Origin of the sequence: Nonomuraea marmarensis, assembly GCF_043197025.1 — a bacterium.
GTDB classification, from domain to species: domain Bacteria; phylum Actinomycetota; class Actinomycetes; order Streptosporangiales; family Streptosporangiaceae; genus Nonomuraea; species Nonomuraea marmarensis.
The window spans coordinates 224741-337992 of the sequence record NZ_JBICRM010000008.1 but is presented as its reverse complement, the minus strand read 5'-3'; the positions used below and the strand labels follow the sequence as shown (position 1 = coordinate 337992).

The 113252-nt window shown below is 70.3% G+C and carries 107 protein-coding genes and 1 tRNA gene (2 of these 108 running past the window's edge); 46 read left to right on the top strand and 62 right to left on the bottom strand.

Annotation, left to right across the window (positions count from 1 at the left end):
* Positions 1-22, top strand: partial view of a hypothetical protein gene (locus tag ACFLIM_RS16415; RefSeq protein WP_393166116.1) — the end only. Its footprint begins 608 nt before the window's first position; only the last 22 of its 630 coding nucleotides appear in the window; the start codon falls outside the window, past its left edge; the stop codon is at positions 20-22.
* A gap of 320 nt (positions 23-342) precedes the next feature.
* Here the strand turns inward: ACFLIM_RS16415 and ACFLIM_RS16410 are convergent, their stop codons facing one another.
* The 7 genes from ACFLIM_RS16410 to ACFLIM_RS16380 form a co-directional block, all read right to left on the bottom strand.
* Positions 343-1227 carry a hypothetical protein gene (locus tag ACFLIM_RS16410; protein WP_393166114.1) on the bottom strand — a complete coding sequence of 295 codons (885 nt, stop codon included), beginning with the start codon at positions 1225-1227 and terminating at the stop codon, positions 343-345.
* Positions 1228-1411: 184 nt separating this feature from the next.
* Entirely contained in the window at positions 1412-1786 is a 375-nt protein-coding gene (locus tag ACFLIM_RS16405; RefSeq protein WP_393166112.1) for a VOC family protein, read from the bottom strand.
* Between the two features lie 47 nt (positions 1787-1833).
* On the bottom strand, positions 1834-3984 hold the full coding sequence (gene secA2 / locus ACFLIM_RS16400; RefSeq protein ID WP_393166110.1) for an accessory Sec system translocase SecA2: 2151 nt from the start codon (positions 3982-3984) through the stop codon (positions 1834-1836).
* 178 nt (positions 3985-4162) lie between these two features.
* On the bottom strand, positions 4163-5026 hold the full coding sequence (locus ACFLIM_RS16395) for a DMT family transporter (RefSeq protein WP_393166108.1): 864 nt from the start codon (positions 5024-5026) through the stop codon (positions 4163-4165).
* 220 nt (positions 5027-5246) lie between these two features.
* Positions 5247-6062, bottom strand: coding sequence for an SAM-dependent methyltransferase (locus tag ACFLIM_RS16390; RefSeq protein WP_393166106.1), 816 nt, complete (start codon positions 6060-6062; stop codon positions 5247-5249).
* A 55-nt stretch (positions 6063-6117) separates the two neighbouring features.
* Entirely contained in the window at positions 6118-7200 is a 1083-nt protein-coding gene (locus ACFLIM_RS16385; protein ID WP_393166104.1) for an acyltransferase family protein, read from the bottom strand.
* 80 nt (positions 7201-7280) lie between these two features.
* Positions 7281-7877: a nucleotidyltransferase gene (locus tag ACFLIM_RS16380; protein WP_393166102.1), complete on the bottom strand. Its 597-nt coding sequence runs from the start codon at positions 7875-7877 to the stop codon at positions 7281-7283.
* A gap of 101 nt (positions 7878-7978) precedes the next feature.
* On the opposite strand from ACFLIM_RS16380, the gene ACFLIM_RS16375 reads away from it, so the two are divergent.
* A complete protein-coding gene (locus ACFLIM_RS16375; protein ID WP_393166100.1) occupies positions 7979-8128 on the top strand; it encodes a GPGG-motif small membrane protein in 150 nt (49 codons plus the stop codon).
* Between the two features lie 69 nt (positions 8129-8197).
* On the opposite strand, the gene ACFLIM_RS16370 is transcribed toward ACFLIM_RS16375, so the two are convergent.
* Positions 8198-8938 (bottom strand): metallophosphoesterase family protein, encoded by a 741-nt coding sequence (locus tag ACFLIM_RS16370; RefSeq protein ID WP_393166098.1) that lies wholly within the window; start codon positions 8936-8938, stop codon positions 8198-8200.
* Positions 8922-9170 (bottom strand): BON domain-containing protein, encoded by a 249-nt coding sequence (locus tag ACFLIM_RS16365; protein ID WP_393166096.1) that lies wholly within the window; start codon positions 9168-9170, stop codon positions 8922-8924. Before ACFLIM_RS16365 ends, ACFLIM_RS16370 begins: the two co-directional genes overlap by 17 nt.
* Before the next feature lie 163 nt (positions 9171-9333).
* On the opposite strand from ACFLIM_RS16365, the gene ACFLIM_RS16360 reads away from it, so the two are divergent.
* Positions 9334-9609, top strand: a complete 276-nt coding sequence (locus ACFLIM_RS16360; protein WP_393166094.1) for a hypothetical protein — start codon at positions 9334-9336, stop codon at positions 9607-9609.
* Between the two features lie 131 nt (positions 9610-9740).
* Positions 9741-11573: a transketolase gene (locus tag ACFLIM_RS16355; protein WP_393166092.1), complete on the top strand. Its 1833-nt coding sequence runs from the start codon at positions 9741-9743 to the stop codon at positions 11571-11573.
* Positions 11574-11793: 220 nt separating this feature from the next.
* Here ACFLIM_RS16355 and ACFLIM_RS16350 read toward each other — a convergent pair whose 3' ends face one another.
* Together ACFLIM_RS16350 and ACFLIM_RS16345 are read right to left on the bottom strand one after the other, a co-directional pair.
* The gene (locus ACFLIM_RS16350; RefSeq protein ID WP_393166090.1) at positions 11794-12177 is read right to left on the bottom strand and encodes a ChaB family protein; all 384 of its coding nucleotides are present in this window, start codon (positions 12175-12177) and stop codon (positions 11794-11796) included.
* A 13-nt stretch (positions 12178-12190) separates the two neighbouring features.
* On the bottom strand, positions 12191-12472 hold the full coding sequence (locus tag ACFLIM_RS16345) for a hypothetical protein (protein WP_393166088.1): 282 nt from the start codon (positions 12470-12472) through the stop codon (positions 12191-12193).
* A gap of 38 nt (positions 12473-12510) precedes the next feature.
* Between ACFLIM_RS16345 and ACFLIM_RS16340 the strand changes: the two genes are divergently transcribed.
* The 3 genes from ACFLIM_RS16340 (at position 12511) to ACFLIM_RS16330 (ending at position 17012) form a co-directional block, all read left to right on the top strand.
* Positions 12511-13020 carry a shikimate kinase gene (locus ACFLIM_RS16340; RefSeq protein ID WP_393166086.1) on the top strand — a complete coding sequence of 170 codons (510 nt, stop codon included), beginning with the start codon at positions 12511-12513 and terminating at the stop codon, positions 13018-13020.
* A 12-nt stretch (positions 13021-13032) separates the two neighbouring features.
* Positions 13033-13587, top strand: coding sequence for a GNAT family N-acetyltransferase (locus ACFLIM_RS16335; protein WP_393166084.1), 555 nt, complete (start codon positions 13033-13035; stop codon positions 13585-13587).
* Positions 13588-13694: 107 nt separating this feature from the next.
* Entirely contained in the window at positions 13695-17012 is a 3318-nt protein-coding gene (locus ACFLIM_RS16330) for a protein kinase domain-containing protein (protein WP_393166082.1), read from the top strand.
* A gap of 44 nt (positions 17013-17056) precedes the next feature.
* Here the strand turns inward: ACFLIM_RS16330 and ACFLIM_RS16325 are convergent, their stop codons facing one another.
* Both ACFLIM_RS16325 and ACFLIM_RS16320 read right to left on the bottom strand, forming a co-directional pair.
* The gene (locus ACFLIM_RS16325; RefSeq protein ID WP_393166080.1) at positions 17057-18793 is read right to left on the bottom strand and encodes a serine/threonine-protein kinase; all 1737 of its coding nucleotides are present in this window, start codon (positions 18791-18793) and stop codon (positions 17057-17059) included.
* Positions 18794-18829: 36 nt separating this feature from the next.
* Positions 18830-19831 (bottom strand): hydroxyacid dehydrogenase, encoded by a 1002-nt coding sequence (locus ACFLIM_RS16320; protein WP_393166078.1) that lies wholly within the window; start codon positions 19829-19831, stop codon positions 18830-18832.
* Between the two features lie 100 nt (positions 19832-19931).
* On the opposite strand from ACFLIM_RS16320, the gene ACFLIM_RS16315 reads away from it, so the two are divergent.
* The gene (locus tag ACFLIM_RS16315) at positions 19932-21659 is read left to right on the top strand and encodes a DUF2264 domain-containing protein (RefSeq protein ID WP_393166076.1); all 1728 of its coding nucleotides are present in this window, start codon (positions 19932-19934) and stop codon (positions 21657-21659) included.
* 30 nt (positions 21660-21689) lie between these two features.
* Here the strand turns inward: ACFLIM_RS16315 and ACFLIM_RS16310 are convergent, their stop codons facing one another.
* Complete coding sequence (locus ACFLIM_RS16310; RefSeq protein WP_393166074.1) at positions 21690-24482, bottom strand: helix-turn-helix transcriptional regulator; 2793 nt, start codon at positions 24480-24482, stop codon at positions 21690-21692.
* 196 nt (positions 24483-24678) lie between these two features.
* Here ACFLIM_RS16310 and ACFLIM_RS16305 point away from each other — a divergent pair, with 196 nt between their 5' ends.
* From ACFLIM_RS16305 to ACFLIM_RS16280, 6 genes are all read left to right on the top strand, one after another.
* A complete protein-coding gene (locus ACFLIM_RS16305) occupies positions 24679-25635 on the top strand; it encodes a hypothetical protein (RefSeq protein ID WP_393166072.1) in 957 nt (318 codons plus the stop codon).
* A complete protein-coding gene (locus tag ACFLIM_RS16300) occupies positions 25635-27182 on the top strand; it encodes a clostripain-related cysteine peptidase (protein ID WP_393166069.1) in 1548 nt (515 codons plus the stop codon). Before ACFLIM_RS16305 ends, ACFLIM_RS16300 begins: the two co-directional genes overlap by 1 nt.
* An 82-nt stretch (positions 27183-27264) precedes the next feature.
* Positions 27265-28365 carry a winged helix DNA-binding domain-containing protein gene (locus ACFLIM_RS16295; RefSeq protein ID WP_393166067.1) on the top strand — a complete coding sequence of 367 codons (1101 nt, stop codon included), beginning with the start codon at positions 27265-27267 and terminating at the stop codon, positions 28363-28365.
* Positions 28366-28417: 52 nt separating this feature from the next.
* Positions 28418-29362: a sugar kinase gene (locus tag ACFLIM_RS16290; RefSeq protein WP_393166065.1), complete on the top strand. Its 945-nt coding sequence runs from the start codon at positions 28418-28420 to the stop codon at positions 29360-29362.
* A gap of 216 nt (positions 29363-29578) precedes the next feature.
* Complete coding sequence (locus ACFLIM_RS16285; protein ID WP_393166063.1) at positions 29579-29755, top strand: hypothetical protein; 177 nt, start codon at positions 29579-29581, stop codon at positions 29753-29755.
* Between the two features lie 14 nt (positions 29756-29769).
* The gene (locus ACFLIM_RS16280) at positions 29770-30027 is read left to right on the top strand and encodes a DUF1876 domain-containing protein (RefSeq protein ID WP_393166061.1); all 258 of its coding nucleotides are present in this window, start codon (positions 29770-29772) and stop codon (positions 30025-30027) included.
* Here the strand turns inward: ACFLIM_RS16280 and ACFLIM_RS16275 are convergent, their stop codons facing one another.
* From ACFLIM_RS16275 to ACFLIM_RS16255, 5 genes are read right to left on the bottom strand one after another with little or no spacing between them, the layout of a single operon-like run.
* On the bottom strand, positions 30028-30933 hold the full coding sequence (locus ACFLIM_RS16275) for a dihydrodipicolinate synthase family protein (RefSeq protein ID WP_393166059.1): 906 nt from the start codon (positions 30931-30933) through the stop codon (positions 30028-30030).
* On the bottom strand, positions 30930-31919 hold the full coding sequence (locus ACFLIM_RS16270) for an ABC transporter ATP-binding protein (protein ID WP_393166057.1): 990 nt from the start codon (positions 31917-31919) through the stop codon (positions 30930-30932). Before ACFLIM_RS16270 ends, ACFLIM_RS16275 begins: the two co-directional genes overlap by 4 nt.
* Complete coding sequence (locus tag ACFLIM_RS16265; protein WP_393166055.1) at positions 31912-33861, bottom strand: dipeptide/oligopeptide/nickel ABC transporter permease/ATP-binding protein; 1950 nt, start codon at positions 33859-33861, stop codon at positions 31912-31914. The genes ACFLIM_RS16270 and ACFLIM_RS16265 overlap by 8 nt, the downstream gene beginning before the upstream one ends.
* A complete protein-coding gene (locus ACFLIM_RS16260; RefSeq protein WP_393166051.1) occupies positions 33858-34817 on the bottom strand; it encodes an ABC transporter permease in 960 nt (319 codons plus the stop codon). Before ACFLIM_RS16260 ends, ACFLIM_RS16265 begins: the two co-directional genes overlap by 4 nt.
* Positions 34814-36421, bottom strand: coding sequence for an ABC transporter substrate-binding protein (locus tag ACFLIM_RS16255; protein ID WP_393166049.1), 1608 nt, complete (start codon positions 36419-36421; stop codon positions 34814-34816). Before ACFLIM_RS16255 ends, ACFLIM_RS16260 begins: the two co-directional genes overlap by 4 nt.
* A 132-nt stretch (positions 36422-36553) precedes the next feature.
* Here ACFLIM_RS16255 and ACFLIM_RS16250 point away from each other — a divergent pair, with 132 nt between their 5' ends.
* The gene (locus ACFLIM_RS16250) at positions 36554-37264 is read left to right on the top strand and encodes a FadR/GntR family transcriptional regulator (RefSeq protein WP_393166047.1); all 711 of its coding nucleotides are present in this window, start codon (positions 36554-36556) and stop codon (positions 37262-37264) included.
* Here the strand turns inward: ACFLIM_RS16250 and ACFLIM_RS16245 are convergent.
* Positions 37261-37845, bottom strand: a complete 585-nt coding sequence (locus ACFLIM_RS16245; RefSeq protein WP_393166045.1) for an HD domain-containing protein — start codon at positions 37843-37845, stop codon at positions 37261-37263. The two genes, ACFLIM_RS16250 and ACFLIM_RS16245, sit on opposite strands and share 4 nt — an antisense overlap.
* A gap of 39 nt (positions 37846-37884) precedes the next feature.
* Here ACFLIM_RS16245 and ACFLIM_RS16240 point away from each other — a divergent pair, with 39 nt between their 5' ends.
* Together ACFLIM_RS16240 and ACFLIM_RS16235 are read left to right on the top strand one after the other, a co-directional pair.
* Positions 37885-38685, top strand: coding sequence for a DUF4429 domain-containing protein (locus ACFLIM_RS16240; protein ID WP_393166043.1), 801 nt, complete (start codon positions 37885-37887; stop codon positions 38683-38685).
* 71 nt (positions 38686-38756) lie between these two features.
* On the top strand, positions 38757-39185 hold the full coding sequence (locus tag ACFLIM_RS16235; RefSeq protein ID WP_393166041.1) for a nucleoside deaminase: 429 nt from the start codon (positions 38757-38759) through the stop codon (positions 39183-39185).
* Between the two features lie 5 nt (positions 39186-39190).
* On the opposite strand, the gene ACFLIM_RS16230 is transcribed toward ACFLIM_RS16235, so the two are convergent.
* The 4 genes from ACFLIM_RS16230 to ACFLIM_RS16215 form a co-directional block, all read right to left on the bottom strand.
* Positions 39191-40153 (bottom strand): alpha/beta hydrolase, encoded by a 963-nt coding sequence (locus ACFLIM_RS16230; RefSeq protein WP_393166039.1) that lies wholly within the window; start codon positions 40151-40153, stop codon positions 39191-39193.
* 132 nt (positions 40154-40285) lie between these two features.
* Positions 40286-40362, bottom strand: a tRNA-Lys gene (locus ACFLIM_RS16225).
* A 43-nt stretch (positions 40363-40405) separates the two neighbouring features.
* Positions 40406-41332 (bottom strand): nucleoside hydrolase, encoded by a 927-nt coding sequence (locus ACFLIM_RS16220; protein WP_393166037.1) that lies wholly within the window; start codon positions 41330-41332, stop codon positions 40406-40408.
* 251 nt (positions 41333-41583) lie between these two features.
* Positions 41584-41976, bottom strand: coding sequence for an OsmC family protein (locus tag ACFLIM_RS16215; RefSeq protein WP_393166035.1), 393 nt, complete (start codon positions 41974-41976; stop codon positions 41584-41586).
* A 51-nt stretch (positions 41977-42027) separates the two neighbouring features.
* Here ACFLIM_RS16215 and ACFLIM_RS16210 point away from each other — a divergent pair, with 51 nt between their 5' ends.
* Together ACFLIM_RS16210 and ACFLIM_RS16205 are read left to right on the top strand one after the other, a co-directional pair.
* Positions 42028-42729 carry a hypothetical protein gene (locus ACFLIM_RS16210; RefSeq protein ID WP_393166033.1) on the top strand — a complete coding sequence of 234 codons (702 nt, stop codon included), beginning with the start codon at positions 42028-42030 and terminating at the stop codon, positions 42727-42729.
* Positions 42730-42783: 54 nt separating this feature from the next.
* On the top strand, positions 42784-43632 hold the full coding sequence (locus tag ACFLIM_RS16205; protein WP_393166031.1) for an FAD:protein FMN transferase: 849 nt from the start codon (positions 42784-42786) through the stop codon (positions 43630-43632).
* 21 nt (positions 43633-43653) lie between these two features.
* On the opposite strand, the gene ACFLIM_RS16200 is transcribed toward ACFLIM_RS16205, so the two are convergent.
* Entirely contained in the window at positions 43654-43929 is a 276-nt protein-coding gene (locus tag ACFLIM_RS16200) for a hypothetical protein (RefSeq protein ID WP_393166029.1), read from the bottom strand.
* A gap of 134 nt (positions 43930-44063) precedes the next feature.
* Between ACFLIM_RS16200 and ACFLIM_RS16195 the strand changes: the two genes are divergently transcribed.
* On the top strand, positions 44064-44444 hold the full coding sequence (locus tag ACFLIM_RS16195) for a phage holin family protein (RefSeq protein WP_393166027.1): 381 nt from the start codon (positions 44064-44066) through the stop codon (positions 44442-44444).
* A gap of 6 nt (positions 44445-44450) precedes the next feature.
* Positions 44451-45818: an aromatic amino acid lyase gene (locus ACFLIM_RS16190; RefSeq protein WP_393166025.1), complete on the top strand. Its 1368-nt coding sequence runs from the start codon at positions 44451-44453 to the stop codon at positions 45816-45818.
* Positions 45819-45831: 13 nt separating this feature from the next.
* Here the strand turns inward: ACFLIM_RS16190 and ACFLIM_RS16185 are convergent, their stop codons facing one another.
* Positions 45832-46821: a LacI family DNA-binding transcriptional regulator gene (locus ACFLIM_RS16185; RefSeq protein WP_393166023.1), complete on the bottom strand. Its 990-nt coding sequence runs from the start codon at positions 46819-46821 to the stop codon at positions 45832-45834.
* A 179-nt stretch (positions 46822-47000) separates the two neighbouring features.
* Between ACFLIM_RS16185 and ACFLIM_RS16180 the strand changes: the two genes are divergently transcribed.
* The gene (locus ACFLIM_RS16180; RefSeq protein WP_393166021.1) at positions 47001-47936 is read left to right on the top strand and encodes an amidohydrolase; all 936 of its coding nucleotides are present in this window, start codon (positions 47001-47003) and stop codon (positions 47934-47936) included.
* A gap of 31 nt (positions 47937-47967) precedes the next feature.
* Positions 47968-48501: a cysteine dioxygenase gene (locus ACFLIM_RS16175; RefSeq protein ID WP_393166019.1), complete on the top strand. Its 534-nt coding sequence runs from the start codon at positions 47968-47970 to the stop codon at positions 48499-48501.
* A 15-nt stretch (positions 48502-48516) separates the two neighbouring features.
* Here the strand turns inward: ACFLIM_RS16175 and ACFLIM_RS16170 are convergent, their stop codons facing one another.
* Together ACFLIM_RS16170 and ACFLIM_RS16165 are read right to left on the bottom strand one after the other, a co-directional pair.
* On the bottom strand, positions 48517-49176 hold the full coding sequence (locus ACFLIM_RS16170; RefSeq protein WP_393166017.1) for a hypothetical protein: 660 nt from the start codon (positions 49174-49176) through the stop codon (positions 48517-48519).
* 11 nt (positions 49177-49187) lie between these two features.
* Positions 49188-50354 (bottom strand): CynX/NimT family MFS transporter, encoded by a 1167-nt coding sequence (locus tag ACFLIM_RS16165; RefSeq protein ID WP_393166015.1) that lies wholly within the window; start codon positions 50352-50354, stop codon positions 49188-49190.
* Positions 50355-50428: 74 nt separating this feature from the next.
* On the opposite strand from ACFLIM_RS16165, the gene ACFLIM_RS16160 reads away from it, so the two are divergent.
* Positions 50429-51409 (top strand): LacI family DNA-binding transcriptional regulator, encoded by a 981-nt coding sequence (locus tag ACFLIM_RS16160; protein ID WP_393166013.1) that lies wholly within the window; start codon positions 50429-50431, stop codon positions 51407-51409.
* On the opposite strand, the gene ACFLIM_RS16155 is transcribed toward ACFLIM_RS16160, so the two are convergent.
* Positions 51398-52597 (bottom strand): MFS transporter, encoded by a 1200-nt coding sequence (locus ACFLIM_RS16155; protein ID WP_393166011.1) that lies wholly within the window; start codon positions 52595-52597, stop codon positions 51398-51400. The genes ACFLIM_RS16160 and ACFLIM_RS16155 overlap by 12 nt on opposite strands.
* Before the next feature lie 65 nt (positions 52598-52662).
* On the opposite strand from ACFLIM_RS16155, the gene ACFLIM_RS16150 reads away from it, so the two are divergent.
* The 9 genes from ACFLIM_RS16150 to ACFLIM_RS16110 all read left to right on the top strand — a co-directional run bounded on the left by ACFLIM_RS16150 (position 52663) and on the right by ACFLIM_RS16110 (position 62417).
* Entirely contained in the window at positions 52663-53631 is a 969-nt protein-coding gene (locus ACFLIM_RS16150) for an ArsR/SmtB family transcription factor (protein WP_393166009.1), read from the top strand.
* 42 nt (positions 53632-53673) lie between these two features.
* Positions 53674-54642 (top strand): sugar-binding transcriptional regulator, encoded by a 969-nt coding sequence (locus ACFLIM_RS16145; protein ID WP_393166007.1) that lies wholly within the window; start codon positions 53674-53676, stop codon positions 54640-54642.
* A gap of 133 nt (positions 54643-54775) precedes the next feature.
* Complete coding sequence (locus tag ACFLIM_RS16140) at positions 54776-55861, top strand: ABC transporter substrate-binding protein (RefSeq protein ID WP_393166005.1); 1086 nt, start codon at positions 54776-54778, stop codon at positions 55859-55861.
* A gap of 10 nt (positions 55862-55871) precedes the next feature.
* A complete protein-coding gene (locus ACFLIM_RS16135) occupies positions 55872-56639 on the top strand; it encodes an ATP-binding cassette domain-containing protein (protein WP_393166002.1) in 768 nt (255 codons plus the stop codon).
* Complete coding sequence (locus tag ACFLIM_RS16130) at positions 56636-57868, top strand: sugar ABC transporter permease (protein ID WP_393166000.1); 1233 nt, start codon at positions 56636-56638, stop codon at positions 57866-57868. Before ACFLIM_RS16135 ends, ACFLIM_RS16130 begins: the two co-directional genes overlap by 4 nt.
* Positions 57868-59343 carry an FGGY family carbohydrate kinase gene (locus ACFLIM_RS16125; protein WP_393165998.1) on the top strand — a complete coding sequence of 492 codons (1476 nt, stop codon included), beginning with the start codon at positions 57868-57870 and terminating at the stop codon, positions 59341-59343. The genes ACFLIM_RS16130 and ACFLIM_RS16125 overlap by 1 nt, the downstream gene beginning before the upstream one ends.
* 10 nt (positions 59344-59353) lie before the next feature.
* Positions 59354-60802 carry an FGGY-family carbohydrate kinase gene (locus ACFLIM_RS16120; RefSeq protein WP_393165996.1) on the top strand — a complete coding sequence of 483 codons (1449 nt, stop codon included), beginning with the start codon at positions 59354-59356 and terminating at the stop codon, positions 60800-60802.
* Entirely contained in the window at positions 60799-61413 is a 615-nt protein-coding gene (locus ACFLIM_RS16115) for a histidine phosphatase family protein (protein ID WP_393165994.1), read from the top strand. The genes ACFLIM_RS16120 and ACFLIM_RS16115 overlap by 4 nt, the downstream gene beginning before the upstream one ends.
* On the top strand, positions 61410-62417 hold the full coding sequence (locus tag ACFLIM_RS16110) for a 2-hydroxyacid dehydrogenase (RefSeq protein ID WP_393165992.1): 1008 nt from the start codon (positions 61410-61412) through the stop codon (positions 62415-62417). Before ACFLIM_RS16115 ends, ACFLIM_RS16110 begins: the two co-directional genes overlap by 4 nt.
* On the opposite strand, the gene ACFLIM_RS16105 is transcribed toward ACFLIM_RS16110, so the two are convergent.
* The 7 genes from ACFLIM_RS16105 to ACFLIM_RS16075 all read right to left on the bottom strand — a co-directional run bounded on the left by ACFLIM_RS16105 (position 62407) and on the right by ACFLIM_RS16075 (position 71076).
* Positions 62407-63264 carry a carbohydrate ABC transporter permease gene (locus tag ACFLIM_RS16105; RefSeq protein ID WP_393165990.1) on the bottom strand — a complete coding sequence of 286 codons (858 nt, stop codon included), beginning with the start codon at positions 63262-63264 and terminating at the stop codon, positions 62407-62409. The two genes, ACFLIM_RS16110 and ACFLIM_RS16105, sit on opposite strands and share 11 nt — an antisense overlap.
* The gene (locus ACFLIM_RS16100) at positions 63261-64142 is read right to left on the bottom strand and encodes a carbohydrate ABC transporter permease (RefSeq protein ID WP_393165988.1); all 882 of its coding nucleotides are present in this window, start codon (positions 64140-64142) and stop codon (positions 63261-63263) included. Before ACFLIM_RS16100 ends, ACFLIM_RS16105 begins: the two co-directional genes overlap by 4 nt.
* A gap of 58 nt (positions 64143-64200) precedes the next feature.
* Positions 64201-65493, bottom strand: a complete 1293-nt coding sequence (locus ACFLIM_RS16095) for an ABC transporter substrate-binding protein (protein ID WP_393165986.1) — start codon at positions 65491-65493, stop codon at positions 64201-64203.
* A gap of 120 nt (positions 65494-65613) precedes the next feature.
* Positions 65614-66384, bottom strand: coding sequence for an AMP-binding protein (locus ACFLIM_RS16090; RefSeq protein ID WP_393165984.1), 771 nt, complete (start codon positions 66382-66384; stop codon positions 65614-65616).
* A gap of 372 nt (positions 66385-66756) precedes the next feature.
* Complete coding sequence (locus ACFLIM_RS16085; protein WP_393165982.1) at positions 66757-69111, bottom strand: ATP-binding protein; 2355 nt, start codon at positions 69109-69111, stop codon at positions 66757-66759.
* 117 nt (positions 69112-69228) lie between these two features.
* Positions 69229-70680 carry a peptidoglycan D,D-transpeptidase FtsI family protein gene (locus tag ACFLIM_RS16080; protein WP_393165980.1) on the bottom strand — a complete coding sequence of 484 codons (1452 nt, stop codon included), beginning with the start codon at positions 70678-70680 and terminating at the stop codon, positions 69229-69231.
* Positions 70681-70716: 36 nt separating this feature from the next.
* Positions 70717-71076, bottom strand: coding sequence for a MerR family transcriptional regulator (locus ACFLIM_RS16075; protein WP_393165978.1), 360 nt, complete (start codon positions 71074-71076; stop codon positions 70717-70719).
* An 81-nt stretch (positions 71077-71157) separates the two neighbouring features.
* Between ACFLIM_RS16075 and ACFLIM_RS16070 the strand changes: the two genes are divergently transcribed.
* Positions 71158-72081 carry an aldo/keto reductase gene (locus ACFLIM_RS16070; protein WP_393165976.1) on the top strand — a complete coding sequence of 308 codons (924 nt, stop codon included), beginning with the start codon at positions 71158-71160 and terminating at the stop codon, positions 72079-72081.
* A gap of 78 nt (positions 72082-72159) precedes the next feature.
* On the opposite strand, the gene ACFLIM_RS16065 is transcribed toward ACFLIM_RS16070, so the two are convergent.
* Positions 72160-72849: a TetR family transcriptional regulator gene (locus tag ACFLIM_RS16065; protein WP_393165974.1), complete on the bottom strand. Its 690-nt coding sequence runs from the start codon at positions 72847-72849 to the stop codon at positions 72160-72162.
* Between the two features lie 83 nt (positions 72850-72932).
* On the opposite strand from ACFLIM_RS16065, the gene ACFLIM_RS16060 reads away from it, so the two are divergent.
* Positions 72933-74228, top strand: a complete 1296-nt coding sequence (locus ACFLIM_RS16060) for a GH1 family beta-glucosidase (RefSeq protein ID WP_393165972.1) — start codon at positions 72933-72935, stop codon at positions 74226-74228.
* Here the strand turns inward: ACFLIM_RS16060 and ACFLIM_RS16055 are convergent.
* Positions 74210-75106 (bottom strand): coiled-coil domain-containing protein, encoded by an 897-nt coding sequence (locus ACFLIM_RS16055; protein ID WP_393165970.1) that lies wholly within the window; start codon positions 75104-75106, stop codon positions 74210-74212. The two genes, ACFLIM_RS16060 and ACFLIM_RS16055, sit on opposite strands and share 19 nt — an antisense overlap.
* Before the next feature lie 203 nt (positions 75107-75309).
* Between ACFLIM_RS16055 and ACFLIM_RS16050 the strand changes: the two genes are divergently transcribed.
* Both ACFLIM_RS16050 and ACFLIM_RS16045 read left to right on the top strand, forming a co-directional pair.
* Complete coding sequence (locus ACFLIM_RS16050) at positions 75310-78336, top strand: M14 family metallopeptidase (RefSeq protein WP_393165968.1); 3027 nt, start codon at positions 75310-75312, stop codon at positions 78334-78336.
* 123 nt (positions 78337-78459) lie between these two features.
* On the top strand, positions 78460-79893 hold the full coding sequence (locus ACFLIM_RS16045) for an aldehyde dehydrogenase (protein ID WP_393165966.1): 1434 nt from the start codon (positions 78460-78462) through the stop codon (positions 79891-79893).
* A gap of 424 nt (positions 79894-80317) precedes the next feature.
* Here ACFLIM_RS16045 and ACFLIM_RS16040 read toward each other — a convergent pair whose 3' ends face one another.
* The 3 genes from ACFLIM_RS16040 to ACFLIM_RS16030 form a co-directional block, all read right to left on the bottom strand.
* The gene (locus ACFLIM_RS16040) at positions 80318-81070 is read right to left on the bottom strand and encodes an alpha/beta hydrolase (protein WP_393165964.1); all 753 of its coding nucleotides are present in this window, start codon (positions 81068-81070) and stop codon (positions 80318-80320) included.
* Between the two features lie 10 nt (positions 81071-81080).
* Positions 81081-82538: an ATP-binding protein gene (locus tag ACFLIM_RS16035; protein WP_393165962.1), complete on the bottom strand. Its 1458-nt coding sequence runs from the start codon at positions 82536-82538 to the stop codon at positions 81081-81083.
* A 286-nt stretch (positions 82539-82824) separates the two neighbouring features.
* Complete coding sequence (locus tag ACFLIM_RS16030) at positions 82825-83565, bottom strand: AMP-binding protein (protein ID WP_393165960.1); 741 nt, start codon at positions 83563-83565, stop codon at positions 82825-82827.
* A 217-nt stretch (positions 83566-83782) separates the two neighbouring features.
* On the opposite strand from ACFLIM_RS16030, the gene typA reads away from it, so the two are divergent.
* The gene (gene typA / locus ACFLIM_RS16025; RefSeq protein WP_393165958.1) at positions 83783-85633 is read left to right on the top strand and encodes a translational GTPase TypA; all 1851 of its coding nucleotides are present in this window, start codon (positions 83783-83785) and stop codon (positions 85631-85633) included.
* 62 nt (positions 85634-85695) lie between these two features.
* Here typA and ACFLIM_RS16020 read toward each other — a convergent pair whose 3' ends face one another.
* From ACFLIM_RS16020 to ACFLIM_RS16005, 4 genes are all read right to left on the bottom strand, one after another.
* Positions 85696-86346, bottom strand: coding sequence for a DUF2461 domain-containing protein (locus ACFLIM_RS16020; RefSeq protein ID WP_393165956.1), 651 nt, complete (start codon positions 86344-86346; stop codon positions 85696-85698).
* A gap of 43 nt (positions 86347-86389) precedes the next feature.
* Positions 86390-87181, bottom strand: coding sequence for a polysaccharide deacetylase family protein (locus tag ACFLIM_RS16015; RefSeq protein WP_393165954.1), 792 nt, complete (start codon positions 87179-87181; stop codon positions 86390-86392).
* A 30-nt stretch (positions 87182-87211) separates the two neighbouring features.
* On the bottom strand, positions 87212-87517 hold the full coding sequence (locus ACFLIM_RS16010) for a hypothetical protein (protein ID WP_393165952.1): 306 nt from the start codon (positions 87515-87517) through the stop codon (positions 87212-87214).
* 119 nt (positions 87518-87636) lie between these two features.
* Positions 87637-88212, bottom strand: coding sequence for a helix-turn-helix domain-containing protein (locus ACFLIM_RS16005; protein ID WP_393165951.1), 576 nt, complete (start codon positions 88210-88212; stop codon positions 87637-87639).
* Between the two features lie 77 nt (positions 88213-88289).
* Between ACFLIM_RS16005 and ACFLIM_RS16000 the strand changes: the two genes are divergently transcribed.
* Complete coding sequence (locus ACFLIM_RS16000) at positions 88290-89126, top strand: EamA family transporter (protein ID WP_393165949.1); 837 nt, start codon at positions 88290-88292, stop codon at positions 89124-89126.
* A 55-nt stretch (positions 89127-89181) separates the two neighbouring features.
* Entirely contained in the window at positions 89182-90105 is a 924-nt protein-coding gene (locus ACFLIM_RS15995; RefSeq protein WP_393165947.1) for an anti-sigma factor RsbA family regulatory protein, read from the top strand.
* Here ACFLIM_RS15995 and ACFLIM_RS15990 read toward each other — a convergent pair.
* Positions 90102-90686, bottom strand: coding sequence for a sigma-70 family RNA polymerase sigma factor (locus ACFLIM_RS15990; protein ID WP_393165945.1), 585 nt, complete (start codon positions 90684-90686; stop codon positions 90102-90104). The two genes, ACFLIM_RS15995 and ACFLIM_RS15990, sit on opposite strands and share 4 nt — an antisense overlap.
* A 247-nt stretch (positions 90687-90933) precedes the next feature.
* Between ACFLIM_RS15990 and ACFLIM_RS15985 the strand changes: the two genes are divergently transcribed.
* The gene (locus ACFLIM_RS15985) at positions 90934-92007 is read left to right on the top strand and encodes a PLP-dependent cysteine synthase family protein (protein WP_393165943.1); all 1074 of its coding nucleotides are present in this window, start codon (positions 90934-90936) and stop codon (positions 92005-92007) included.
* On the opposite strand, the gene ACFLIM_RS15980 is transcribed toward ACFLIM_RS15985, so the two are convergent.
* On the bottom strand, positions 92004-92966 hold the full coding sequence (locus ACFLIM_RS15980) for an ABC transporter substrate-binding protein (protein ID WP_393165941.1): 963 nt from the start codon (positions 92964-92966) through the stop codon (positions 92004-92006). The genes ACFLIM_RS15985 and ACFLIM_RS15980 overlap by 4 nt on opposite strands.
* Before the next feature lie 107 nt (positions 92967-93073).
* Here ACFLIM_RS15980 and ACFLIM_RS15975 point away from each other — a divergent pair, with 107 nt between their 5' ends.
* The 3 genes from ACFLIM_RS15975 to ACFLIM_RS15965 are packed head-to-tail and all read left to right on the top strand — an operon-like array spanning position 93074 to position 95930.
* On the top strand, positions 93074-94108 hold the full coding sequence (locus ACFLIM_RS15975) for a FecCD family ABC transporter permease (RefSeq protein WP_393165939.1): 1035 nt from the start codon (positions 93074-93076) through the stop codon (positions 94106-94108).
* On the top strand, positions 94108-95151 hold the full coding sequence (locus ACFLIM_RS15970; RefSeq protein WP_393165937.1) for a FecCD family ABC transporter permease: 1044 nt from the start codon (positions 94108-94110) through the stop codon (positions 95149-95151). Before ACFLIM_RS15975 ends, ACFLIM_RS15970 begins: the two co-directional genes overlap by 1 nt.
* The gene (locus ACFLIM_RS15965; protein ID WP_393165935.1) at positions 95148-95930 is read left to right on the top strand and encodes an ABC transporter ATP-binding protein; all 783 of its coding nucleotides are present in this window, start codon (positions 95148-95150) and stop codon (positions 95928-95930) included. The genes ACFLIM_RS15970 and ACFLIM_RS15965 overlap by 4 nt, the downstream gene beginning before the upstream one ends.
* A 16-nt stretch (positions 95931-95946) precedes the next feature.
* Here ACFLIM_RS15965 and ftsY read toward each other — a convergent pair whose 3' ends face one another.
* From ftsY to ACFLIM_RS15940, 5 genes are all read right to left on the bottom strand, one after another.
* Entirely contained in the window at positions 95947-97113 is a 1167-nt protein-coding gene (ftsY, locus tag ACFLIM_RS15960; protein ID WP_393165932.1) for a signal recognition particle-docking protein FtsY, read from the bottom strand.
* 53 nt (positions 97114-97166) lie between these two features.
* Entirely contained in the window at positions 97167-100853 is a 3687-nt protein-coding gene (gene smc / locus ACFLIM_RS15955; protein WP_393165931.1) for a chromosome segregation protein SMC, read from the bottom strand.
* Positions 100854-101029: 176 nt separating this feature from the next.
* Positions 101030-101224: a hypothetical protein gene (locus ACFLIM_RS15950; RefSeq protein WP_090938435.1), complete on the bottom strand. Its 195-nt coding sequence runs from the start codon at positions 101222-101224 to the stop codon at positions 101030-101032.
* Between the two features lie 190 nt (positions 101225-101414).
* Positions 101415-101702 carry an acylphosphatase gene (locus tag ACFLIM_RS15945; RefSeq protein WP_393165929.1) on the bottom strand — a complete coding sequence of 96 codons (288 nt, stop codon included), beginning with the start codon at positions 101700-101702 and terminating at the stop codon, positions 101415-101417.
* 18 nt (positions 101703-101720) lie between these two features.
* Entirely contained in the window at positions 101721-102623 is a 903-nt protein-coding gene (locus ACFLIM_RS15940) for a LysR family transcriptional regulator (RefSeq protein WP_393165927.1), read from the bottom strand.
* 90 nt (positions 102624-102713) lie between these two features.
* Here ACFLIM_RS15940 and ACFLIM_RS15935 point away from each other — a divergent pair, with 90 nt between their 5' ends.
* Entirely contained in the window at positions 102714-103871 is a 1158-nt protein-coding gene (locus ACFLIM_RS15935) for an MFS transporter (RefSeq protein ID WP_393165925.1), read from the top strand.
* On the opposite strand, the gene mutM is transcribed toward ACFLIM_RS15935, so the two are convergent.
* The 8 genes from mutM to ACFLIM_RS15895 all read right to left on the bottom strand — a co-directional run bounded on the left by mutM (position 103819) and on the right by ACFLIM_RS15895 (position 111869).
* Positions 103819-104664 (bottom strand): bifunctional DNA-formamidopyrimidine glycosylase/DNA-(apurinic or apyrimidinic site) lyase, encoded by an 846-nt coding sequence (gene mutM, locus ACFLIM_RS15930; protein WP_393165923.1) that lies wholly within the window; start codon positions 104662-104664, stop codon positions 103819-103821. The two genes, ACFLIM_RS15935 and mutM, sit on opposite strands and share 53 nt — an antisense overlap.
* 49 nt (positions 104665-104713) lie before the next feature.
* Complete coding sequence (gene rnc, locus ACFLIM_RS15925) at positions 104714-105433, bottom strand: ribonuclease III (protein ID WP_393166205.1); 720 nt, start codon at positions 105431-105433, stop codon at positions 104714-104716.
* Between the two features lie 213 nt (positions 105434-105646).
* Positions 105647-105826, bottom strand: coding sequence for a 50S ribosomal protein L32 (gene rpmF / locus ACFLIM_RS15920; protein WP_033409409.1), 180 nt, complete (start codon positions 105824-105826; stop codon positions 105647-105649).
* Between the two features lies 1 nt (position 105827).
* A complete protein-coding gene (locus tag ACFLIM_RS15915; protein WP_393165921.1) occupies positions 105828-106397 on the bottom strand; it encodes a YceD family protein in 570 nt (189 codons plus the stop codon).
* Positions 106398-106571: 174 nt separating this feature from the next.
* The gene (gene coaD, locus ACFLIM_RS15910) at positions 106572-107048 is read right to left on the bottom strand and encodes a pantetheine-phosphate adenylyltransferase (protein ID WP_393165919.1); all 477 of its coding nucleotides are present in this window, start codon (positions 107046-107048) and stop codon (positions 106572-106574) included.
* Positions 107049-107062: 14 nt separating this feature from the next.
* Entirely contained in the window at positions 107063-107629 is a 567-nt protein-coding gene (rsmD, locus tag ACFLIM_RS15905) for a 16S rRNA (guanine(966)-N(2))-methyltransferase RsmD (RefSeq protein ID WP_393165917.1), read from the bottom strand.
* A 481-nt stretch (positions 107630-108110) separates the two neighbouring features.
* Positions 108111-110285: an ATP-dependent DNA helicase RecG gene (recG, locus tag ACFLIM_RS15900; RefSeq protein WP_393165915.1), complete on the bottom strand. Its 2175-nt coding sequence runs from the start codon at positions 110283-110285 to the stop codon at positions 108111-108113.
* A gap of 39 nt (positions 110286-110324) precedes the next feature.
* Positions 110325-111869 carry a DAK2 domain-containing protein gene (locus ACFLIM_RS15895; RefSeq protein WP_393165913.1) on the bottom strand — a complete coding sequence of 515 codons (1545 nt, stop codon included), beginning with the start codon at positions 111867-111869 and terminating at the stop codon, positions 110325-110327.
* Positions 111870-112137: 268 nt separating this feature from the next.
* Here ACFLIM_RS15895 and rpmB point away from each other — a divergent pair, with 268 nt between their 5' ends.
* Positions 112138-112323 carry a 50S ribosomal protein L28 gene (rpmB, locus tag ACFLIM_RS15890; protein ID WP_393165911.1) on the top strand — a complete coding sequence of 62 codons (186 nt, stop codon included), beginning with the start codon at positions 112138-112140 and terminating at the stop codon, positions 112321-112323.
* Between the two features lie 70 nt (positions 112324-112393).
* Here the strand turns inward: rpmB and thiD are convergent, their stop codons facing one another.
* A complete protein-coding gene (thiD, locus tag ACFLIM_RS15885; RefSeq protein ID WP_393165909.1) occupies positions 112394-113185 on the bottom strand; it encodes a bifunctional hydroxymethylpyrimidine kinase/phosphomethylpyrimidine kinase in 792 nt (263 codons plus the stop codon).
* A 16-nt stretch (positions 113186-113201) separates the two neighbouring features.
* Positions 113202-113252: the final stretch of a hypothetical protein gene (locus ACFLIM_RS15880; RefSeq protein WP_393165907.1), read on the bottom strand. Its footprint extends 1449 nt past the window's final position; only the last 51 of its 1500 coding nucleotides appear in the window; the start codon falls outside the window, past its right edge — the gene reads right to left on this strand; it ends in the stop codon at positions 113202-113204.

The window sequence follows — 113252 nt, the reverse complement described above, 5'->3', positions numbered from 1 at the left end:
ACAGACTGGAGAAGATCGATGACTGACGCTCGACGTACGAATGAGCCATCGGCTGGCCAGACTCCTGGCTGGCGACAAGTTCTGCCGGGGGCGCCGCTGGATCCACTGGCGGATGCGGTGCGGCACTCGCCTCGCGGGCGCGCAGAGTTGGCCGGAGCGGCGGGAGAGCGGACCACCCTGCCCAATGAGGTGATTGAGGTTCTTCGGTCGGTGGAGCCGACGATGGCTGCGGGCGAGGCCGCGTCTCTGGGCCGGATAGTGGAGGTCTCCGAAGAAGCGGATCTGTACGAGGTGACCGCGGACCCTCGTCGAACCAGGTGACCGGAGGTGGGATGGAGCGGGTCAGGTCACCTCTGACGTGGCCGTTACCGGGCGGGCGGCCGGGACGACCTTGACCGGTGCGGGGTGGGAGTGGTCGGGGGTCAGGCGGCCGAGGGTGATCGTGCCGCCGATGGTCAATGCGCTGGCCAGTAGGGCAGGGATGGCGGTGGAGGGGCTGGTCGGCAGGGGTTCGCCCAGGAGGATCGCGCCGGCGAGGACCGAGGTGATGGGGTCCACGACCTGTACGCCGGCGTAGGCGATGCCGAAGTAGCCCACGGCGTACGAGCGTTGCAACAGCACCACCGCGCAGACCAGCAACACGGGCACGGCGATGGTGAACCAGTGCAACAGCCTGCCCCAGTCGCCCTGCATGCCGCCGCCGACCACGCGGACGAACGTGGACACGCTCGCCGTGACCGCTCCGGCGCCCACGGACATCAGGAGTGCCTTGTTCGGGCCGTGGACCCGGTTCGCGATCAGCTGGGTGATCAGGACGATCAGGCCGATCACGGCCACGAAGCCCAGCGCGGCGCCGTTGCTCAACCTGGGGATCACGTTGTGCTGCGGCACCAGGAGCATGAGCCAGAGCAGCCCGACGGCTACCGCGAGCGAGCCGAGGATCTCCGCTCTGTACGGTTTGCGGCCGTACATGAACGCTGCCAGCGGTACGGCGAACACCAGCGTGGCGACGCTGATCGGCTGGACGGCCACCAGCGGGGCGAAGCTCAGCGCGACGGCGTGCAGGCAGGCGCCGGTGAAGCCGATGATGCCGCCGATCCACCAGCGAGGGCGCCGCACCAGTCTGAACGAGGCGCCCTCGGCCACGGCCTCGTACTGTTGCAGGGCCGCGCCGAGCGCGTATCCAAGCGCTCCCGCCAGGGCGATGATCAGGCCGACCCAGGTCATGGTCGCCCGCGCAGGGGCATGGATCCTTCCAAGAGCATTGCTCCAGCCTATGAGGGATGTGGAGCGCTCGAATCATACTTAAGGCTGATCATTCACCAAGAACGGCCGTCGACCAGCACGAACACCGCCCCCAGGTGGACGAAGGCGTGCGTGCCCCATGCACGCACGCCACCCCAGCCGCGAGCTACGACTTCTCAGGGCAGACGCAGAACAGGTGCCCGGCCGGGTCCTGCAGCACGATCCAGCCCACCCCGTCCGCCGTCACCCCAGGCTGGAACTCGGGCTTGGTCGCCCCGAGCGCCACGTACTCCGCTACCGCCCGCTCCACATCCGGCACCCTGAAGTCCAGGTGGAACTGCTTGTCCGGGCTCGGCCACACCACCGGCTTCCGGTCCAGGACGCGGCCGAAGTAGATGCTGTTGGTCCCGTCCCCGATGGCCGCGTACTCGTCCTCCGAGTACTGGATCTCCCACCCGGTGATCTCGTGGTAGAACGCGGCCAGTTTCTTCGGCTCCGGGCAGTCGATGGTGACGGCCAGGAGCCTCGCCTTTGTTGTCATGAGCTCAGCGTTCCAGGCATACCTGCCATCTAGTGTCAGGTACGAAATCAGCCCCGCCGGGTGGCCGCCGTGACGCGCTTGAGGATGCGGTCCCACTCCGTGCCGAACGGGTTGTCCTGCACCAGGTACGTCCACGTCGCCGTAGGCCGCTGCAGATCCGGCTCCGGGGCCTCGAAGGACTCCAGGGAGCGCCGTTCGACCTCGGCCAGCAGCGACTTGTACTCGGCCACCGCCTCCCGGTGGAACTCGTCGACCGGGCTCATCCGGCCCAGCGCCCGCAGGTGGATGCCCTCGCGCAGGTCCGTCAGGAACGCCAGGTGCTCGGTCCAGCAGCGGTCGATGGCGTGCAGGACGATCTGGCGGGCCGTCTCGTCCCTGGCGTCGTCGGCGAGTGCCTCCCAGCGTTCGGGATCGGCCGAGGACAGGGCCTTGGCGGCGGCGTCTCCGTGCAGGACCTTGTCGCGCCACTCCAGGATGAGCTCGCGCTGGTGCTCCAGGAGGCGGGTGTAGCGCCACGTGTTGCGGTGGATCTCCAGGTTGACGCCCTCGGCGACGCGCTGCGCGTGGCCCACGAGGTACGCCCCGCGCCGGTGCCGTACGAGACCGTCCGCGTCGGCGGCGGGCGGCCGCTCGTCGGGCACGAACTGGGTGATCAGGTCGTCCTGCATGCTGACGAAGAAGACCGAGCCCCCGGGGTCGCCCTGGCGGCCGGCCCGCCCGCGGAGCTGGTCGTCGAGGCGGCTGCTGGCGTGGCGACCGGAGCCGATCACGTACAGGCCCCCGAGCTCGGCAACCCCCTCCCCGAGGCGGATGTCGGTGCCGCGGCCGGCCATCTGGGTGGAGACCGTGATGGCGTCGCGCTCCCCGGCCCTGGCGATGATCGCGGCCTCTTCGGCGTCGTTCTTGGCGTTGAGCACGACCGGCTCCAGGCCGCGGCGCTGGAGGAGCATGGCGAGGTTTTCCGACTCGGCCACGTCGAGCGTGCCGATGAGGATGGGCCGGCCGGTGGCGTGGGCCTCCTGGATCTCCTCGACCAGGGCGGCGTCCTTGTCGGGGACGGTCGGGTAGATGCGGTCCGGCTCGTCGTTCCTGACGCACGGCCGGTTGGGCGGGATCACGGCGACCTTGAGGCCGTAGAACTCGCCGAGCTGCTCGCTGACAGCCACGGCCGTGCCGGTCATGCCGCAAATGCGCGGGTAGCGGCGGATCAGGCCCTGGACGGTGATCGAGTCGAGGATCTCGCCCTTCTCGCTGGGCGGCAGCGCCTCCTTTGCCTCCACGGCCGCCTGCAGGCCGTCCGGCCAGCGTTGGAGCAGCGCCACCCGGCCGCGCGAGGGGTTGATCAGCTGCACTTTGCCGTCGCGCACGATGTAGTCGACGTCGCGGGCGAGCAGCGCGTGGGCGTGCAGGGCCAGGTTGAGCTCGATGAGCGTGCCGGGCTCGTGCTCGTCGTAGAGCTCGACGCTGAGCAGGTTCTCGACGCTGTCGGCGCCCTTGGGGGTCAGGTAGACGTTGCGGGCCTGCTCGTCGATCTCGTAGTGGTAGCCGCGTACGAGCTGCCTGACCAGCGCCGCCATCTCCGGCACCGCGCTGCCGGGGTCGGCGGCCCCGGCCATGACCAGCGGCACCCGGGCCTCGTCCACGAGCACGGAGTCGGCCTCGTCGATCAGGGCCACCTCGGGCGCGGGCACGATGATCTCGCTCGCGTCGGTACGCAGCCGGTCCCGCAGCACGTCGAACCCGATCTCGCTGACCGGCCCGTACGTGACGTCCTTCGCATAGGCGGCCCGCCGCTCGTCCGGCGTGGAATTCTGCCCGATCCAGCCCACGCTCACGCCGAGCGCCTCGTAGAACGGTCCCATCCACTCCGCGTCGCGCCGGGCCAGATAGTCGTTCACCGAGATCACGTGAACGCGCCTGCCCTGCAGCGCGTGCCCCGCCGCCGCCATGGCGCCGGACAACGTCTTGCCCTCGCCGGTGGCCATCTCCGCGACCTTCCCGTCGAGGAGGGCGAGGGTGCCCAGGAGCTGCACATCGTACGGCCGCAGCCCCAGCGTCCGGTCGGCGGCCTCACGCGCGACGGCGCAGAACTCGGCCAGATCGTCCATCCCCGGCACCGGCAGCTCGTCGAGCTCACCGATCCGGTCGGCCCGCCCGTTCGCCGCCTTGACGATCTTCAGGTAAGGGGTCAGGGGCACCCCGCCCGGACGATCCAGGAGGTTCCTGAAGATTCCCTTTATTGAGGCCACAGTTCCTCCAACGCGCGCTTCGCCGACACCGTTCCCTCTTTCAGCGGAGCGACGATAACGTCAGCCGTCGCCGTACCGGACCTTAACCCATCCGGCGGCCTGGACCGTCACACCGCTCCCGCCCGAGTCAGCCCGCTTCGGCCCGTACGGCCAGGACCGCGACGGCGGCCAGCAGCAGCGCGCACCCCGACCAGGCGAGAGGTGTGAGCCGCTCGCCGAACAACACGACGCCGAGCACCGCCGCGCCCACGGCCTCGCCGAGCGAGATGATCGAGACGGTGGTGGCCCGCAGCACGGTCAGCGCGCGGAAGAACAGCCCGTACGCGAGCGCGGTCGGCACGGCGCCCAGATAGAGCAGCAGCCCGACGGACGCCACGCTCACCTCGGGCACCACCCCGTCCACCAGCGCGAACGGCGCCAGGCACACCGCGCCGACGAGGAACCCGCCGATCGCCATGCCCTGCGAGTCGTCCCTGTGCCGCCTGGAGAAGAGCGTGACCCCGGCGTACCCGGCGGCCGAGGCCAGGGCGAAGCCGATGCCGGTGAGGGAGGACGTCCGGGCTTCGAGCACGGTCTCGGCCGTGAGCAGGACGAGCCCGGCGAGGGCGGCGGCCAGGGCTGTGAGCGCGATCCCGCCGAGGCGCTCGCGCAGGAGGAAGCGGCTGCCCAGGGCGGTGAACACCGGCGTGGCGCCCATCGTCACCACGGTCGCGACCGCCACGCCCGAGTGGGCGATCGCGGCGAAGTACGCGGTCTGGTACAGGGCCATGCCGGCGCCGACCAGCAGGACCCGCCGGTTGAGACCGATGTGGAACGAGCGGGTGAGGGCAAGGAGGAAGGCGGCGCCAAGGAGGTAACGCCACAGGGACACGCCGACGGGACCGAGGCCGCCCGTCTCGAACAGCAGCGAACCGGCGGCGCCGCCGGTGCCCCAGGCGGTCGCGGCCACGGACACGTAAACAGCGCCCCGCCGGGCGGAGACATGGGTCATGACAGGAGTTCTCCGGATGGAGTGGTTGGAATGGGCCCGGTGTGCGGGCAGCAACCACCCCCGGATCGGTCAGACCCGGAAATTTCGTGAAATGCCGCCCGCTACTCGGCGGGCGGCGGGGAGCAGATCAGGAGTCGCGGCATGGGCCACACCCTAGCGCGGCGTCCCCGTAGGACTCATCCCGATATCGCGCCGCCGCACAGCCAGGTGATCAGCCGCTTTAAGGCTTGCGGGCGACGGCGCCCAGCAGGAGCTCCTCGTAGGGTGCGAGCGGGCCGGGGAGGCGATCGTCCGGATGCCATTCGGGAAAGTGCACCAGCCCCGGCTCCACCAGCACCAGGCCGTCGAAGTAGGCCGCGATGGACGCGCGGTCGCGAAAGTAGCCGGTGCCCATGGTGGCCTGCAGCATCGCCTCCAGCGCCTGGGCCTTGGGGTTGACCGAGGCGAGCATGTTGGAGGCGGCCAGGTAGCTGCCTCGCGGCAGTGCCGCCATGTACTCCCTGACCAGCCCGTGCGGGTCGTCGCGGTCGGGGAACAGGTGCAGCAGCCCGACGGCCAGCAGTGCCGTGGGCTGCGACAGGTCGATCAGGCGGGTCAGCGACGGGTGGCCGAGCACGGCGGCCATGTCGCGGGCGTCGGCGGTGATGGCGGCGGCGTACGCGTTGCCGTTCAGGATGGCGCGGGCGTGCGGCTCCACCATGGGGTCGATGTCGACGTAGACCACCCTGGACATGGGGTCGGCGAACTGGGCGACCTCGTGGGTGTTCTCGATCGTCGGCAGCCCGGCGCCGAGGTCGATGATCTGCCTGATGCCGGCCTCGCGGATCAGGAAGTCGACGACCCGGCCGATGAAGGCGCGATTGCACCAGACGAGATCCACCACCTCGGGCACCGCGTCCCTCAGCCTGCGAGCCACCGAGCGGTCTGACGCGAAGTTCTCCATGCCGCCGAGCAACGCGTCGTGAACGCGGGCCACGCTCGGTTGCGCCGGATCGACCCCGGGAGGAGCCCACTCTTGCTCGCTGTTGAGGCTCACCTGGCCCCCCTTCACAACCGGGATCGTATCCGCACCTGGAGCGCGTACGCGATAGTCAGGAACGCCCCGCCACGAGCACGCCCAGAGCAGGAGCGGCGGCGGGACGCCCTGACAACAGGAGCTTGAGCCGCGGCGCGAGCGGCCGCTCCACGAACCTGTGCATCAGGTACGCGGCCCCGAGCATGACCAGGATCAGCCCGTACAGCAGCACGTGCTTGTTCACCGACTCCCCCACCCGGCCGAACACTACGAACCCGACGTGGGCGTGCAGCAGGTACAGCGGGTACGTGAGCGCCCCGGCCGTCACCAGCCACGGCCTGGCCAGCCGGTGGGTGACCCGCAGCGCGACGAGGGTCATGACCAGGAAGACGACCACGACCACGGCGGTGATGATCACGTGCGAGTACGTCACCGCGTACCGCTCCCCGACGGCGTCGGCGTACCCGATGGCGCGGAAGACCGCGTTGCCCAGGCAGATCGGCACCAGCAGGGCGATCTGCAGGTTCAGTCCGAACTTGTACAGCATGAACAGCGCCATCCCGGCGATGAAGTAGTGCGAGAACTCGGACTGCACGATCAGGTCGGTGAACCCCGGCAGCACCCCCGCCTCGACCGCGAGCGTCAGTCCCAGCCAGCCCCATAACCCGGCCATGATCCGTCCCTGGGTCATCCCGATCCAGGTGAACAGCAGGATCAGCAGGTAGAACCGCAGCTCGACCCAGAGGGTCCAGTAGACGACGTCCACGTTCGCGATGTCGGGCACCGCCTGGAACATCGTCAGGTTCGCCAGCACCTGCGGCAACGACACCTGGAACAGCCCCTGCCCCAGCGTCACGGCGACCAGGGCGGTGACCGCGATGCCCACCCAGTACGCCGGATAGAGCCGCACGGCGCGCGACACCAGGAACGAGCGCGGGCTCCTGCCCCACGCGCTCATCAGCACCACGAACCCGCTGATCAGGAAGAACAGGTCCACGCCCAGGTAGCCGTACTTCGACCAGGAGCTCTCCGCGGCGAAGGCCACCGGGCTCGTGCCGCCGGCCCAGCCGGAGAACGTGTAGTGGAAGAACACGACGCAGAGCGCCGCCAGCAGCCGGAGCCCGTCGATGTCGTAGAGCCGATCTGAGCTGGTTCGCATGGTTCTGCCCCCTCCTGGTCATGGAGAGGGTGCGCCCGGCTACTTGCCTAATGCCTGCATGCAAGCACTTCGCAAGGGTCTTACGGCCATTTGGGGTCCCCGACCGGCTCAATGGGCCCCTCCAGCACGTCCAGTCGCTCCAGCAGGGTGAGGAACGTCATCGCGTACGGCGAGGTCGCGAGCACGGCGGCCACCCGCGGCCAGTCCACCTGCTCCCGCATCGCGCGCACCTGGGCCAGCAGCGCCCCGTAGTCGCAGGCGTGCTCCGACAGCGGCAACAACCACGAGATGACCAGGTCGGTGGCCTCCAGCACGGGAACGATCACCGCCGACGCCTTCAGCGGCTCGGCCCGGTCGAGCAGCTCGTCGGTGATCGGCAGGTCGGACACCCGGAAGATCAGGTCCACCAGCCGCCCCTCGTCGTACGCCTTGACCAGCCAGTCCTCCGGCGGCTTGGCCGTCTGGAACCCCAGCCCGCGCAACGCCTCCAGCGCCGCCGGCACGTCGTGTTCCGTGAGCACGAAGTCCACGTCGTGCAGCGAGGGCGCCGCCCCCCTGGCGTACGCCGCGCACCCACCGGCCAGCGCGAACTTCACTCCGGCATCCTTCAGCCCGGAGCTGGCACGCTTGAGCGTGTCGAGGATGGCATCGGTGACCGCGTGGCCGTGGCTGCTCATGTGATCGGGCTACCCAGACGGTGGTCAGCTAGACGTTGCCCGCGGGGCACCCGGCGGCGAGTCCATGTTATGCGGCCATCCCTGAGGGCAGTGGCAGGCGCATGGCTACACTGCTCTGGATCATCGCGGTAATCCTCGTCGTCTCCGGGATCTACGTGATCCTGGCCCGGCGTGACCTGCTCTGGGGAATCGTGCTCATCGTCCTCGGATTCCTGGTCGGGCCCGGCGGGGTGAGCATCTTCAATGTCTAGGGGGAGCCGCGGGTTCCCCATCCATCCCAGGTCGCTGGGCCGATCCCCGAGAGCGGTCCAGCGGTTCTGTCAGTACCCGTTGAAGCACTCCAGGCGGTAGACGCCGTATGCCTTGCCCAGCACCGGCATTGCCACATTCCGCACCCTGATGCCGCCGGGCGTCATGCCCTTCTCACTGCCCCTGTGCGCGTGCCCGTGCAGGATCAGGTCGGCGCCGGCCGTGTCGACCGCCTCGGCCAGCAGGTAGCTGCCGAGGAACGGGTAGATCTCCGGCGGCTCGCCCTCCAGCGTCTCCTTGATCGGGGAGTAGTGCGACAGCACGATGCGGTGGTCGGCCACGATCTCCTTCAGCGCGACCTTCCACGCCTCGGCGATGTAGCGGGTGTGGGACACGAAGTTCTTGATCTCGCGCTCGCCGAACTCGCTCGCGCACTTCCCCGCGAACCCGCCGCCGAAGCCCTTCCCGCCGACCACGCCCAGCTTCCTGTCGCCGCACTGGATCACGACCCCGTCGTCGTCGAGCACGACGACGCCCGCGTCGCGCAACTCCCCGGCGATCTCGTACTGCAGGTCGGAGTGGTAGTCGTGGTTGCCGAGCACGGCGAGGACCGGGATCGGCAGGCCGCGCAGCTCGTCGGCCACCAGCCGGCCCTCCTCCAGCGTGCCGTGCCGGGTCAGGTCTCCCGCCAGCATGAAGACGTCGGCACGGTCCTCGATGCCCTCCAGCCGCTGCTTGTACTGGCCTCTCACGTCCTCGCCCAGGTGGATGTCTCCCACGGCCGCTATGCGCAGGTCAGTCAAGGTGCTCATCCTCCCCGGGCTCGCCGGCCTCCACGACCTTGATCTCGTTGTGCACGTGCAGCTCTGGTGCGGCCTCGTGCGCCACCTGGCCGAGCCGCTGGCGCTGCTCGGACCCGTACACCTGCCCGCGCAGGAAGAGCTGGTCACCTCGGATGTCGACGCGGATGCCGAGCTCATGCGTGCGCCCGTCCTCGGCCAGCGCCTGCTGGACGCGGGCCGCGACGTACTGCGGAGCTTCCATCGCTCGCCTCCTTCTTCTGTCGCCGCATGCCCGGGTTTGAACAGCTCAAACGGCGCGAATCAGGTCGATAACCACCCGCTCGCTGCCCGAAGTCGCCTGCCGCCCGCCTGGGGCACGGCTACCCCGGACGTTAGGCGGCAAACAGCACGGGCAGGTGGGCGACATGTCGGATAACCGAGATACGCCTGATCACGGAGAGTGGCACGAGGAGGGGAACAGCAGGGGCCATCCCATGGTGCCCGCCACGCCGCGCGACGTGGTGCACATCAGGGTGGGGTCGTTCATGCTGATGTTCCTGTTCGCGTTCGCGGTGCTGGGGCTCATCGCGGGGGCCCCGGTCATGACGGGTGTCGCGATCGTGCTGGCGATCGTCACGGTGATCGACATCGTGCTGGCCGTACGCCGCCAGAAGCTGCGACGGAACGGTGAAGCGGGCTGACCTCGACATGTCGCCACTCAGCGGGCGGGTAGTGGTGGTGATCAGCGTTTCGATCGGCGTAGCGGGGGCTGGGTTCGTTGCGTTAAGCGGGCTGGGAGGGGTAGGCGGCGGGGAATCGTTTCGAGGAGGTCATGATGCCTGAGCGCGATCTTCAGTACCTGGCCGACCTGGCCGCGCAGTTGCGGGTCGACTCCGTGCGGGCCGCCGCCGAAGCCGGTTCCGGTCATCCGACCTCGTCCATGTCCGCCGCCGATCTGATGGCCGTGTTGTTCGCCTGTCATCTCCGCTACGACTTCGACGAGCCCGGCAATCCGGCCAACGATCAGCTCATCTTCTCCAAGGGCCATGCCTCCCCGCTGCTCTATTCGCTCTACAAAGCGGCCGGCGTGATCAGCGACGAGGAGTTGTTGTCGTTCCGGCGGCGCGGGAGCCGGCTCGAAGGGCATCCCACTCCGCGGCTGCCCTGGGTGGATGTGGCCACCGGGTCGCTGGGGCAGGGTTTGCCGGTCGGGGTCGGGGTGGCCATGGCGGGACGGCTGGAGCGGTTGCCGTACCGGGTGTGGGTGCTTTGCGGGGACAGTGAGCTGGCCGAAGGGTCCATCTGGGAGGCGGCCGAGCATGCCGGGTGTGAAGGGCTGGCCAATCTGACGGCCATCGTGGACGTGAACAGGCTCGGGCAGCGGGGGCCGACCCGGCACGGGTGGGACACGGGGGCCTATGCACGCAGGTTCGGGGCGTTCGGGTGGCACACGATCGAGATCGACGGGCATGATCCGGGGCAGATCGACTACGCCCTGAGTGATGCCTGCAACACGCGCCGGCGGCCCACCGTGATCCTGGCCAAGACCCGTAAGGGGGAAGGGGTCCTGGAGGTCGAGAATCGCGAAGGTGCTCATGGCAAGGCGCTCAAGGATCCTGACAAGGCGATCGACGAGCTGGGTGGGCCTCGGAACGTGCGGATCGAGGTGCGCAGGCCGCCCTCTGACGCTCCCCCGCCGTATCTGTTCGGGACCAGGCCCTTGAGCCTGCCCGCGTACAAGGTGGGTGAGAAGATCGCCACCCGGGAGGCGTACGGTGAGGCGCTGGCGGCGCTCGGCGCGGCTCGGGGGGATGTCGTGGCGCTGGACGGCGAGGTGGCGGACTCGACCAAGACCGCGACGTTCGGGGAGGAGTTCCCCGAGCGGTTCTTCGAGATGTACATCGCCGAGCAGCAGCTCGTCGCCGCCGCCGTCGGGCTGCAGGTGCGCGGCTGGACACCGTACGCGGCCACGTTCGCGGCGTTCCTGACCAGGGCGTACGACTTCATCAGGATGGCCGGGGTGAGCCGCGCGTCCATCCGGCTGGTCGGGTCGCACGCGGGGGTGGCGATCGGGGAGGACGGGCCGTCGCAGATGGGGCTGGAGGATCTGGCGATGCTGCGGGCCGTGTACGGCAGCACCGTGCTCTACCCGTGTGACGCGAACCAGACGGCCGCCCTGACCGCCGAGATGGCGGACGTCGAAGGCGTGTCCTATCTGCGGACCACGCGCGGGGCCACGCCGGTGATCTACCCGCCGGGCGAGCGGTTCCCCGTGGGCGGGTCGCGGGTGTTGCGGCATTCGCCGGGCGACCGGGCCACGATCGTGGCGGCCGGTGTGACCGTGCACGAGGCGCTGGCCGCGGCCGACGAGCTGGCGGCGGCCGGGACTCCGGTGGGGGTGATCGATCTGTACTCGGTCAAGCCCGTCGACTCGGCGGTGCTGATCGAGGCGGCCACCACCACCGGCAACCTGATCACGGTCGAGGATCACCGGCTGGAGGGCGGGCTCGGCGACGCGGTGATGGACGCCGTCAGCGAGCTCGGGCCCCGGGTGGTGAAGCTGGCCGTGACGGGGCTGCCCGGGTCGGCAACGCCGGAGGAGCAACTCGCCGACGCCCGCATCGACCGCCACGCGATCGCCGACGCGGTCAAGCACTCCCTATAACGCCATCGAAGATGGTGTTATAGGGAGTGGGTTTTGGGTTTGGTTTTGGGGTTTTGGTTTTGGGGTTTTGGTTTTGGGGTTTTGGTGTGGGGCCCGCCCCCCACGTGTGTGTTAGGGGGACTGGGGGCTCGCCCCCCGCGCATGTGTTGGGGGGGACGGGGGGCTCGCCCCCCGCGTGTGTGTTGGGGGGGACGCGGGGGGCTCGCCCCCCGCGGGTGTGTTAGCGGGCCTTCGCCGTAGCCCGCCTGTTGGCTTTCTTGATGGCGCCCACCAGCTCCTGCTTCGTCATCCGCGACCGCCCGCGGACGCCGAGCTTGGCCGCCACGTTCTGCAGGTGTTCCCTGCTGGCGTTGGCGTCGACGCCCTCGGCCGTCCGGCCGGACCGGTCCATGGCGCCCTTGTCCGAGGGCCCCTTCTTCGCCTTCGGCTCCCAGTGGTCGCCGATCTTCTCGAAGGAGTGCTTCAGCGCGGCGAACGCGGTCATGTGGGCGCGCCGCCCCTCGCCGTACTCCTCCACGGCGTGGTCGTGGGCCTTGATCCAGGTGTTCTGCGCCTTCTTCGGCGAACGCTTGATGGTCGACGGCAGCTCTTCAACGGCTGGCATGTCGATTCACCTCCTACAGCGTTGGTTCGTCGTAGTGTCGGCGTTCCTCGTACACGGAGGTCCTGCGGGTCTCCGGCTCCTCGTAGATGTCGTGGCGGTGCACCGGCTCGTCGATGGGGCCGACCGCCCTACGGGTGACGTTGATCCTGTATATGCCGAACGCGAGTCCGGCGAGTCCGCCGAGCATGAGGATGACACCCACTACGTTGATGTCGAGGCCGGCGAGATCGAACTCGACGGCCCACGTGAGGATCGCACCGAGCATGATGAGGATGATGCTTCCGGCGATGGTCATCAGGGTTACCTCCTTGATACGAAGGAACCTCTATCCACATGTCGAAAAACAAACCAGTCGTGGTGATCGGGCTGATGGGCTCGGGCAAGACCAGCGCGGGCCGGTTGATCGCCGCGGCGCTGGGGTTGTCGTTCAGTGACAGCGACCCGTTCCTGCTGGCGAAGTACGGCGGCACCGCCGCGCAGATCGCCGCCCGGGAAGGGGCCGACACGCTGCACCGGTACGAAGCCGAGCACGTGCTGCACGAGCTGGCCGGCGAGCCCAAGGTGATCGCGGCGGCGGCCAGCACGGTCGAGGCCCCCCGGGTACGCGCGGCGCTGCGCGGCGCGTTCGTGGTCTGGGTGGACGCGGCCGACGAAGTGCTGGCCCAGCGGATGCGTTCGAGCGACCACCGCCCCGACTTCGGCCCGGCCGCGATGCGGGCCCGCCGCGCGCCCTACTTCCGCCAGGTGGCGGACCTGGTGTGCGACGTCGGCGTGCTGAGCCCCGAGCAGGTGCGCGACGCCGTACTGCGGAAAATGGGTTTGCCCGCGGGTGATCGGGACTGATAGCCAGAGGGGATGTTCGCCGAGAAACCCACGCTTACGGGTGAGCGCGTGACGCTGCGCCCGGCCGGTCCCGAGCACGTCGAAGGCCTCATCGAGCTGGTCTCCGACCCGGAGGTGAAGCGGCTGACAGGCTCGCACGGCGAAGCCGGCCCCGAAGGCGCCCGCCGGTGGTACGCCACCAGAGGCGAGCAGGCCGACCGGCTCGACCTGGCGATCATGGCGGGCGACGACTATGTGGGCGAGGTCGTGCTCAACGAGCTCGACGTCAACAACCTCTCCTGCAACCTCCGCATAGCGCTGATCGGCGCGCGGGCGTTCGGCAAGGGTTACGGCACCGAGGCGATCACCCTGGTGCTCGACCACGCCTTCGCCACGACGCCGCTGCACCGCATCAGCCTCGGCGTGTTCGCCTTCAACGAGCGGGCCCGGCACGTGTACAAGAAGGTCGGCTTCGTGGAGGAGGGCGTGCAGCGCGACGCCCTGTTGTGGGACGGCGAGTGGCACGACGAGCTGATCATGTCGGTGCTCCGCCCCGAATGGCCGGCAAGATCCAGAAGCCTGGCATAATGATCATGACACATGGGTCCCCCGAGGCGCGCGGGGGACCCGTGGTGTCATTTTCGGACAACCAATAGGCGGTGCCGTGCATCTAAGCATCAGTGACGATGCGCTTGGTGCCCGGTGACCCGGAGAGGCTTGGCGGCTACTGGCTGGCCGCCCGGCTCGGCGCGGGCGGGCGCGGCGTGGTCTACGACGCCTACGACGACGAGGGCCGCAGATACGCCGTCACGGTGCCGCGGGGCGAGGTCGGGCGGCGGTTCGAGCGCGTGTCCTGCCGCCGGCTGGCGGAGGTGGTGAGCGTCGGGATCGACGAGGGCGTCCCCTACGTGGTGAGCGAGTTCGTGTCCGGGCCGGACCTGCGGCAGGCGGTCGAGCTGCACGGACCCTACGCGGGTGACGAGCTGGTCGCGCTGGCGGACGCCCTGGCCGCCGCGCTGGGCGCGTTGCACGAGGCCGGGCTGACGCATCGCGGGCTCAACCCGGAGAGCGTGTTGCTGGCCGACGACGGTCCCAAGGTGATCGAGCTGGGCGTGCCCGTCGGCGGGACGTACACGTACACGGCTCCCGAGGTGCTGACCGGGCGGGAGGCCGGGGCGGCGGCGGACGTGTTCGCGTGGGGTGCGGTGGTGTTGTTCGCGGCCACCGGGCGCGATCCGTTCCGCGGGGAGAGCCTGGGCGGGGTCATGCACCGGCTGCTGACCGTGGACCCCGACCTGGGCGGGCTGCCGGACGCGCTGCGCGAGGTGGTGGGGCGGGCACTGGCCAAGGACCCCGCGGACCGGCCCGAGGCCGGGGAACTGCCCGTCGGGACCGCGGCCGAGCTGCGGCCTCCCGAGGGGTACGCGGGGGCGCGATCGCTCGGCGAGGTGGCCGAGGAGGTGTACCTGACCCTCACGCCCCGGCAGCAGGAGGAGGTGCCGGGGCTGCTGCTGCGCCTGCTCGACGGTGACGACCCGCACGACGAGGGCGACGTGCTGGCCCCGCTCATGGACGCCGGTCTCCTGGTACGCCGCAGCGTACGCGTACCGCCGGCCGAGACCGCCGTCGGCAAGCTCGTGGCCGTCAGCGACGACCGGGTGTCGCCGGCCAGCGCCGCTCTTTACCGGGCCTGGCCCCGGCTGCGCGGCTGGGTCGCGGCCGAGCGTGACGGGCTGCACGTGCACCGGCAGATCCGCGAGGCCGCCCGGCACTGGTCGGAGCACCGGCGCGGCCGCAGCCACCTCTACCGCGGCCAGGCGCTCGACACGGCGCTCGGCTGGGCCGCGACCAAACGCCGCCACCTGCGGCTCAACCAGCTCGAACGCGACTTCATCAACGACAGCGTGGCCCTGTCCAAGCAGCGCAGGAAGCTCCTCGCCCCTTCGCTGGCGACGCTCGGGGCGGTGCTGGCCGTGGCGGTGACGATGTCCGTCGTGTCCGTGCACGGGCAGAACGACCTGCGCGGCCGCCTCGTCGAGGCCGACGCGCGGGCCGTGGCCGCCAGGGCCGAGGCGCTGCGCTCGTCCGATCCGCGTACGGCGATGCGGCTGAGCGTGGCCGCCTGGCGGTTGTCGCCGGTGTTCGAGGCGCGGGCGGCGTTGCAGGCCTCGCTGGTGCAGCCGGAGCTGGGGGTGTTCAACGATCCGGCGGCCGATCAGGGTGCCCACTACCTGCTGCGTGGGGACGAGCTGGTCAAATGGGGCACCGGTACGGTCACCGTCTGGGATGTGGCCGGCGGCCGGCGGCTCGCCTCCTATGCGTTGCCCACGGGGATCGCGGCGTTGAGCGACGACGGGAGGTTCGCGGAGGGGGCCGACGGGCGGCCGTTCGAGGTGGCCACGGGGCGGGTGCCGGTGGGGGTCACGTATGCGATCGGCAAGGGGAACAGGACGCGGGTCTACCGGGGCGGCGAGGTGCTGTTCGACGTCGCCGACCGCAAGGTGGCGATCTCCGGTGACGGGGCGAGGGCGGCGTTCTCCGGGCTGGACGGGCGGGTGGAGTTGTGGGAGCCGGTCGGCCGGGTGCGGACCGGGAGCGTCGAGGTACAGCCGCTCACCGGGGCTGACGCGGCGGCGCCCGCCCTGGCGTTCAGCCCGGACGGGACCACGCTGGCCGTGGCGGGGCGCGACGGGATCACGCTGGTGGAGTCGAGAGACGCGGGGGCGGTGCGTACGGGCAGCTCGGACACCCTGGGCGCCGAGGGCCCGACGCCGACCAGCACGGACGCGCTGAGGAGCCCTCGCGTGGAGCCGCTCAAGGTCCCCCTGGAGAGCGCTCGTGGCGAGGAGGCGGCGGACGGCTCTGGGACGGTCCATGACGTCGCCGACGGCCCGCCCGTCTTCAGCCCCGACGGCCGCCTGCTCGCCCTCCCCGGCGCCGGCGAGGTGCGGGTCTGGAACGTGGCCGAGCGGCGGCTGGCCGGCGCCTACCCGCTCAGGGACCACGACCACGGCCTGGCGTTCTCCGCCGACGGGCAGACGCTGCGTTACCTCAGCGGCACCGGCTCGGTCGTCTCGCTCGACGTCTCCGGGCTGCCGGTCCCCTACGAGCAGGGCCGGGCAGCCGCGCTCTCGGACAACGGGCGGGTCGCGGCCAAGGAGGAGGGGAACACGATCGAGCTCACCGACACCGTCGAACACCGGCAGCTCGGCCGGATCGCCGCCGCCGGAGACCTGGCCTTCGACGCGGGGGGCCGGCTGCTCGCCGTCGCGGGCGACCCGGTGACCGTGTGGCAGGTGGCGGGCGGCAAGCAGGTGACCGCCATCGACGCGGGCGGCGACGTACCCGCCGTGGCGCTCTCCCCCAAGGGCGACACGCTGGCCACCGCCCGCGGCAGGACCCTGGAGACGTGGAACGTGCGCGAGGGGCGGCGCATCAAGGTGTACGAGGGCGCGGGCAACCTGGCGCTGGCCTTCAGCCCGGACGGCTCGACGCTGGCCGCCGGCGCCAACGTTCTCGACCTCGGCACGGGCGAGGTCACCCCGCTCGTCACAGCCGATCAGACCCGTGGAACCGTCCCGCCCGCGCCGACCGCGGTCGCCTTCTCGCCCGACGGCCGCACGCTGGCGTTCGGCCTGGACGGCGGCCGGGTGCTGCTCTGGGACGTGCGCGGGCGCGAGCGCCGCGGCACGATCGAGACCGGCACGGCCCCGGTGGACGAGCTGCGCTTCTCCCCGGACGGCGACCTGCTGGCGGTCGACGCCGCCCGTACCTCGTTGTGGGACGCGAGTGCCCTGCGCGAGGTCGGCCAGGTGGGGGCGTGGGCCGCGGGGCTGGCCTTCAGCCAGGACGGCAAGCGGCTGCGCGGCGTGGCGCTCGACGGCACCGTACGCGAGAGCCCGGTCGATCCGGCGCTGACCGCGCGGGAGGTGTGCGCCAGGGCGGGCGGTCCGCTGAGCAAGGCCGAGTGGACCCGCCTGATCCCGGAGAGCGGCTACCAGCGGGCCTGCTGACCAGGCGGGCGACGTTCGGGCAGCTGACGTTCACGGCGCCGTGGTCAGGCCGGGTACGTCCTGACCACCTTGCCCTGGAGGTTGGCGACCAGGTAGCCCGAGCGGTAGCCGTCGGACACGTAGACGAGCAGCACCTGGCGCGGCGTCGCGAACGCGTAGTCGGGGTCCACGATCACGTAACGCGTGGTGGGCTTGGGAACGCCCAGATCCTTGTTCGCCTTCTTGATCAGGGCGGGGAGCGCGTCCCAGTTGTACCTGTTCAGGTCCACCACGGGCGTGATCACCTTGCCGCCCATTCCCGAGCGGGAGGCCGCGCCGTCGCGGTAGTCGTACCGGTCGTAGATCTCCGGGTCCTTCTTGAGCGGCGCCTCGGCGGAGGCGTACGTCGGGTACACCACCAGCCTGACGACCTTGCTGCCGCCGATGACCGGCTTGAGCTTCGTGATCATGTAGCGCATGCCCGCCGGGGTGAGCAGGTTGGCGGGCGCGGTGCTGCCGGTGCTCGGCTGCGGGGACGACCTGAAGTCCCCGGTCACCGTCGGAGGCGTGAACGACAACGACCGCGGCTCGTCTGTCGCGGTGGCCGGGATCTGGATCGGGAGCAATCGCCACACCAGCACGCCCGCCACCACGACCGCCGCCGTGGACGCCGCGATCGCGGCGTTGCGGGCGCCGTGACGGCCGCGGCGCGAGTGCACGGTGCTCGCCTGCGGGACGGGCGCCGCACCCCACGGGGGCGGATGCGGCGCCGCGTGACCGTATCCGGGCGGCACCGTGTGCCCGGCCCCGGGAGCCCCCGCCGACATCGGCGGCCGGGTCTGGGCGTACGGCACCGGCCCGCCGTGCATGGAAGGCCCGCTCTGCGCGGACGGCACCGGCCCGCCGTGCATGGAAGGCACGCTCTGGGCGGACGGCACCGGCCCGCCGTGTATGGGAGCCACCGAAACGCAGTGGCCCGGTTCGGCGGTCGGGGCCAGCATGCGGTCCAGGGTCTCGGCGTCGGGCCTGGCCGGCGGGTCGCGTCTGAGCAGGGCGTGCAGGACGGGACCCAGGGGTCCGGCGCGCTCGGGCGGCGGCACATCCTGGTTGAGCACGGCGGCCAGCGTCGCCAGCGTGGTGCTCCTGCGCAGCGGATGCCGTCCCTCCACCGCCACGTACATCAGCATCCCGAGCGACCACAGATCGGAGGCCGGGTCGCCCTCGACGCCGTTGATGCGCTCGGGCGCCATGTACTCGGGCGATCCGATGAACGACCCCGTGGCCGTCAGGCTCGTGGACTCGCGCACCGCCGCGATGCCGAAGTCGGTGAGCACCGACCGGCCGTCCTCGCGCAACAGCACGTTGGCGGGCTTGACGTCGCGGTGCTGGATGCCGACGGCGTGCGCGGCCCGTAAGGCGGATAAGACCTCGCGCCCGAGCCGCGCCACCTCCCACGGCGGCATGGGCCCGCGCTGGAGCCGGTCCTGGAGCGAGCCGCCGGAGACCAGCTCCATGACGATCCACGGGTAACCCTGCTCACCAGGGTCCACGATGTGGTGGATGGTGGCGACGTGCGGATGGTTCAGCCGGGCCAGGGCGCGGGCCTCGCGCAGCACCCTGGCCCGCAGCTCGCGGGCGCCGGCCGGATCGGCCTCGTCCATCGAGGGGTCCGGCGGGCGTACCTCCTTGAGCGCGACCTCGCGGTGCAGGGCCACGTCCCAGGCCCGCCACACCAGGCCCATGCCCCCGCCGCCGAGCCGCTCGACCAACTCGAAGCGGCCGTCGATCACGCGTCTTTGCATGAAGGGCAGCGTAGGGCCGACCTGCCACCCCCGTCATCACGCGCTGATGGCGAGCGTCTCCTCGGTGACGCCGTACCGGAGAGGCCGGCCCTCGGCGTACCTGGAGAGCTCGTCGAGTGCCAGGTCGGCGAGGCGTGCCAGCTCCCCGCCGAGCGAGCCGGCGATGTGCGGCGTGAGCAGGACGTTCGGGAGGTCGTAGAGCGGCGAGCCGGCGGGCAGCACCTCGGGCTCGGTCACGTCGATCACCGCGTGGAGCCGTCCGCTCACCAGCTCGGCGGTGAGCGCGTCGTGGTCGACGAGGGCGCCGCGGGCCGTGTTGATCAGCGTCGCGCCGTCGCGCATGCGCGCGAGGCGGGCGGCGTCGACGAGGTGCCTGGTCTCCGGCAGCGCGGGCGCGTGCAGGCTGACCACGTCACACCGCTCGAACAGCTCCTCCAGCTCGACGTGCGGCACGCCCAGGTCCTCGGTCAGGTACGGGTCCGCGACGAGCACGTCGAGCTCGAACGGCCGCAGCAGCTCGATCACCCGGCGGCCGATCCTGGAGGCGCCGACGACGCCGACCGTACGCCGGTAGTTTCCGAATCCCGGGAACCGGCCCTCCAGGTCGAGCCCCGTCCGGTGCTCGCGGTAGAGCCCGGCGATGTCCAGCACCCGCTTGTTGGCGAACAGGATCGAGGCCAGCGTGTATTCGGCGACGGGCTCTGCGTTGGCCGCCGCCGCGGACGAGACGAGCAGGCCGCGCCGCCAGCACGCCTCGGTGACGTGGTGCTTGACGCTGCCCGCCGCGTGCACGATCGCGCGCAGCCTGGGCGCCCTGGCCAGCACGTCGCCGGTGATGGGCGGGCACTCCCAGCTCGTGTAGAGCACCTCGGCGGCGGCCAGCGCCCCGGCCACGGCCGGGTCGGCGAAGTCGTCGGCCACCAGATCGGGGTCCACGTCGGCGAGCCGCAGCAGGCGGTCGCGCACCTGGCTGGTGATGAGCCGTCGCGCCACCTGGCGGCCCATGGCGAGCAGGGTCTTCGGCCGATTTTCGGTCATATCGCTCCCCCCGGAACCAAACCCCCGGCACCTCGCTCTTGCGTATCGCGGGGACGCCACCCTAGCTTGTGGGAAAGCGGTTTCCAAAGTCTGGAGCTCCATGTTGCCCGCAGAGGATCGTACGCTCAGCCCGTACACGGGGTGGACGCGACGGCACTGGGAGGCCCTGGCCGACGATCTGCTCGCGACGGTGGAGCCGTACCGGTCGGAGGACGGCGCGACGATCCGGCTGCCGGGGCGGGCGAGCTGGTCGGACTGCGATGGGATGGAGGGTTTCGCCCGTACGTTCCTGATCGCCGCCTTCCGGGTGGCCGGGGGCGGGCCGGCCGCGCTGCTGGAGCCGTACCGGGCCGGGTTCGTCAGCGGTCCCGGGGCCTGGCCCGCGGTGAAGGACCGGTTCCAGCCGATGGTGGAGGCCGCCTCGCTGGCCCTGGGGCTCTGGCTGACCCGCGAGCGGCTGTGGGACACGCTGGCGGACGGTGAACGTGAGCGGCTCGCCGCGTATCTGGCCACGGTGTTCTCCCACGAGCCCGCCGACAACAACTGGTGGCTCTTCCCGCTGACCGTCGGCGGGTTCCTGGCGAGCGTCGGGGTCGAGGAGGAGGCCGCGCACGCCGCGATCGACCGCGGGCTGGCCCGCATCGAGCCCTGGCACGTGGGCCAGGGCTGGTACTCCGACGGTGACAACCGCTCCTTCGACCACTACAACGGCTGGGCCCTGCACTTCTACCCGGTCCTGTACGACCTGCTGTCCGGCGTCTCGCTCCCTGTGCACCGTGCTCGATTGCGGGAGTTCCTCGGGTCGTACGCGCTGATGTTCGGGGCGGAGGGGGAGCCGCTCTATCAGGGGCGGTCGGTCACCTACAGGTTCGCGGCGGTGGCGGCGCTGATGCTGGGCGCGGTGACCGGCGACACCCCATTGTCGCCCGGAGCCACCCGGCGGCTCGCCTCGGGGGCGGTGCGTCACTTCCTCGAACGCGGTGCGCTCTCCCCCGAGGGCCTGCTCACGCTGGGCTGGCATGGGCCGCATGAGGCGTCGTTGCAGCCGTACTCGGGGTCGGCGTCGCCGTACTGGGCCGCCAAGGCGTTCGCCGGCCTGCTGGCCCCCGCCGACCACCCGCTCTGGACGGCCACGGAGGAGCCCGCCCCGGACGGCCTGCTCGCCCTTCCGGGTCCTGGGCTGGTGGTGCAGAACGCGGGCGGGATCGCCCGCGTGCTCAACCACGGTTCGCAACGCTACGTCGGAGACCCGCTCTACGACCGCTACGCCTACTCGACGCACACGGGCCCGACCTCGGACGAGTTCCCCGACAACCACTTCGGCCTGGTGCTGGACGACGGCACGGTCACGGCCCGCGGCATCATCGAGCCGCGCGGGGCGGGCCGGGCGGGCGAGTTGTGGTGGGCGGCCTCGGCGGGCGAGGGTGTCGAGAGCGTGAGCGTCGTCCGGGGGGCCGCCGAGGTGCGCGTGCACCGCGTCGCGCCCGGCTCGCGGGTCCGCCAGACCGGCTGGGCCCTGCCCGCGGCCACCGCCGACGTCCGCGACGGGTTCGTGCAGCTCACCTCGCCGGACGCGCCCGATTCCGTCCTGACCGGCCTGTACGGCTACACGATCGCATCCGTCCGCGAGTCCGCCGAGGGCACGGCGTTCGGCACCCCGGCCCTGGTCCCGGTGCTCGACGGCGTAACGGACGATGGCTGGGCGGTGGCCCTGGCGGTCCTGGGCGCGGACGCGACGGCGCCCACGGTTGAGGTCGGCGACCACGTGACGATCACCTGGCCGGACGGCCTCAGCCTCACGATAACCCCGCACGGCCCGCTCACCTGAGGGCGTCCACGTCAGCCGGACCCCGCTCGGTCATTCCCCCAGGTCGCTCAGCCGGCCGATGAGCGCCGTCCGCGAGGTGATGCCGAGCTTGGTGTAGATGTGGCTCAGGTGGTATTCGACCGTCTTGACGCTCAGCACCAGCTTGCGCGCCGCCTGCCGGTTGGTCAGCCCTCTGCTGATCAGCACCGCCACCGTGTGCTCCTGTGGCGTCAGCCCCAGCCTGGCGGTGTCCTGCGGGCGCAGCACCGCCCGCCCGCTCGCGGCCAGCTCCAGGTCGCACTGCTCCAGGTACGGCAGCGCCCCCAGCCTGGACAAGGTGAGCTGGGCGGCTTCGAGCTGCTCGGCGGCGGCGGCCCGGCGACCCCGGCGACGCAGGAAGGTGCCGAACGCGAGCCGGATCGTGGCCTCCTCGAACGGCATGTCGATCTTGGCCGTGTGTTCCAGCGCGACCTGGTATGCGGTCTCCGCCTCGACCGGCTCGTGCCTGGCCGCGTGCAGCCCGGCCCTGGCGCGGGCGGCGGCGGCCAGGACGCTGCGACGGTCCCGGTCCAGGGCGAGCACCTCGCACGGCACCAGCACCGACTCGGCCTCCTCCAGCCGGCCGGCGTTGACCAGGGCGTCGGCCAGCAGCGTACGCCAGAGTGCGGCGGCCGGCTCGTCGGGCAGGTTCGTCCTGGTCAGCGGCATGAGCGCGGTGATGGCCGCCTCGTGGTCGGCTCGGGCGGTGGCCACGAGGGCGTCGGCGCAGGCCGTACCGACCTGGGCCGTGGTGTTGTCCGGGCAGCAGGCGGCGCGGGCGGCGCGCACGTGTGTGAGGGCCCGCTCCCACTCGCCCCGGGCGGCGGGCACCAGAGCGGCCACCGCGTGGGCGTAGCTCGCCAGCCACTCCTGGCCGAAGTCGTCGGCGGTGGAGGCGCCGATCTCGGCGTGCGCGACGGCCTCGTCCCAGCGGCCGAGCCGGTATTCGGCCTGGGCCAGCGCGGTCGCCACGAGCAGCTGGAAGGGCGCGGACGCGTCGGCGCTCACGGTGAGCAGGCCGAGCAGATCGTCGTGCGCTCCGGCCAGATCGTCGGCCCACAGCCGCAACATGCCCCGGCCGAGCAGCGCGTCCAGCTCCCCCGCCGCCCCCTGCGCGGGCACCGGCAACTCGCTGCTCAGCGCCAGCCCCTCCTCGACGCACCCCGCCAACCCGAGCCCGACGAGCTGCGCGAACCGCACCAGCTCACCACCAGATGCCAGCCCCTCCCGACCATCCGACACGAGGCCGCCGGCGGCCCGTTCCGCCCACGTGGCCGCGTCGGTGCCGTGGCCGCGGATCAGGGACGCCAGGGCCTGCCGGCCCGCGATCCCCGCGGCGAGCGCCGGGTCGCGTTCGGCGTGTGACCAGGCGTTGTCGAGCAGCCGGCCGGCCTCGTCCAGCCGCCCGGCCACCAGCGCCACCGACCCCAGCGCGTAGTCGCGGACCGCGGGATCGGCCGCGGGGGCCACCTGGGCGGTCAGCGCACCCGCGTCCCCCGGTCGGCCCGCCGCCAGCAGCGCCTCCACGGCCTCCGCGATGAGCCGGTCCCGCGCGGGCCCCTCCGCGGTGAGCTGCACCGCCCGCGTCAGGCAGCCGCACGCACTCGACCAGCGCCCCGCCGCCGCCTGCCGCCGCCCCACCCTGGCCACCTCCCGCACCAGCTCCTCGTCCACCTGATCGGCCGCCGCGAGCCGGTGGTGCAGCCGGTGCACCGCGTCGTCCACCAGGTCGGCGGCCACCAGGTGCAGCCGGCGGCGGGTCGCCGGGCCGAGGTCGTGGTAGATGGCGGCCCTGACCAGCGGGTTCGGGAAACCCAGCGAGACCCCTGCCCCCGTGCGCCACTCGACCAGCAGCGCGGCGCCCGTGGCCTGCTCCAGCGCGGGCAGCGGCTCGGACAGCTCCGCCATCCGCGCCACCAGGTGCAGCGGCGCGGAGGTGCCGAGCACGGCGGCCGCCGTCGCCAGCCGCTGCGCCGAGGTCTCGCACCGCCCGAGCCGGTCGAGGACGAAGGTCGTGTAGGCGCGCGGCGCGGGCAGCGGGGCGTCCACGTCGGCCAGCGTCTCGGCGCGTACCTGCTGGAGCAGGGCCCGGGCATGCAGGGGCACGCCCTTGGTGTGCTGGTGCAGCCGCTCGGCCGCCTGCGGGGTCAGCCGTACCGGACCGAGCCTGGCGCTGAGCGCCTGGAGCTCGCGGGTGCTCAGCCCGCTCAGCGGCAGCCGGAGCGCGGCGCTGCTGCGCAGCAGCCGCCGCAGCCCGTCGGGCAGCCTGGGGTGGTCGCTCTCCCTGACGATCACGATGGCCAGCACCCGATCGGTACGCAGCCGCCGCAGCGCGAACGTCAGCGCCTGCAGCGAGGGCAGGTCGGCCCAGTCCGCCCCGTCGATCGCGATGACCACGGGCGCGGCGTGCTGGAGCTGGGCGAGCAACTCCAGCAGCGCGGCACCGACCACCAGCGGATCGGGCACACCCGGCCCCGGCAGGGCGCCGGACCCCGGCAGGCAGGCCAGCACCTCGGGTACGGGCTGCGCCTGCCCCCCGAGCTGCCCCAGCACGCCATAGGGCAGCTCGGACTCGCCTTCGTCGCCGCTCACGTCCAGCACGACCGCGTTCTCGACGGCGGACAGGAACTCCCCCGCCAGCGCGGTCTTGCCGATCCCGGACGGCCCTTCCAGCACAACCAGGCTGGACCGGCCCTCGCAGACCCGGCCGAGCTGGGCGTGCAGCACCGCCAGTTCGCGGCTGCGGCCGACGAACTGTTCGTCCCGGGAGCGCTCGGGTCCGTTGCGAACGGCGCGGGTTGTCATCGGACTCACCCTCCTGGCCAAAGTTCATCGTGTGCCTTGGTCCGGCGGGCGTCCAGTGCCGTTTGACCCGAGTCAGTTCCCCGCGTCATTAGGGACTCGCCCCGGGGTTATCCCCAGGGCGTTCCCTGATGCTCGCGGCAAAGCACGTTCATAGCGTCCAACGTGGACGAATGCCCCAAAACATCGGGAGAACCTCATGCCGTCCTACATCGCAGAGGAGCAGCGGGGTACGGAAGCACGCATTCTCAACGTGCTGTTCCCCACGATCCTCCAGGGCCTCCAGCTGACCCACCAGGCCGCCGAGCAATTCGGCGCCCGGCCACAACAGCAGCGGCCCATGGACTACCCGATCCAGCGGTACCCCATCCCAGAGACCTACGCCCAGCTCGCGGCCGACCGGTCCTTCATGGACGTCGCCTCCGTGCTCATGCCCGTCGTCCAGGCCATCACGCCGCCGCTGGTGGAGCAGCTGCTCTCGTTCGGCCCCGCCAAGTCGGACACCGACCAGAACGAGGACGACCGCTTCCTGCAGTTCGTGCCGCAGCTCGTCGGCACGATCACGCCGATCATGCTGCAGGTGCTGCCAGGGCTGCTCCAGACCATGCACGGCGCCCGCGCCGAGCACCCCGTACGCGTGACCGACCGGGAGCTCAACCAGCGCTACTTCGGCCCGATCCTGCAGGCCACGCTGCCCGCCATCGTCTCGCAGCTGCCCGAGCTGCTCGCCATCGTGCACGGCGACCAGCGCTCGCCGGTACGGTACGAGCGGCTGCCGGCCCGCGGCCCGCTCCAGCTCATCAGAATCAGCAGGCACGACCTCGTCAGCGCGCACCGGCTGCGCGACGGCGACGTGCTCTACCTGACCGAGACCCCCGCTCCCCCGGGCACCACCGAGGTGCGGATCAGCCTGGCCCCCCACGGCCTGTGGTGGAAGGGCGTCCAGGTCACCGACGACAGCGACAGGCAGATCTGCTTCGTCGAGACCGACGGCGAGATCCACGCCAGCTTCGACTCCAGGTCCGTGCAGACCGGCGGGAACATCGTGTTGTGGAAGGCCAAGATGTTCGGCGTCCACACCCCGATGTACGTCCTCCCGACCGGCGACCTGTCGCCCGACGCCAAGTGCTTCAACTTCCACTGGGCGGCCGACTGATGGCCGGGCCCACGCTGCGACTCGGCAGCACGGGAGAAGAGGTCAGGCGGCTCCAGGAGCTGCTGCGCACCCGCGGCTACCGAGTGCAGGCCGACGGGTACTTCGGCGGCTCCACCTACGGAGCCCTGCTCAATCTGCAGCAACGCGAGGGACTGCCCGCCGACGGCGTGGCCGGTCCGAGCACGTGGCAGGCGCTCGGCCAGACCGCGCGGACCATGGTCACCGAGTCCCCCCAGGGCGAGCCGGCCGAGTGGAACTTCATGATCTACCTGGCGGGCAACAACAACCTGTCCGACGCCGCGGGACGCGACCTGGAGGAGTTGCGGGCCGTGCCGTCGTACAACGGGGTGCGGGTCACCGCGTTCGTCAAGCAGCAGAGCACCGGCGGCCGCGCCCAGCACATCGAGATCAGCCCCGGCGGCGGCCCCGACCTGATCGAGGAGCTGCCGCCGCCCGTCGACTCGGGCGACCCGCGCACGGTCATGCAGTTCGTACGCTGGGCCGTCAGGCGAGCCCCGGCCCGGCGGTACGCGCTGGTGATCTGGAACCACGGCGGCGGCTGGACCCCCGACGACCTCGACCAGATCTACACCCAGGTCAGGGGCCGCTCCGTCAGGCGCGACATCGAGACCGGGTACGTCCGGCGCGCCCCGCGCATGGCCCCGGCCGACGGTGAACCCGCGTTCTCCGAGCTGGCCAGGCTGGCGCAGACCCCGGAGATCACCAAGGCGGTGTTCACGTCGTCCCTGGGCGAGGTGCTCAAGCTGCCCAGCGGGCAGGAGCGCGCGATCGCCAGCGACGATGGCACGCTGCACTCGCTGGACACCATCGAGCTGCGCAACGTCATGCGCCGCATCCACGAGGACCTCGGCCGGCCGATCGACCTGCTGGGCATGGACGCCTGCCTCATGAGCAACCTCGAGGTCTGCTACGAGATCCGCGAGCACGTCGGCACCGTCGTGGGCTCGGAGGAGCTGGAGCCCAACGAGGGCTGGCCGTACACCGAGATCCTGTCCGCCATGGCCGCCAACCCGCGCATGGACGGGCGTGAGCTCGGGCGGACAGTCGTGGACGAGTACGTCAGGTCCTACCGCGGCTCGCACCAGACGGTCACCCAGTGCGCGGTGGACGCGACGCGGATCGAGGAGTTCATGCGCGAGTTCGAGACGCTCGCCGGTGGGCTGCGGCAGCAGGTGCAGGCCAACAGGTCCGTCGTGGACAGCGTGCAGTCGGTCGCCACCCGGTTCAACTTCGACCGGTCGCTGGTCGACCTGCGTACGCTCTGCCTGGCGCTGGTCGCCGACTCGCGGACCGGCCCGACGCTGGCCTCGGTGGCCGACAAGCTGCTGGCCATCCACACCCCGGGCGGCTTCGTGATCAACGAGGCGCACCAGGGCGACAAGGTGGACGGGTGCGGCGGGCTCAGCGCGTACTTCCCGATGGAGCGGACGATCTCGCGCTACTACGCGGACCTGCAGATCGCCCAGCACACGGACTGGGACGAGTTCCTCAGAGAGTACGGAAACGCGCGTACCATCAGGCGTTAGGAGACCACACGCCGGCGATCCGCCGGCTCCATTGGGGCTATTGCGGCCCGGGACCGGCCGCAATAGCCCCTACCTTGGAACGATGGACCCCCTCATCAGCCGCAGGGCGCTCAACCGGGCCACACTCGACAGGCAGCACCTGCTGCGCCGCACCGGCGGATCCGTCCCGGAGGTCGTGGAGCGCCTCGGCGGCCTGCAGGCGCAGACCCCGCACACCTGGTACACCGGCCTGTGGAACCGCATCGAGGGCTTCAAGCCCGCCGACGCCGCCGACCTGCTGCTCTCGCGCGAGCTCGTGCGCATCGTGCTGCAACGCTCCACCATCCACCTCGTCACCGCCCGCGACTGCCTGGCCATGCGGCCACTGCTGCAGATCGTCACCGAGCGCGGCACCAAGGGCGCGTACGGCAAGCGGCTGGAAGGGGTGGACCTGGCCGAGCTGGCGGCGTCCGGGCGGGCGTTGCTGGAGGGGCGGCCGATGACGTTCGCGGAGCTCGGCAAGTCGCTGGCCGGAAAGTGGCCTTCGCACGATCAGCACGCGCTCAGCCAGGCGGTGCGCTGGCTGGTTCCGCTGGTGCAGGTGCCGCCGCGCGGGTTGTGGGGCAAGAGCGGCCCGGTCGCGCACACGAGCGCGGAGTCGTGGCTGGGCTTCGAGGCGCCGCCGATGACACCCGCCGAGCTGGTGCTGCGCTATCTCGCGGCGTTCGGTCCCGCGTCGGTGATGGACGTGCAGACGTGGTGCGGCCTGACGCGGCTGGCCGAGGTGGTGGAGCCGCTGGACCTGGTCCGCTTCAGGGACGAGTCCGGCCGCACTTTGTACGACTTGCCAGACGCCATACGGCCTTCAGAGGAAATTTCGGCACCTGTCCGCTTCATGTATGACTTCGACAACCTGTTCCTGTCGCACGCCGACCGCTCCAGGGTCATCACCGAGACCGGGCAGGCGGCGCTCCAGGGCTTCGTGGGCACGAACGTGATGCCGCGCGTCATCCTGATCGACGGCTTCACGGCCGGAGACTGGACGGTCACCCGCGCCAAGGGCACCTCCACGCTCGGCATCCACCAGTGGCGGCCGATCCCGGTCCTGGAGGAGGCCGAGAAGGAAGGCCTGCGGCTACTGGAGTTCCTGGCGCCAGGCGACAAGCACGAAATCTCAGTCTTTGACCGCCCGTCCAAGCCCTGACAACATGACAGTCCGTCTGGCGGATCTCGAGAAAGCTGGGTAGCCCGAGCCGATGACCGATCTGGTGACCTTCGGGGAGACCATGGCGCTGTTCGCCGCCCGCCGCACCGGGCCGCTGCGCTTCGCCCGCGACTTCGACCTGGGTCTGGGCGGCGCCGAGTCGAACGTCGCGATCGGCGTCGCCCGGCTCGGCCACGGCGCGGCGTGGATCGGCAGGGTGGGGGCCGACGAGTTCGGCGACCTGATCCGCTCGACCCTCGCGGGCGAGGGCGTGGACGTGCGGGCCATCCCCGATCCCGGCGCGCCCACGGGGCTGATGATCAAGGGCAGGCGCACGGCCGACCTCATTGACGTGCGCTACTACCGGAAGGACAGCGCGGGCTCGCGGCTGTCCGCCGCCGACCTCGACCCCGAGCTCATCAGATCGGCGCGGGTGCTGCACGTCTCGGCGATCACGCCCGCGCTCTCGGATTCGGCGCGCGAGGCCGTGGGGCACGCGATCGCCGCGGCGCGGGCCGCCGGAGTGCTGGTCTCGCTCGACGTCAACTACCGCCGGGCGTTGTGGACTCCTGCCGAGGCGGGGGCGTGGTTGCGGGAGACGGTCGGCGACGTGGACGTGCTGTTCGCGACCGAGGCCGAGGGCCGGCTGATCGCCGACGTCGAAGGGGCCGCCGAGCTGGCCAAGGCGCTGGCGGCGCTCGGGCCGCGGCACGTGCTGGTCAAGTTCGGGGCGAAGGGCGCGATGGAGCTGTCCGACGGTCTCGTACGGCACGCGGAGCCGTACGCGGTGACCGAGGTGGACCCCGTGGGGGCCGGGGACGCCTTCGCGGCCGGTTGGCTGGCGGACTGGCTGGCGGGGGCGGAGCCCGCGGAGCGGCTCAGCACGGCGTGCGCGGCGGGGGCGTTCGCGGTGACCTCCCAGGGCGACTGGGAGAGCCTGCCGCGGCGGGCCGACCTCAGCCTGTTGCGGCGGCCCGCCGACGGTGTGAGCCGCTGATCATGCGGCGCGGACCTTGGCGACCTCCTTGCGGTACTGGCGCTTGCCCACCAGCGACCACAACACGCGGGCGGGCAACGGCAGCAGGCCGAGGAACGCCTCCCGCTCCCACTCCGAGGCCTCCTCCAGCAGCGATCCGAGCTGGATGAGCAGCCGGTCCTTGGCCAGGTGGGCGCGGCCGTACTCGCTGAGCCGGTCCCATTCCTCCTTGGTGATGTGCTCGGCGACCAGCGGGAGGATCCGCTCCTCCTCCTGGTCGAGGTGGACGACGAGGTCGTCGTGCAGCCGCTCGATGGTGCCGGCGACCTTCTCGCCGCCCTCGGCGCTCCGCTGCCAGTCCGGCAGCAGCCTGCGCTTTACCTCTGCGCCATTTGGGGGCAGGCTCGAAAGTAGGGAGGTGGTCCTCCATGGAGTACAAACAGTGGAATGTGCAGATCTGGATCAGTGAGGACGACCGGGACGCGGTGACGACGGCCACGGCGGTGTTGTTCACCCCGGATGGCAAGCGGCACGAGAGCGTGGCCCACGCCCGCCGCAACCCTGACGATCGGCCCGTGCCCGGGATCGGGGACGAGCTGGCCGCCGGGCGGGCGCTGTCCGAGCTGTCGGCGAAGCTGATCGAGGACGGCGCGGAGGACGTGGCCCAGATGGCCAGTCCTGCATAGTCAGAGCAGCCCCGCGGTCGCCAGGAGTTTGCCGATCCGGCCGATCTCGTCGTCGTTCAGCGGGGTCTGCGGGAGCGCGGTGATCGGGCAGTCGATGACGCCGCGTAGGTGAAGTGCGGCCTTGAACGCTCCGAGGCCGGACGAACTACCGCCCATGCGGTTGCCGCCGACGCGGACGATCTCGAACAGCCTGGTCAGGCGCTCCTGCTCCACCCTGGCCGCCTCCCAGTCGCCGCGGGAGGCGCAGCGGTACAGCTCGACGTATCCGTGCGGGTCCACGTTCCCCAGCCCCGGCACCACGCCGTCGGCGCCCATCCACAGGGCCGAGTCCACGGTCACCTCGGACCCGGTGAGCACGCTGAACGGCGCCTCGCGACCCATGATGACCTCGCGCATGCCCCCGTCGTCGCCGCTGGAGTCCTTCACCCCCGCCAGCACGCCTTCTGCGGCCAGCTCCAGCAGCAGCCCGGCACTCAGCTTCGTGTGCACGGAAACCGGCAGGTCATAGGCATACACCGGCAATCCACCCCGCGTGGCGATCGTCCGGAAATGTGTCCGGATTTCGGACGGATGGGTACGCGTGTAGAACGGCGCCGTGGCCACCAGCCCCGAAACCCCGGCCTCGACCGCGACCCGCACATGTTCCAGCACGCGGGGCGTCGTCATGTCGATCACCCCGGCCAACACCGGCACCTGACCGCCCACGTGCCCCATCACCGTGTCCAGCACCACCCGCCGCTGGGCGTCCGTCAGGTACGCCACCTCAGACGAGGACCCCAGCACGAACAACCCGTCCACACCGCCTTCGAGCAGGTGATCCACCAGCCGGATGAAAGACGCGGTGTCCACCTCGTAGTCAGGGGTCAAAGGGGTGCAAACCGGTGGGATGACGCCGGTCAAAGTCATACGCGCTCCTGGATCAGCTCAAGGTCGGTGGCTCCCGCCGCCACCGGGTGGTGGCAGTGGAAGAGGTGGTCGTCGTCGGTCCGCGCGACGGGCATCTCGGCCGCACACACATCGTCTGCCCGCCAGCACCGCGTGCGGAACGGGCAACCGCTAGGCGGATTGGTGGCCGAGGGCACGGTGCCGACCAGCGGGATCGGATTGATCGGCGAGATCAACCCGGGCGTCGCGGAGAACAGAGCCCGCGTATAGGGATGGCGGGCGCTCAACGGCACCGCCTGCGCGGGCGTCTGCTCGACGATCCGGCCGAGATACATGGTGACCACACGGTCGCTCATCCTGCGTACCGTCTGGATGTCGTGCGAGACGAACACCAGCGCCAGCCCGAGCCGTTCCTTCAGGTCGAGCAGCAGGTTGAGGATCTGGGCCCGTACCGACACGTCCAGCGCGCTGGTGGGCTCGTCGGCGATCAGCAGGTCGGGTTCGAGCGCGAGCGCCCTGGCCACGGCCACGCGCTGGCGCTGCCCGCCGGAGAGCTGGCTCGGCAGCGCGTCGGCGGCACTGGCGGGCAGGCCCACCAGGTCGAGCAGCTCGCGTACGCGGGCGTCGCGCTCGGCGGGGGTGCCGCGGCCGTGCACGATGAGCGGGTCACGCAGCACCTGCCTGATCGGCAGCCGCCGGTTGAGCGCCGTGGACGGATCCTGAAAAATCATCCCAACGCTCGACCCGATCAACGCCCGCCGCTCGGACTCCTTCAACCCCCACAGGTCCTGGCCGCGGAAGGTCACGCTGCCCGCAGTCGGCCGCTGCAGCCCCACCAGCACCTTGGCCAGCGTCGACTTGCCACACCCCGACTCGCCGACGATCCCGACCGTCTCACCGGGGTTGACCGTCAGGTCGGCGGCGGTCAGCGCGTAGACGCGGTCGCGCGAGAACAAGCCTCCGGATCGAGCCTTGTACACGACGTGCACATCGGTCAGCTCAAGCACGCTGCTCACTCCTCATCAGAGCCGGATGGTGGCAGGCCACCGCATGCGTGGCGTCCCCCTCCAGCACCGGAGTCTCGGTACGGCACACGTCCGTCGCCATCGGGCACCGGTCCGCGAACCGGCACCCGGCCGGGAAGTCCGCGGGAGCCGGCACCACGCCGCGGATCTGCGTGAGCCGCTCGGCCCCCGACTCCAGCGACAACACCGAGCCGAGCAGGCCGCGGGCGTAGTGGTGGGCGGGCGCGCCGACCAGCGTCGCCGTGGCGCCGGTCTCGACGATCTGGCCGCCGTACATGACGACCACGCGGTCGGTGACGTCGGCAACCAGCGCGAGGTCGTGCGAGACGAGGATCAGCGCGAACCCGAGCTCCTCGCGCAGCCGCAACAACAGCTCGATGACCTGCGCCTGGACGGTCACGTCGAGCGCGGTGGTGGGCTCGTCGGCGACGATCAGCTTGGGGTCGCGGGAGAGCGCCATCGCGATCAGCACCCGCTGCCGCTGCCCGCCCGACAACTCGTGCGGGTAGGAGGGCAGGGTGCGGCGGGCGTCGAGGCCGACGAGTTCGAGCAGCTCGGTGGGGGTACGCCGGCCGCCCCGGCGGGTGAGCTGCTTGAGCTGGGCCTTGATGGTCATGGCCGGGTTCAGCGAGGAGAGGGCGTCCTGGTAGATCATCGCCATCTCGTGACCGAGCAGCCGGCGGCGGGCGCGGCGTGACTCCGTGAGCAGCTCCCGCTGGTCGAAGCGCACGTGGCCGCTGACGCGGGCGTCGCGGGGTTGCAGTCCCATGATGGTCAGCGCGGTCAGCGACTTGCCGCAGCCGGACTCGCCCACCAGGCCGAGCACCTCGCCGGGGCGTACCTCGAAGCCGATGCCGTCCACGATGTCGACGCCGCCATCCGGGCCGTCGGCGAACCCGATCCGCAGCCGCTCCACGGCGAGGACCGCCGGGCCCTGCGGCAGCGGGCGGGCGCGCTCGGCAAGCCGGCGCGCGGCCTCGGCCAGCCCCGGCAGCTCCACCACCTCGCCGGAGCCCGGCCGCGCCTGCTCGAACGCGTCGTCCTTCTTGACGAGCTGATCTATTGGGGCCTTGCGGGCGGCGGGCGCGGCCCAGGCGTCGGAGATGCCCTCGGACAGGATGTTCAGGGCGAGCACGGTGACCAGGATCAGCAGGCCGGGGAAGACCGTGGCCCACCAGCCGCCGAGCAGCACCATGTTCTTGCCGTCCGCGATGACGCTGCCCCAGGAGGGGTTCGGCGGGCGTACGCCGGCGCCGATGAACGACAATGACGCCTCGAACACGATCGCGTCGGCCACCATCACCGTGCAGAACACCAGCACCGGCGCCGCGCAGTTGATCGCGACATGCCTGATCAGGATGTGCGGCGTGCGGGCGCCGATGATCCGCTCGGCCGCGACGTAGTCCTCGCCGTACTGGGCGATCACGTTGGCCCGCACGACCCTGGCCACGGACGGCATGTAGAGGAAGGCCATGGCCATGACCAGCACGGGGATGCTGCCGCCGAACACCGCCACGAGCACCGCGGCCAGCGCGATGCCGGGGAAGGCCATGACCACGTCGAGCAGGCGCATGAGGGTTTCGTCCACGGCCCGGCGGGAGGTGGCAGCGACCGCGCCGATGATCGCCCCGGCCACCAGGGCGAGCCCGGTCGCGCCGAGGCCGATGATCAGCGACCAGCGGGAGCCGTACAGGAGCCTGGACAGGATGTCGCGGTTGGCGCTGTCCAGGCCCATCCAGTGCGCGGCCGACGGGCCGCCGCCGGCGGCCTCCTGGAAGTACGGCGAGTGCGGCGCGATCCACGGCGCCACCAGCGCGGCCAGCACGACCACGGCCACGATGCCGACCGCGACCCACGACAGCGGCTTCAGCCTGCGGAAGCCCACCCCCGGGCGGGACAGCCGCTCTGTCAGTCCACGTCTCATGCGGCGCTCCTGAGGCGGGGGTTGACCAGCAGGTAGAGGATGTCGACGACCAGGTTGACGACCATGAAGCCGATCGCGATGGTCAGCACCACGCCCTGGACGACGGCCGGGTCGCCGTCGCGCACGGCGTTGATCATGAGCTGGCCCATGCCGGGCAGGCCGTAGATGGTCTCGATGACCACGGTCCCGCCGATCAGGTAGCCGATGCGCAGGCCGAGCACGGTCAGCGGGGTGATCAGGGCGTTGCGGAGCACGTTCCGGCCGACGACCACGATCGGCGGCAGGCCGCTGCCGATCGCGGTGCGCACGTAGTCCCGGTCCAGCTCCTCCACCATCGACGTGCGGATGATGCGGGTGAGCTGGGCGGCGATCGGCAACGACAACGACAGGGCGGGCAGGGTCATCGACTGCAGCCAGCCGGCGGTCGAGTCGGCCGGGTTGATGTAGCCGCCGGTCGGGAACAGGCCCTCGCCGACGGCCAGGTACTGGATCATCAGCAATGCCAGCCAGAACGGCGGCGCCGCCACCCCGACCAGCGACACCACCCGGATCACCTGGTCGGGCCAGCGGTCGCGGAACAACGCGCCGGTGACGCCGAACACCACCGACAACACCACCGCGACGGCCAGCCCCAGGAACGTGAGCTGCAACGTCAGCGGCAGCGCGGTCATCACGGACTCGATCACCGGCTTCTTGGTGAGCACGCTGGTGCCCATGTCGCCCTGCGCCAGCTCCGCGACGAACCGGACGTAACGCACGGGCAGCGGGTCCAGCAGGCCGTTCTCGATCTGGAACTGGTGGATCTGCTCGGGGGTCGGGTTCGCGCCCTGGAAGTAGGCGTACTCCGGCTTGACGCCGGAGAAGCGCATCACGATGAACACGAACGCGACCACGCCGAGCAGCAGCGGGATCAGGATGAGGAGCCGCCGCAGCAGCATCCTGGCGACGAGCGTCATGTCCTCTTGGCCTGCAGCAGGTTGATGCCCGGGTACGGCTGGGCGCGGATGCCGGACAACTTCTTCGGGTCCCAGGCGGTCATCAGCTCGTTGTGCACGACCGGGTAGAGGATGGCCTGCTCAGCCACGAAGTCCAGATATTTGTGGACCAGCTCGGTTTTCTGGGCCTTGTCCGTTTCCTTGCCGGCCTCGTCCATCATCGAGAACAGCTTCTTGGCGTCCTCGCTGCCGTCCCAGTGGCTGTACTTCATCCACAGGCCGCCCGGCACGTAGTTGTAGTGCAGGATCAGGTCGGCGTCCATGCCGAACTGGTTGGGGTTCGAGGCCGCGGCGACCACCTGGTAGTCCTGGAACTGGTCCATCTTGGTGAACAACGCGGCCGTGTCCTGCGGCTCCAGCGTGGTCTTGATCCCGACGGCCTCCCAGGAGGCGGCGATGGTGGGCAGGCAGTCCACGATCCAGCTCACGTTCACCGCCATGAGGTTGATCGTCAGGTTCTTCACACCCGCCTCAGCCAGCAGCGCCTTGGCCTTCTCCGGGTCGTAGTCGTAGACGGCCGAGGCCCGTTTGTGGTCGGGGTGGCCCTCGTTGAGGAAGGAGCTGGCGGCCGTGCCGTGGCCCTTGAGCGCCACGTCGATCATCTTCTGCTTGTCGATCGCGTAGTGCAGCGCCTGACGCACCCGTACGTCGTCGAAGGGTTTCGCAGCGGTGTTGAACATCACGAACATGTGGTTCATGCCCTTGCCGCCCTCGACCGTCAGCCCCTGCTGCTTGAGCTGCTCGACGTTGGCGTACGGGATGTTGTCGGCGATCTGCGCCTCCGCCGAGCCGCCGGAGATCTTGGCCACCCGGGCGGCGGCGTCCACGATCGTCAGCCAGTTCATCTTCTTGACCGTGGCGGGACGCGGGCCGTTGTAGCCGTCGAACGCCTCAAAAGCGGTGTTGGACTTGGGGTTGTGCGCGGTCTGCCGGTACGGCCCCGACCCCACCGCCTTGCCGCCCTTGGCCTGATCCCACGCCCCCGCCTGGCTGAACACGTGCTTCGGCATGATCTTGGCGATCGTCAGCCGGGGCGCGGCGTCGGGGAACGGCATCTTGAAGACCAGCTCGACGTTCTTGTCGTCGACCTTCTTCACCTCCTGGAGCCAGGACCTGAAGAAGTTGCCGGTCAGCACGTTCGCCTCGGGATCGAGGATGCGCTCGAAGGTGAAGACCACGTCGTCGGCGGTCACCGGCTGCCCGTCGTGCCACTTGGCGCCGTCCCTGAGTGTGAACTTCCACGAGGTCGCGTTCAGGTCCGCGGGCAGCGCGGTGGCCAGCGCCGGGTACGGCTCCCGCGTGATCGGGTCGGTGTCGAGCAGTCCCTCGTAGATGTGGTTGATCCCGGCCATCGCGAAGGCGGAAGCGGTCTGCGTCGGGTCCCAGCTCTGGTCGTTGCCGTATCCGATAACGGCGGTGATCAGGTCCTTGTTGGATCCGGCGCCGACCGAGCCGGTCGATGCCGGACCTCCGGTGCAGGCGGAGAGGGTGGCCGCGATGAACGCCGCCGCACCCGTCGCTCCGCTGTAACGCAGGAAGTCGCGGCGGCTGAACTCAGAGCTCACGGATGCCTCCTGGGATATAGAACGTGGGACATCCCATGTCCTATCTTGTGCGTAAAGTGGACGCTAAATGCTGCCCCCGCTTCAGGTCAACAGAAGATTTCCGGAATGTTACCTACGACGAAAGGATTCTTCATGACCGCTGTCCCGCGCCCGGCACGGCCGAGCCGTGCCGTGGAGGTCCAGCAGGGCGTCAAGGACCTGATCGTCCAGCGCGGGCTGGTGGCCGGCGATCCCCTGCCCACCGAGTCGGAGTTGATGGCGGAGCTCCAGGTCAGCCGGAACTCGATCAGGGAGGCGCTCAAGGCCCTCCAGGCGGTCGGCATCGTGGACATCCGCCACGGCTTCGGCATGTTCGTGGGCCGGATGTCACTGGCGGGCCTGGTGGACGAGCTGGCCTTCCACAGCCGCATCACCCTGCAGAACGGCAAGAACCACCTGGCCCACCTCATCGAGATCCGCGAGATCCTGGAGAGCGGCCTCGTGGAGCGCCTCATCGAGCTCAAGCCGGCGGCCGATCTGACCCTGGTCGCCGACGTCATCGCCCGGATGGAGGCCGAGGCGGAGGCTGGGCTGGTCTCCCCCGAAACCGACCGCCTCTTCCACGATCTCCTCTACCGGCCGCTCGGCAACCCCCTGGTGAGCCAACTCCTGGGGGCGTTCTGGGACGTGTACTACCAGTTGCGCGACGCCCTCGGATCCCCCGACGAGCCGCCCGGCGACGTGGCCAAACGGCACCGCGACATCTACACGGCCGTGCTCGCGGGCGACCGGGCCGCCGCCGTGGCCGCGGTGCACGCCCACTTCGACGGCGTACGCAACCGGGTGGCCAGGATCCGCGGCTAGTGCGCCGGCCAGCGCTCGACGCGGCGCCAGCGCTCGCGCCACTCCGCGTACCACCGCGCGAACCAGGGGTGAGCTCCGGCCAGCGGCATGATGTACGCGACGGTCTCCAGGTAGTAGCGCCGCTGGAACCGCCACGACATCCGCTGCAGCTCCTGCACGTTGCTCACCCGGTCGGCCAGCTTCACGAGCACCGCCCCGGGCGGCGCCTTGACGAGGGTGGCCAGGTAGTCGGCCTTCGCGACGCCGCGGCGCTTGGTCACCCACCGTACGAACTCCGCCACCCGAGGCCCGAACCGCCGCGCGATCTCCGCCTCGGTGCACGGCGTGTCCTCCACGACGTCGTGCAGCACGATCGCCACCAGCACGTCCCTGTCCACCACGCCGGCGCCGGTCACGGCCACCTCCAGCGCCTCCAGCAGATGCTCCAGGTACGGCCGCCCCGTCGGCCGCTGCTGCACCCCGTGCTGCCGCCCGGCGAACCCGACCGCCTCGCGCAGCGTGTCCACGGTCTCCGGCGGGAGCGCCTTGGCCAGCGGGCCTTCCGCCTGCCTCCAGGACGCCCAGCTCGTGAAGATCTCCATCCCGCTCCTCTCGATGTGACCGTGTCCTAGGCTGACAATATGGCCGAGATCGCCGTCCCCGACGGCTCGTGGACGTTCAACGGTGAGACTCTGCGTATCGTGCCTGGCAGCGACAAGGACGTCCACGATTTACGCAAGACGCTGGGCGAGGTCGTGGTGCCGCTGGAGGCGATCGCCGGCGTGGCGTTCGAGCCGGCGCGCAAGGGTGGTCACGTACGCCTGCGCCTGCGCAAGGGGGCCGATCCGCTGTCGGACGCGGTGGCCGGGTCGCTGGGGCCGCCCGCGGACCCGTACCGGCTGTCCGTGCCGAAGGCCCGCGCGGGCGCGGCGGAATACTTCGCCGACGAGATCCGCGACACCCTGCTCGTCTACCAGACGCCCGGCGGCCCCTGCGAGGACTACCTGCTGCCGGGGCCGAACGTGCCCATCTCCGCGACGGCGGGCGACGGCACGGCGGTGTTCGACGGCGAGCGGGTGCGCCTGGAGTGGACGGGGTTCGCGAACACGGAGAAGGAGAAGGCGGGCTCGCAGGAGTTCCCGCTGTCCGACCTGACCGGGGTGGAGTGGAAGCCGCAGTCCGGCATGGGCTACGGCACGCTGCGCTTCCGGATCAAGGGCGAGGGGCCGCGCTGTCGCCGCAGAAGGACCCGCGCTGCGTGTCCTGGGGCATCCAACGGTACGGCGGCGCGACCGCCCTGGTCGCCGCGGCCGTGCTCGCCCGGCTGCCGCGCAACGTGCCCGAGTTGCCCCCTCCCCTGCCGCCCGGCTCCGACGACGTGCACGACGCGGTCCTGCGCCGCCTGGCCGAGCTCGGCGAGCTGCACCGCTCGGGCGTGCTGACCGACGATGAGTTCGCGACGGCCAAGCAGGCCATGATCCGCCGCCTTCAGGAACCCCTCTAGGGTGAGACGGTGACACACGACGAAGAGAGCCTCCTGCGCCGCGCCATCGAGCTGGCCGCGGCGGCGCGCGCCGACGGCAACCCGCCGTTCGGCTCGCTGCTGGCCGGGCACGACGGCGCCATCCTGGCCGAGGAGCGCAACACCTCACTCACCGACCGCGACATCACGGCGCACCCCGAGCTGAAGCTGGCCCGCTGGGCCGCCCGCGAGCTCGACCCCGCCGCCGCGGCCACGACCACGATGTACACGAGCTGCCAGCCCTGCGGGATGTGCGCGGGCGCCATCGCCCGCTCGGGCCTGGGCCGCGTCGTCTACGCGCTGTCCGGCGAGCAACTCGACGGCCTCAAGCCGCCCGGCACCGCCTTCGTGAACCCTCCGTCCGAAGGCCCCGCCCTCTACGCCGAGGCCCGCGTGCCGGTCGAGGGCTACTACCGCTGACCGTGTCAGCCGATCTTCTCCTTCAGCAGCTCGGCCAGCTGCTGGGTGGCTCGCAGGCAGATCTGGGAGTGGTTGGTGAACTGGATGAAGCCGTGGGTGAGGGTGGGGTGATGGATGTAGGTCAGGTCGTTGCCGGCCTCGGCGAGCTTGCGGGCATAGGCGTGGCCGACATCGCGTAGCGGGTCGAATCCGTTGGTGACCAGCACCGCGGGGGGCAGGCCGGCGTGCGAGGCGGCGTTGAGCGGGGAGACCAGGGGCTGCCGGGCGTCCTCGTCGTGCGGCAGGTAGTTCCAGGCGAACAGCAGCACGCCGTAGGTCTCCAGGTAGTAGCCGGTACGGTTCTCGCTACCCGCGTCGGTGTCGAACGGCAGCGCCGTCTCCGGATACAGCGGCAGCTGCAGGGCCAGGCGCGGGCCGCCGCCGTCGCGGAATTTGAGGGTCAGCGCGCAGGTCATGTTGCCGCCCGCCGAGTCGCCGCCCAGGGCGATCTTGGCCGGGTCGACGCCCTGCTCGGCGGCGTGCTCGTACAGCCAGCGGATGACGAACTCGCATTCCTCGAGCTGGGTGGGGAACTTGGCCTCCGGCGCCAGGCTGTAGTCCACGGCGTAGGTCTTGATCCCGGCGTGCTCGGCGAACATCCGCATCGGGATCTCGAACTCGTCCAGCGTGCCAACCGTCCATCCGCCGCCGTGCAGGTAGATCAACGCCCCGCAGGGCGTGCTGGTGGCCATGGTGGGGATGTGCACCCGTACCGGCAGCGACCCGTGCGGGCCCTCCAGCACCAGGGTGTCGACCGAGCCGATCGGCGGCCAGGGCTTGGCGGCCAGCACCCGGTGCGAGCGGCGGGCGTCCGCGATCCTCTCGTCGGCGCCCAGGACCGGACCCGTGGGCAGCCACTTGGCCAGTTGTGCGTCCAGGCCGTCCCGCCCGACCGTGGGCGGGACGTTGGTACGGTCGTACACGGGCATCGGCGATCCCCCAGTCGTGACTTCTGATCACTGAGGCCGTGCCCGCCGAATCCCTCACTTAGCACCAAGAACATCCCTGGGTGCGGAAACGACTGCGGGCACCCTCGCTGGGAGCGAGAATGCCCGGATCGATGGTGCGCCGCCAGGGACTCGAACCCCGGACCCGCTGATTAAGAGTCAGCTGCTCTGACCAACTGAGCTAGCGGCGCAACAGGTGTAACTGTATCAGCCGCCGCGCACTGCCCCGCAACATCAGCCGAGCCGGTCCGCCAACCCCTCGTACGCACCCAGCACCAGTTCCCAGAACCCCTTCACGTCCACGGACGTCGCCACGAGCGCGTTCGCCCGCCGATCGCGCAGCTTGAAGTCCGTCACCGTCATCCCGCGGGTGTACAGGCCTGCCGTCTCCACGTTCACCACGGCGGGGACGCAGGTGAACAGGGAGGGGTCGAGCACGTACGCCACCGCGCACGCGTCATGGATGGCCGGCCCGCCCTCGGCCGTCACCACCCCGTAGAACTGCGCGGCGGGCACCAGCAACCGGTCTGCCAGCCTTCCGAGCGGCCGCAGGCGCTCCAGCACCTCCGACGTCACCAGGGCGGACAACGTCACGTCCAGCCCCAGCATCGTCACCGTCCACCCGGCGTCGAACACGATCGCCGCCGCCTCCGGATCGGCCAGCATGTTGAACTCGGCCGCCGGATTGTAGTTGCCGCGGGTAAAGGAGCCGCCCATGATGACCAGGTCGCGGGCCCACTCCACGACGCGCGGCTCCCTGCGTACGGCCAGCGCGATGTTCGTCAGCGGCCCGACGGCCACCAGCGTGATCTCACCGGGGGCGGCCCGCAGCGTCTCCACGATGAAGTCGACCGCGTGCCCCTCCGACGGTCCCCGCTCGGGTGCCGGCAGGACCACGTCGCCGAGCCCGGTGGGCCCGTGCACGTCCGTGGCCCGTACCGTCTGCCGCAGCAGGGCTCCGGCGCTGCCGGGCGTCACGGGCACGTCTCCGAACTGGAGGAACTCCCTGAGCGCCAGCGCGTTGGCCGTGGTCAGCGAGAGATCGACGTTCCCGCCCACGGTGGTGACGCCGACCACCTCCAAGGAAGGGGACCCTGCGGCCAGGGCCAGGGCGAGCGCGTCGTCGATGCCGGGGTCGCAGTCAATCAGAACTTTCTTCACGACACCGGAGGATACGCATGGATCGGGCCGGGCAGTTCCCCCAAAGCTGCCCGGCCCGATCGGCGGCGGTCCAGGCCGACGCTTTCCCCCAAAAACGTCGGCGGTCCCGCACTTTGCGAACCGCGGTCCCCCTCCGCGTCCGCATCGGTGAAGGTCCACCGGTCAGTCGTAGTACTCCTGACCTGCTACAACGCTACCGAGACGAATGCAACGGTCGCGTCATAACGGGGTCGAATATCTGTTTAATCCACCTACGGAAGCTTCAACCGAACCTCCGTACCGTCTTGCAAGGTTCTGCTCACCGTGCAGTGCTTCTCGTGCACCCGCCCCGCGACCGCCCTGAACACCTCGTCGGCCTCCTCCGACGGCAGCTCCACGTCGTAGGTCACGGTCACGGGTCCCAGCTTGTTCGACTCGATCTTCTCCGCCTGCACCGTCATCGCCAGGCGCAGCAGCCGGTGCCCGCGCTTGGCGGTCAGCGGCTCGACGGACACGATGTTGCACCCGCCGACCGCCGCCAGCAGCAACTCCACCGGGGTGAACACCCCGTCCTCGTCGCCGCTCCCGATCCGAACTTCGGCGCCACGGGCGTTCGTGGCCCGGAATCCGCCCTCTTCAGTCCGCTCAACTCGTACGTTAGCCATGTTTCAGACCTTACTCAGATTGCTTTAATGTTCGTTCAGGATCGTGAAGTCATGGCTAGCCAGGCGAATGCGAACCAAGGTCCCGTCCTCTTCTGGTGCGGTGTCGCGGTAGCCGAGTTCGGCGCGATCCAGCCGGGTTTCGGCTATCCGTGGCGGCCCACCGCCTACGCCGCCGCGGCGCTGCTCGTCGTTCTCGGCTTCGTCAGCGTCAAGGCCGCCGACCACCTGCGCACCGAGCAGGCCAGGCAGCGCCTGCGGCTCGGGAGTTACCTCGCGGGCGCGCTGCTGGTAGCACACCAGTTCAGCTCGACGGCCTACGTGACGGAGCTCAGCCGCGCGGGCTCGATCATCCTCTACACGATGGCGGCCGTCATGGCGGTCTGGAGCCACAAGGTCCCCGACACGTCCAGGCCGACCCTGCTCATCGTCACCGGCCTCGACCCGAGCGCCCTGCGCGCCCGCCTGGCCGGCGCCACGGACACCGTGGCCGTCTATCGCACCGACCGCGCCACCGACGAGCTACGCGACCTGGAGGCCAGATACGGTCTCATCCTCGTCGTGGGCGAGGAACACGACCCGAGGGCCAAGGAACGCCTGAGCGCCTCCGGGCTGAGTCGTGAAATTCCCGACATCGCCGAGCGCGATGTGGTGGTGGCCGGCCCACGCCAGTTCAAGCGGTACGTCGGTGGCGCCCTGTCACGCCTTGCGGTCCCCAGATCACAGATTCATTTCAAATCTGGCCAAAAGGTTTAGGCTCACATTACGCGTCGTCTGCAACGGTGGTTCGCGGAGAAGGAGGCAAGGGTGATGACTTCCAATATCGCCGGGTCCGCGACTTCCAATATCGCCGAGTCCGCGACTTCCAATATCGCCGAGTCCGCGAAGGCCTTTCCCGGAACCGCTCGTGTCGAGATGGTCATGGGCCTGCCGGTCAGTGTGGACATCCGCACGGCACTCCCGGCACGCGAGCTGGCCCCGCTGCTCAATGACGCGTTCGCCTGGCTGAGGTGGGTGGACGACACCTTCAGCCCGGTCAAGGAGGACAGCCAGATCGGCCGGCTCAACCGAGGCCAGACGATCAGGCAGATCCCGGAGCTCATCGAGGTCCTGCACCGCTGCGACGAGCTCACCCAGGCCACCGACGGCTGGTTCGAGGCCCGCATCAACGGCGTGATCGACCCGTCCGGCTACATCAAGGGATGGGCGCTGGAGCGGCTGTCGCGCGCCCTGTCCAACGCGGGCGCCGGCGACCACCGCATCACCGCGGGAGACGACATCAGGGTGCGCGGCTCCGCCGCTCCCGGTAAACGCTGGCGCATCGGCGTCCGCGACCCGCGCAAGGACGTGGTGCGCAAGGTCGTCTTCGCCAACGACCTGGGCATCGCCACCTCGGGCGGCGCGCCGATCGTCAACCCGCACACGGGCGAGGTCCAGGAGGGGCTCGGCTCGGTCACCGTGATCGGTCCCGATCTGGGCCTGGCCGACGCCTACGCCACCGCCATCTACGCCATGGGCCCCCTCCTGGCCAGGCGCTTCGCCGCCGGCCTCGGGGAGTCGGGGCCGTACCAGACCATGATCATCGCCCGCGACGGGCAGGAGACCAGCACGCCCGGCTTCACCGACTACAGCGGCGCGGAAGCCCGCCTGGCGGGCTGATCCACCCGGACGGGGCGGATGCTAGGCGTCGGGGTGCTTTCGCAAATAGTCAATGTAGATCGGGCGCAGCGCCTCGCCGAGCTCGCCCTCGCCCGACGCGATGGCGTCGCTCAGCAGCGCGGAGACCCTGCTGAGGTCGTTGGCGGTCCCGGCTTCGTGACCGCTGGCGGCCTCGGCGGCCGGGATCACCTTCAGCAGGTCCCACAGAAACCCCAGGTCCCCGTGGCGTACGGCGTAACGCACCGCCCGATCGTGCAACTCGTCGGCCGGCAACGACTCGAGCCCGTTCGCGTCCATCTCGCACCCTCCCCTCCACGCCTCTTCCCCGCGTTGGGCCGACGATAACCGGTGACTACCAACGGTGACCGGAGGGCATCGTTGTGATTGCGCCCCTATCGCAGCGCCGATCTCAAGTGGGAGGATCAACCAGCGTGAGATTCATCATCAGAACCATTGCGGCGGCGGCGGCCCTGTGGGTCGCCATCCAGTTCGTCCCCGGCATCGGGGTCAACGCCGAAACGAACACGGCCAGGTACTGGGGCGTCCTGCTGATCGTGGCGTTGATCTTCGGCATCGTCAACGCGATCGTCAAGCCCATCGTCAAGGCTCTGGGCTGCGCGATCATCGTCCTGACGCTGGGCCTGTTCCTCCTCGTGATCAACGCGGCCATGCTGCTGCTGACGAGCTGGATCTCCAGCCAGCTCGACATCCCCTTCCACGTCGACAACTTCTACCCGGCCGCGTTCTGGGGCGCGATCATCGTCAGCGTCGTGAGCTGGCTGCTGGGGCTGTTCATCCCCGACAACGACTGACTCTCCATGGAGCTCGACGGCGCCGGCCTGACCTGCGCACAGGTTCACGAGGTCGCGTACGGCGGGGCCCGGGTCACGATCACTTCCCTCGATCGGGCCCGGGCCTCGTGGGCCACCGCCCGGGAGCTCAAAGGCCCCGTGTACGGCCAGACCACCGGCGTCGGCGCCAACAGGGACATCACCCTCGAAGCCCCCGGCCTCGATCTGCTCCGCAGTCACGCCTGCGGCGCCGGCCCCCCGATCGAGCCCGCCCGCGCCAGGGCCATGCTCGTCGTCCGCCTCAACCAGCTGCTGGCCGGCGGCTCCGGCATCAACCCGGCCGTGCTCCCGGTGCTGGCCGACGCGATCAACCACGGCTTCACCCCACCGATCCAGACGTACGGCGCCATCGGCACCGGCGACCTCACAGCCCTCGCCACCACGGCCCTGTGCCTGCTGGACGAACTCCCCTGGCACCACGAAGACCCGCAACGGCGCCGCAAAGGCCCACGGGCGGAAGCAGTTCCCCGCTATCCCCTCGCCTCCACCGACGCGCTGCCGTTCATCAGCTCGGGCGCCGCCACCCTGGCCGACGCCGCCATCGCCATCCACCGTCTGCACCATCTTCTCGAAGCCGCCATCGACGTCGCCGCGATGTCGTTCACCGCCGTGGACGCCTCGGCCGAGCCGCTGGCCGCCGCCGTACAGGAGGCCCGTCCCCACCCCGGCCAGGCCGCCGTGGCCGCACGCCTGCGCGGCCTGCTCACCCAGGAACCGCCCACCCGCATCCAGGACCCGTACGGCTACCGAGCCTTCGCCCAGGTGCACGGCGCCGCCACGGACACCCTGGACCGAGCGCGGCGAACCATCGAAACCGACCTCAACTCGGCAACGGAGAACCCGCTCATCTCCGGCTCCCTGGCCTGGCACAACGGCAACTTCCACTCGGCCCCGGTGGCGCTGGCCCTGGACGCGCTGCGGGCGGCGCTCGTGCAGACCGCCCAGCTCAGCACGGCCCGCCTGGCCACCCTCATGGACCCGGCCTACACCGGCCGCCACGCCTTCCTCGCCGACCGCCCCGGCGCCTCGGGAGCCATGATCCTCGAGTACGTGGCCCAGGACGCCCTGGCCGACCTCCGCCACCTCGCGAACCCGGTGACGACGGGCACGGCGGTGATCTCCCGGGGCACGGAGGACCACGCGGGCTTCGCCACCCAGGCCGCCCGCCACGCCCTGCGCTGCCTGGAGCCGTTGGAAATCGTCCTGGCCTGCGAACACGCCGCCGCCACCCGAGCCCTGCACGCCCCGGTCCCCGACCACCCGCTCACCACCGACCTGAACGAATCCCGCCGCACCCTGCACCGGACCCAGAGGAGCGACCCGCCCAGCCGGTGAGCCCCGCGTCCCGTCACGACACCCGGGCCACCGAGCCGCGTTCCGTGAGCGTGGGTGCCTGGACGACCCGGCGGCGGCGGGTGCCGCCGTCGGCCGCCGCCGAGATGAGCCGCACCGCCGCCCGCACGATCCCGTCGATGTCCCAGTCGACCGTCGTGAGCCCCGGCGTGAGCAGCCCCGACATGGGGTGATCGTCGTAACCCATGACCGACACGTCACCGGGAATCGACAACTCCAGCTCCTGTGCCGCCGCGTAGACCCCATAGGCGATCGAGTCCGAAAAGCAGAACACGGCGCTCGGCTTCGTGGCGAGCAGGATGTCCTGCGCGACCGAGGTGGCGGCGGCCAGGCCGTGGGGGGCGGTGGCGACCGAGATGTCCAGGCCCAGGCGGTCAGCCTCGGCCGTGACGTGCACGTCGGCGGGGCGGTTGGGCGTGCTGGCCCTGGTCGGCGTGAGGATGGCGACGCTGCGGTGGCCCAGAGCCCGCAGGTGCTCCAGGGCCAGCGTCACGCCGCGCCGGTTGTCGAAGACGACCTCGCCGGCCGTGCCCGCGAGCGAGTCGCCGATCGCGACCACCGGCAGCGACTCGCACAACTCCGGCCAGAACGCCGCCGCCGGGTCGAGCGGCTGGACGATCATGCCGTCCACCCGCTGGTCGCGGAGCTGCTGGGCGAGGACCCGCTCCCTGGCGGGGTCGCCGACCGCGTCGAGGATCAGGGCATAGCGGTCCTTCTCCCGCAGGCCCCTGCTGATGCCGACCGCCAGCGACTGCTGCCACAGGTCCTCGAGCGAGCCGCAGAGCAGCCCGATCATGCCGGTGCGGCCGCTGGCCAGGGCCCTGGCGATGGGGTCGGCCTCATAGCCGAGCTCGGCCGCCGCGGCACGCACGCGCTCCATGGTCTCCTCGGACACCTGCAGACCGCGCAGCGCGTAGGAGACGGCCGCCGGTGACAGGCCCGTGGCCTGGGCCACCTCACGGATCGTGGCTCTCTTGCGAGGCATTACGCCAGCTTATTGCGTGGCACCGACAGACGCCCGGCCCAACCGCGAACGCCGCCGTTGACAAACCCCGAAGTGAAGCGGTTCACTGAAACGTATCACTGAAGCGTTTCACCCTCATGACCTCGCAGCGTAGGCGATTTACATGTAATGTGAGTAGGAAATGAAGGGAGGAGGCCGCCGTGAGCATCGATGTCCATCAGCATTTGTGGACGCGTTCATTCCTCGATGCCCTGCGCGCCCGCACCTCCCCGCCGTACCTCGACGGCTGGACGCTGATCCTCGACGGCGAGCCGCCCTACGAGGTCGATCCGAAGGACCATGAGCACCGGGACACCACCGGCCTGGAGCTGGCGCTGGTGTCGCTGTCGAGCCCGCTGGGCATCGAGTTCCTGCCGCCGGAGGAGTCCTGGCCGCTGATCGACGCCTACCACGAAGGCGCCCTGGCGCTCGGCGAGCCATTCGGGGCCTGGGCCGCCACCTGCCACAGCGAGCCCGACCCCGGCCGCCTGGCCAAGGATCTCGACCGCGGCTTCGCGGGGCTGCAGATCCCCGCCACGGCCACGCCCGAAGACGATCTGCTCGACGTGCTCACGACCAGGGACCTGCCGCTGTTCGTGCACCCGGGGCCGGCCGCACCCGCCGAGGGCACGCCGCCGTGGTGGCCCGCGCTCGTGCCGTACGTGCAGCAGATGCACGCCGCCTGGCACTACTTCCACGCCTTCGTCAGGCCCAGGCACCCGAGGCTGCGCGTCTGCTTCGCGCTGCTCGCCGGCCTGGCGCCGCTGCACTCCGAACGCCTGCTCGCCCGCGGCGGCAGCGGCCGCGGCCTGGTGGACCAGGACTTCTTCGTGGAGACCTCCTCGTACGGCCCGCGCGCCATCGACGCCATCGTCCGCGAGCTGGGCATCGACGTCGTCGTCAACGGCTCGGACGCCCCCTACGCCAAAGCACCTGATCCCGGACTCGGTGTGGCTGCCGGTCACGCCATCAGGGTCGTCAACCCCCGTCGTCTACTGGCGAGGGAGTGCCGTCGCCTGGAGGAGCGGCGGGAGCGAAGCGACCAGAGCGGGGGAAGGCGGCGGCATATGGCGACCGAGCCCCGCCTCACGGAGTGAGGCCATCAGCAGGTAGAAAGGAGTTCCGTACGTGAGCACGAACCAAATCCAGGACGGGGGCACCTGTGCCCGGCTCCCCGAACGCACGCTCGACCGGCGCGAGCTGCGCGACCTGGTGAACGAGCTGGCCGCCCACCCGGAGGAATGGCACGACCTGGTGGAATTTCCCGCGGACGGCGGCCGGCACTACGCCTCGCTCTACCGCGACGCGTACGTGGACGTCTGGGTGCTGTGCTGGCGCCCCGAGGACGACACGGGCTGGCACGACCACGACATCTCCTCCGGGGCCGTACACGTGGTGGAGGGCGCGCTCCTGGAGTGCAACCCCCGCATCGGCGGCGAGCATCTGGAGACCGTGGTGTCGGAGGGGCAGTCGTTCTCGTTCGGGCCCGACCACATCCACCGGCTCAACGGCGCGGTCGACAGCAGCGTCTCGATCCACGCCTACTCGCCGCCGCTGTGGCGGCTCGGCCAGTACTCGATCGACGACACCGGCGTCATGCGCCGCGTCTCGGTGAGCTACGCCGACGAGCTCAGGCCGCTGGACTCCGCCGTGGTGGCGTAGCGCGTGGCCTGAGGCTCACGAATCGCCCTGCGGCCTGAGCACGCAGCAGCTCCCGCAGGGCTCCACATCGGGAAGTGCGATCCACAGGCAGCAGGTCCTGCGGAAGTAGCCGTCTCCGGCGGGCTCGACCAGCCCGTCGACCGGCCTGCCGATCTCCTTCAGCAACCGCATGTAGTCGCCCCGGACGAACGACGTCAGCGGATGGGCGACCGCCTCCGCCGTGGACCCCCACAACGTGCGCTCGCCCACCTTGGACATGGAGCTGATGGCCGTGACCAGCGGCTGCTGCGACTCGGCCAGCGCCTCCCGGATGGCACGAGCCCCGGAGTCCCAGCTCACGCGCGTGGCCGCGATCGTCACCCCGGCGTCCGACACCTTGAAGTACGTCTCCGCCGGCCGCATGATCGGCACCCGCCCGTCCAGCGCCCACCCGAGCGCCATCGGCATCGTGTGCCAGTATCCGTACGTCTTCCAGAACAGCGCCGCGCCGACGTGGCGTGGCGCGTTCCAGCGCGCGGCCGTCTGCATGATCAGCTCATCGAGCAGCCCGTACGGCTCCCGCACCAGTTCGGTGACCGGCGTCCAGCTCTCGTCGGGCTCGATGACCAGGCAGGGCTCCACCCCGATCACCCCGCCGCGCTCGTCGGCGATGCGCTGGAGCACCTCGGTCAGCACGCTGAAACCCCCTAAAGGTTAGCCTTACCTAAAGTAGCAGGGCGTCCAGCGAACCACCCGGCGGCGATCTGGACCGCGAGCACCCCCAGCCCCGCCATCAGAGGCACCGACCAGCCGCCGGACACCTGCCTGAGGAACCCGAACACCAGCGGCCCCAGCGCGGCGACCACGTACCCGACGGACTGGGCCACCGCCGACAACGCCGTCACCGTCGTGGGATCGGCCGGCCGCATCGCGATGATCAGCAATGCCAGCGCGAACGAGGCCCCCTGCCCGATCCCGAGCACGATCATCCACAACCACGGCACGGTCGTCGGGGCCAGCAGCATGCCCAGATACCCGAACACGGTCAGCACCCCCGCCCCGACCACGTACGGCACCTGCGAGGCCCGCCGCCCGGCCAGCACGGGGACGGCCAGGGAGGTGCCCACCTGGACCAGGTTCGTCAGGCTGAGCAGGTAGCCCGCCTGGTCGGCGGGCAGGCCGGCCTCCAGGAAGATCGTCGGCAGCCAGGCCAGCATGACGTAGAAGGTGAGCGACTGCAGGCCCATGAGCGCCGTCACGTACCAGGTCACGGGGCTGCGCAGCACCGTGCCGAATGGTCTCGGACCGTTCTGCGCACCCGACTGCTTGCGCGTCGCCTGCGGCAACCACAGCAGCGCCGCCAGCAGCGCGGGCACGGCCAGCAACGCGGAGACGCCGCGCCAGCCGTACCCGGTGGCGTGTTCGAGGGGGATTACGAGGGCGGAGACGGAGGCGGCGCCGGCGACCACCGAGGCGACGTAGACGCCGGTCAGGAGGTTGACGCGGGTGGGGAAGTGCTGCTTGACGACGCCGGGCATGGCGACGTTCATGACGGCGATCGCGGTGGCGGCGAGCGCGGAGCCGAGGTAGAGCACGAGCGCGCCGCCGAGTCCGCGCAACGTCACGCCCGCCGCGATGACGAGCAGGCCGGCGAGCAGCGTGCGGTCGAGCCCGACGCGCCGCGCCAGCAGCGGCGTGAGCGGCCCGAACACGCCCAGGCAGACCACCATGACCGTGGTGATCGCGCCGCCGCCCGCGGGCGAGAGGCCCACGTCGTTCATGATCTCGTCGAGGAGGGGGGAGACGCCCGCGATGGCGGGGCGCAGGTTGAGCGCGGCCAGTACGAACCCGGCCAGCAGCAAGGCGGATCTCAACGACATAGGGGACTACTTTCGCATAACCCCTTGACAACGTTGTCTACCCCTCCCAAGTAGGAAATGATCCTGGCGTGAGACCGACGATGAAGGACGTCGCCTCGGCGGCGGGCGTGGCGCTGAAGACCGTCTCGCGCGTCGTGAACGACGAGCCCGGCGTGCACCCGGCGACCGCCGAGCGGGTGCGCACGGCCATCGACCGGCTGGGCTACAGCCGCAACGAGAGCGCGAGGGTGCTGCGCAGGGGCACGACCGCGACGATCGGCCTGGTCATCGAGGACGTCGCGGACCCGTTCTACTCCGGCCTGAGCCGGGCCGTGGAGGACGTCGTCATCGAGCACGGCTGCCTGCTGCTGAGCGGCTCGTCGGGCGAGGAGCCGGGCAGGGAGCGGGAGCTGGTCGAGACGTTCTGCGCGCGCAGGGTGGACGGGCTGATCGTGGTGCCCGCCGGTGCCGACCACACGTACCTGCGGTCCGAGCTGGAGACGGGTACGCCGGTCGTGTTCGCGGACCGGCCGCCTGGAGCGGGGATCGACGTGGACACCGTGCTCACCGACAACGTTGGCGGGGCCGGGCAGGCGGTGCGCCACCTCCTGGGCCACGGCCACCGCCGGATCGCCTTCCTGGGTGACGACCCGGCGATCTTCACCGCCGCGGCGCGGCTGCACGGTTACCGCGAGGCTCTCGGCGGGCTGTTCGACGAGCGCCTGGTGTCGATGCGGTCGCCGTCGCCGGAGGCGGTACGCGCGGACCTGACCGGCATGTTCGCCCTGGACGATCCCCCGACGGCGTTGTTCACCGGCAACGGCCGCTACACCGTGACCACGCTGCGGGCGCTGGCCGGGCGGCGGGTGGCGCTGGTCGGGTTCGACGACTTCGAGCTGGCCGACCTGCTCGACCCGGGGGTGAGCGTGGTGGCGCAGGACCCGTCGTGGATGGGGAGGGTGGCGGCCGAGCTGCTGTTCCGCCGGCTGCGCGGCGACGGGGGGCCGCCCGAGCACATCCAGCTCCCGGTCCGGCTCATCGCCCGCGGCTCGGGCGAGCTACTGCTCTAGGCGGCTCACCGCCGCAGGCGCCGGCCTCAGCACGCGTACCAGCGCGAGGGCGACCAGCACGCCCGCACCGCCCGCCACCGCGATCGCGGGCCCGGGCGCGATCACCTCGCCCAGCCCCCCGACCAGCGCCGCACCGGCCGCCTGCCCCGTCATCAGCCCCGCCGACTGCAGCCCGAACGCCTGCCCGCGCACCTCCTCCGGCACCGAGTCCACGAACCGTCGTTGCAACCCCAACTGGTACGACAACCCCGCCGCCGCCACCGCGGCCAGCCCGGCGGCCCACCCGATCCCCGGCCCGGTCGCGAAGAACAACCAGGGCACCCCGAGCAGCACCGCCAGCGGGAACGACAGCCGCTCCCGGAGCCCCGGCGCCGCGAACCGCCCCACCGCGAACTCCCCGACCGCCATCCCGCCCGCGGCCGCCGCCAGCACCACCCCCGCCTGCCCCTGCCCGCCCAGATAGGGCACGACCATCGCCTCCGCCCCGGCCAGGAACACGCACGGCAGCCACCCGGCCAGCAGCAACCCGCGTACCCGCCCGTCGGACAGCAGCCGCCCGTTCACCCGCAGCGTCTCGCGCACCGCCCCGGCCCCGGCCGCACCCCGCGCCGGCCGGTACGGCAGCCCGGCCCTGAGCACCACGGCGGCCACGGCCGACAGGCCCGCGGTGGCCGCCAGCGCCCCGGAGGGCCCGGCGAAGGCCAGGAACACGCCCCCGACCGCCAGGCCGACGATCTGCGCGCTCGCGGAGACGACGTTGAGCAGCGAACGCCCCAGCACGAACGCGTCCCCGGGCAGCACCTCGGGCAACATGGCCGCCCGCGCGGCGAAGAACACCGGCGAGAACAGCCCCGTGACCAGCACCAGCGCCAGCATCGCCCACACCGGCAGCCCCGCGTAGGCCAGCAGCAGGCACGTCACCGCCCTGATCAGCTCGCCCGTCACCATCAGCGCTCGCGGCGCCATCCGGTCGGCCAGGGAGAGCAGGAACAACCCGCCCAGGATGAACGGCAGCCAGCCCGCCATGTAGGCGGCGGCCGACAGGCCGGGAGAGCCGGTCCGCGCGTACACCAGCACGGACAGGGCCAGCATCTTGATCACGTCCCCGCCGACCAGCAGCGCGAAGCTGCCGAACAGCACCCGGAACTCCCTGACGGCGAACACCTCGCCGAACGTCGCGCTCTTCACGCTCCCGATGTTGCGGAGCAACCCCGCTGAATGGCGATTTTTTCGGATATAACCGAAAGGTGCTCGTGAGCATCGAGGTCACCCCGCAGGATCTGGTGGCCAGCAGGTTCGCCATCTCGCCGCTGATCGAGACCATGCACGCGCAGTGGGTGCTCGCGGGCCGGGCCGAGGCGGGCGTGCACGGTCAGTGGGCCGGGCGGTGGCGGGGGACGTACAGGGAGCTCGTACGAGAGCACCCGGCCCTGCGGGCGGCGGCGGCGATCAGCGGCAACCTGGGCGACTCGAACGTCGACTTCGTCGCCCCTCCGCCCACGGCCGTGGACGTGCCGTTCGAGGCCGAGCTGGCCTCCATGCGCGCGACGCCGCTTGAGCAGGCGCACGCGGAGATCACCAGGGTGCTGGCCGGGCGCCCGGTGCCGGGCTGGGTCCGGGACCTGCTGCTGGGCCCGCAGGTGGTCGAGCGGCTCGCGGACGCGTACGAGGCGTTGTGGACGGAGATCCTCTCCCACGAGTGGCCGCGCTTCCGGGCGGTGCTGCAGCGCGACGTGGCCCAGCGGGCGGGACGGCTGGCGGCCTACGGCTGGGCGGCGGCGCTGGAGGACCTCAGCCCCCGCGTCCACTGGCGGCGCGGCGGGCGCATCGAGATCGAACTGCTCTCGGCCGGCGGGCCTCGCCAGCTGGGCGGCAAGGGGCTGCTGTTCCTGCCGTCCGCGTTCATGCGCACCATCGCCGTCTACCTGGAGGACGCCTGGCCGTACGCGATGATCTACCCCGCCAGAGGCATCGCGACGGCGCCGCCCGCGGCCGACGCGGACCTGTCGGCGTTGATCGGCCGCAGCCGCGCCCGCATCCTGGCCGAGCTGTCTGAGCCCGCCACGACCACGCAACTCGCGGCCCTACTGGGGCAGAGCCTGGGCACCACGGGCGGCCATCTCGCGGCGCTGCGCCGCACGGGCCTGATCACGGGCACCCGCACGGGCCGCAGCGTCCTGTACGCGCGCACACCCCTCGGCGACGCCTTGGCCACCGGCTAACATCAGTTCTGCAAAAATGTTCACGCAACGAGGAGCGCGCGCATGAATGCCGCCGATGTCGCACCCGAGGCGCAGCAGACCAGGTTTCCCCATGAGCTGATGTACGCGGCGGCCCAGCAGTACTACATGGAGGACGCCACCCAGGGCGAGATCGCCAAGCGGCTGGGCGTGAGCAGGGCGACCGTGAGCAGGCTGCTCACCGAGGCCCGCAGGCACGGCATCGTCGAGATCAAGGTGCACCGGCCGGCCACGCTGGAGGATGGCCCGCTGGCCGCCGAGGTGGCGCGGGCGCTCGACCTGGCGCGGGTCTACCTGGTGCCCAAGGTCAACGGCCCGACCCTGGGCCCCTGGCTGGCTCCCGGCGTGTCCCGCGCGCTGGCCGCGGTCGGGCTGGAGTCGGGCGACGTCGTGCTCGTCTCGTCGGGCACCACGGTCTACGAGTGCGCCCGCGAGGGGGTCGGCCAGTATCCGGGGGTCACGATCGCGCCCGCGGTGGGTGGGCAGGAGGAGCCGCAACCCTGGTTCCAGACCAACGAGACCACCCGCATCCTGGCCGAACGCGTGGGCGGCGTGCCCGCCTACCTCTACGCGCCCGCGCTGCCCGGGCCCGAGTTGTTCTACTCGCTCCAGCACGAGCCGTCCGTGCGCCGGGTCATGGACCTGTGGGCGCACGCCAAGTGCGCCATCGTCGGCGTCGGCTCGGCGCCGCTGATGCGGCAGATGATGCCCGCCTTCATGCCCCGCGACGCGGAGAGCCTGCGCCAGGCCGTGGGTGACGTGTGCATGCGCATCTACGACCGCGACGGCGCGCCGGTCACCTACCCGGGCAGCGAGCGCCTGGTGGCCGCGCGACCCGAGGACCTGCGCCGCATCCCGGCCACGATCGCGGTGGCGGTGGGCGCGGAGAAGGTGCTGTCGATCATCGCGGGCGCGAAGGGCGGCTACTTCAACCAGCTCGTCACCGACGCGCCCACCGCGGAGGGCCTGGTGGCCGCCGCTCGGCAGATGTGAACATTTTTGCTGGACAAATATTCTGAACGCACGCTACCGTGAGCCGCACCACAGGACGTGCCCTCCTGTGAGGGGCATGTCCCGGTCTCGGGGGCAGCGAGCGTAATTTGATCAGCGAGTGAGGAACTAACCCGTGAACAGAGCTCAGATGCGGACCACCGCGTTCGCCGCAGTGGCAGTGCTCGCAGGCTCGGTGCTGGCCGCGTGCGGCTCAGGCGCCGGCTCCAGCGGCGGCGGGGACACCGGCGGCGGCACCGAGAACGCCAAGGTCGCCTTCCTCATGCCCGACCTTGCCTCGACCCGGTACGAACTGCAGGACAAGCCGCTGTTCGAGGCCAGGATGAAGCAGCTGTGCCCGATCTGCCAGGTCATCTACCAGAACGCCGACTCCGACGCCGCCAAGCAGCAGCAACAGGCCAACTCCGCGCTCGCCCAGGGCGTCAAGGCCATCGTGATCGACCCGGTCGACTCCGCCGCCGCGGCCACCATCGTCAAGTCGGCCCAGTCGCAGCAGGTGCCGGTCATCGCCTACGACCGGCCGGTCCCGGCCACGCCCGCCGACTACTACATCTCGTTCGACAACGAGAAGATCGGCTCCATGATCGCTCAGTCCCTGGTCGACCACCTCAAGGCCGAGAACGCCGAGGGCGGGATCCTCCAGGTCAACGGCTCGCCCACGGACGCGGCGGCCGGGCTGATCAAGAAGGGCATCCACAGCGCGGTCGACCCGAGCGGCTTCAAGCTGCTGGCCGAGTACGACACCCCCGACTGGCAGCCGGAGAAGGCGCAGACCTGGGTCAGCGGCCAGATCACCCAGTTCAAGGACCAGATCGTCGGCGTGGTCGCGGCCAACGACGGCACCGGCGGCGGCTCGATCGCCGCGTTCAAGGCCGCGGGCGTGAAGGTGCCGCCGATCACCGGCAACGACGCCGAGGTGGCCGCGGCGCAGCGCATCATCGCGGGCGACCAGTACAACACGATCTCCAAGCCGATCAAGATCGTGGCCGAGGCCGCCGCCAACGTGGCCTGGGACTTCATGCAGGGCAAGAAGCCGGCGGGTAAGAGCACGCTGTACAACACGCCGTCCGAGCTGTTCGTCCCCACGGTCGTGACCAAGGAGAACGCCAAGGAAGTGCTGTTCGACAGCGGCATCATGAAGGCCGCCGACGTGTGTACGGGCGAGTACGCCAAGGGCTGCGAAGAGCTCGGCATCAAGTAGGAGACCACCGATGACCGTCCTCTCCCTGCGCGGGATCAGCAAGACCTTCGGCGCGGTGGCCGCGCTCACCGACATCGAACTCGACGTCGCCGAGGGCCAGGTCGTGGCCGTCGTGGGAGACAACGGCGCGGGCAAGTCGACGCTGGTCAAGATCCTCTCGGGCGTGCACCCGCCGGACTCGGGCACGATCACGTTCGAGGGGAACGAGGTCGACATTCCGACCCCGGCCGCCGCGCACAAGCTCGGCATCGCCACCGTCTTCCAGGACCTGGCGCTGTGCGAGAACCTCAACGTGATCCAGAACCTGTTCCTCGGCCAGGAGATCCGCCCGCTGCGGCTGAACGACGTGGCCATGGAGACCCGCTCGTGGGAGCTGCTCCGCCAGCTCTCCGCGAAGATCCCGAGCGTACGGGTGCCGGTCGCGGCGCTGTCGGGCGGCCAGCGGCAGACGGTGGCCATCGCCAGGTCGCTGCTCGGCGACCCGAAGGTCATCATCCTCGACGAGCCGACCGCCGCGCTCGGCGTGGCGCAGACGGCCGAGGTGCTCAACCTGGTCGAGCGGCTGCGCGAGAACGGCCTGGGCGTCATCATGATCAGCCACAACATGGCGGACGTGAAAGCCGTCGCCGACACCGTGGCGGTGCTGCGGCTCGGCCGCAACAACGGAGTGTTCGACGTGGGCCAGGTCTCCACCGAGGACATCATCGCCGCCATCACCGGCGCCACCGACAACGCGGTGTCCAGGCGAGTGGCGCGCGCGCAGGAAGGACTGTCGTGAGTACTGTCACCACCGACCGCCAGGACGAGCGGCTGCAGAACCGCGAGGGGCTGCGCGGCGCGCTCGCCGACGTAGTCGAGCGGGCCAGGGGCGGCGACCTGGGCGTGATCCCCGTCGTGGTCGGGCTCGTGGTCATCTGGACGGTGCTGCAGATCCTCAACCCGATCTTCCTGTCCAGCGCGAACCTGGTGAACCTCACGCTGGAGTCCGCCGCCGTCGGCATCATCGCGCTCGGCATCGTGTGCGTGCTGCTGGTGGGGCAGATCGACCTGTCCGTCGGCTCGGTCAGCGGGTTGTCGGGCGCGGTGCTCGCCGTGTTGTTCGTCGGCGAAGGGCTGCCGGTCTGGCTGGCCATCCTGGCCTCGGTCGTCATGGGCGCGGTCCTCGGGTGGGTGTACGGGCAGCTGTTCAACAGGTTCGGGGTGCCGAGCTTCGTGATCACGCTGGCCGGGCTGCTGGCCTTCCTCGGGCTCCAGCTGTACGTGCTGGGCACCAAAGGGTCGATCAACCTGCCGTTCGACTCGGGGCTGGTGAACTTCGCGCAGCTCGACTTCGTACCGGCCTGGTTGTCGTACACGTTCGCGTTGATCGCGGCCGTCTGGTTGTTCGCCAGCGGGTTCCTGTACGCGCAGGAGCGGCGCCGGGCGGGGCTGTCGGCCAGGAGCGTGTCCACGCTGGCCGTCAGGAGCGTCGCGCTGCTGGTGGTGCTGGCGTTCGTGGTCTGGTATCTGGGCCAGACGCGCGGCGTGGGCTGGATGTTCGTCTTCTTCGTGGCGCTGGTGCTGATCATGCACTACCTGCTGTCGCGGACGAAGTGGGGCAGGGCCGTCTACGCGGTGGGCGGCAACGTGGAGGCGGCGCGCCGGGCCGGCATCAACGTCAAGGCGATCTACACCTCCGTGTTCGTGCTCTGCTCGACGTTCGCGGCGGTGGGCGGCATCCTGGCCGCGGCCAGGCTGGCGGCGGCCAACCAGAGCAGCGGCGCGGGCGACGTCAACCTCAACGCCATCGCGGCGGCCGTGATCGGCGGGACGAGCCTGTTCGGCGGGCGCGGCACGGCGTTCGGCGCGCTGCTCGGGATCATCGTGATCCAGTCGATCTCCAGCGGCCTGACGCTGCTGAACCTGGACTCCTCGATCAGGTTCGTGGTCACCGGGGCCGTGCTGCTGCTCGCGGTGATCGTCGACTCCGTGTCGCGCCGGTCGAGGACCTCCCACGGCAGGGCCTGATGGCGATCATCTGCGTGGACGCGGGGACCACGGTCATCAAAGCGGTCGGGTACGACGACTCCGGTGCGGAGGCGGCCGTCGCCCGGCAGGAGACCGTGGTGTCCAGGCCCGCGGCCGGGCATGCCGAGCAGGACATGGGCGCGGTCTGGGCCGCGGTCGCCCGAACGGTGCGCGAGGTCGCGGCCCGGGTGGGTGACGTCGAGTTCGTGGCGGTGACGGCCCAGGGCGACGGCTGCTGGCTGGTCGGCGCGGACGGCGAGCCGACCGGGCCCGCGATCCTCTGGAACGACGGCAGGGCGGCCTCGACCGTGGACGCCTGGACGCGGGAGGGGCTGGCCGCCGCGGCCTTCCGGGTCAACGGATCCTCGGCCGCCTCGGGGTTGCCGCACGCCATCCTGACCTGGCTGCACGCGAACGACCCCGGACGGCTCGAACGATCGAGCGCCATGCTCACCTGCGGCGGCTGGATCTTCTACCGGCTCACGGGGGAGCTGGCGGCCGACGAGTCCGACGCCTCCGCGCCGTTCATGGACCTGCGGGCGCGGGCGTACTCGCCGTCGCTCCTGACCATGTTCGGACTGGAGTGGGCCGGACGGCTGCTGCCCCCGATCCGGTCCAGCCACGTCGCCGAGTTGTCGCCTGCCGCCGCCGCGACTCTCGGCCTGCCGGCCGGGACGCCGGTCGTGATGGCCCCGTACGACATCGCGGCGACGGCGCTGGGCGCGGGCGCGGTGCGGGCCGGGCAGGCGTGCGGCATCCTCGGCACCACGCTCTCCACCGAGGTCATCGTCGAGTCCCCCGACCTGGATGGCGAGCCGACCGGCATCACGATCGCCATCCCGGGCGACTACCTGCGGGCCTTCCCCACGTTCGCGGGCACGGAGGTGGTGCAGTGGACGTGCCGCCTGCTGGGCCTGGGCGATCCGGCCGAGCTGGGCGAGCTGGCCCTGCTGAGCGAGCCGGGGGCGCGCGGGCTGACGTTCCTGCCGTACCTGTCGCCCGCCGGTGAGCGGGCGCCCTTCTCCGATCCGCTGGCCAGGGGCTCGCTGCTGGGCATGTCGTTCGAGCACGGCCGTGAGCACGTCGCCCGGGCCGTGCTGGAAGGGCTCACGATGGTCATCCGCGACTGCCTGGCGGCCACCGGCGCCGCGCCGACGGAGTTGCGGGTGTGCGGGGGCGGCTCGGCCAGCGCCGTCTGGCTCAGGCTGATCGCCGACGTCACCGGACTCCCCGTGCGCCGCTCGGCCGACGCCGAGGTGGGGGCGCGGGGCGCGTACCTGGTGGGGCTGGCCGCCACGGGCGCGGCTCCGTCCATCGCCGCGGCGGCCTCGGAGCATGTACGCCTGCGCGCCGCGGTCGAGCCCGACCCCGCACGCCAGACGTTCTATTCCAGGCTGTTCGACGACTTCCTGACGCTGCGCGGGACCAGCGCCGGTACGTGGCCCCTGCTGTCCGAGATGCGAAGCCGAACATGAGGAGCCGTACATGAGCGTGTGGATCGGCATCGACCTCGGGACGCAGAGCGTGCGGGCGATGGCCGTCACCGGAGACGGCCAGGTGCTCGGCACCGGCAGCCGCGCCCTGACCAGCCACCGCGACGGTCCCCGCCACGAGCAGGACCCCGACCAGTGGTGGCGCGAGCTGGCCGCCGCCACCCGGGAGGCCCTGCGGGACGTGCCGCCGGAGCAGGTCGCGGGCGTGGCCGTGGACGCGACCTCTGGAACGATCCTGCTCTCCGACGCTCAGGGCAGGGCCTTGACGCCCGCCCTGATGTACGACGACCGGCGGGCCGACGCCGAACGCGTCAACGAGGTGGGCGCGCACGTCTGGGAACGGCTCGGCTACCGGCGCATGCAGCCCAACTGGGGGCTCCCGAAGCTGCTGTGGCTGCTCGGAGACGCGCCCGCGGGAGCCCGGCTGGCCCATCAGAGCGACTTCGTCAACCGGCGGCTGGTCGGGCACGAGGTGGCCACCGACCTGAGCAACGCGCTCAAGACCGGCGTGGATCTCATCGAGGAACGCTGGCCCGCCGAGGTGATGGACGCGCTCGGGGTGCCCGCGGAGCTGCTCCCCGAGGTCGTGCGACCCGGCGCCCGCCTCGGCGTGGTCTGCGCTTCGGCGGCCGGCGAGACCGGCATCCCGGCAGGCACGCCGGTGATCGCCGGGACCACGGACGGGTGCGCGGCCCAGCTCGGCGCGGGCGCGCAGCGGGTCGGGAGCTGGAACTCGGTGCTGGGCACGACGCTGGTGCTCAAGGGCGTGACGAAGGAGCTGATCCACGACCCGCTGGGGGTGGTGTACTCGCACCGCGCGCCGGACGGCTCGTGGCTGCCGGGAGGCGCGTCGAGCACGGGCGCGGGCGTCCTGACACGCGAGCTGCCCGACCGCGATCTCGACGCGCTGAGCGCGCAGGCAGCGGCTCGCTTCGGCCCACGCGCCTCCGACGGCTTGGCCGAATGGCCGGCCATCACCTACCCCCTCGTGTCGCGCGGCGAGCGCTTCCCGTTCGACGCCCCCGAAGCCGAGACGTTCACCCTCGGCGACCCGGCCGACGACGTCGAGCGCTATGCGGCGATCCTGCTCGGCGCGGCCTTCGTCGAGCGCCTCTGCTTCGACTACCTCGACCTGCTCGGCGCCCCCGTGGACGGCGAGATCATCCTGACCGGCGGCGCCACCCGCAGCGCGTACTGGACCCAGCTCAGAGCGGATGTCCTCGGACGTCCCGTGACGTTGCGGGAGAACGCCGAGCCCGCCTTGGGCATGGCCGTGCTCGCGTCCGCCGATCCCAGCCGGATGATCAGAACCAGGGCGGTCGTGGAGCCGTCAGGAGCCGATCTCAGCGAGCCGTACCTGCGCTTCGTCACCGAGCTGGAGCGGCGCGGCTGGCTCCCGGCACAAGTCGCCTCCCACGCTCGCGAGAGGATCACCCCATGACCGACCTCGTCCTGGTACGCCACGGCGAGACCGTCTGGCACGCCGAGAACCGCTACGCCGGGCTCAGCGACGTCGACCTGACCCCGCGCGGCCTCGATCAGGCCGCCCGGCTCGCCGAATGGGCCGGTCAGGCGGGACTGGCAGCCGTCTGGTCCTCCACGCTCAGCCGCGCCAGGATCACCGCCGCGGCCAGTGCGGCCAAGGCAGGCGTGCACCTCCGGACCGACGACAGGCTGCGCGAACTGGACTTCGGCGAAGGAGACGGCCTGACCTCGGCGGAGATGGCCGAACGTTTCCCCGAGGCCCGCGCCGCCTTCGAGGCCGACCCCGCCGAGCACCCGCTGCCGGGCGGGGAGGACCCGTACCAGGCGGCCGAGCGTTTCACGGCGGCGCTGCACGACATCTCCGCCGCGCACCCCACCGGCCGCGTGCTGGTGGTCGCGCACACGACCGCCATCAGGCTCGCCCTGTGCCGGCTCATCGGGGTGCCGCTCGGCGAATACCGGCGGCTGTTCCCGCGCCTGGACAACTGCGCCCTGACCGAGCTGCGCCTACGTAACGGGCGGGCCGCGATGTTGCAGTACAACTCCCCGATTGGAGCCGTTCGTTGACCATCCGAGTCCTTGCCGCAGGCGACCACTTCGTCCAGAACCGCCTGCTCATCGACGCGCTCAAGCGCGAGGTCCCCGGTGAGGTAGACGTCAGCGAGCTGACGCTGCCGTGGCCGGTGCAGCCGTTCGGCCGGGTGGGCGAGGTGGACGAGGCCTCCGACGTGGAGGAGGAGCTGATCGAGGCGTTGCGCGGCGTCGAGGTCTGCGTGACCCAGATGGCGCCCCTGACCAAGCGGGTGCTGGACGCCTCCCCCGACCTGCGGCTGTTCTGCGTGAGCCGGGGCGGGCCGGTCAACGCCAACCTGGAGGCGGCCGCGCAGGCGGGGGTGGCGGTGACGTACGCGCCGGGCCGCAACGCGGTGGCCACCGCCGAGCACACCCTCGCCATGCTGCTCGCCGCCACCCGCAGGATCCCCCAGACGCACGCCGACCTGGCCGGGGGCGTGTGGCGGGGCGACTACTACATGTACGACAACGTCGGCCCGGAGCTGGAGGGCAGCACGGCCGGCCTGGTCGGCTACGGGGCGATCGGCCGCCGGGTGGCCCGCATGCTCGAAGGCTTCGGCGCGAACGTGCTGGCCTACGACCCGTACGTGGACGTGCCCGGCCGTGGGGTGGGCCTCGGCGAGCTGCTCGAACGCTCCCGGTTCGTCTCGCTGCACGCCCGCGCCACCCCGGAGACCACCGGCATGATCGGCGCGGCCGAGATCGCCGCCATGCCCGAGGGCTCGATCCTGGTCAACTGCGCCCGGGGCGCGCTGCTCGACTACGACGCCCTGTGCGACGCGCTCGACTCGGGCCACCTGTTCGGCGCCGCGATGGACGTCTTCCCGGAGGAACCCATCCCCCAGGGGTCACGCCTGCTCACCACGCCGAACCTGGTGATGACCCCGCACCTGGCCGGGGCCAGCAAGGAGACGGCGATGAAGGCGGCCTCGATCGTGGCCGCCGACGTGGCCCGCTACGTACGCGGCGAGCCCCTGGCTCATCTGGCTACCCCTTGAGCGCCCCCGCCATGAGCCCCCGCATGAAGAACCGGCCCAGCAACACGTAGATCAGCATCGTCGGGATGGACGCCAGGATGGCCGCCGCCATCTGCTGGCTGTACGGGGTGGCCTGCGCGCCCGCGATGTTGTTCAGCATCACGGTCGTCGGCCAGCTCGTCGGCCCGGTCAGGAAGACGGCGAACAGGAAGTCGTTCCACAACGAGGTGAACTGCCAGATGACGACCACCGCGATCGCGGGCCCCGACACCGGCAGCACCACCGACCAGTACGCCCGCAACATCCCCGCGCCGTCCACCCGCGACGCCTCGATCAGCTCGTCGGGAATCGTCACGTAGTAGTTGCGGAAGATCAGCGTGCAGATCGGGATGCCGTACACCACATGGGCCAGCACCAGCCCCGGGATGCCGCCGTAGAAGACGCCCTGCAGCCCGGTCAGCTCGTTCAGCCCCACGAGCAGCTGCACCAGCGGGATCATCACCCCCTGGTAGGGGATGAACATCCCGAACAGGAACAGCGTGAACAACACGTCCGCCCCGGGAAAGCGCCACTTGGACAGCACATAGCCGTTCATGGAGCCCAGCGCGCACGAGATCAGCGAGCCGGGGACGGCCAGCAGCACGCTGTTCCACAACCCGGGGGCCAGCTTCTCCCACGCGACCCGCCACGCCTCCACCGTCCACGTCCGCGGCAGGTTCCACGCCTGGCCGGGATCGGCCTCCGTGAGCGGCTTGAAGCTGGTGACCAGCAACACGTAGATCGGGATGAGGAAGATCACCACGAAGACGACCAGCAGGCCGAACCGCGTCCAGGAGAACCCCGCCCGGCGCCCGGCCACCGCCGTCATGAGCGCCTCTCCTTACGCACGGACCAGATCAGGTACGGGATCACGAAGATCGCCACGCTCACCACGATGTACGACGCGATCGTGGCCCCCTTCGCCGGATCGTGCGAGTCGAACACCGCCACCCACATGAACACCGCGGGCACGTCGGTGATGATCTGCTTCCCCGACACCGCCACGATCAGGTCGAACACCTTGAGCGAGATGTGCCCCAGGATGATCAGCGCGGACAGGGTCACCGGCCTGAGCAGGGGCAGGACGACGTACCGGTAGACGCCCCACTCGGTGCAGCCGTCCACCCGCGCCGCCTCCCGCAACTCCTCGGGTACGCCGCGGAACCCGGCCAGAAAGAGCGCCATGATATATCCGGACATCTGCCAGACGGCCGGAAGCGCCATCGCGGCCATCCCCCAGTCCGGATCCCTGAACCACTGCCACTGCGGCAGCCCGACCCAGTCGAACAGCCGGTTCAGCCCGACCGCCCGCTCCCCCGTGCCCGAGTTCATCAGCCACCGCCACACGATCCCGGTGGCGACGAACGAGATGGCCATCGGGAACAGGTAGATCGCCCGGAACGTCCCCTCGCCCCTGATCCCCTTCTCCATGAGGAACGCCAGCAGCCACCCGAGCAGCAACGCCCCCAGCACGAACACGATCGTGAACACGATCGCGTGGTTCACCGAGAGATGCCATCGGGGCTGGTCCCAGATGTCGACGAAGTTCTTCAGACCCACGAACTCGCCCTCGGACACCTCATCGTGCTTGTCCGTCATGGCCAGCCGGAAGTTCCAGCCGAGCATGCCGTACACGAAGACGCCGATCGCGATGATCGACGGCGTGACGAGGAGGAGCCCGGGCAACCACGTGCGTGCCCGCCTCACAAGCGATTCCCTCCCAGGGGTGCGGCGGGCCCGCGCCCGCCGCACTCCACGAGCTGAGCTACTGAGCGTTGGCCGTGGCCGCGTCGGACAGCCCCTGCTGCAGGGCCTTGACGTCCTTGCTGCCGATGAACAACCCGACCGCCTCGTTGATCGAGGCCAGCCACGGCTGGTTCACCGACACGCCGTGCTGGATGGACCCGGCGAGCTTGTTGCTCGACCAGTCCTTCAGCGCGTCGGCCAGGTAGTCGGTGTAGAGCGACTGGTCGGCGTCCTTGCGCGCGGGGATCGAGCCCTTCTTGGGATTGAAGGCGTCCTGGCCCTCCTTGCTGGCCGCGACCTTGAGCCAGGCGATGGCCCCGTCACGGTTCTTCGCGCCCTTGGGCAGGGTGAAGCTGTCGGACAACCACAGGTACGTGCCCTCGGTCCCGGGAGCCGGCGCCCAGTCGAAGTCCGTCTTCGACGTCTTGCCCAGGCCGCCCTCGGGCGGGTTGTGGAAGTAGCCGTACGCCCAGTCGCCCATGATGTTGAACGCGGCCTGGCCGTCGGCGACCTGCTTGGCGGCGGGCTGCCAGTCGTCCTGGGGGTCGCCCGCGTACGTCATGATCTTGGCGAAGTTCTGCAGCGCCGTGGCCACCTGCGGGCTGTTCCAGTCGGCGCCCGGCTTGAACAGCGCGTTGTAGGCGTCGGTGCCGAGCGAGCCGAGCAGCACGTTCTCCAGCAGGTGGGTGGCGGTCCACTCGGAGCCGATGGACAGCGGGATCTTGCCCTTGGCCTTGACCTTCTCCAGGGCGGCGATGAACTCCTCGATCGTCTTCGGCGCGCCGGCCACGCCCGCGTCCTTCAGCACCGCCGGGTTGAACCACAGGACGTTCGACCTGTGGATGTTGACCGGCACCGAATAGATCTTGCCCTCGACGCTGATCTGGTCGATGAGCTGTGCGGGGAAGACGTCCTTGAGCTTCAGCTCGTCGTAGAGCGAGGTCAGGTCCTCCAGGTTGCCCGCCTTGATGTAACCCTGCAGCTCGGCGCCCGCGTGTCCCTGGAAGGTGTCGGGCGGGGTGCTGGCCTGGAGCTTCGACTGCAGCAGCGCCTTCGCCTTGTCGCCAGAACCGCCCGCGACCGCCGCGTCGAAGAACGTGAAGTTGGGATTCTGCTGCTCGAAGATCTTCCGCATCGCCTGCAGGCCGTCGGCCTCACCCGGGCCCGTCCACCACGAGAAGACCTCAACCTGCTGTTTCCCACCGCCGCTCGCCGCAGGCGACTGCGCGGCCTGCTGGCCGCCACCGCCGCAGGCCGCCAGGCCCAGCACGCTCACCATCGTGATCGAAACGGCCGCTAACCACCGTCGCATCGCACACCATCCCTTCGAATCCCCCCGAAGTCGGTGATTTGACAACGTTGTCAACAACGGATATCAACCCACTTCCCGCATCGGGTCGTCAAGGGATGGGCGGGTAACAGGTCCGCATATTCAGCGGACGCGCTCCAGCGCGCCCTTCGAGCTCGTCACCACGGTGACGCTGAAGTCGTAAGTGGTGCCAGGAAGATCGCCACCGCACGACGCGACCACCAGCGCCCCCTTCGACACGCCCAGGCCGACCAGGGCGAGCAGGTCGCAACCGCCGTCCGGGAGCCACGTGGCCAGCACCACGTCGGACTCGCCCAGGCGTACGGGGAGGTCGAGCTCGGCCATCCTGGCCAGCAGATCGGCGTGCGACAGGCGGCCGCCGGGCAGCACGAGGGCGTCCTGGCGCTTGGCGTCGAGCGCGGGCAGCGCGGTGGGCTCCAGCGTGAGCAGGCTGCGGAAGTCGATCGTGTCGAGCGCCGCGCCCAGCGAGACGACCTGCCGCACCCAGGACTCCTCCGCCGCCAGGATCGCCGTCTCGGCCAGGTCCGGCGTGGTGATCAGCGTACGGGCGTCGCAGGCCCGCAACCACGCGGCCATCTCCTCCGGCCCGAGCGCGGGATCGATCGGCGCCGCCACCCCGCCCGCGGCCAGCACGGTGTGCACGGCCAGCGTCTGCGCGCCCGCCGTCGAGACGTGCACGCCCACCACCTGGTCCCGCCTGGCGCCCCTGCGCACCAGCCCGGAGGCCGCTCTGGTCACCTCGTTCACCAGCATGCGATATCCGTAGACGTGACCGCCGCGCAGATCGACGAGCGCGGGCCGGTCGCCGCGCTCGTAGGCCCGGCGGAACACCTCGTGGATCACGGTGCCGGTGGTCGAGGCGGTGGGCTTCATGTCCGACAACGTACGGCCGGTCGGTCGCCCGCAACATCCACCGATGTATGTATGCCGATGTGCATTCCCCGGGAGCGTCCGGGCGGGCCCGAGCCCTGCGCGACTCGAGCCCGCTGTCACGCGCCCGGAACCAGACCCCCACCCCTCCGAGGAGGCCCAGCCCCTTGGGGACACGTGACGTCCCACACACACGGGGGGGCAAGCCCCCCGCGACCCCCCCCACAAAAGGCGTGGAAGAGGCGTCTTACCTACGCGGGAAGCAAGCTTCCCGCGAGAAACGGTAGGCGGGCAGGTGGGGGTGGCACATGCGCTGACATGGCCATTCCAAGGTGTAAGCGGGCCGGCGTGACGATGTGTAGAGAAGTGACGGTCTCAGCGGCTCTCGATCACCCATGCGGCGATCTGTGTACGCGTCGAGAAGCCCAGTTTGGACAGGATGTTGGCCACGTGGCGGGCGGCCGTGGCCGGGCTGATGACCAGTTCGTCGGCGATCGCCCGGTTGCTGAGCCCTCTGGCGACCAGCTCGGCGATCTCCCGTTCCCTGGCCGTGAGCCTGCTCTCCTGATTGGCGGGCACGACCGGCTCGGCGGACGGCTCGGGCAGCGCACCGTCGAGCGCGCAGGCCACCGCCTGGTCGGCGGTCATGTTCGTGCCCTCCGCCCAGAGCACGCCGACCACGGCCTCGCCGAGCACAGCCCGCGCGGGGCGCAGGACCTCCTCGGTCCGCGCGTCCGGCTGGCGGCCGCGCAGCGCCACCGAGGCGGCGGCCAGCAGGACCGCGCGCCGGTGGTCGCCCTCGGCCGCGACCAGGCTCGCCCACGTCTCCAGCCGCCTGGCGATGCCGGCACGCAGCCCCGCGTCGCGGCTGAGCACCAGCGCCTCGGTGAGCCTGGCCCTGGCCTCCACCAGGTCGCCCTGGTCCAGCGCCAGCCCGCCGAGCCCGGCCAGGCAGCTCACGATCTGCTGCCTGGCGTCCACGTGCCGCAGCAGGCGCAGCCCCGACTCGTAGTGCCGCTTGGCCGTCGCGGGGTCGCCCGAGCGCCTGGCCACCTGGGCCAGGCCGGTGTGCGCATAGGACTGGCCGTAGTGGTTGTCGAGCTCCTCGCTGATCGACAGGACCTCCTCGAACGCGCGCTGCGCCTCGTGCAGGCGGCCCTCGTGCAGTCCGAACGCGGCTCTGGCGCTCTGGGCCTGCACCTCCAGGATGAGGTCGCCGGACCGCCTGGCCGTCTCCAGGGCGCGGATCAGGTGGTCCTGCTCGCCGGTGAGCTGGGCCAGCAGGATCAGGCCGACGCCTTCGCCGTACCCGTCGCCGTCGGTTGCGCACAGGTCGATCCCGGCCCGCGCACAGCGGGTGGCCAGCTCCAGATCGCCGGCCGCCGCGGCCAGCTCGCCGCGCAGGATCGTGGCCTGCCCGCGCAACCCCGGCCCCACCTGCGGGGCGTCGAGGGCCAGCAGCCGGTCCAGCCGCTCGGCCATGTCGAGCTTCCTGCCGCTGCCGATCAGCAGCAGCCGCGCGTCGGTCAGCAGGCCGAGCGCCGTCTCCGGCAACCCGATCGCGATCGACCAGTCGCAGGCCCAGCCGACCTCGACCTTGAGCGCGTCGAACAGGTTGACGTACCGCTCGACCACCGGCCACGACGTGCGCGTGCCCGGCGCCAGCGCCTCCTTGAACCCGGCCGCCATCCCGGCCAGCGCCGTCAGATGCCGGCGCCGCAGCTCGGCCTCCTCGCCGGACTCGGCGAGCTGTTCGAGCGCGTATTCTCGTACGGTCTCCAGCAGCCGGTATCTCGCCTGACCCGCGATCTCACCGTCGAGGGCGACCAGGGACTTGTCGACCAGGTCACACAACCTGAGCAGCACTTCCTCCTCCGGCAGCCCGGGCCCCGAGCAGACCCCTTCGGCCAGATCCAGCGTCCAGGAGGAGCGGAAGGCGGCCGTGCGCCGCAACAGCAGCCGCTCCTGCGGGCTGAGCAGCCGGTAGCTCCAGTCGACCGCCGCCCTGAGCGTGCGGTGCCGGGCGGGAGCGGTACGCGCGCCGCCCGCCAGCAGCCTGAACCTGTCGTCCAGCCGTTCGACGAGCTGCCCCACGGACAGGACCCTGACCATGGCGGCCGCCAGCTCGATCGCCAGCGGCAGCCCGTCGAGCGCCTGGCACAACTCCACGACCAGCGGCCGCGTCTCGTCGGTCAGCTCGAAGGCGGGCCTGGCGGCGGTGGCCCTGGCCACGAACAGCCGCACGGCCTCGCTCTCCTCCCCGGCCACCGAGAGCGGCGGCACCCGCCACACGGTCTCGCCGGGAACGCGCAACGGCTCGCGACTGGTGGCCAGCACGGTGACCCCCGGGCAGGCGCCGAGCAGATCACGGCACAGCTCGGCGCACTCACCGATCACCGGCTCGCAGTTGTCGAGCAGCAACAACGCCCGCCGCCCGCCGATCGTCTCCGCCAGATCGCCGGCGATGCCGAGTGCGGCGGCGACATGCCCTCTGAGCTCGTCCTTCTCCAGATCGGCCAGCTCGATCAGCCACACGCCGCCCGGATGGTCGGGCGCGATCCTGGCGGCCAGCCGCACGGCCAGCCGGGTCTTCCCGATGCCGCCCGCGCCGCAGAGGGTCACGGCGCGCGAAACACGCATCAGGTGGACGAGCTCATCCACATCGGACTCCCGGCCCACGAACAAGTTCGGCTCGGCCGGCAGATTGCTGAAGTCGGCAGATCGCAGCATCACTGTGAGTGTGTCACCAACTACGCCATGCGCCCATACGTATTCGGCGTAGAGAACATATTCGATGGAGAACTGTCAGTGCCCCCGGGCACACTCAAGCCATGGCCGATGAGACCGTCAGGCCAGGGCGGCCTCGATGACGGCGCGGGCGATCGAGGCCACTGCGTTGGCCCGGGACCCGGGATGCTCCAGCACCACCCCCACCGCCACCTCAGGCGTGTCCGCCGGGGCGAAGGCCGTCACTAGGGCATAGTCCTCCATTCCCGGGACGGTCTCCAGGATGGCGGTCTTGGCGGCCACCTCCACCCCGGGAATGGCCGCCCCCGTCCCCGTACCCCCCTTGTGCGTCACCGTCGTCATCATCGCCGCCAGCACCTTGGCCAGCGTCGTGGACACAGCCGTCCGATAAGGCACAGGGCCGGCGCGGTTGATGATCGAGCCGTCCGGCAGCCGTACCTCATCCACCAGGTACGGCCGCATCAGCACCCCGTTGTTGGCCACGGCCGCCGACAGCATGGCGATCATCAGCGGGGTCGCCCGGTTGTCGTGGTGCCCGACGGCCGCCAGGGCGGTCTGCGCCCGGTCCATCGCCGGCGGATACCGGCTCGGCGTCGTGGCCAGCGGAATCGTCAGGCGAGGCGCGTTGAAGCCGAACGCCTCCGCCTGATCCCGCAGCAGGTCCTGCCCGAGCTGGAGCCCGACGTTGGCGAAAGCGGTGTTACAGGACACCTGGAACGCGTACGTGAGCGTCGGACGGGCGTCACCACAGGCCACCGCGTTCTCCAGGTACGTGGGCGTCCCCGGGAGCCGCAACCGCGTGGGCGCGTCCACCAGGGCCGAGGGTGTGTACTCGCCGGAGGCCAGCGCCGCGGCCGTGGTGACCAGCTTGAACGTGGACCCGGGCGGATACAGCCGGTTCAGCGCCCGGTTCAGCAGGGGCTGGGAAGAGGTCTGCTTGAGCCGCCGGGTCGTCGCGGCGAGCCGGTCGCGGTCGAAGGTGGTGAAGGCGTTCGGGTCGTAGGACGGATACGAGGCCAGCGCCAGGACCGCCCCGGTCGCCGGGTCGAGCGCCACCGCCGCCCCCGGGATCCCCGTCTCCTTGAGGCTCCGGTACGCGGCCCACTGCACCCGCTCCCTGATCGTCAGCCTGACGTCGGCCCCTTCGACGGGCTCCTCCCTGACCATCGAGCGCACCTTGACCTTGGTGTCGTCCCCGGACAACACCGCGTCCTGGGCCTGTTCGATGCCGGTGGAGCGGTGCAGCGAGACGTACCCGGTGATGGGCGCGTACAGCTCGCCGCTCTTGTAGAGGCGCCCGTAGAGGTACGGGCCGTGGCCGGTCGGGCGGCTGGTGGCGATGGCCGTGCCGTCGTAGGTGAGGATGTCGCCGCGCGGATGGTCGAACCTGGCGATGAGCGGACGTTCGTTCCTGCGGTCGGCGTTGAGCACAGGCGACCCGAACGCCTGGACGACCGTGATGTGCGCCAGCAGGACGAACAGCATCGCCGCGCAGAGCTTGGCCACGCGGCGCAGCGGCAGGTTGATCCCCCGCACCCTCGATCCGGCCATGGATCTTGGTCTAACAGCCGGACCGCAAAGGCGGGGCTAGAGGAAGCTGCGGTAGTAGGAGATCTTGTTGTGGATGTAGCGCTGCCGCTCGCCGAGGTTGTCGATCTGGCCCTGGACCTGCTGGTCGTGCTCCTCCAGCAGCTTGATCCGGTCGGGGATCGTGTGGTCCCCCGCGCGTACGAGCTCGGCGAAGCGGAGCATCCGGGCGATGGGCATGCCCGTGTCACGCAGGCAGCGCAACATGCCGAGCCAGCCGACGTCCTCCTGGCTGAACCTGCGCTGCCCGGCCGCGTTCCTGCCGATGCGCTCCAGCAGGCCGATCTTCTCGTAGTAACGCAGGGTGTCGAGGCTGAAGCCGGTCTCCTCGACCACTTCCGCGGGGGTATAGACGCTCACGAAGTTAATTTTCCCACCTGGAGTGCACTCCAGGTCAACGGGCTTGACATGGAGTGCGCTCCAGCTCTCAAAGTCGGGCCCATGAACATCGCACTCGGCACGATCCCGTTCGGCACGACCGTAGACCTGCGGGACACCTTCGCCATCCTGGACCGGTTCCACGAGGCCGGCGGCACCATGCTCGACACGGCCAACAACTACCCGTTCTGGGTGGAGGGCCGGACGGGCGACGAGAGCGAGCTGGCCATCGGCGCGTGGCTGGCCGCCCGCGGCAACCGGGACGAGGTCTTCATCAGTACGAAGGCCGGCGCCCGGCCCACCGTGCCCGGCGACACCACCCTGGACTCGGCGGAGGGCCTGTCCGCGCCCGCCGTCGCCAAGGCGGCGGAGGGCAGCCTCCGGAGATTGGGGACGGACTACATCGATGTGTATTGGTCGCACATCGAAGACCGTTCCGTCCCGTTGGAGGAGACTCTGGGGGCGTTCGACGAGCTCGCCCGGCAGGGCAGGATCCGCAGCGCGGGGGCGAGCAACATAGCGGCCTGGCGCCTCGAACGGGCCAGGAACGTCTCTGCCGCCCACAACTGGATGCCCTACACCTATCTCCAACTGCGCCACACGTACCTGCGGCCGCGGCCGCTGGCCAGGCTCGCGGAGTCGGGGCACCGGCTCGTCTCGGACGAGATCCTCGACTACCTGGCCGCCGAGCCGGATCTGACGCTGTGGGCGTACAACACGCTCATGTTCGGCGCCTACACGCGTGCTGACCGGCCGATCTCCGAGATCTACGACCATCCGGGCACGACCCGCCGCCTCGCCGTGCTGCACGAGGTGGCGAAGGAGCTGGGCGCCACCCCGAACCAGGTCGTGCTGGCCTGGCTGATGGGCGACGGCATCGTACCCATCGTGGGCGTGTCCACGTTGGTGCAGCTCGAAGAGGCCATCGGCGCCGCGGACCTCAAGCTGGACGCCGAACTGCGCGCCCGCATGGACGCGGCCTCCTGAACGGCGGTGGAGGCGGCCTGCTGGCCCTGCTCGCCCGCCGCCTGGATGCGCGAGACCGACTCCCCTCACAGGGCCTGCTCAAGCTGGGTATGGGCGGCCTGTGGCTGGTGGAGGACATCCTGCCGCCGGCTCAGGAAGGTGATCGGCGAGGTAGAGGCGGACCAGTCGCTTGCATTCGGCGATCAGCACCTGGTCACCACAAGGATCGACCCGGAAGGCCAGCTTGAGCACCGCGTCCGTGGCCTCGACCGCCACCAGCAGCGCGCAGTCGAGCTCCCGCCCTCCGGGGGCGTCCAGGAGGTCGAGCGTGACGGAGCGCAGCCGGTCGGCCACCACGGAGTTGTTGTCCTGCGTCCCGTCGAGCGCGCGCTTGGTGCCCTCGACGGGAGGCCCGCCGGGCATGGTGAGCACCTCGCCGAAGTCCATCACCGCGAACCCGGGCGTGGTGCGCTTCATGTCGACGAACTCGTCGATGGCCAGATCGACCAGATCCGTCCAGTGCCCGAGGTCGGCCACGGCGATGCGCTCGGTGACCCGCCGCAGGAACGCCTCCAGGTTGCGCCGCGCCAGCGCCCGCACCAACCCCTGCTTGTCGTGGAAGAACTGGTAGAACGTGCCGATCGGCACCTCGGCCCGGCGCGCGACCTCCTTCGTGGTCAGCGCCTCGTAACCGACCTCGTCGAGCAGGAGCGCGCACTCGTCGAGCATCCGCTCCACCCGCTCCACGCTGCGGCGCTGGGCGGGGCGACGGCGCAAGGTACTCGTCATGTCCCCATCCTGGCCTATTACCAGCAGGTAAATCCTGGCACTTTTAACATGAGTCAGACTCGCATAGCAGCAGGGAGCCCGGGATGTTCCTATGGGGTACGGCCACGGCCGCGTACCAGATCGAGGGGGCCGTCCGGGAGGACGGCAGGGGTGTCTCCATCTGGGACACGTTCGCGCACGAGCCGGGGCGCACGAGAGACGGGCACACCGGGGACGTGGCGTGCGACCACTACCACCGGTGGCGCGAGGACGTCGCGCTCATGTCGGGCCTCGGCGTGAACGCCTACCGCTTCTCGATCTCCTGGCCGCGGATCCAGCCCCACGGAGTAGTCAACACCAAGGGCCTCGACTTCTACGAAAGACTGGTGGACGCCCTGCTGGAGGCGGGCATCCAGCCGGTGCCGACCCTGTTCCACTGGGACCTCCCGCAGCCGCTGCAGGACCGCGGCGGGTGGATGAATCGCGAAATTTCCGAAATCTTCGCCGAGTACGCCGCCACAGTCGCCGACCGCCTGGCCGACCGCGTCCCCCTGTGGATCACCCTGAACGAGCCGTTCGTCCACATGGCCTACGGCTACGCCCTGGGCCTGCACGCCCCCGGCCAGGCCCTCCTGACGGACGCCCTCCCAGCCGCCCACCACCAGTTGCTGGCCCATGGAATGGCCGTACAGGCCCTGAGGGCGGCGGGCGCCCGCCAGGTGGCGCTCACCAACAACTGCACCCCGGTCTGGCCCGCCTCCCAGCGGGAGCCCGACCTGAAGGCGGCAGCGGCGTACGACACCCTCCACAACCGCCTGTTCAACGACCCCGTACTTCTAGGCAAATATCCGGATCTATCCCTCTACACCCCCACCCTGGACTTCCTCCAGGACGGCGACCTGGACACCATCTCGACGCCCTTGGACGCCCTGGGCATCAACTACTACAACCCCACCCGCATAGCGGCGCCGGCAACGGAAGGACTCCCCTTCACGGACGCGGGCATCACCGGCTACCCCACCACGGCCTTCGGCTGGCCGGTCGTCCCCGACGGCCTGCGCGAGCTCCTGACGGGCCTCAAGACCAGGTACGGCACCGCGCTCCCGCCCATCCTCATCACGGAGAACGGCTGCTCGACCGGCGACACGACCACGATCGAGGACCAGGCCCGCATCGCCTTCCTGGAGGGCCATATCCAGGCGATGCGAGCGGCCATGGCGGAGGGCGTGGACGTGCGCGGCTACTTCGTCTGGTCCCTGCTGGACAACTTCGAGTGGGCCGAGGGCTACCACCAGCGCTTCGGCCTCGTACACGTGGACTTCGAGACCCAGCGCCGCACTCCGAGGGCGTCGTACGCGTGGCTGCGGGAGTTCCTGGAGCGTCAGAACACCGACACGTGAACGTGGTCGTAGTGGTTGGCCGTCACCCCGCCGCGATCCGACATGGGATCCCAGCCGCCCCCGGAGCGGATGTCGTAGTAACGCTGCTTCCAGATGATGTACATCACGCCGATCCGAGGCCCGTTCTTGATGAGCCACTCGGCCAGCGCGTCACCGCGGTCGGCGTCGGCCCCTGAGGCCATGGTGCCGCCGCTGGACATCATGAAGTCGCAGGCCCGGCCCTTGCCGTGCTCTCCGGGGTCGCCCGGGCGCAGGCAGCCCACCCCGTACTTCATGGGGAAGTTCTGCATGATCTCGGCGCGTACCGAGATCATCCGCGGCGTCAGCCCCTCGGCGCCCCCGGGCTGCTGAAAGCCGTATTTGGCGAGCAGGCGCTCCATCTCGCGCCGCTTGCTCTGCAAGGTCTTGATCTCCTTGCGCATCTTCTCGATCTTCTCGTTGGCGTTGACCTTCGCCTCTTTGGACTTCTCGATCAGCTTCTTGATGTTCTCGACCCGCTGCGTGCGCTCGTCGGCCATGTAGGTCATGTTGGCGGCCTGGCCCAGCATCATGTACGGGTCGACGTTGGGCGTGAGGAGCTGCAGGTTGTCGAGGGGGCCGACCATGTAGGCGGTCTGCGCGATGCGCCCCACCTCGGCCTGCGCGGCCTTCAGCTGGGCCTGCAGGTTGCCCGAGGTGTCGGTGGCCTTCTTGGCCTGGAACCTGATCTCCTCCAGGCTCTGGATCTGGCCGCGGTAGAGATCGTTGAGCCGGGCCGCATCTTTGGTGAGTTTGCGCAGCTCAGCTGGGGTGGGATCGGCTGCGGCAGGTTGTGGCGCGGGGAGTCCGAGCAGCCCGGCGAGAACGGCGACAAGTACGGCGATCCGCCAGATTCTCACACCCGCCCCCTCCCGTCATAGACGGACCGAAACTATAGAAGATGATCTTGATTCTTGTCATCCAAACGACCGAACTGCCGCACCTTTGGCGAAGTTTCTAGCTATTCGTCCGAATTAAGGAAGGCCTAAAAGATTGGGTCTTGTCTAGATCGCTCCAACGGTTTGAGATGGCGATCGAACTTCGTCTCTGCGAAGGGGCAGACTTGTCTCGATCAATCACCCTCGCCGCCGCCGTCATCCTCGGCTTAGGCGCAACCCTCGTGGCCATGCCCGCGCGGGCGTCCGTAGACCCGTTACCGCCCAGCGACCGCATCGAGCTGTACCAGCTGGACAGCCCGCCGGGCACCGCGCAGACCCTCAGGGAGAAGGGCTTCGACGTCGTCCAGCACGACAACAAGGGCGACAAGGAGCACGTCGAGCTGACCGCCGCCCAGGTGGACCTCGACGCGCTGCGGAAGCTCGGCTACAAACCGGAGCCCGTGCGCAACCCGCAGGGCCAGACCCAGCTGGAGGCCGCCAGGACGCAGGCGGCCGGCGGCTACACCGTCTACAAGTCCTACTCCGAGCGCGGCGGCATCGCCGACCAGCTCAAGGCCATCGCGAACGCCAACAAGGACATCGTCAAGCTGCAGTCCATCGGCAAGTCGCTGAAGGGCCAGGACATCCTGGCCGTCAAGGTGAGCACCGGCGCCAAACTGCTGCCCGACGGCCTCAAGCCGTCGACCCTCTACTCCGCCACCCAACACGCCCGCGAGTGGATCTCGACCGAGGTCGACATGCGGCTGCTGAAGTACGTGGTCGCGAACAGGGCCAAGCTCAAGGACCTGCTCAACAAGACCGAGTTGTGGTTCGTGCCGGTGGCCAACCCCGACGGGTACGACTTCACCTTCACCGAGGGCAACCGCCTGTGGCGCAAGAACCTGCGCGACAACAACGGCGACGGCCAGATCACGAACGGTGACGGCGTCGACCCGAACCGGAACTTCCCCACGAACTTCCACTACGACGAGGAAGGCTCGTCGAGCATCCCCAGCAGCGAGACCTTCCGCGGCGCGGGCCCGGCCAGCGAGCCGGAGACCAAGGCCATGGTCGGCCTGCTCAAGCGCGTCGGCTTCGAGATGCAGCTGAACTACCACTCCTACGGCCCGCTGCTGCTCTACCCGATGGGCGTGCAGATCGCCACGGAGACCGCCGACAACCCGATCTACGAGGCGATCACCGGCGACGACGCCAACCCCGCCATCCCGGGCTTCGACCCGGACCTCGGCGCCGAGCTCTACACCACGAACGGCGACACCAACGACCAGGCGCACTTCCAGTACGGCACGCTGTCGTGGACGCCGGAGCTCAACGAGGGCTGCGACGGTTGCGGCTTCGTCTTCCCCGACGACGAGGCGCTGGTGCAGGCGGAGTTCGAGAAGGGCCTGCCATTCGCGCTCGACGTGGCCAAGTCCGCGGTCAACCCCGTCGAGCCGGTGAACCACCTGGGCAACACGACCCCCGACTTCGAGATCGACCCGTTCGAGGTCAGCTACGGCAGGGACCAGGTCGTCCAGGTCAACGCCAAGCGCAAGGTCGGCCCGGTCTTCCTGAACTACCAGGTCAACGGCGGCCGTACCAAGACCGCGCTGACCGGCGAGTGGAAGGGCGGCGAGCGCTACGGCGAGGGCTACAACCGCTACTACCACCGGCTGCGCGGCAAGATCACCGGCACCAAGCCGGGTGACAAGGTCAAGGTCTGGTTCAGCTCGATCGGCAAGAAGAGCGCCGACTTCACCTACACCGTCGCCACCGACATCGGCGGCCAGGTGCTGGTCCTGGCCGCCGAGGACGTCACGGGGCTCAGCCCGGCGCAGGGCGTGACCGAGGCCAAGTACGCCGACGAGTACGCCGCCGCGCTCCAGACGGCCGGCTACACCTCGGACGTGTACGACATGGACAAGATGGGCCGCAAGGCCCCGCACCCGCTCGGCGTGCTCAGCCACTACAAGGCGGTGGTCTGGGAGACCGGCGACGACATCATCCCGAGATCGACCGGCCAGGTGGGAGGCACCACGTCCAAGGCCGGCGTGGACACCGAGCTGGCGGTCCGCGACTACCTGAACGAGGGCGGCAAGCTGCTGCACGCCGGCAAGTACCCGTCGTACGCGGCCAACAACAACGGCGCCTACTACTACCAGCCGAACCAGCCGGCGCAGCCCGAGTGCACCGTGCCCGACGACCCGCCGTGCATCCCGGTGTTCAACGACTTCCAGCAGTACTGGCTCGGCGCGTACGTCTACTTCGACGACGCCGGCACCGACCACGACACCGGCCAGCCGTTCGGCCTGCAGGGCGCGGGCGGCAAGTTCGAGGGCTTCAACGGCACGCTGGAGCCGGGCCACACCAACTCGTTCGTTGCGGCCTCCGCCATCCTGCCCGCGCAGCAGTTCCCGCTGTTCGCGAGCAACGCCCAGGTCAAGTGGGTACGCCCGGGCGGCCCCTTCGACCCGCACACCGGCTCCTGGGACGTCTACAGCGGCATCGCCGACGTCTCCTGGAAGCGGCTGACCAAGACCATCGACCTGACCGGGAAGGCCGCCGGCGACCTGTCGTTCTGGACCTCGTTCGACACCGAGTCGGAATGGGACTTCCTGACCGTGGAGGCCCGCACCGCCGGCGGCGACGACTGGACGACGCTGCCCGACGCCAACGGCCACACCACGCAGGCCACCGGCAGCAGCTGCGACCCGCCGAGCGGCGGCGAGGGCTGGCGTTCCATCCACCCGTTCACCGAGCGCTACCAGGGCCCGAACTGCGAGTCCACCGGCACCTCGGGCGCGTGGAACGCGGCCTCCGGCAACTCGGCCGGCTGGCAGCAGTGGAAGATCGACCTGACCCCGTACGCGGGCAAGCAGGTTGAGCTGTCCATCTCCTACATCAGCGACTGGGGCACCCAGGGCGCGGGCGTCTTCCTGGACGACTTCGCGGTCACGCTGGACGGCGCGGCGGCCGAGCAGACCTCGTTCGAGTCCGACCTGAGCGGCTGGACCGTCGGGGCGGCTCCCGAGGGCTCCTCCCCATCGATCAACAACTGGTTCCGCACCGACCAGCGCTTCGAGGAAGGCGGCGGCATCGTCACCAAGGACACCGTCTACCTGGGCTTCGGCGTGGAGAGCATAACGGATCAGGCCGCACGTGCCGACCTGGTCAAGCGGTCCATGCAACACCTGCTGAGCGACCCCCGCTAGTTCCAAAGAGGGGTGCGGCGCGCGGCGCCGCACCCCTCTTGCGTGTCCGGACAGAACATGGTTCGGTCACCTTGAGGCATTCCGCTAGCAAGCAAGCATTCGGTCAAGCAGGAGGCTCACGACATGCGCCAGCACGACACGCTGTTCATCGGGGGCGAATGGGTGGCCCCAGCGGGCACCGGAACGATCGACGTCGTATCACCGCACACCGAGGAACTCGTCGGCCGGGTGCCCGACGGCACGGCCGCGGACATGGAACGCGCGGTCGCCGCCGCCCGCCAGGCGTTCGACCAGGGGCCGTGGCCGCGGATGACGTTCGCCGAGCGGGCCGAGGTGATCGGCAGGCTGGCCGGGATCTACAACGAGCGGCAGGGCGAGATGGCCCAGCTCATCACGGAGGAGATGGGCTCGCCGATCACGTTCTCCAATCTGGCGCAGGCGCCGCAGCCGCTCGGCATGCTGCAGTACTACGCCGAGCTGGGCAGGTCGTTCGTCCAGGAGGAGGAGCGGCCGGGGCTGTTCGGGCCGGTCACCGTGCGCAGGGAGCCCGTGGGTGTGGTGGCCGCCGTGGTGCCGTGGAACGTGCCGCAGTTCGTCACGATGACCAAGCTCGCGCCCGCGCTACTGGCCGGGTGCACGATCGTGCTCAAGCCCGCACCCGAGACGCCGCTGGACGCGTACCTGCTGGCCGAGTGGGCGGTCGAGGCCGGCGTGCCGGCGGGTGTGCTCAACATCGTGCCCGCGGGCCGCGAGGTCGGCGAGCACCTGATCTCGCACGCCGGCGTGGACAAGGTGGCCTTCACCGGCTCGACGGCGGCCGGCCGCCGCATCGGGGCCATCTGCGGCGAGCAGCTCAAGCGGGTCAGCCTGGAGCTGGGCGGCAAGTCCGCAGCGATCATCCTGGACGACGCCGACCTGGCCGCCAGCATGGGCTTCCTGTCCATGGCCGCCCTCATGAACAACGGCCAGGCGTGCGTGGCCCAGACCCGCATCCTGGCCTCGCAGAACCGCTACGACGAGGTGGTCGAGGCCGTCGCGGGCATGGTCGGCTCCCAGCCCGTCGGCGACCCCGCCGACCCGGCGACCGGCATCGGTCCCCTGGTGGCCAAGCGGCAGCAGGACCGGGTCGAGGGCTACATCAAGATCGGCATGGACGAGGGCGCCAAGGTGGTCGTGGGCGGCCTGGACCGGCCGTACGACCGGGGCTGGTACGTCTCGCCCACCGTCTTCGCCGGCGTCACCAACGACATGCGCATCGCCCGCGAGGAGATCTTCGGCCCGGTCCTGTCCGTGATCCCGTACACCGACGAGGCCGACGCGGTCCGCATCGCCAACGACAGCGACTACGGCCTGGCCGGCACGGTGTGGACGGCCGACACCGAGCGCGGCATGGACGTCGCCCGTCAGGTCCGCACCGGCACCTACGGCGTCAACTGCTTCATGCTGGAGACCAACGCGCCCTTCGGCGGCTACAAGGCCAGCGGCATCGGCCGCGAACTGGGCCCCGAGGGGCTGGCCGGCTACCTGGAGTACAAGTCCATCGCGCGTCTCGCCTAACCCCCCTCGGGGGGCTTCGCCCCCCAAGTGCCCCCAAAGTCAAACCCCAACCCCCGGGGCTTCGCCCCCAGAGTCCTCGGGGGGCTTCGCCCCCCAAGCGCCCCCCTCAAAAATCAAACCCCACCCCACGGGGCTTCGCCCCCAGAGTCCTCGGGGGGCTTCGCCCCCCTTGCGCCCCCCTCAAAAGTCAAACCCCAACCCCCGGGGCTTCGCCCCCAAGGGCAAGCCGCTAACGCGTAGGGCCCCGCGGTGCACCGCGGGGCCCTATGCGTGCAGGATGTGTGCACCCAGCGTGCCCCCGCAACGCTAGGTGCAGAACCCACTACTAGAAGTATGTCCCACGAACGCCGCATCGGCGGTTTTCTTCCCCTGGGACTTTCTCCCGATGGTTTCTTTCCATCCGCCCTAGGTAGACGTGTTTTACTCACGAAAAGTTCGCTGAGATCCATTTGCCGATTCTGCGAATGAGTTCGGGGGTCGCCGCGGACTCCGCATGGCCGTAACCCTCCTCGATCCAGAGCTCCTTGGGCTCCCGAGCGCCGGCGTAGAGCTGGTGCGCGTGATCAAGCGGGAAGAACGTGTCGGCGTCCCCGTGCACGACCAGCAACGGGGTCGGCGAGATGAGGGCGGCGGCCTCGTGCGGCGGCATCGGGATCGGGTCCCACTGCTCGCGGGTGATCCTCGTACGCTTGGCCATCCTGGCCGCCCACCGCCCGAACGGCCGCTCGATGGCCCAGTGCACCTGGCGCATCGGCTTGGTGCCCCGGTAGTACCAGCGGGCCGGGCCGCTCACCGCCGCCACCGCGTCCACCCCACCGCGCAACCCCGCATGCCGTACGGCCACCGCCGCCCCCATGGAGAACCCCACGACCGCGATCTTGCCGTAGCCGACCACGCGGGCATGCCTGACGGCGGCCTCCACGTCGAGGATCTCCACGTCGCCCACCGTGCTCTCGCCCCCGGAACGGCCGTGGCCGCGGAAGTCGAACGCGACCACGCCGCCGTACCCGCTGAGCACGTGCACGATGCGGCGCGCGGCACGCTCCCGCCACGACCCGGTGAAGCCGTGCGCCACCACGATCCCGATGTCGGTACGGCCGGAAGGGGTGTGCGCGGCATCGATGCGGACCCCGTCCTCGGTCCTGAGCATCACGGGGAAATTAGGCGCGAAAGGCATGGATATGAGCTTAAGTCCGCCCGGAATTCATCCCGTGCTCGGCCGCCCGGTCGCTCAGCCCACATCCTTGGCCCACAGCAGCGCCCCCCCGGCCCTCACCGAGCTTCGCCCGGGCGAGCGCGTCCTTGGCCGCCGCGATCAGGTCGGCGGGCACCTCGGACAGGTCGAGCGCGAGCAGCCGCTCGTGCCAGCCGACGCTCTCGCCCAGGTCGCCGCGGACCGCCAGGATGGCCAGGGCCGCGCGGGCCAGACGCAGCCCGAGCACCGGGTCACCCGACTCCACCGCCCAGTCGACCGCGATCCTGCAGTCGTCGAGCAGGCCGCGGCCCCTGGTGAAATGCGCGAACCGCTCGGGCCACGGCGTCCTGCGGCCCAGCGAGCCCCCTTCGTGGCAGTGCTCCATCTCCTCGCAGACCACCCGCAGGTGCCGGTTGCGCAGGAGCGCGGCCTCACCGGCCTCGGCCAGACGCTCGGCGGCGTACTGGCGGATGGTCTCCAGCAGGCGGTAGCGGCCGGCCGCGCGGTGGTGCAGCACCAGCGACTTGTCCACCAGGCCGGCGAGCAGGTCCGGCAGGACGGCCCGGCGCAGGATGCCGCCGTCCGCGCACACCCGTTCGGCCAGCCCGAGGTCGAACAGCCCGGCGAACACCGACAACCGGCGCAGCAGCACCCGCTCCTTGGGCTGGAGCAGTTCGTGGCTCCACTCGACGGTGGCCGGCAGCGTGCGCTGCCTGGCGGAGGCCGTACGGTCGCCGGTGGTGAGCAGCCCGAACCGGTTGCCGATGCGGTCGGCGATCCGGCCGGGACTCAGCAAGCTGGTGCGGGCCGCCGCCAGCTCCAGCGCCAGCGGCAGACCGTCGAGCGCGCGGCACAGGCGTACGATGTCGTCCATGCTCTCGGTCACCCCGCGGGCGCCGGCCGCGAGCGCCCGCTCGACGAAGAGCTGCACGGATTCGGCGTCGGGATGGTGGTCGTTGGGCAACTCCAGCGGCGGCACCCGCCAGATCAGCTCGCCCGGGATGTGCAGCGGCTCCCGGCTGGTGAGCAGGAACCGCAGCTCAGGGCACTCGGCGATGAGCCAGGCCACCAGCTCGGCGCACCGCCCGACCAGGTGCTCGCAGTTGTCCAGCACGACCAGCGTCCTGGCCGCGCGCAGGCGTACGCGGAGCCCGTCGAGCAGCCGCCCCGGGACCTCGTCGCGCACGCCGAGCACCTCGGCCATCTCGTTGACGATCAGCGCGGGGTTTCGGACCCGGGCCAGCTCGACCAGCCACACCCCGTCGGCGAACCGGGGCGCCGCCGTCGCCGCCACGCGCAACGACAGGCGGGTCTTGCCGATGCCGCCCACCCCGCTCAGCGTGATCACGCGTTCCTCGTGGACCAGCGCGCTCAACTCGGCCACGTCTCTCGCGCGTCCGACGAAAGGGTTGGGCTCGGCGGGCAGGTTGTGCGGGAGTTGCGCGGTCATGTGGGGCCCAAGTGTTCGCGGGAGGATCACATCCGTGCTCAGTCTCCACCGCTTCAGGAGTCGATGCGATCACTTTCCGTGCAGAGTTCGCGACTGCTTGGATATGAATGTAGGACGCTCAGGTCTGCGACGCTCATCACGATCCGTACGCGTGATTCGTCCGCCGCGTCCAGCGCCCGCGGGAGGTCGGAGATCATCACGCGGGCGTCGCTCTGCCGTGGGGGCTCCGGCATGTGTTCACCCTGCGTCGCGGAAGGATCACACTTTTCCCACAGTGTCGCACTTTTCACAGGCCAAGCGAGCTCACGACCGCCCTTTCGTCGACGACGCGCAGGATCGGATCGCCGAGCAGTCGTCTGGCCAGGTCGTACGGCGCGACGACCATGGTCGCCCGGCGCTCTTGAGCCAGCACGCGGCAGCCGACCAGGCTGGGCTCGTGGGCGACCACGACGTGGGCGCCGGACATCATGGCCAGATCGACCACCCGCAGCCCCCTGAACGGCTCACTGACCGCGTTGATCACCACGTCGTCCTTGCCGACCACCAGCCGCGTGGCCAGCCTGCGCAGGTCGGTGGCCAGCTCGTCGTGGTCGAACATGCGCTCGCCGTCGAGCGTGATCGCGGGACCCGCCAGCGGGCCGAACTCGACGGCGCGTTCGTTGAGCAGCTCGCTGAACGGCCTGGCGCCCGGCGCCGGCTGGAAGGAGTAGACCTGCTCAACCTTCGCCGCGGAGTCGTAGTCCCGCTGAGTGATCATCATGCGGGCCGAGCCGGAGGGCCTGAGCACCGCGACCCCGCCCGCCCAGGCGACGGAGTGGACCGCGACGGGCAGCGTCGCGCCGAGGGGGACGTTGACGAGCACGTGGTCGCCGTAGCGCAGGCCCTCGCGCCGCAGCCCCGCCGCGGCGCGCGTGACACGTCTCATGAACTGCGCGTACGACAACACCTCGCCGGTCCTGACGTCGCTCACAGCCGGCTGGTCGCCCTTGATCGGTGCTGCGGCCATCACCAGCTCTGTCCAGGTCATGCCGCCAATCTATGGACCCGAGCCATGATTGCCATGCGCACAATTGTGCAACCGACTATGTAGGTAATCCGAGACGACCCCGCACGGTAACGACGACGACGCCCGCGCGTACGCTCGCCGCCATCTTGTCCCGCTCTTGCCATCAGAGGGGATCAACTAGACTTATAAGGTCGCGACTTCGCGCGGCCGCCCCCACGACACAGAGCGAGACGTCATCATGCCTTTGAACAGCCGCGACGACCTGCGGAACATCGCGATCATCGCGCACGTCGACCATGGCAAGACCACGCTGGTCGACGCCATGCTCTGGCAGTCCGGGGCCTTTCGTGCGAACCAGGACGTCGATGACCGTGTCATGGACTCCAACGACCTGGAGCGCGAGAAGGGCATCACCATTCTCGCGAAGAACACCGCGGTCAAGCACGGCGGCATGACACTCAACATCATCGACACCCCCGGCCACGCCGACTTCGGCGGCGAGGTCGAGCGCGGCCTGTCGATGGTCGACGGCGTCGTGCTGCTGGTGGACGCCTCCGAGGGGCCGCTGCCGCAGACCCGCTTCGTGCTGCGCAAGGCGTTCGCCGCGAAAATGCCGGTCATCCTGTGCATCAACAAGGTCGACCGCCCCGACGCCCGCATCAAGGAGGTCGTGGACGAGGTCTACGAGTTGTTCATGGACCTCGACGCCACCGAGGAGCAGATCGACTTCCCGATCGTGTACGCCTCGGCCAAGGCCGGGCGGGCCTCGATGAACCGTCCCGAGGACGGCGGCATGCCGGACTCCGAGGACCTCGAGCCGCTGTTCGACATCATCAAGTCGACCATCCCCGCGCCCACCTTCGACCCGAACGCGCCGCTCCAGGCGCACGTCACCAACCTCGACGCCTCCTCCTACCTGGGCCGCATCGCGCTGTGCCGGATTCACCAGGGCGTCATCCGCAAGGGCCAGCAGGTGGCCTGGTGCCGCACCGACGGCACGGTCCAGCGCGTCAAGATCACCGAGCTGCTCATGACCGAGGCCCTGGAGCGCAAGGCGGCCGAGGAGGCGGGCCCCGGTGACATCATCGCCATCGCCGGCATTCCCGAGATCATGATCGGCGAGACGCTGGCCGATCCCGACGACCCACGCCCGCTGCCGCTGATCACGGTGGACGAGCCGGCCATCTCCATGACCATCGGCACCAACACCTCGCCCCTGGTCGGCAAGGTCAAGGGCTCGAAGGTCACCGCCCGCATGGTCAAGGACCGGCTGGAAAAGGAGCTGGTCGGCAACGTGTCGCTGCGCGTGCTGCCCACCGACCGGCCCGACGCCTGGGAGGTGCAGGGCCGCGGCGAGCTGGCGCTGGCCATCCTGGTCGAGCAGATGCGCCGGGAGGGCTACGAGCTGACCGTCGGCAAGCCTCAGGTGGTCACCAAGACCATCGACGGCAAGGTGCACGAGCCCGTCGAGCGCCTCACAGTCGACTGCCCGGAGGAATACCTCGGCTCGGTCACCCAGCTCCTGGCCGTGCGCAAGGGCCGCATGGAGCACATGACCAACCACGGCACCGGCTGGATCCGGATGGAGTTCGTGGTCCCGGCGCGGGGGCTGATCGGGTTCCGTACGGAGTTCCTCACCGAGACCCGCGGCACCGGCCTGGTGCACCACGTGTTCGACTCCTACGAGCCGTGGTTCGGCGAGCTGCGCACCCGCAACAACGGCTCGCTGGTGGCCGACAGGTCCGGCCCGGTGACCCCGTTCGCGATGCTCAACCTGCAGGAGCGCGGCACCCTGTTCGTCCCGCCGACGACCGAGGTCTACGAAGGCATGATCGTTGGCGAGAACTCCAGGTCCGACGACATGGACGTGAACATCACCAAGGAGAAGAAGCTCACCAACATGCGCTCCTCCACCAGTGAGGAGACGGAAAAGGTGATCCCGCCGCGCAGCCTGTCGCTGGAGCAGGCGCTGGAGTTCATCCGCGAGGACGAGTGCGTGGAGATCACTCCGGGCGCGATCCGCATTCGCAAGGTGGTGCTCGACGCCGCGATCCGCGGCCGGGCCGCGGCCCGCGCCAAGCGCGCCTGATTCGTTCATCGACGAACGCCGCGTATGACGCCCCGCCGACCCGGCGTCGGTGGGCGGGTGCGTCAGCGGCGTGGGAGTTCGCTGCCCCTGACGTGTGCGCAGAGCCAGTCGAGCAGTGGGCCGAAGGCGCGCCACGAGGACTGCACCCGCTCCCGGACCTCCGCTGTGTGCACCCACGGCTCGGGCTCGAAGCGGACCCCCGCGTAGAGCGACTTGTGTCGCAGCAGGTCGATGCGTGGATGGTCCTCCGTGAACCCGCGCGGTTTGGTCTTCAGTCGCTCGCCCTGCAGCGCGTAGCCGGAAGCCACCAGCGCGTCCGTGATCGACGACAGGGGCTTGCCCGTGAGGTCCTCGTCCACGGCCGCGCGATAGCGCGCCACCTGGTCGGAGGCCTGCGTGTAGACCCCGCCCGCCGCGAACAGCCCCGCCGCGCTGACCTCCACATAGAGCCCGATCCCAGGCAGCAGGTCGACGAAGGCACCCTGATGCACTTTGTATGGCGACTTGTCCTTGGCGAAGCGCACGTCACGATAGGGCCGGAAGAGCTGGGCCGACCCGAACTCCGCGGCCAGCTCGTCGGTGAGCGCGAGCATGGGCGCCCGCACGGCGTCCTCGTAAAGATGCTTGTGCCAGGCGAAGTAGGTCTTCGAATTGTCCGCCTCGAGTCCCTCGTAGTAGAGGAACGCCTCGTCGGGGAAGCCGGTGAAACCCATGCCGACAAGGGTGCCATGCGGCACCGACAACCCGGGCAGCCGGTCATCGTTCGGTGTACCTCCGGCCGGGCGCGGGCGTCTTGCCGTACAGCTCCGAGACTGTGACGAACGTGTACCCCTTCTTTGCGAGCGCGTCGAGCATGGCCGGCACGGCGTCCACGGTGCTGCCGTGGATGTCGTGCAAAAGGATGATCGATCCGGGTTTGGCCTGACCGGCCCGCTTGGCCACGATCGAGGCCACCCGGTCGCGCCAGTCGAGGGTGTCGACGTTCCACAGGATCTGGGCGAGGCCCTCGCGGCGCGTCTCCGCCGCGACGTCGTCGTCCGTCGCCCCGTACGGCGGCCGCATCACCCGCATCCGAACCCCGGTCAGCCGCTGCACGATGTTCTCGGTGTACTTGAGCTGACGTTTGAGCTCCTGCTGCGACAGCCCGGTCAGCGAAGGATGGCTCCAGGAATGGTTGCCGAGCTCGTGGCCGTCGTCCGCGATCCGGCGTACGGTGCGCCCGCCCTTGTCCGCGGCCACCATCTGCCCGACGACGAAGAACGTGGCCCTGACGTCACGCCTGCGCAGTATGTCGAGCAACTTGGCGGTGTACCGGCCGGGACCGTCGTCAAAGGTCAGGGCCACGCACTTGAGCCGGGCGCAGTCGAACTTACGGCTACGCGGCCACCCGGCCTGAATCGACGCCAGCTGCCTGGCCAGCGTCAGCGGATCGACGACGAAGATCCTGAAGGGTGCCACCGGCGACCTCGGCTGCTGGCGGCGCGGCACCGACTGGGTGACGCAACCCGCCAGGGTGAGCAGGGCCAGCGGCAAGGCCCAGATGCGCATATTTCCCCCCGAAACGCCGCATGCGGGGGCCTACGGATAGTCCTGGACCGGTCTCCCCCGCAGTTCCCTGGCCAGGTCGTCCCACCAGAGTGGGACATCCGCCTGAAGTTCCTTGTAGCGGCGCGCCACGCGCATGGCACATCCAACCGGATCCGTACCCAGATGCCGACGTTTCACCGGCCCTTCCTGCCAGCGGTAAAACCCGTCTCGGTACCGTACAACCAGGCCTATCCACACGGAGATGGTCGCGTCGTCGCCCACGTCGTACGCGCTGGTGACGCCCAGACCATGGAGCTCCACCTGGAGCTTCTCCGTCGCCGCTCGGGCCTCACTCACACGCCACCCCCTGCCGACGTTCCGCCGTACACAAGGGATGTACCCAACAACGGGCAACAGCCGTCCAAGACATGGAGTAATCATCAAACTCCACGGGGTGATCTGGAGGGTGTTCGGTGTTATTGGTCGTGCGTCTCGCGCGGCTCCGCGACGACCATCACGAACCTGAGCTCCTCCTTGCCCCGGTTCGCGTAGCGATGGGGCCGATCGCCGGTGAAGAGCACCGCGTCGTCCTGGCTGATCACGTGACTCTTGCCGTAGACCGTCAGGGTCAGCTCGCCGGCCAGCACGGTCAGCATCTCGCGGGTGCCCGCGGGGTGGGCGTCGCCGTCGTGGTGCTCGCCGGGCGCCATCCGCCAGTCCCACAACTCCAGGATCATCGGCATGTCCGCGCCGACGAGCAGCCGCGCCTGCACGTCCCCCTGGTGGAACGTGACCACGTCGGACTTGTCCACGATGCGCACCACGGGTACGTCGGCGACCTCCACCAGCCTGGCCACGGTCACGCCCAGGGCGGAGGCGATCCTGGTGAGCGTGGAGACGCTCGGGTTCGTCCGGCCCTGCTCCACCTGGACGAGCATGCCCCTGCTCACGCCCGACCTGGCGGCCAGCGCGTCCAGCGTCAGCCCGCGGTGCGAGCGCTGCGCGCGGACGTTGTTCGCGATGGCCTGGTTGATCAGGTCCGGATCTTCCATGGGTGCAGCTTAGTGAAACTCACTGCACCAATGTGTTGTACTAGACGTACATCCTGTTGCACCACACTGGAGGAAACGTGACAGTGATCCTGGCGACAGCATGCGCGGTGGTGTACGGCACGGCCGACTTCTTCGGCGGCCTGGCCACCCGCCGATCCCAGGTGTTATCGGTCGTCGTGTTGTCGCAGATCGCGGGCCTGGCGCTGATCCTCGGCCTGCTGCCGCTGCTGCCGGGCACGTTCAGCGGCCTCGCGCTGTCCTGGGGGCTGGCCGCGGGCCTGTCGGGCGCCGCCGGGCTGGTGCTGTTCTACCGGGCGCTGGCCACGGGCGTCATGTCGGTGGTCGCCCCGACGACCGCGGTGACCTCGGCGACGCTGCCCGTGGTGTTCGGGCTGGCGACGGGCGAGCGGCCCGAGTTCTGGGCGCTGGTGGGCGTGGTGCTGGCGCTGGGCTCCGTGCTGCTGGTCAGCCAGGACAAGTCCGCCGGGCGCGGCTCGCTCGCGTCCGTGCTGACCGCGCTGGCCGCCGGGGCCGGGTTCGGCGGCTTCTTCATCATGCTCGCCATGGCCCCGGACGAGGCGGGCCTGTGGCCGCTGGTCGGCGCCAGGCTTTCGTCGGTGTCCATGGTGGCCCTGCTGGCCGTGGTCACGCGGCGCGCGCTCAGGCCGGGCGCGGGCTCGCTGCACATCATCGTGGCGGCCGGCGTGCTCGACATGGCGGCGAACGTGCTCTACCTGCTGGCCCAGCAGGACGGGCTGCTCAGCCTGGTCGCCGTGCTGGTCTCGCTCTACCCCGCGAGCACCCTGCTGCTGGCCAGACAGGTGCTGGGGGAGCGGCTGCGGGCCATCCAGGTGGCCGGTGTGGCCTGCGCGCTCGGGGCGGTGGCGTTGATAGCCGTTGCGCAGCCCCTCTAGCGCTTGCTACGTTTCGCCCGTGCGCCCTGACCGGGCACGTTCCGATGGTGAGTCGTTGAGGCACATCGCGGTGCCATACGACTCGGATGCCGCGTTTCTGGCCGTGGCCGTGCCGCGCGTGCGAGCCGCCCTGGACGAGGGCAGGCGGGTGCTCGTGATCACGTGCGCGACCAAGCTCGCCCTGCTCGCCGACGCCCTCGGGGACGACGCCGGGCGCATCGACAGCCGCGTCTCCACCGCCTGGTACGCGCACCCGTACCGGACTCTGGCCGCCTACCACGAGTACACGCGCGGCCGGCGTACCCTCGTCATCAACGAGCCCAGCTGGGAGGGCAGGAGCGAGCGCGAGGTCAGGGAGCTCATCCGCTACGAGTCCGTGCTCAACGCCGCGCTCAGCGCGGCGGCGACGGTCATGTTGTGCCTGTACCACGTCCGCAAGGTCCCCGAGACCGTGCTCGACTTCGGCCCGGTGAACCATCCCCTGCTGCTCGGCGCGGACGGCGAGGCGGCCAGCAGCCGGTTCGTCCGGCCGCAGGACCTGGTGCTGAACGGCGACCGCGCCCCCCTGCCCGAGCCGGGCGCCGGCGCCGAGACCATCCGCTTCACCGCCCGCGAGCTGAAGCGGCTGCGCCAGAGCGTCGGCGACTACGCCAGGGCGGCCGGCATGGACCGCAACCTCATCACGTCGCTGGTGCTCAGCGCCTCGGAGATCGCCGCGAACAGCGTGGAGCACGGCGCCGGATACGGCACGATCACGATGTGGGTGAACGGCGGGGATCTCGTCTGCGAGATCGCCGACCCGGGCGGCGCCCTGGACGACCCCTTACCCGGCTACATACCACCTGAGCCCGAGTCCCCTCGGGGATACGGGCTCTGGATCAGTCGTCAGCTCTGCGATCTCGTGGAGCTGCGTGCGGAAGGCGGCGTGTTACGCGTCCGCCTTCATCTCAACATGGGGCATCTCGATATGGGGTCCTAGGCGGCGCGCTGGGCGGGGAGGCGTACGGTGCCCTCTTCGCGGGCGTACTCCTCCAGCATGCCGCGCAGCTGGCGGCGGCCACGGTGCAACCGGGACATGACCGTGCCGATGGGGGTGCCCATGCGCTCGGCGATCTCCTTGTACGCGAACCCCTCGACGTCGGCCAGGTAGACGGCCACGCGGAAGTCCTCGGGGAGGGACCGCAGGGCGTTCATCACGACGTTGTCGGGCAGCCGATCGAGCGCCTCGGTCTCGGCCGAGCGCAGCCCTGTCGAGCTGTGCGACTCCGCGGCGTGCAACTGCCAGTCCTCGACGTCCTCCGCCGCGGACAGCTTGGGCGAGCGCTGCTTCTTGCGGTAGTCGTTGATGAAGTTGTTGGTGAGGATCCGGTGCAGCCACGCCTTGAGGTTGGTGCCCTCGCGGAACTGGTGGTAAGACGTGTACGCCTTCGCCACGGTCTCCTGCACCAGGTCCTCCGCGTCGGCGGCGTTACGGGTGAGGCGCATGGCGGAAGCGAACAGCTGCGACGTCACGGGCACGACATCGCGCTCGAACCAGTCCTGACGCTGCTCATCGGTCATAGTGATCAATTCATTCCCCCTTGCGCTATCCCCCGTTTCGGCACAAAGCCGCCTGACGGCGGTTCCATCATCGCAAGTCCCAGGTAAGGGACGCGTTAGGGTTTCCGCCTTGGCCAGAAGGGAGTTCCGTCCATCTGCTCGCGGCGTGCGTGGTCACGTCCACGGCCGGACAAGTCTCGGTATCATAACACTACTCACCCAATTTCGCAGTAATAGTGGCGAGAGTCACATGAGATAGCGTATGTGCATGAGTTTCGTGGACCGTCACGACACGGGGATCCGCCGCTGGGTGGCGGAGGCGATCCGTAAGGTCGAAGCCGACGCCAACCGTAGTTGTGACACACATCTGCACGTCTTTCCGCTGCCCTCGCACTGGGGTGTAAACCTCTACCTGAAAGACGAGTCGGTGCACCCAACCGGTTCACTGAAACACCGACTTGCCCGGTCTCTATTCCTTTACGGTCTGGCCAACGGCTGGATCGGCCCCACCACGACGATCGTGGAGGCGTCGAGCGGATCCACCGCCGTCAGCGAGGCGTATTTCGCCCGCCTGCTGGGCCTGCCGTTCATCGCCGTGATGCCGGCGTCCACCTCGCCGGAGAAGTGCCATCTCATCGAGTTTTACGGTGGGAAATGTCACCTCGTGACCGATCCCGGCGCGATCTATGAGGAATCTCACCGCCTGGCCACCGAGACCGGCGGCCACTTCATGGACCAGTTCACCTACGCGGAACGGGCGACGGACTGGCGAGGCAACAACAACATCGCCGAATCCATCTTCTCCCAGCTCTCCCTTGAACCCTACCCGGAACCGTCCTGGATCGTCGTCGGCGCCGGAACCGGCGGCACATCGTCCACCATCGGCCGCTACATCCGCTACCGCCGCCACCCCACCCGCCTGGCCGTCGTGGACCCGGAGGGCTCGGCCTTCTACCCGAGCTGGGTCTCGGGCGACACCTCGCTCACCGCCCCGGGCTCCCGCATCGAGGGCATCGGCCGCCCCCGCGTGGAGCCCTCGTTCCTGCCGTCCGTCATCGACCGCATGATCGCCGTGCCGGACGCCCGCTCGATCGCCGCCATGCACTGGACCCGTGAGGTCACGGGCCTGAACGTGGGCGGCTCGACTGGTACGAACATGGCGGCCTGCGTGGACCTGATCAACGAGATGCGCGAGTCCGGGGACACGGGCAGCATCGTCACCTTGATCTGCGACAGCGGCGACCGGTACAAGGGCACGTACGGCAACCCGGGCTGGCTCGCCGACCAGCACCTGGACATCGAGCCCCACCTGGCGGAATTCCGCGCGTTCCTCGCCGGCTAGGCCTTGGCCGGGTCCACGGCGAAGAGCTTGGCCACGTCGTCCAGGATCGCCTGCGCCCCCTGGATGCCCACCGCACTCATCCACGTCAGGTCGCTCACCTCGTGCTTCTCCCCCTTGAGCTTGCCCCAGAGCGGGTTGTTCACGAACTTCTCCTTCGGCCCATCCGACGAAGGATCCGGATATGTCGCGACGAAGATGTGGTCGGCGTCCAGGTCCGCGATGCGTTCCTGGCTCACGTCCACCGCAATGGCCTTCGGGTCGGCCGGCTGGCCCTCGGGGCGCGGGAAACCGACGTCCTTCAGCACCACGCCCGAATACGAGTTCTCCACGTACAGCCGCGTCGTAGGCTCACCGGCGAAGCGCACGATCGAGATCGTCGGCAGTTCGCCGTCCTTCTCCTTGATCGCCGCGCCGATCTTGCCCGCCCGCTCCTCGAACTCCTTGATCCTGGTGTCGGCGAGTTGCTCCTTGCCCAGGGCCTGGCCCATGAGCCGGAGGTTCGCCTTCCAGATGGCCCCCGTGGTCTCGCTGAAGACGGTCGGCGCGATCTTCGACAGCTTGTCGTACAGGGCCTCGTGGCGGACCTTGGCCGAGACGATCAGATCGGGTTTGAGCGCGATGATCTTCTCCAGGCTCGGCTGTTCCAGGGTGCCGACCGGGGTGGCCTCCTTGCCGTACTGCTCGGCGACCGTCCCGAGGTAGCCGGGCAGCGTGGTGTCGATCGACCGGTACGTCGTGTACCCCACCACCGGCGTCTCCAGCGTGAGCACCGCGTCGACGAAGCTCTGGTCGAGCGCCACCACCCGCTTCGGCTGGGACGGGATCCTCGTCTCGCCCATGGCGTGCTTGACGGTCCTGAACGGGGCGCTCGCCGAGGGCGCGGCCGCGGGTTCCGCCGAACCGCAGGCGGCCAGCCCCGCCACGAGAAGAGCGCCGACCAGCACACGCAACGATCTCATCAGATCCCTTTCGAAGAGGCCAAGAAGTAAGGCAACCCTAAATTAGGTTAGCCCTGCCTAAGCTGGCATACTTCACCGGGATCGGGCAAATGTTGAGGAGGACGTGGGTGAGCGCAACCGCCATGGCACCGCGTCTCCACGGCATCCGTCACCGCAGGCTCACGGTCCTGTTCGCGCTGCTCGCCGCCGTACTGGTCGCGGTCGTGCTGAGCGTCACGATCGGCTCCAAGTCCGTGCCGCTGCCCGACGCCTGGCACGCGCTCACCGCCCCCACCGGCACCGAGAACGACATCGTCATCCGCTCGCTCCGCATCCCCAGGACCGTCCTGGGAGTCCTCGCCGGGATCGCGCTCGGCGTGGCGGGCGCGCTCATGCAGGGCCACACCCGCAACCCGCTCGCCGACCCGGGGCTGCTCGGCGTCACGCAGGGGGCGGCGTTCGCGATGGTGGCCTCGATCATCCTGTTCGGCGTCTCCAGCCTGCTCGTCTACATCTGGTTCGGCCTGGCGGGCGCGCTGGTCGCGAGCGTGGGGGTGTTCGCGCTCGGCATGGTGGGCGGCAGGGGCGGGCCGACCCCGGTCACGCTGGCGCTGGCGGGGACGGCAGTGAGTGCCTTCCTGTACGCGCTCACCTCGGCCATCGTGCTGCTGGACCAGCAGGCGATGGACGTGTTCCGGTTCTGGCAGGCGGGCTCGATCGCGGCCAGGGGCGCCGACGTGGTGTGGCAGGTGCTGCCGTTCATCGTGGTGGGGTTGTTCCTCGCGATGCTCAACGCGACCGGCCTGAACGCCCTCTCGCTGGGCGAGGACGTGGCCCGCAGCCTCGGCCAGAACATCGCCATGACCCGCGCCGTCGGCATCGCCGCCGTCACCCTGCTGTCGGGCGCGTCGGTCGCCGCCTGCGGCTCGCTGGCGTTCATCGGGCTGATCGTGCCGCATCTGGTCCGCCCGCTGTCGGGCACCGATCACCGGTGGCTGCTGCCGTACTCGGGGCTGATCGGCGCGGCGCTGCTGCTGCTCGCCGACGTGATCGGCCGCGTGGTGGCCCCGCCGGGAGAGCTGGAGGTCGGCGTGGTGCTCGCCCTGATGGGCGCCCCGTTCTTCGTCGCCCTGGTCCGCCGCAGGAAGCCCGTGCGCCTGTGATGACCACTCTCCCCCTGCGCGTCGGCGGACTGTCCTGGCAGGTACGCCTGCGCGGCGTCGCCGTCACCCTGACGGGCCTCGTGCTCCTCGTCCTGCTCATGGCACTCGACATGCGCATCGGCGACCTGCACATGACGCTGGCCGAGGTGGTGGCGGGCACGTTCGACGTCAACAGCCCCGCCCACTTCGTCATCATGGAGCTGCGTCTGCCACGCGCCCTCACCGGCGCCCTGGTCGGGGCCGCGCTCGCGCTGTCCGGCGCGATCATCCAGTCCATCGCGCGCAATCCCCTGGCCAGCCCCGAGATCCTCGGCGTCACCACCGGCGCCTCCGTCACGGTCGTGGCCGGCGTGGTGGCCAGCGGCAGCGTGTACGGCGGCACCAGCGGCCTGCTGTCCGCCCTCGGCATCCCCGCGTTGGCCCTGCTCGGCGGCCTGATCGGCGCGGCCATCGTGTACGGCCTGGCGTGGCGGCGCGGCCTGGACGGCTACCGCCTGGTGCTCGTCGGCATCGGCGTGGCCGCCGTGTTCACCAACGTCAAGTTCTGGCTGCTGACCATCGGCGACGTGAACGACACCAGCCGCGCCATGGTCTGGATCAGCGGCTCGCTGAACGGCCGTGGCTGGGAGCACGTGACGCCCACGGCGCTGGCCCTGGCCGTACTGGTCCCGCTGACCCTGCTCGGCACCCGCTCCCTCGACGCCCTGCGCTTCGGCGACGACACGGTCACCGCGCTCGGCGTCCGCATGAACCTGGCCCGCGCCCTGATGATCCTGGCCGCCGTGCTGCTGGCCGCCGTGGCCACCGCCGCCGCGGGCCCGATCGCGTTCGTGGCGCTCGCCTCGCCCCAGATCGCCCTCAGACTGGCCCGCTCGGGCCAGCCGCCGCTGCTGTGCTCGGCGGTCATCGGCGGCCTGCTCACCACCGCCGCCGACCTGATCGCCAGGACCGCGTTCTCCCCGCTCGAACTGCCCGTCGGCATCGTCACCGCCGTGCTGGGCGCCCCGTACCTGATCCACCTGATCTGGAGGTCACGCAAATGAGGCTGCAGGCCGCCGCCGTCAAGCTCGGGTACGGGGACCGCACCGTCGTCGACGGCCTGGATCTCGGCATCGAGGCGGGCACCGTGACCACCATCATCGGCCCGAACGGCTGCGGCAAGTCCACGCTCCTGCGCGCGCTCGGCCGCCTGCTCAAGCCCCAGGGCGGTGAGGTGCTGCTCGACGGCAAGCGCATCGACAAGATCCCCACCCGCGAGGTGGCCAAGATCCTCGGCGTGCTCCCCCAGGCGCCCATCGCCCCCGAGGGACTGACCGTGGCCGACCTGGTGGCCAGGGGCCGGCATCCGCACCAGACGTGGTACCGGCAGTGGTCATCGGACGACGAGGGCGCGGTCGCGGCGGCGCTGGCCATGACGGGCCTGGCCGACCTGGCGGAACGACCGCTGGAGGAGCTGTCGGGCGGGCAACGGCAGCGGGCGTGGATCTCCATGGCCCTGGCCCAGGGCACGGACCTGCTGCTGCTCGACGAGCCCACGACGTTCCTCGACCTGGCGCACCAGGTGGAGGTGCTGGAGCTCGTACGGCACCTGCACCAGGAGGCGGGCCGTACGGTCGTCATGGTCCTGCACGACCTCAACCTGGCCGCCCGCTACGCCGACCGGCTGGTGGCCATGCGCGACGGGCAGGTGATCGCCTCGGGCACCCCGCACGAGGTGCTGACCGAGGAACTGCTGCGCGAGGTGTTCGCGCTGGACGCCAAGATCATCGAGGATCCGGTGGCGGGGACGCCCCTGGTGGTCCCGATCCGGCCGCGCACCTGACCTGCGGCCGGAAACGTCAGTCTCCCAGGATCGCGTCCACGAAGACCTCGGGATCGAACGGCGCCAGATCGTCGGGCCCCTCGCCCAGCCCCACGAGCTTGACCGGGACGCCCAGCTCCCGCTGCACCGAGATCACGATGCCGCCCTTGGCGGTGCCGTCGAGCTTGGTCAGCGCGATGCCCGTGATGTTCACCACCTCGGCGAACACCTGGGCCTGGCGCATGCCGTTCTGGCCCGTGGTGGCGTCGAGGACGAGCAGCACCTCGTCGACCGTGGCCTTCTTCTCGATGACCCGCTTGACCTTGCCCAGCTCGTCCATGAGCCCGGTCTTGGTGTGCAGGCGGCCGGCGGTGTCGACGATGACGGTGTCGACCTTCTCCTCGATGCCCCTGGCGGTGGCGTCGAACGCCACGGAGGCCGGGTCGCCGCCCTCGGGGCCGCGCACGACGTCGGCGCCGACCCGCTCGCCCCAGGTCTGGAGCTGGTCGGCGGCCGCCGCGCGGAACGTGTCGGCCGCCCCGAGCACGACCTTCTTGCCGTCGCCGACGAGCGAGCGGGCGAGCTTTCCGGTGGTGGTGGTCTTGCCGGTGCCGTTGACGCCTACGACGAGGACCACCGCGGGCCGCTCGCCGTGCTTCTGGACGTGCAGCGTGCGGTCGAGGTCGGGGTTGATCAGGGCGAGCAACTGGTCGCGCAGCAGCCCGCGCACCTCGTCGGGCGTGCGGCTGCCCAGCACCTTGACCTTGGTGCGCAGCTCCTCGACCATGACACGGGTCGGCCCGACGCCCACGTCGGCGGTGATCAGGCTCTCCTCGATCTCGTCCCACACGTCGTCGTCGAGCCGGTCGCGGGACAGCAGCTCCAGCAGCCCGCGCCCGAACGCGCTCTGCGACCGCGCCAGCCGCGACCGCAGCCGCACCATCCGGCCCGCGGACGGCGGCGGCACCTCGATCTCGGGCGCGACTACGACCGGCTCGGCCGGTTTCGCGGGCGGCGGCAGCGTGGTGACCGCGCCCTCGGCCTCCTCGCCCGCGGGCCGCTTCTCCTCGGGAAGCGTGGGCTCCTCTGGCGGCTTGACCGGCGGGGCCGCCTTGCGACCCGGCCTGAAGAGCAGGAAGAGACCGCCGGCCGCCAGCAGGGCGACGACGGCCACGATCACGATGACGCCGAGGTAACCATCCACAAGATGTCAGTTTTCCAGATCATCCAGCATGGTCACGCACAAGGCCGCACCGATCAGGCGGACTCGCGCTCCCGCAACCGCTGGCTGACCACCTGTGTCACACCGTCACCGCGCATCGACACGCCGTAGAGCGCGTCGGCGATCTCCATCGTGCGCTTGTTGTGGGTGATCACGATGAGCTGCGAGCTCTGCCTCAGCTCCTCGAACAACGTCAGCAGCCGCTGCGTGTTCGTGTCGTCGAGCGCGGCCTCGACCTCGTCCATCACGTAGAACGGCGACGGCCGCGCCTTGAAGATCGAGATCAGGAACGCCACCGCCGTGAGCGAGCGCTCGCCGCCCGACAGCAGCGACAACCGCTTGACCTTCTTGCCCGGCGGCCTGGCCTCGACCTCGATGCCGGTGGTCAGCATGTCGGCGGGCTCGGTGAGCACCAGCCGCCCCTCCCCGCCGGGGAAGACCCTGGTGAAGATCTGCTCGAACTCGCGGGCCACGTCCTCGTACGCCGAGGCGAACATCTGCTCGACCCGGTCGTCCACCTCCTTGACCACGGTCAGCAGGTCGCGCCGGGTCTTCTTGAGGTCTTCGAGCTGCGAGGTGAGGAACGCGTGCCGCTCCTCCAGCGCCGCGAACTCCTCCAGGGCGAGCGGGTTGACCTTGCCGAGCTGGTTCATCTGCCGCTCGGCCGCCCTGGCCCGCTTCTCCTGCTCCTCGCGCACGTAGGGCACGGCCGGGTCGCCGGGGACCGGGGTCTCGGGGCCGTATTCGGAGATCAGGGCCTCGATCTCGACCCCGAACTCCTCCAGCGCCCGCTGCTCCAGCTGCTCCAGCCGCAGCCGCTGCTCGGTGCGGGCGACCTCGCTGCCGTGTACGCGGTTGACCAGCTTGTCCAGCTCCTGGCCGAGCTCGCGTACGTGCAGGCGTACCTGCTTGAGCTCGGCGTCGACCGCGACCCTGGCGAGGTCGGCCTCGTCGCGTTCCCTGGAGGCGAGCTGCACGGACGTCACCAGCGCCCCCAGCACCCGCTTGGCGCCCTTGCTGACGGCCTCGGCCACCGCGGCTTGCTCCCTGCGTCTGGCGCGCTGAGCGGCCGCCTGAGCGCGCTCCTGGCGCTCCCGGCGGGCGGCCCCGAGAAGGCCGTCCGCGCGGCCCTCGATGCCTCTGACGCGCTCCTCGGCGGTGCGCACCTGGAGGCGGGTGTCCATCTCGCGCTGCCTGGCGGCCTCGCAGGCGCTCGCCAGGTCGTCGCGGAGGTCGGTGGTGGGCTCCGACTCCAGCTCCTGGGCGTATTCGGCCTCGGCCAGCCGGATCTCCAGCTCGGCCAGCTCCGCCAGCCCTTCGGTACGTGCTTCCGCCGCCTTCGTGACGCTCCTGGCGAGGCGTTCGGCCTCGTCGCGGGCGGCGTTGGCGGCGGCTTCGAGCTGGGCCAGGCGCTTGGCGGCCGCGGCGTTGCGCTGGTCGGCCTCCCGCTGGCGGCCCCTGACCTGGTCGAGCGTGCCCTGGGCGGCGCTCACCCCGGCCTGGGCCGTCGTGACGGCGGTCTGGGCCTCGCTGACGTGGGCCTGCGCGGTCTCCAGGGCCGTCTGGGCCGCCTGCTCCTGGTCGGTCGCCTCGTCCAGGGCCGTGGCGGTCTCCTCCACCTTGACCTCGGCCTCTTCAAGGTCCCTGACGGCCTCGTCGAGCGCCGCCCGCACCTGGAGCACGGAGGTGCCGCCTTCGGAACCGCCGCTGGCGAGATGGGCGCCGACCACGTCGCCCGCCTCGGTCACGGCCTTCCGGCCGGGGTGCCGGTCGACCAGGTCGCGGGCGGCGTCCAGGTCCGCCACGACGACGACGTCCTTGAGCACGTGGTCGAGGGCGGGGCGCAGGTGGTCGGGGACGGTGACCAGGTCCGCGGCCCACCGGCCGCCCTCGGGAGCAGCCGTACGCACAGGGTGGTCGTCCTCTGCCCCGCCGGCCAGCGCCACCAGCAGCGTCGCCTGGCCCGCCCCCTGTCTGCGGAGCAGGTCGAGGGCCTCGACGGCCGTGTCCAGCGTCTTGACCGTGACGGCCTCGGCGATCGGGCCCAGGACGGCCGCCACCGCCAGCTCGGCCCCCGGCGTGACCTGCATCGAAGCGGCCAGCGGGCCCAGCACTCCGGCGAGGTCCGCGTCCAGCAGGGCCGAGCCGCCGTCGCCCTTGGCGAGCCCCAGCTCCAGGGCGTCCCGGCGCGCGGCCAGAGCCGCGACCGACCGCTGGGCGTCCTGGTCGGCGGCGCGAGCGGTCGCGACCCCCGACTTGGCGGCCTGCAGGGCGGCGCGCGGCACGTCGAGCCCGGACTTTGCCTCCTCCGCCGCCGCACGCGCCTCGTCGGCGACCGCCCTGGCCTCCTCGACCATGGCCTGCGCGGTGGCCAGCTCCTCGGCGAGCGCCGGATCGACCGCGGGCTCCTCCAGCCGCTGCGTCTCCAGGTCCTCCCTGGCCTGCCGCTCACGCTCGGTCGCATCGGCCACGGCCATCTGGAGCCGCCCGATCTCCTCCTCCGCGGCCCGGGACCGGCTGCGTACGGAATCCACCTGGCCGCGCAGCTTGGCCAGGCCCTCGCGGCGGTCGGCGGCGGCCCTGGCGGCCAGCGCGAGCCGCTGCTCCTCGCGGCTCAGCTCGGCCTCGGACTCGGCCCGCCGCTGGACGGCCTCTTCGAGCAGCTCGTGCGCCTGTTCGAGCTCGGCCTTGAGGATCAGCTCCTGCTCGCGCACGTCGGCCGCCTCGCGTTCGAGGTCTTCGGGGTCGCGGCCCCTGCGCTCGATGGCGGCGGCGTCGAGCGCGTGCCGGTGGCGCTCGGCGGCGAGCTGCTCCAGGCCGGTGATGCGCTCGCGCAGGGACGACAACCTGAAGAACGTCTCCTGCGCCGCGCTAAGCCGGGGCTGCGCCTCGGCCTCGGCCGCCTCCAGCGCCACCTCGCGCTGCTGGCCCTCCGCCAGCTCGGCCTCGACCTGGTTGCGCCTGGCCGTGATCGCGGCCTCGTCGGCCGCCTCGCGCTGCAGCGTGGCGCGCAGGATGCACACGTCGTCGGCCAGCAGCCGGAGCCTGGCGTCCCGCAGGTCGGCCTGGATCACGGCAGCCTTGCGGGCGATCTCGGCCTGGCGGCCCAGCGGCTTGAGCTGGCGGCGCAGCTCGGTGGCGAGGTCCTGGACCCGGGTCAGGTTGGCCTGCATGGCGTCGAGCTTGCGCAGCGCCTTTTCCTTGCGCTTGCGGTGCTTGAGCACGCCCGCGGCCTCTTCGATGAACGCCCGCCGATCTTCTGGCCCCGCGTGCAGCACGGCGTCGAGCTGGCCCTGCCCGACGATCACGTGCATCTCGCGGCCGATGCCCGAGTCGGACAGCAACTCCTGGATGTCGAGCAGGCGGCAGGTGTCGCCGTTGATCGCGTATTCGCTCTGCCCCGACCTGAACATCAGCCGGCTGATCGTGACCTCGGTGTAGTCGATCGGCAGCGCGCCGTCGGAGTTGTCGATGGTCAGCGTCACCTCGGCGCGCCCGAGCGGCGGCCTGGAGGAGGTGCCGGCGAAGATGACGTCCTCCATCTTGCCGCCGCGCAGCGACTTGGCGCTGTGCTCGCCCATGACCCAGGCCAGGGCGTCGACGACGTTGGACTTGCCCGAGCCGTTGGGGCCGACGACGCAGGTGATGCCCGGCTCGAAACGCAGGGCGGTCGCGGAGGCGAAGGACTTGAAGCCGCGCAGGGTGAGGGTCTTCAAATACAAGCGCGACCCCCTTCTCCGGTGAGCGGACTTCGGAAAAGCCTACTGGTCCTTAGTGCCCCACGTGGGCACGTACAGTCTGGACCGCCATGACCTGGGCAAAGGAAGCTTTCCGAATTGGCGCAAATAACAAGGGACGCCTCTCCGAGACGTCCCTGGGTCTTGCGGTCCGATCACTCTCAGGTGAGTGCCGGCTCGCGCTCTTGCATGCGGCTTAGTGCCTCGTCGCGGGTTTGCGCCGCAAGAGCGTCATTCGTGGCCTGAAGTCGGATAAGTTCTGCCTCCAGATCCCGGATACGCTGCTGCAGGCGGCGCATCTCTGAGACCATCCGAGGGTCAGGACCGCCGACGTGGCCGAGTAGAGCCTTCGCCATGGTAAAGGGTCCTCCACGCTGAGTGACCAGACTGGTTCGCGCACTTCTATTCCGCGGGAGGGGTGCGCGTGGTACCTAACAAGAGTCGCACCGGCAGTGTGGGCGGTCAAGTCGAACGAACCGCTGAGCCCTACTGATGGGCACTCCCGACATACAACTATACCCTATTTGAGCGGTTTAACGAAAGCCGCTATCGCTCCACAAACCCGGCCAAACTACCTCGGGGTTCGCTCCAACGTTCCACCACTCCATCCACCCTGCCCGGCGTGTCGCAACCTCTGAGCAGGTCCAGCAGCTTGACGCAGGCCGCACGCGGTCCCTCCGCGACCACCTCGACCCGGCCGTCCTCGGTGTTGCGGGCCCAGCCGGCCAGGCCGAGCTCCAGCGCCCTGGCCCGGGTCCACCAGCGGAACCCCACACCCTGGACCCTTCCCCGAACCCAGGCCGTCATCCTGGCGTTGTCCGAGTTCTCCGACATTTCCTCTCCCGTTACGTCTCACGCCACCAGGGCCGCCACCCCCAGCGCGTGCTCAACAGCCGCCTCGTTGAACGCCCGGATCGCCGCCGTCTCCGCCGCCTTCACCCACGCCAGGCCGAGGATCGAGGGCGGCAGTCCGGTGACGGGGACGAAGCTGACGTCCGGCCGCCTGTGGTGATCCGCCGTGGGAGTGCAGAACAACATTCCGCCCCGGCCGAGCGCCACCTGGGTCAGGCCCTCCTGGCTGGTGGCCACCGTACCGGCTTGGGGAATCGGACGTCCGGAAGGGGTGACGGACGGTGCGGCGCGCTCGCGCCACGCGCGCGGCGCCGGGCCGTCCAGGCCGATCAGGGGCAGGGCGGCCAGTTCCTCCGCGCCGATGCTCGCGCGGGCGGCCAGCGGGTGGCGCGACGAGACGCCCAGCCGGTACGAGACCCGGTTCAGCCCCTCACCCGTCGCCAGGTCGGGTTCGTCCACCGGCAGCAGCGTGAACGCGAGGTCCACCTGCCCGGCCCGCAACTTGCCGAAGGGGTCGGAGAGCGGGATCTCCACCAGCTCCACCTCGCACCCCGGGTACCGGCTCTCGAAGGCCCGTACGCTGCCCGTGACGACGTCCGTGGGCGTGGCCAGGAAGCCGACCCTGATCACGCCCTCCACCTCGCGAGCGGCCGCCTTGGCCCGGCTCACGGCCCTCGCCAGGCCGTGGTAGGAGGGGCGCAGGTCGGCCAGGAAACGTTCGCCCAGGGGGGTGAGGCGCACCCGCCTGCTGGTCCGCTGGAAGAGCCGGCCGCCGATCCTGGTCTCCAGCGCGCGCATGAGCTGGCTGACCCGGCCCGGGGACAGGTAGAGGCGCTCGGCCGTACGCGCGAAGTGCAGCTCCTCGCTGAGCACCACGAAGCACTCCAGCTCCCTGAACTCCATCTCCGGCCTCCTGATCGCTTAGCCCACCTAAACCAAGCCTTCGAGCTTCGCCATTGTTCCCTCCGGCGGCCCCGGCAGAGGCTGGCTGCCATGACTATGACCGACATTTCTCCCATCACCCGGGCGCGCTGGCTGGCCGTGCTCTCGGTCGCGATCGGCACCTTCACCATCGTGACCAGCGAGATGTTGCCCGTCGGGCTGCTGACCTCGATCGCCGCCACACTCGGCGTGTCCGACGGCACGGCCGGGCTGATGATGTCCGCCCCCGGGCTGGTGGCCGCCGTCTCGGCGCCCGTGCTGGCGATCAGCACGCGGCGGCTCGACCGGCGGGTCACGCTGCTGGGGTTGATGGCGTTGCTGGCGGTGGCGAACCTGGCGGGCGCCTTCGCTCCGAACTACCCGGTCATCCTGGGCGCGCGGGTGCTGACAGGGGTGAGCATCGGCGGGTTCTGGGCCTTCGCGGCCGGTCTCGGCGTGCGGCTGGTGCCGGAACGGTCCGTGGGGCGGGCCACGTCGATCATCCTGGCCGGGGTGTCGGTGGCGGCGGTGCTGGGGGTGCCGGCGGCGACGTTCATCTCGTCGTTCGCGGGGTGGCGGGCCGCGTTCATGGCCATGGGAGTGCTGGCCCTGGCCCTGCTCGCGCTCCTGGCCACGACTCTCCCGCCCCTGCCCGGCGACGCGCCCGCCCCCATGCCTGATAGGGCCGCGTTTGGCGGGCGGCTCAAGCTCGTCCTCGTCCTGACCGTCCTGATCGTCTCCGGCCACTTCGCGGCCTACACCTACGTCCGGCCGTTCCTGGAGCAGGTCTCACACGCCGGTCCCGCCCTGGTCAGCACCGCACTCCTCCTGTACGGCGGCGCGGCCGTGGCCGGCAACTTCGCGGCAGCCGCATGGGCGGCCAGGAACCCCAAGCCGGTCCTGGTCACCCTGGCCGCGCTCATGGCCCTGGCCACGGCGGCACTGCCGGTGCTCGGCCTGCCGTTGTTCGTGCTCGTGGTGTGGGGGCTGGGCTACGGCGGCGTGGGGGTGACCCTGCAGCTCTGGATCATGCGCTCGGGCGGCGGCGAAATGGGCACGGCGCTCTTCGTCGGCGCGTTCAACGTGTCCGTCGCGCTCGGCTCGTTCGCCGGGGGCCGGGTCGTGGACGGGGTGTCGATCTCGGCGGTGATGTGGATGGGAGCGGCGCTCGCCGTGGTCAGCGCGGCCGTCGCTGGCATCTGGGGCAGGAGTAGGACGACCGGTTCATGAACACCTCACGCCTGATCGGGGTGCCACAGCGGGTGCAGGGCAGGTCGCGCCGCCCGTACGCCTCCAGGGAGCGGTCGAAGTAGCCGTTCTCGCCGTTGACGTTCACGTACAGGCTGTCGAAGGACGTGCCGCCCTGCTGGAGCGCGGCGGCCATCACCGTGCGCACGGCGGCCAGCAGCTCGGCGATCTTGGGACGCGTGAGCGTCCACGTGGAGCGGGCCCAGTGGAGTTTCGCGATCCACAGCGCCTCGTCGGCGTAGATGTTGCCGACGCCGCTGATCAGCGACTGGTCGAGCAGCGCCCGCTTGATCTCGGTGTGCTTGGCCCTGAGCCTGCGGGTGAACTCGGCCTCGTCGAACGCCTCCTCGAACGGGTCGGGCGCGATGTGAGAGATCGGCTCGGGCACGCCGCCGGCCAGGCGGGTGAGCATGACGTGCCCGAACGTTCGCTGGTCGACGAAGCGCAGGTCGGGGCCGCCGTCCTCGAAGCGGATGCGTACCCGCAGGTGCTTCTCCAGCGGCGAGTCCTGGTCCACCACCAGCAGCTGGCCGCTCATCCCCAGGTGGGCCATGAGGGCCTCGTCGCCGCCCGACAGCGGCAACCACAGGTATTTGCCGCGCCGCTGGGCGGACAGCACCGCGCGGCCCTTGAGTCGCGCGGTGAACTCGTCGGCCCCGGCCAGGTGCCGCCTGATCGCGCGGGGGTGCAGCACGTCCACCGCGGCGATCTCGCGCCCGACGACCCACTGCGCGAGGCCGCGCCTGACAACTTCGACTTCTGGCAGCTCAGGCATCCCCAACCTCGCCCTCCGAACGGCCGGGCACCTTGACCCGGCCTGGCCTTCAGCCTGCGGGCTGGCTCTCGCGCTGCTCCCTGCGGGCCCTGATGCGGGTCCAGGCCGCCTCGGCCGCCTGCTGCTCGGCCTCCTTCTTGCTGCGCCCGGTGCCCGAGCCGTAGGACTCGCCGCCGACCCGCACCATGGCCGTGAACGACTTGGCGTGGTCGGGGCCGCTCTCCTCGACATGGTATTCGGGCACGCCGAGCGCCTCGGACGCGGTGAGCTCCTGCAGGGAGGTCTTCCAGTCGAGCCCGGCGCCGAGCGAAGCCGAGCGCACTATCAGCGGGTCGAACAGCAGGTGCACCACCCGGAACGCCTCGCCGAGCCCCTTGTCGACGTAGATCGCGCCGATCAGGGCCTCGAGCGTGTCGGCCAGGATGGACGACTTGTCGCGCCCGCCGGTGCCCTCCTCGCCCCTGCCGAGCCGCATGAACCGGCCCAGGCCCAGGTCGCGGGCCACGTCGGCCAGCGCGCGCATGTTGACCACCGCGGCCCGCAGCTTCGCCAGCTGGCCCTCGGGCAGGTCGGGATGGTTGCGGTAGAGCGTGTCGGTGACCACCAGGCCCAGCACCGAGTCGCCCAGGAACTCCAGGCGCTCGTTGGTGGGCAGGCCACCGTTCTCGTACGCGTAGGAGCGGTGCGTCAGCGCCCGCTCGAGAATGTCGGAGTCGAGGCCGACTACCAGGACCCGCTCCAGCTCGTCTCTGGCGACCTCCACGGCCACCGGCTTAGGACCTGCGCCCACGTGCTTCCTCCTCGGACATCTTCACATGGCGCGTCGGCTGCGAATGATGCCCGAAAACGTGGTGGGCGTCGGGGTAACGCATTAGCCCCGGCGTCCACCACGGCCGCGGGCGAACCGAAGCCGCACGCATCTGAGACGGTAACGCCGACCGAGGCACAATGGCACCCGGTCGGCATCACGTCAACTGGCGGATCAGGCAGACGGCTCGATGACCTGACGACGGTTGTAGGTGCCGCAGGTGGGGCACGCGATGTGCGGCTGCTTGGGCGAACGGCACTGCGGGCAGCTCACCAGGGCGACAGCAGTCGTCTTCCACTGGGAGCGACGGGCGCGGGTGTTGCTCCGCGACATCTTTCGCTTCGGGACGGCCACGTCACTTCTCCTGATCGTTATCGTGCTCGGAAACCAGACCTTGCAACGACGCCCAGCGGGCGTCGATCTTCTCGTGCCGGTGATCTTCGCCGGCCTCGGCCAGCTTGATCCCACACTCCGTGCAGAGCCCCCTGCAATCCTCGCGGCACACGGGGCTCAACGGCAGTGCGAGCACCGCCGCGTCGCGGAACGTCGGCTCGAGATCGAGCAGCTCTCCGTCGAGCAGCGAGTCCTCGTCCGAGGCGTCCTCGTCGGAGTAGAAGAACAGCTCCTGCAGGTTTACCTCGATCTCCGAGGTGACCGGGTCGAGGCACCGCGCGCACTCCCCGGAGAGCGGGGCCTGCGCCGTGCCTGAGACGAGCACGCCTTCCATCACTGCTTCGAGCCGGAGGTCCAGCTCGACCTCGGCGTCCTTGGGGACACCGATCATGTCGACGCCGAGATCCACCGGTGCCGGAACGGTCAGGATCATCTGCCGCATCGAGCCCGGCCGTCTTCCCAGGTCATGCGTGGAGAGGACCCAAGGGGAGCGGGGGTCGAGGTGCTGAGTCATCCTGCTCTCGCTAGGCATGGCGAAAACAATCGCCGTCTTACAAGGCCGAAATGAAAGCCTACCATCCTGCGGGGGGCGTGCCCCCCGCATACCCCCCAACGGCATCGTGCTTCGCTCGATTTTTTGGGCGCCGAAGCGGAGCTTCGGCGCTCCGGCGCCGAAAGGCGGCGCCGGAAAAAACGGGCTGGGCGGTCAGCCTCTGAGGCGGTCGATGAGGAGCTTGTGCACTAGGTCTGGTACTAGGCCCGACACGTCTCCGCCGTAGCGGGCGATCTCCTTTACTCGGCTGGAGGATAGGAAGGAGTATTCGGGGTTTGTTGGCATGAACAGGGTCTCGACTCCCGACAGGCGGTAGTTGAGCTGCGCCATCTGCAGCTCGTAGTCGAAGTCGCTGACCACTCTGATGCCCTTGACGATGGCGGGGATGTCGTTCTTGCGGCAGAAGTCGACCAGCAGGCCGTGGAACTTCCGCACCTTGACGTTGGGGTATTCCTTGGTCACGGTCTGCAGGACGTCGATCCGTTCGTCCACCGTGAACAGGCTGCTTTTCTCGACGTTGATGAGGACTGCCACGGTCACCTCGTCATACAGCCGGGCGGACCGGCCGATGATGTCGAGATGGCCATTGGTGATGGGGTCGAACGACCCCGGGCAGACTACGCGGCGCAAGACGCCTCCCAGGTCTACGGGTTCCCGGCGGCGCGACCGTACCAAACGGATGCTTCGCCATAACGACGGACCCTCTCCTCAACGTAACCTTCCGGCCACATCAGGGGCTTTCCCCGGCTTTCCCTCTCGAACGCCACCAACGCCTCATCAACCAGCCAGCCGTTGTCGCGCAGCAGCTCCAGGGTCCGTTCGACCTCGCTGTCGGGGACGGCGTAGGGGGGATCGGCGAAGACGATGTCGTACGGCTCGTCGGGCGTCTTCCCCAGCAGCCGCTCCACCTTGTCGGCGATCACTCGGGCGCCTTCGAGGCCGATCTCCTTGACGTTGGCCTTGATCGTCCGCACGGCCCTGGGATCGGACTCGACGAGCACGGCCTCCGCCGCTCCCCTGGACAACGCCTCCAGGCCGACCGCCCCCGACCCGGCGTACAGGTCCAGCACTCGGGCGCCGCGGAGTCCGTAGAGTGAATCGAGCGTCAAGAAGATGCCTTCTCGCGCCCTATCGCTGGTCGGTCGCGTCCCGCGTCCCGGAGGCACCGCCAACCGCCTGCCACCCGCTGTGCCTGCGATGATCCGCGTCATGTGACCCATTGTTCCGCATGTTCATGCAGGTCAAGAGTGGACAAGTGTCTGCCTCGAGTGCGCAAGGGTGATTCACATCGGCGCTCTGGGCACGCAAGATGAGTTCTGCGGCCTTCGAGGTGACCCACATGAAGGCCGACCGGCGTGATCGTGAGCCCTTCCGCACGCCGGTTCCCTCGGCACCTGACCCGAGGGTGGGCCCAGCCGGGGACGGCATTCGGGGGGAGGCCGTCCCCGCGGCTGGGTATCTTTTTATCATTTCGTACGGCGGAGCCAAGCCGGCCGCCACCCGCCGCACGTGGCTGATCGCCTCCAGGAAGACGCCCGCTGACCGCCACGTGGTCGGCCGCCGTAACGACGCCCTGTTGACTCGGCTCCGTGGCTCCCCTGCCCGCCGTCCGCGATGATGCGCCGAACACCACCGCACCCCTTCCCGCCGTCCCGGCGCCCGGGAAACCCGGCGCCGCCCCCTCCGAGTGCGTTACGTCTTCTCCAAGTACTCCGCTCGTTCGTCGGCCAGCAGGCGGTCGATCTCCGCGCGCAGGCCCTCGTGGGACGTCAGGTCCGGATCCTCCGCCAGGAGGGCCCCGGCCTCGTCGCGGGCCGTGGCGATGACGTCCTCGTCGCGTAGCAGTTGCAACAGCTTCAGTGAAGAGCGCTTGCCTGACTGCGCGGCCCCCAGGACGTCGCCCTCGCGGCGTTGTTCCAGGTCCACGCGCGACAGCTCGAACCCGTCCAGCGTCGCCGCCACCGCGTCCAGGCGGGCGCGGGCCGGGGTGCCCTCCGGGAAGTCCGAGATCAGGAGGCACAACCCGGGGAGGCCGCCGCGGCCGACGCGGCCGCGGAGCTGGTGGAGTTGGGAGACGCCGAAGCGGTCGGCGTCCATGATGATCATGACAGAGGAGTTGGGCACGTCCACGCCCACCTCGATGACCGTGGTGGCCACCAGGACGTCCAGCTCGCCCCGGGTGAAGGCGCGCATGATGGCCTCCTTCTCCTCCGGCGGGAGTTTGCCGTGCAGGACCCCCAGGCGCAGGTCGTGGAAGGGGCCTTCGGACAGCAGCTCCGCCACGTCCAGGACGGCCAGGGGCGGGCGGCGTTCCTCGTCCGTGGTGACGGCCAGGTCGCCCTCGTCGCCCTCCAGGTCGCCGATGCGGGGGCACACGATGTACGCCTGCCTGCCCAGGGCCACCTCCTCCCGGACCCGTTGCCAGGTGCGTTCGAGGAAGTGGGGTTTCTCCGCGGCCGGGACGACGTGAGTGGTGATGGGGGCGCGGCCCGACGGGAGCTGGGACAACGTCGAGACCTCAAGGTCGCCGAAGACCGTCATGGCCACCGTGCGCGGGATCGGGGTGGCCGTCATGACCAGGACGTGCGGCCGCTTCCCGCCCGCCTTCTCGCGCAGGGCGTCGCGTTGCTCCACGCCGAAGCGGTGCTGCTCGTCCACCACGACCAGCCCCAGGTCCGCGAACTGCACGTGCTCCTGCAGCAGCGCATGCGTGCCCACGACGATCCCCGCCGTGCCCGAGGCGGCGTCCAGCAGGGCCGAGCGGCGGGCGGCGGCGCCCATCGAGCCGGTCAGCAGGGTGACCGCAGTGCCCCCGAACATACCCCCCTGCGCCAGATCCCCCAGCATGCCGGTGATCGAGCGGTGGTGCTGCTGGGCGAGCACCTCGGTGGGCGCCAGCAGCGCCGCCTGGCCGCCCGCGTCGACCACCTGGAGCATCGCCCGCAGCGCCACCACCGTCTTGCCCGCGCCGACCTCGCCCTGCAGCAGCCGGTGCATCGGGTGCTCCAGCGCGAGATCGGCGGCGATCTCCTCGCCGACCTGCGACTGCCCCTCCGTCAGCGAGAACGGCAACCGCGTGTCGAAGTCGGCCAGCAGCCCATCGCCGCGGCTGGGGCGGGACTTGGCGGGCCAGGCGGTGGCGGCCTGGCGGCGCTGGAGCAGCACGGCCTGCAACACGAATGCCTCGTCGAACTTCAGCCGCTTGCGCGCCCGCCCCATCTCGGCGAAGTCCTTCGGCCGGTGGATGGCCACCAGGGCGTCGCCCAGGTCCTGCAGGCCGTGGCGGACCCTCAGGGAGGCCGGGAGCGGGTCTTCGAGCGGCCCCAGCGTGTCGAGCACGACGCCGACCGCGCGCCTGATCGCCCACGGCGTGAGATCCTTGCCCGCCGGGTAGATCGGCACCGGCGCCGCCGCGAACTGCTCCGCGCTCGCCTCGCTCTCCTCGAACAACTCGAACTCCGGATGCGCAAGCTGCCAGCGCGGGCTGGTGCGCGACCCGAACAACCCCACCTTGCCGGCGAACATCCCGCGCCGCCCCGGCTTCAGCCGCGACTCGGCCACGTGTGAGCCCTTGCCGAAGAACGACAGGTAGATCTTGTTGCGGTTGCCGTCGACGACCTCGACCTCCAGCCAGGTGCCGCCGCGGTTGCGCATGGGTTTGCGCATGAGTCTGGTCACCTCGCCGACCACGGTGACGTGCTCGTCCACCTCGAGCGCGTCGAGCGAGGTCAGCTCGCCGCGCTCGGCGTAGCGCCGCGGATAATGGCGCAGCAGGTCGCCGACCGTCTCCAGGTCGAGCACGCTGTGCAGCAGCTTGGCGGTCTTGGGATCGAGTGCCTTCGTCAGAGGCTCGTCGAAACGGCTCACGGCATTAAGTTCTACCGCCTGGAGCCGACAGGAATCCCATCACTCCACGCCGATGAGGATTGGGTAGCCGCCCTGCTCGCCGTCGTACACGACCAGGTCGACGTCCGGTCTCGTACGTTTGAGGTGTTTCTCGACCTGCTCGGCGAGCCGTACCGGAGCATGTGCGCCCGTGACCAGCGTCACCAGTTCGCCGCCGCCCGCCACCATCCGGTCCACCAGCATGGTGGCGACGCGTTCCAGCGAGCCGCCAATCATCGCGACGTCCCCGTCGATCAGGCCGAGCACCTCCCCTGGACGGCACACCCCCGCGCTCGTGACCGCCTCCCTGTCCGCGACCGCCACATGTCCGTACCGCGTATGGCCGGCCGCGTCCGTCATCGCCACCACGTCGTCGTCGAAGCGGCGCAGCGGATCGTGTACGGCCAGCGCCGCCAGCCCCTGCACGGTCGCCTTCGTGGGCAACACGCTGACCGCGACCCCGTCCTCGCGGGCGATCTCCGCCGCCGCTGCGGCCACGGAGAGCACGCCTTCGTCGTTCGGGAGGACCGAAACCTCGTTGCCCGCCTCCCTGATCGCGGCCAGCATGGCCGGGAGCGTGGGGCTGGTGCCGGGGGCGCGCCGCACCACGACCGCGCCGCACTCCTCGAACAGCGCCGCGATCCCGTCCCCCGCCGCGACCGCCACCACTCCCCTGCCCGCGCTGCCGCGATGTGTGCGTTCGGCCAGGTACGTGATCCTGATCCGGTGCGGCCGGCCCGCCCGCAGCCCCGCTTCGACGGCGGGGCCCGCCTCGGCCACGTGGACGTGCACGTTCCACAGCCCGTCGCCGCCGACCACCACGAGCGAGTCGCCCATGGCGTCGAGCTCCGCGCGCAGCCCGGCCACGGCGCGGTCGTCGGCGTCCAGCAGGTACATCACCTCGTATCCGGCCCCCACCTCGGTCATCGGCGCCACCCGCGCGGTCGGCGCGGGCACGTCGTAGTGATCGGTGTAGGAGTCGGTGATCACGGAGGCCAGCGTCTCCAGCACGATCGCCGCCCCGGCGCCGCCCGCGTCCACGACACCGCTGCGGGCCAGCACGTCGAGCTGGTCAGGGGTACGCCGCAGCGCCGCCCGGGCCTCCCCCGCCGCCTGCCGCGCCACCTCGTTCAGGTCCCCGTCCACATCCTGTACGGCCCGCGCCGCCGACTCCAGGACACTCAGCACCGTGCCCTCGACCGGCCTGGCCACGGCCTCCCTGGCCAGCACGGCGGCCCTGAGCAGCCCGGCCCGCAGGTCCGGGCCGTCCTTCAGCACCTCGGCGAGACCGCGCAGCGCCTGGCTGACGATCACCCCGGAGTTGCCGCGGGCCCCGACCAGGGCGCCGTACGAGAGGGTCTGCCACACCACGGCCGCGTCCACGTCGTCGGGCAGCGACTCGACGGCCTCGGCCGCGGACAACATGGTCAGGTGCAGGTTGGTGCCGGTGTCGCCGTCGGCCACCGGGAACACGTTGAGCGCGTCGATCTCCGTCCTGGCCCGGCCGAGCGCGTCGGCGGCCAGGCGTGCCCAGCGGCGTACCGAGGGTGGGTCGAGGACCTTCATCTACGCGCTCCACCTCTATCCCCAACCAAACGGATATCCCCAACCAACCGACCCCGACCGACCTCCCGGCCCGACCGACCTCCCGGCCCAAGTGCGCTACCGTTGCTGGAGGAGGATATCTCCGCGGGGGGTCGCGTCCAGGGCTCTGGTTCGCGCCCATCGGGGTGGATCGGATATTCTCGTCTGGCTGGCCGGTTGTCCCGGCATGCCCTCCGCCCGGTAAGCATCAGCGGACAGGGCTACATCGACTGTTTTAAGGAGCGATACCGTGGCTTCCGTCTGCGATGTCTGCAAAAAGGGGCCGACCTTCGGCAACAACGTGTCCCACTCGCACCGCCGTACCCGCCGTCGTTGGAACCCCAACATCCAGACGGTTCGCGCGGTCGTCGGCGGCACGCCGAAGAAGCTGAACGTGTGCACCTCGTGCATCAAGGCGGGCAAGGTCACCCGCTAGTTCCAACTTTCCGCGAAAGCCCGCCTCTCCTGATGAGCGGCGGGCTTTCGTCATGAGCTCGATCGCCGGGTCAGCGCCAGCGCCAGGCGTGGTCCACCGGGCCGATGCCGGCGCCCAGGGGGAAGCCGCGGGCGATCGCGCCCGTCACATACTCCTTCGCCTTGCCCACCGCCGCCGGCACGTCGTCGCCCAGGGCGAGGCGGGAGACGATGGCCGAGGCCAGCGTGCAGCCGGTGCCGTGGGTGTGGCGGTTGTCGAGGCGTTCGGCGGCGAAGCGGTATTCGCTCGTGCCGTCCGTGAGCAGGTCCACCGGCGCACCCGGCAGGTGGCCGCCCTTGATCAGCGCCCAGGTGGGCCCCAGCTCCAGGATGGCGTCCGCCGCCCCGCGCAGCCCGTCCTCGTCCTCCACCTTGACCGAGGTGAGCTGCTCCACCTCCCACAGGTTCGGCGTCACCACGGTGGCCACCGGCAGCAGCCGCGTGCGCAGCGTCTCGACGGCCTCGGGCGCGAGCAGCGAGTCACCGTGCTTCGACACCCCGACGGGGTCCACGACGACCGGGGCGGCGTACGAGCCGAGCACGTCGGCCACCGTCTCGACCAGCACCGATGAGGCCAGCATGCCGGTCTTCACGGCCTGCGCGCCGATGTCGCCGAGCACCGAGTCCAACTGCGCCCGCACGGCCTCGGGCGGCAGCTCCCAATAACCCTGGACGCCGAGCGAATTCTGTGCCGTCACCGCGGCGATCACGCTCATGCCGTGCACGCCCATGGCCAGCATGGTCTTCAGGTCGGCCTGGATGCCCGCGCCGCCCCCCGAGTCGGAGCCGGCGACGGTCAGCACGCGTGGAGGGGAATCCGTCATGTCCCCATCCAACCACTCAGGTGACGGCGCACTCCCCGGTGACCAGCCCGCAGTTCTCGGCCCGCTG

Coding starts and splice junctions, on each gene's coding strand:
- ACFLIM_RS16320 (WP_393166078.1), bottom strand. CDS start 19,831: ATGACCGAAAATCGGCCGAAGACCCTGCTCGCCATGGGCCGCCAGGTG.
- thiD (WP_393165909.1), bottom strand. CDS start 113,185: ATGACGGATTCCCCTCCACGCGTGCTGACCGTCGCCGGCTCCGACTCG.
- ACFLIM_RS16090 (WP_393165984.1), bottom strand. CDS start 66,384: ATGAAGCCCACCGCCTCGACCACCGGCACCGTGATCCACGAGGTGTTC.
- ACFLIM_RS16020 (WP_393165956.1), bottom strand. CDS start 86,346: ATGGGTTTCACCGGCTTCCCCGACGAGGCGTTCCTCTACTACGAGGGA.
- ACFLIM_RS16120 (WP_393165996.1), top strand. CDS start 59,354: ATGAGCGTGTGGATCGGCATCGACCTCGGGACGCAGAGCGTGCGGGCG.
- ACFLIM_RS15935 (WP_393165925.1), top strand. CDS start 102,714: ATGACTATGACCGACATTTCTCCCATCACCCGGGCGCGCTGGCTGGCC.
- ACFLIM_RS15945 (WP_393165929.1), bottom strand. CDS start 101,702: ATGTCGGAGAACTCGGACAACGCCAGGATGACGGCCTGGGTTCGGGGA.
- ACFLIM_RS16215 (WP_393166035.1), bottom strand. CDS start 41,976: ATGGCTAACGTACGAGTTGAGCGGACTGAAGAGGGCGGATTCCGGGCC.
- ACFLIM_RS16240 (WP_393166043.1), top strand. CDS start 37,885: ATGGCCGAGATCGCCGTCCCCGACGGCTCGTGGACGTTCAACGGTGAG.
- ACFLIM_RS16065 (WP_393165974.1), bottom strand. CDS start 72,849: ATGACGAGTACCTTGCGCCGTCGCCCCGCCCAGCGCCGCAGCGTGGAG.
- mutM (WP_393165923.1), bottom strand. CDS start 104,664: ATGCCTGAGCTGCCAGAAGTCGAAGTTGTCAGGCGCGGCCTCGCGCAG.
- rsmD (WP_393165917.1), bottom strand. CDS start 107,629: ATGACGCGGATCATCGCAGGCACAGCGGGTGGCAGGCGGTTGGCGGTG.
- ACFLIM_RS16045 (WP_393165966.1), top strand. CDS start 78,460: ATGCGCCAGCACGACACGCTGTTCATCGGGGGCGAATGGGTGGCCCCA.
- ACFLIM_RS16375 (WP_393166100.1), top strand. CDS start 7,979: ATGGCTACACTGCTCTGGATCATCGCGGTAATCCTCGTCGTCTCCGGG.
- ACFLIM_RS16185 (WP_393166023.1), bottom strand. CDS start 46,821: ATGCCTCGCAAGAGAGCCACGATCCGTGAGGTGGCCCAGGCCACGGGC.
- ACFLIM_RS16315 (WP_393166076.1), top strand. CDS start 19,932: ATGTTGCCCGCAGAGGATCGTACGCTCAGCCCGTACACGGGGTGGACG.
- ACFLIM_RS16030 (WP_393165960.1), bottom strand. CDS start 83,565: ATGACCTGGACAGAGCTGGTGATGGCCGCAGCACCGATCAAGGGCGAC.
- ACFLIM_RS16360 (WP_393166094.1), top strand. CDS start 9,334: ATGTCGGATAACCGAGATACGCCTGATCACGGAGAGTGGCACGAGGAG.
- ACFLIM_RS15990 (WP_393165945.1), bottom strand. CDS start 90,686: ATGACCGATGAGCAGCGTCAGGACTGGTTCGAGCGCGATGTCGTGCCC.
- ACFLIM_RS16210 (WP_393166033.1), top strand. CDS start 42,028: ATGGCTAGCCAGGCGAATGCGAACCAAGGTCCCGTCCTCTTCTGGTGC.
- ACFLIM_RS16250 (WP_393166047.1), top strand. CDS start 36,554: ATGACCGCTGTCCCGCGCCCGGCACGGCCGAGCCGTGCCGTGGAGGTC.
- ACFLIM_RS16280 (WP_393166061.1), top strand. CDS start 29,770: ATGGAGTACAAACAGTGGAATGTGCAGATCTGGATCAGTGAGGACGAC.
- ACFLIM_RS16370 (WP_393166098.1), bottom strand. CDS start 8,938: ATGAGCACCTTGACTGACCTGCGCATAGCGGCCGTGGGAGACATCCAC.
- ACFLIM_RS16015 (WP_393165954.1), bottom strand. CDS start 87,181: ATGCGCATCTGGGCCTTGCCGCTGGCCCTGCTCACCCTGGCGGGTTGC.
- ACFLIM_RS16290 (WP_393166065.1), top strand. CDS start 28,418: ATGACCGATCTGGTGACCTTCGGGGAGACCATGGCGCTGTTCGCCGCC.
- ACFLIM_RS16310 (WP_393166074.1), bottom strand. CDS start 24,482: ATGACAACCCGCGCCGTTCGCAACGGACCCGAGCGCTCCCGGGACGAA.
- ACFLIM_RS16365 (WP_393166096.1), bottom strand. CDS start 9,170: ATGGAAGCTCCGCAGTACGTCGCGGCCCGCGTCCAGCAGGCGCTGGCC.
- ACFLIM_RS16005 (WP_393165951.1), bottom strand. CDS start 88,212: ATGGAAGATCCGGACCTGATCAACCAGGCCATCGCGAACAACGTCCGC.
- ACFLIM_RS16085 (WP_393165982.1), bottom strand. CDS start 69,111: ATGCTGCGATCTGCCGACTTCAGCAATCTGCCGGCCGAGCCGAACTTG.
- ACFLIM_RS16410 (WP_393166114.1), bottom strand. CDS start 1,227: ATGACCTGGGTCGGCCTGATCATCGCCCTGGCGGGAGCGCTTGGATAC.
- ACFLIM_RS16190 (WP_393166025.1), top strand. CDS start 44,451: ATGGAGCTCGACGGCGCCGGCCTGACCTGCGCACAGGTTCACGAGGTC.
- ACFLIM_RS16070 (WP_393165976.1), top strand. CDS start 71,158: ATGAACATCGCACTCGGCACGATCCCGTTCGGCACGACCGTAGACCTG.
- ACFLIM_RS16395 (WP_393166108.1), bottom strand. CDS start 5,026: ATGACCCATGTCTCCGCCCGGCGGGGCGCTGTTTACGTGTCCGTGGCC.
- ACFLIM_RS16405 (WP_393166112.1), bottom strand. CDS start 1,786: ATGACAACAAAGGCGAGGCTCCTGGCCGTCACCATCGACTGCCCGGAG.
- ACFLIM_RS16350 (WP_393166090.1), bottom strand. CDS start 12,177: ATGCCAGCCGTTGAAGAGCTGCCGTCGACCATCAAGCGTTCGCCGAAG.
- ACFLIM_RS16305 (WP_393166072.1), top strand. CDS start 24,679: ATGCCGTCCTACATCGCAGAGGAGCAGCGGGGTACGGAAGCACGCATT.
- ACFLIM_RS16125 (WP_393165998.1), top strand. CDS start 57,868: ATGGCGATCATCTGCGTGGACGCGGGGACCACGGTCATCAAAGCGGTC.
- ACFLIM_RS16095 (WP_393165986.1), bottom strand. CDS start 65,493: ATGCGACGGTGGTTAGCGGCCGTTTCGATCACGATGGTGAGCGTGCTG.
- ACFLIM_RS16345 (WP_393166088.1), bottom strand. CDS start 12,472: ATGACCATCGCCGGAAGCATCATCCTCATCATGCTCGGTGCGATCCTC.
- ACFLIM_RS16295 (WP_393166067.1), top strand. CDS start 27,265: ATGGACCCCCTCATCAGCCGCAGGGCGCTCAACCGGGCCACACTCGAC.
- ACFLIM_RS16335 (WP_393166084.1), top strand. CDS start 13,033: ATGTTCGCCGAGAAACCCACGCTTACGGGTGAGCGCGTGACGCTGCGC.
- ACFLIM_RS16325 (WP_393166080.1), bottom strand. CDS start 18,793: ATGCAAAGACGCGTGATCGACGGCCGCTTCGAGTTGGTCGAGCGGCTC.
- ACFLIM_RS16300 (WP_393166069.1), top strand. CDS start 25,635: ATGGCCGGGCCCACGCTGCGACTCGGCAGCACGGGAGAAGAGGTCAGG.
- ACFLIM_RS15970 (WP_393165937.1), top strand. CDS start 94,108: ATGACCACTCTCCCCCTGCGCGTCGGCGGACTGTCCTGGCAGGTACGC.
- ACFLIM_RS16260 (WP_393166051.1), bottom strand. CDS start 34,817: ATGACGCTCGTCGCCAGGATGCTGCTGCGGCGGCTCCTCATCCTGATC.
- ACFLIM_RS16385 (WP_393166104.1), bottom strand. CDS start 7,200: ATGCGAACCAGCTCAGATCGGCTCTACGACATCGACGGGCTCCGGCTG.
- ACFLIM_RS16145 (WP_393166007.1), top strand. CDS start 53,674: ATGAATGCCGCCGATGTCGCACCCGAGGCGCAGCAGACCAGGTTTCCC.
- ACFLIM_RS15895 (WP_393165913.1), bottom strand. CDS start 111,869: ATGAAGGTCCTCGACCCACCCTCGGTACGCCGCTGGGCACGCCTGGCC.
- ACFLIM_RS16205 (WP_393166031.1), top strand. CDS start 42,784: ATGACTTCCAATATCGCCGGGTCCGCGACTTCCAATATCGCCGAGTCC.
- ACFLIM_RS15985 (WP_393165943.1), top strand. CDS start 90,934: ATGAGTTTCGTGGACCGTCACGACACGGGGATCCGCCGCTGGGTGGCG.
- typA (WP_393165958.1), top strand. CDS start 83,783: ATGCCTTTGAACAGCCGCGACGACCTGCGGAACATCGCGATCATCGCG.
- ACFLIM_RS16105 (WP_393165990.1), bottom strand. CDS start 63,264: ATGACGGCGGTGGCCGGGCGCCGGGCGGGGTTCTCCTGGACGCGGTTC.
- ACFLIM_RS16060 (WP_393165972.1), top strand. CDS start 72,933: ATGTTCCTATGGGGTACGGCCACGGCCGCGTACCAGATCGAGGGGGCC.
- ACFLIM_RS16040 (WP_393165964.1), bottom strand. CDS start 81,070: ATGCCTTTCGCGCCTAATTTCCCCGTGATGCTCAGGACCGAGGACGGG.
- ACFLIM_RS16265 (WP_393166055.1), bottom strand. CDS start 33,861: ATGAGACGTGGACTGACAGAGCGGCTGTCCCGCCCGGGGGTGGGCTTC.
- ACFLIM_RS16245 (WP_393166045.1), bottom strand. CDS start 37,845: ATGGAGATCTTCACGAGCTGGGCGTCCTGGAGGCAGGCGGAAGGCCCG.
- ACFLIM_RS16230 (WP_393166039.1), bottom strand. CDS start 40,153: ATGCCCGTGTACGACCGTACCAACGTCCCGCCCACGGTCGGGCGGGAC.
- ACFLIM_RS16115 (WP_393165994.1), top strand. CDS start 60,799: ATGACCGACCTCGTCCTGGTACGCCACGGCGAGACCGTCTGGCACGCC.
- ACFLIM_RS16355 (WP_393166092.1), top strand. CDS start 9,741: ATGATGCCTGAGCGCGATCTTCAGTACCTGGCCGACCTGGCCGCGCAG.
- ACFLIM_RS16200 (WP_393166029.1), bottom strand. CDS start 43,929: ATGGACGCGAACGGGCTCGAGTCGTTGCCGGCCGACGAGTTGCACGAT.
- ACFLIM_RS16135 (WP_393166002.1), top strand. CDS start 55,872: ATGACCGTCCTCTCCCTGCGCGGGATCAGCAAGACCTTCGGCGCGGTG.
- ACFLIM_RS15950 (WP_090938435.1), bottom strand. CDS start 101,224: ATGGCGAAGGCTCTACTCGGCCACGTCGGCGGTCCTGACCCTCGGATG.
- ACFLIM_RS15980 (WP_393165941.1), bottom strand. CDS start 92,966: ATGAGATCGTTGCGTGTGCTGGTCGGCGCTCTTCTCGTGGCGGGGCTG.
- ACFLIM_RS15915 (WP_393165921.1), bottom strand. CDS start 106,397: ATGCCTAGCGAGAGCAGGATGACTCAGCACCTCGACCCCCGCTCCCCT.
- ACFLIM_RS16035 (WP_393165962.1), bottom strand. CDS start 82,538: ATGACCGCGCAACTCCCGCACAACCTGCCCGCCGAGCCCAACCCTTTC.
- ACFLIM_RS15940 (WP_393165927.1), bottom strand. CDS start 102,623: ATGGAGTTCAGGGAGCTGGAGTGCTTCGTGGTGCTCAGCGAGGAGCTG.
- ACFLIM_RS16380 (WP_393166102.1), bottom strand. CDS start 7,877: ATGAGCAGCCACGGCCACGCGGTCACCGATGCCATCCTCGACACGCTC.
- ACFLIM_RS15965 (WP_393165935.1), top strand. CDS start 95,148: ATGAGGCTGCAGGCCGCCGCCGTCAAGCTCGGGTACGGGGACCGCACC.
- ACFLIM_RS16080 (WP_393165980.1), bottom strand. CDS start 70,680: ATGGCCGGATCGAGGGTGCGGGGGATCAACCTGCCGCTGCGCCGCGTG.
- ACFLIM_RS16340 (WP_393166086.1), top strand. CDS start 12,511: ATGTCGAAAAACAAACCAGTCGTGGTGATCGGGCTGATGGGCTCGGGC.
- ACFLIM_RS16275 (WP_393166059.1), bottom strand. CDS start 30,933: ATGACTTTGACCGGCGTCATCCCACCGGTTTGCACCCCTTTGACCCCT.